Annotated in this window: 97 protein-coding genes (2 of these 97 only partly in view); 43 read left to right on the top strand and 54 right to left on the bottom strand. The window is 60.1% G+C overall.

Annotated elements, in window-relative coordinates; all coding sequences use genetic code 11:
* The 4 genes in view from QEP12_RS06185 to QEP12_RS06170 are tightly spaced (each overlapping or abutting the next) and all read left to right on the top strand, a layout consistent with a single transcriptional unit that may run on beyond the window.
* Positions 1-308 carry the final stretch of a nucleotidyltransferase domain-containing protein gene (locus tag QEP12_RS06185; protein WP_284213692.1) on the top strand. The gene continues 706 nt to the left of window position 1, outside the view, so the window shows 308 of its 1,014 coding nt (coding positions 707-1,014); its start codon lies beyond the left edge, outside the window; it ends in the stop codon at positions 306-308.
* Positions 305-2,038: a ThiF family adenylyltransferase gene (locus QEP12_RS06180; RefSeq protein ID WP_174864240.1), complete on the top strand. Its 1,734-nt coding sequence runs from the start codon at positions 305-307 to the stop codon at positions 2,036-2,038. Before QEP12_RS06185 ends, QEP12_RS06180 begins: the two co-directional genes overlap by 4 nt.
* Positions 2,035-2,541, top strand: coding sequence for a Mov34/MPN/PAD-1 family protein (locus tag QEP12_RS06175; protein WP_174864241.1), 507 nt, complete (start codon positions 2,035-2,037; stop codon positions 2,539-2,541). The genes QEP12_RS06180 and QEP12_RS06175 overlap by 4 nt, the downstream gene beginning before the upstream one ends.
* On the top strand, positions 2,510-3,712 hold the full coding sequence (locus tag QEP12_RS06170) for an SAVED domain-containing protein (RefSeq protein ID WP_174864242.1): 1,203 nt from the start codon (positions 2,510-2,512) through the stop codon (positions 3,710-3,712). The genes QEP12_RS06175 and QEP12_RS06170 overlap by 32 nt, the downstream gene beginning before the upstream one ends.
* Before the next feature lie 230 nt (positions 3,713-3,942).
* Here QEP12_RS06170 and QEP12_RS06165 read toward each other — a convergent pair whose 3' ends face one another.
* The 6 genes from QEP12_RS06165 to QEP12_RS06140 all read right to left on the bottom strand — a co-directional run bounded on the left by QEP12_RS06165 (position 3,943) and on the right by QEP12_RS06140 (position 11,384).
* Positions 3,943-4,353 (bottom strand): hypothetical protein, encoded by a 411-nt coding sequence (locus QEP12_RS06165; protein ID WP_174864243.1) that lies wholly within the window; start codon positions 4,351-4,353, stop codon positions 3,943-3,945.
* Entirely contained in the window at positions 4,350-6,404 is a 2,055-nt protein-coding gene (locus QEP12_RS06160) for an integrase (RefSeq protein ID WP_284213691.1), read from the bottom strand. Before QEP12_RS06160 ends, QEP12_RS06165 begins: the two co-directional genes overlap by 4 nt.
* Positions 6,401-7,948: a site-specific integrase gene (locus QEP12_RS06155; RefSeq protein ID WP_284213690.1), complete on the bottom strand. Its 1,548-nt coding sequence runs from the start codon at positions 7,946-7,948 to the stop codon at positions 6,401-6,403. The genes QEP12_RS06160 and QEP12_RS06155 overlap by 4 nt, the downstream gene beginning before the upstream one ends.
* Positions 7,945-9,228, bottom strand: a complete 1,284-nt coding sequence (locus QEP12_RS06150; protein WP_284213689.1) for a tyrosine-type recombinase/integrase — start codon at positions 9,226-9,228, stop codon at positions 7,945-7,947. The genes QEP12_RS06155 and QEP12_RS06150 overlap by 4 nt, the downstream gene beginning before the upstream one ends.
* A gap of 127 nt (positions 9,229-9,355) precedes the next feature.
* Positions 9,356-9,916 carry a single-stranded DNA-binding protein gene (gene ssb, locus QEP12_RS06145; protein WP_219163171.1) on the bottom strand — a complete coding sequence of 187 codons (561 nt, stop codon included), beginning with the start codon at positions 9,914-9,916 and terminating at the stop codon, positions 9,356-9,358.
* A gap of 292 nt (positions 9,917-10,208) precedes the next feature.
* Positions 10,209-11,384 (bottom strand): MFS transporter, encoded by a 1,176-nt coding sequence (locus QEP12_RS06140; RefSeq protein WP_284213719.1) that lies wholly within the window; start codon positions 11,382-11,384, stop codon positions 10,209-10,211.
* A gap of 305 nt (positions 11,385-11,689) precedes the next feature.
* Here QEP12_RS06140 and uvrA point away from each other — a divergent pair, with 305 nt between their 5' ends.
* Positions 11,690-14,620, top strand: coding sequence for an excinuclease ABC subunit UvrA (gene uvrA, locus QEP12_RS06135; protein ID WP_284213718.1), 2,931 nt, complete (start codon positions 11,690-11,692; stop codon positions 14,618-14,620).
* 156 nt (positions 14,621-14,776) lie between these two features.
* Here the strand turns inward: uvrA and QEP12_RS06130 are convergent, their stop codons facing one another.
* Complete coding sequence (locus tag QEP12_RS06130) at positions 14,777-16,759, bottom strand: methyl-accepting chemotaxis protein (protein WP_284213688.1); 1,983 nt, start codon at positions 16,757-16,759, stop codon at positions 14,777-14,779.
* 245 nt (positions 16,760-17,004) lie between these two features.
* Here QEP12_RS06130 and QEP12_RS06125 point away from each other — a divergent pair, with 245 nt between their 5' ends.
* Positions 17,005-18,147 carry an NAD(P)/FAD-dependent oxidoreductase gene (locus QEP12_RS06125; RefSeq protein ID WP_284213687.1) on the top strand — a complete coding sequence of 381 codons (1,143 nt, stop codon included), beginning with the start codon at positions 17,005-17,007 and terminating at the stop codon, positions 18,145-18,147.
* Between the two features lie 159 nt (positions 18,148-18,306).
* On the opposite strand, the gene QEP12_RS06120 is transcribed toward QEP12_RS06125, so the two are convergent.
* The 6 genes from QEP12_RS06120 to QEP12_RS06095 all read right to left on the bottom strand — a co-directional run bounded on the left by QEP12_RS06120 (position 18,307) and on the right by QEP12_RS06095 (position 25,390).
* Entirely contained in the window at positions 18,307-19,287 is a 981-nt protein-coding gene (locus QEP12_RS06120) for a Bug family tripartite tricarboxylate transporter substrate binding protein (RefSeq protein WP_174863298.1), read from the bottom strand.
* A 243-nt stretch (positions 19,288-19,530) separates the two neighbouring features.
* Entirely contained in the window at positions 19,531-20,595 is a 1,065-nt protein-coding gene (gene fba / locus QEP12_RS06115) for a class II fructose-bisphosphate aldolase (RefSeq protein WP_284213686.1), read from the bottom strand.
* Between the two features lie 155 nt (positions 20,596-20,750).
* On the bottom strand, positions 20,751-22,187 hold the full coding sequence (pyk, locus tag QEP12_RS06110) for a pyruvate kinase (protein ID WP_284213717.1): 1,437 nt from the start codon (positions 22,185-22,187) through the stop codon (positions 20,751-20,753).
* A 67-nt stretch (positions 22,188-22,254) separates the two neighbouring features.
* Positions 22,255-23,631, bottom strand: a complete 1,377-nt coding sequence (locus QEP12_RS06105) for an aminopeptidase P N-terminal domain-containing protein (RefSeq protein WP_174863295.1) — start codon at positions 23,629-23,631, stop codon at positions 22,255-22,257.
* A 92-nt stretch (positions 23,632-23,723) separates the two neighbouring features.
* Positions 23,724-24,470, bottom strand: coding sequence for a TSUP family transporter (locus tag QEP12_RS06100; RefSeq protein ID WP_284213685.1), 747 nt, complete (start codon positions 24,468-24,470; stop codon positions 23,724-23,726).
* A 134-nt stretch (positions 24,471-24,604) separates the two neighbouring features.
* Positions 24,605-25,390, bottom strand: a complete 786-nt coding sequence (locus tag QEP12_RS06095) for a nucleotidyltransferase family protein (protein WP_174863294.1) — start codon at positions 25,388-25,390, stop codon at positions 24,605-24,607.
* A gap of 161 nt (positions 25,391-25,551) precedes the next feature.
* Between QEP12_RS06095 and tkt the strand changes: the two genes are divergently transcribed.
* Positions 25,552-27,594 (top strand): transketolase, encoded by a 2,043-nt coding sequence (gene tkt / locus QEP12_RS06090; protein WP_284213684.1) that lies wholly within the window; start codon positions 25,552-25,554, stop codon positions 27,592-27,594.
* A gap of 99 nt (positions 27,595-27,693) precedes the next feature.
* Positions 27,694-28,692 (top strand): type I glyceraldehyde-3-phosphate dehydrogenase, encoded by a 999-nt coding sequence (gap, locus tag QEP12_RS06085; protein ID WP_284213683.1) that lies wholly within the window; start codon positions 27,694-27,696, stop codon positions 28,690-28,692.
* Between the two features lie 220 nt (positions 28,693-28,912).
* Here the strand turns inward: gap and QEP12_RS06080 are convergent, their stop codons facing one another.
* Positions 28,913-29,173 (bottom strand): hypothetical protein, encoded by a 261-nt coding sequence (locus QEP12_RS06080; RefSeq protein WP_219163186.1) that lies wholly within the window; start codon positions 29,171-29,173, stop codon positions 28,913-28,915.
* A gap of 487 nt (positions 29,174-29,660) precedes the next feature.
* Here QEP12_RS06080 and QEP12_RS06075 point away from each other — a divergent pair, with 487 nt between their 5' ends.
* Positions 29,661-31,067 (top strand): aspartate ammonia-lyase, encoded by a 1,407-nt coding sequence (locus QEP12_RS06075; protein ID WP_284213682.1) that lies wholly within the window; start codon positions 29,661-29,663, stop codon positions 31,065-31,067.
* Between the two features lie 128 nt (positions 31,068-31,195).
* On the opposite strand, the gene QEP12_RS06070 is transcribed toward QEP12_RS06075, so the two are convergent.
* Entirely contained in the window at positions 31,196-31,567 is a 372-nt protein-coding gene (locus QEP12_RS06070) for an HPF/RaiA family ribosome-associated protein (RefSeq protein ID WP_174863538.1), read from the bottom strand.
* A gap of 371 nt (positions 31,568-31,938) precedes the next feature.
* Between QEP12_RS06070 and QEP12_RS06065 the strand changes: the two genes are divergently transcribed.
* A complete protein-coding gene (locus QEP12_RS06065) occupies positions 31,939-32,811 on the top strand; it encodes a gamma-glutamyl-gamma-aminobutyrate hydrolase family protein (RefSeq protein ID WP_284213681.1) in 873 nt (290 codons plus the stop codon).
* A gap of 290 nt (positions 32,812-33,101) precedes the next feature.
* Here the strand turns inward: QEP12_RS06065 and QEP12_RS06060 are convergent, their stop codons facing one another.
* From QEP12_RS06060 to QEP12_RS06035, 6 genes are all read right to left on the bottom strand, one after another.
* On the bottom strand, positions 33,102-33,587 hold the full coding sequence (locus QEP12_RS06060) for an FKBP-type peptidyl-prolyl cis-trans isomerase (RefSeq protein WP_174863293.1): 486 nt from the start codon (positions 33,585-33,587) through the stop codon (positions 33,102-33,104).
* Positions 33,588-33,772: 185 nt separating this feature from the next.
* Positions 33,773-34,810, bottom strand: coding sequence for a pirin family protein (locus QEP12_RS06055; RefSeq protein WP_284213680.1), 1,038 nt, complete (start codon positions 34,808-34,810; stop codon positions 33,773-33,775).
* A 152-nt stretch (positions 34,811-34,962) separates the two neighbouring features.
* Positions 34,963-35,676, bottom strand: a complete 714-nt coding sequence (locus QEP12_RS06050) for a glutathione S-transferase N-terminal domain-containing protein (RefSeq protein ID WP_284213678.1) — start codon at positions 35,674-35,676, stop codon at positions 34,963-34,965.
* Between the two features lie 129 nt (positions 35,677-35,805).
* A complete protein-coding gene (locus QEP12_RS06045) occupies positions 35,806-36,408 on the bottom strand; it encodes a YceB family lipoprotein (RefSeq protein WP_174863292.1) in 603 nt (200 codons plus the stop codon).
* Between the two features lie 133 nt (positions 36,409-36,541).
* A complete protein-coding gene (locus tag QEP12_RS06040; protein ID WP_246254293.1) occupies positions 36,542-37,303 on the bottom strand; it encodes a tyrosine-protein phosphatase in 762 nt (253 codons plus the stop codon).
* A 142-nt stretch (positions 37,304-37,445) separates the two neighbouring features.
* Positions 37,446-40,370 carry a DNA topoisomerase III gene (locus QEP12_RS06035; protein WP_284213676.1) on the bottom strand — a complete coding sequence of 975 codons (2,925 nt, stop codon included), beginning with the start codon at positions 40,368-40,370 and terminating at the stop codon, positions 37,446-37,448.
* A 150-nt stretch (positions 40,371-40,520) separates the two neighbouring features.
* On the opposite strand from QEP12_RS06035, the gene QEP12_RS06030 reads away from it, so the two are divergent.
* The 3 genes from QEP12_RS06030 to QEP12_RS06020 are packed head-to-tail and all read left to right on the top strand — an operon-like array spanning position 40,521 to position 42,595.
* On the top strand, positions 40,521-41,045 hold the full coding sequence (locus QEP12_RS06030; protein ID WP_284213674.1) for an SET domain-containing protein: 525 nt from the start codon (positions 40,521-40,523) through the stop codon (positions 41,043-41,045).
* Positions 41,036-41,899, top strand: a complete 864-nt coding sequence (locus tag QEP12_RS06025) for a biotin--[acetyl-CoA-carboxylase] ligase (protein WP_284213716.1) — start codon at positions 41,036-41,038, stop codon at positions 41,897-41,899. Before QEP12_RS06030 ends, QEP12_RS06025 begins: the two co-directional genes overlap by 10 nt.
* An 18-nt stretch (positions 41,900-41,917) precedes the next feature.
* The gene (locus tag QEP12_RS06020; RefSeq protein ID WP_284213673.1) at positions 41,918-42,595 is read left to right on the top strand and encodes an SPOR domain-containing protein; all 678 of its coding nucleotides are present in this window, start codon (positions 41,918-41,920) and stop codon (positions 42,593-42,595) included.
* A gap of 222 nt (positions 42,596-42,817) precedes the next feature.
* Here QEP12_RS06020 and QEP12_RS06015 read toward each other — a convergent pair whose 3' ends face one another.
* Positions 42,818-43,786: a tripartite tricarboxylate transporter substrate binding protein BugE gene (locus QEP12_RS06015; RefSeq protein WP_284213672.1), complete on the bottom strand. Its 969-nt coding sequence runs from the start codon at positions 43,784-43,786 to the stop codon at positions 42,818-42,820.
* A gap of 121 nt (positions 43,787-43,907) precedes the next feature.
* On the opposite strand from QEP12_RS06015, the gene QEP12_RS06010 reads away from it, so the two are divergent.
* On the top strand, positions 43,908-44,885 hold the full coding sequence (locus tag QEP12_RS06010) for a LysR substrate-binding domain-containing protein (protein WP_284213671.1): 978 nt from the start codon (positions 43,908-43,910) through the stop codon (positions 44,883-44,885).
* A 27-nt stretch (positions 44,886-44,912) separates the two neighbouring features.
* Here the strand turns inward: QEP12_RS06010 and QEP12_RS06005 are convergent, their stop codons facing one another.
* The 3 genes from QEP12_RS06005 to QEP12_RS05995 all read right to left on the bottom strand — a co-directional run bounded on the left by QEP12_RS06005 (position 44,913) and on the right by QEP12_RS05995 (position 48,084).
* The gene (locus tag QEP12_RS06005) at positions 44,913-46,388 is read right to left on the bottom strand and encodes a sensor histidine kinase (protein ID WP_284213670.1); all 1,476 of its coding nucleotides are present in this window, start codon (positions 46,386-46,388) and stop codon (positions 44,913-44,915) included.
* Positions 46,389-46,579: 191 nt separating this feature from the next.
* Complete coding sequence (locus QEP12_RS06000; protein WP_219163211.1) at positions 46,580-47,254, bottom strand: response regulator; 675 nt, start codon at positions 47,252-47,254, stop codon at positions 46,580-46,582.
* A 326-nt stretch (positions 47,255-47,580) separates the two neighbouring features.
* Positions 47,581-48,084 carry a MarR family winged helix-turn-helix transcriptional regulator gene (locus QEP12_RS05995; protein WP_284213669.1) on the bottom strand — a complete coding sequence of 168 codons (504 nt, stop codon included), beginning with the start codon at positions 48,082-48,084 and terminating at the stop codon, positions 47,581-47,583.
* A 140-nt stretch (positions 48,085-48,224) separates the two neighbouring features.
* Here QEP12_RS05995 and recA point away from each other — a divergent pair, with 140 nt between their 5' ends.
* Both recA and recX read left to right on the top strand, forming a co-directional pair.
* Positions 48,225-49,349 (top strand): recombinase RecA, encoded by a 1,125-nt coding sequence (gene recA, locus QEP12_RS05990; protein WP_219163214.1) that lies wholly within the window; start codon positions 48,225-48,227, stop codon positions 49,347-49,349.
* A 68-nt stretch (positions 49,350-49,417) separates the two neighbouring features.
* Positions 49,418-49,873: a recombination regulator RecX gene (recX, locus tag QEP12_RS05985; RefSeq protein WP_284213668.1), complete on the top strand. Its 456-nt coding sequence runs from the start codon at positions 49,418-49,420 to the stop codon at positions 49,871-49,873.
* A gap of 31 nt (positions 49,874-49,904) precedes the next feature.
* Here recX and QEP12_RS05980 read toward each other — a convergent pair whose 3' ends face one another.
* The 3 genes from QEP12_RS05980 to argC all read right to left on the bottom strand — a co-directional run bounded on the left by QEP12_RS05980 (position 49,905) and on the right by argC (position 53,294).
* Positions 49,905-51,173 (bottom strand): MgtC/SapB family protein, encoded by a 1,269-nt coding sequence (locus QEP12_RS05980; RefSeq protein ID WP_284213667.1) that lies wholly within the window; start codon positions 51,171-51,173, stop codon positions 49,905-49,907.
* Between the two features lie 34 nt (positions 51,174-51,207).
* Positions 51,208-52,185, bottom strand: a complete 978-nt coding sequence (gene yddG, locus QEP12_RS05975) for an aromatic amino acid DMT transporter YddG (RefSeq protein ID WP_284213666.1) — start codon at positions 52,183-52,185, stop codon at positions 51,208-51,210.
* Positions 52,186-52,361: 176 nt separating this feature from the next.
* Positions 52,362-53,294: an N-acetyl-gamma-glutamyl-phosphate reductase gene (argC, locus tag QEP12_RS05970; protein WP_284213665.1), complete on the bottom strand. Its 933-nt coding sequence runs from the start codon at positions 53,292-53,294 to the stop codon at positions 52,362-52,364.
* A 342-nt stretch (positions 53,295-53,636) separates the two neighbouring features.
* On the opposite strand from argC, the gene sucC reads away from it, so the two are divergent.
* From sucC to QEP12_RS05945, 5 genes are all read left to right on the top strand, one after another.
* Positions 53,637-54,797, top strand: a complete 1,161-nt coding sequence (sucC, locus tag QEP12_RS05965; protein ID WP_174863287.1) for an ADP-forming succinate--CoA ligase subunit beta — start codon at positions 53,637-53,639, stop codon at positions 54,795-54,797.
* 20 nt (positions 54,798-54,817) lie between these two features.
* Entirely contained in the window at positions 54,818-55,717 is a 900-nt protein-coding gene (sucD, locus tag QEP12_RS05960) for a succinate--CoA ligase subunit alpha (RefSeq protein ID WP_174863286.1), read from the top strand.
* 216 nt (positions 55,718-55,933) lie between these two features.
* On the top strand, positions 55,934-56,617 hold the full coding sequence (locus QEP12_RS05955) for a TerC family protein (protein WP_284213664.1): 684 nt from the start codon (positions 55,934-55,936) through the stop codon (positions 56,615-56,617).
* A gap of 355 nt (positions 56,618-56,972) precedes the next feature.
* Positions 56,973-57,482, top strand: a complete 510-nt coding sequence (locus QEP12_RS05950) for a pilin (RefSeq protein WP_174863285.1) — start codon at positions 56,973-56,975, stop codon at positions 57,480-57,482.
* Between the two features lie 138 nt (positions 57,483-57,620).
* Positions 57,621-59,129, top strand: a complete 1,509-nt coding sequence (locus tag QEP12_RS05945; RefSeq protein ID WP_284213663.1) for an O-antigen ligase family protein — start codon at positions 57,621-57,623, stop codon at positions 59,127-59,129.
* Between the two features lie 24 nt (positions 59,130-59,153).
* On the opposite strand, the gene moaC is transcribed toward QEP12_RS05945, so the two are convergent.
* Positions 59,154-59,654: a cyclic pyranopterin monophosphate synthase MoaC gene (gene moaC, locus QEP12_RS05940; RefSeq protein ID WP_431308066.1), complete on the bottom strand. Its 501-nt coding sequence runs from the start codon at positions 59,652-59,654 to the stop codon at positions 59,154-59,156.
* A gap of 132 nt (positions 59,655-59,786) precedes the next feature.
* Between moaC and QEP12_RS05935 the strand changes: the two genes are divergently transcribed.
* Positions 59,787-61,325 (top strand): M48 family metalloprotease, encoded by a 1,539-nt coding sequence (locus tag QEP12_RS05935; protein WP_431308065.1) that lies wholly within the window; start codon positions 59,787-59,789, stop codon positions 61,323-61,325.
* Here QEP12_RS05935 and QEP12_RS05930 read toward each other — a convergent pair.
* From QEP12_RS05930 to QEP12_RS05920, 3 genes are all read right to left on the bottom strand, one after another.
* Entirely contained in the window at positions 61,299-61,646 is a 348-nt protein-coding gene (locus QEP12_RS05930; RefSeq protein ID WP_174863282.1) for a phage holin family protein, read from the bottom strand. The genes QEP12_RS05935 and QEP12_RS05930 overlap by 27 nt on opposite strands.
* A gap of 150 nt (positions 61,647-61,796) precedes the next feature.
* Positions 61,797-62,255: a universal stress protein gene (locus tag QEP12_RS05925; RefSeq protein WP_174863281.1), complete on the bottom strand. Its 459-nt coding sequence runs from the start codon at positions 62,253-62,255 to the stop codon at positions 61,797-61,799.
* A 142-nt stretch (positions 62,256-62,397) separates the two neighbouring features.
* Entirely contained in the window at positions 62,398-63,165 is a 768-nt protein-coding gene (locus QEP12_RS05920) for a TerC family protein (RefSeq protein WP_284213662.1), read from the bottom strand.
* A gap of 392 nt (positions 63,166-63,557) precedes the next feature.
* Between QEP12_RS05920 and QEP12_RS05915 the strand changes: the two genes are divergently transcribed.
* On the top strand, positions 63,558-63,980 hold the full coding sequence (locus tag QEP12_RS05915; protein WP_284213714.1) for a DUF3717 domain-containing protein: 423 nt from the start codon (positions 63,558-63,560) through the stop codon (positions 63,978-63,980).
* Between the two features lie 90 nt (positions 63,981-64,070).
* Here QEP12_RS05915 and QEP12_RS05910 read toward each other — a convergent pair whose 3' ends face one another.
* The 5 genes from QEP12_RS05910 to def form a co-directional block, all read right to left on the bottom strand.
* On the bottom strand, positions 64,071-64,412 hold the full coding sequence (locus tag QEP12_RS05910; protein ID WP_284213661.1) for an AzlD domain-containing protein: 342 nt from the start codon (positions 64,410-64,412) through the stop codon (positions 64,071-64,073).
* Positions 64,409-65,239, bottom strand: a complete 831-nt coding sequence (locus tag QEP12_RS05905; RefSeq protein ID WP_284213660.1) for an AzlC family ABC transporter permease — start codon at positions 65,237-65,239, stop codon at positions 64,409-64,411. Before QEP12_RS05905 ends, QEP12_RS05910 begins: the two co-directional genes overlap by 4 nt.
* 3 nt (positions 65,240-65,242) lie before the next feature.
* Positions 65,243-66,211, bottom strand: a complete 969-nt coding sequence (gene fmt, locus QEP12_RS05900) for a methionyl-tRNA formyltransferase (RefSeq protein ID WP_284213659.1) — start codon at positions 66,209-66,211, stop codon at positions 65,243-65,245.
* 95 nt (positions 66,212-66,306) lie between these two features.
* Positions 66,307-66,816: a hypothetical protein gene (locus tag QEP12_RS05895; protein ID WP_284213658.1), complete on the bottom strand. Its 510-nt coding sequence runs from the start codon at positions 66,814-66,816 to the stop codon at positions 66,307-66,309.
* Complete coding sequence (gene def, locus QEP12_RS05890; RefSeq protein ID WP_174863307.1) at positions 66,816-67,325, bottom strand: peptide deformylase; 510 nt, start codon at positions 67,323-67,325, stop codon at positions 66,816-66,818. The genes QEP12_RS05895 and def overlap by 1 nt, the downstream gene beginning before the upstream one ends.
* A gap of 160 nt (positions 67,326-67,485) precedes the next feature.
* Between def and QEP12_RS05885 the strand changes: the two genes are divergently transcribed.
* Positions 67,486-68,670 (top strand): LysM peptidoglycan-binding domain-containing protein, encoded by a 1,185-nt coding sequence (locus QEP12_RS05885; RefSeq protein ID WP_174863308.1) that lies wholly within the window; start codon positions 67,486-67,488, stop codon positions 68,668-68,670.
* A gap of 6 nt (positions 68,671-68,676) precedes the next feature.
* The gene (gene dprA / locus QEP12_RS05880) at positions 68,677-69,837 is read left to right on the top strand and encodes a DNA-processing protein DprA (RefSeq protein ID WP_284213657.1); all 1,161 of its coding nucleotides are present in this window, start codon (positions 68,677-68,679) and stop codon (positions 69,835-69,837) included.
* 61 nt (positions 69,838-69,898) lie between these two features.
* Here dprA and secF read toward each other — a convergent pair whose 3' ends face one another.
* From secF to QEP12_RS05855, 5 genes are all read right to left on the bottom strand, one after another.
* Entirely contained in the window at positions 69,899-70,852 is a 954-nt protein-coding gene (gene secF, locus QEP12_RS05875; RefSeq protein ID WP_219163252.1) for a protein translocase subunit SecF, read from the bottom strand.
* Positions 70,853-70,863: 11 nt separating this feature from the next.
* Positions 70,864-72,744, bottom strand: coding sequence for a protein translocase subunit SecD (secD, locus tag QEP12_RS05870; RefSeq protein WP_284213656.1), 1,881 nt, complete (start codon positions 72,742-72,744; stop codon positions 70,864-70,866).
* 86 nt (positions 72,745-72,830) lie between these two features.
* Positions 72,831-73,166 (bottom strand): preprotein translocase subunit YajC, encoded by a 336-nt coding sequence (gene yajC, locus QEP12_RS05865; RefSeq protein WP_284213655.1) that lies wholly within the window; start codon positions 73,164-73,166, stop codon positions 72,831-72,833.
* 267 nt (positions 73,167-73,433) lie between these two features.
* Positions 73,434-76,994, bottom strand: a complete 3,561-nt coding sequence (locus tag QEP12_RS05860; protein WP_284213654.1) for an indolepyruvate ferredoxin oxidoreductase family protein — start codon at positions 76,992-76,994, stop codon at positions 73,434-73,436.
* Complete coding sequence (locus QEP12_RS05855; RefSeq protein ID WP_174863312.1) at positions 76,994-77,149, bottom strand: hypothetical protein; 156 nt, start codon at positions 77,147-77,149, stop codon at positions 76,994-76,996. Before QEP12_RS05855 ends, QEP12_RS05860 begins: the two co-directional genes overlap by 1 nt.
* A gap of 157 nt (positions 77,150-77,306) precedes the next feature.
* On the opposite strand from QEP12_RS05855, the gene QEP12_RS05850 reads away from it, so the two are divergent.
* On the top strand, positions 77,307-77,777 hold the full coding sequence (locus QEP12_RS05850) for an Lrp/AsnC family transcriptional regulator (protein WP_219163263.1): 471 nt from the start codon (positions 77,307-77,309) through the stop codon (positions 77,775-77,777).
* 85 nt (positions 77,778-77,862) lie between these two features.
* Positions 77,863-79,527 carry an MFS transporter gene (locus QEP12_RS05845; protein WP_284213653.1) on the top strand — a complete coding sequence of 555 codons (1,665 nt, stop codon included), beginning with the start codon at positions 77,863-77,865 and terminating at the stop codon, positions 79,525-79,527.
* Between the two features lie 159 nt (positions 79,528-79,686).
* Here QEP12_RS05845 and mltA read toward each other — a convergent pair whose 3' ends face one another.
* On the bottom strand, positions 79,687-80,895 hold the full coding sequence (gene mltA / locus QEP12_RS05840; protein ID WP_284213652.1) for a murein transglycosylase A: 1,209 nt from the start codon (positions 80,893-80,895) through the stop codon (positions 79,687-79,689).
* On the opposite strand from mltA, the gene QEP12_RS05835 reads away from it, so the two are divergent.
* Entirely contained in the window at positions 80,855-80,983 is a 129-nt protein-coding gene (locus QEP12_RS05835) for a hypothetical protein (RefSeq protein ID WP_257469142.1), read from the top strand. The genes mltA and QEP12_RS05835 overlap by 41 nt on opposite strands.
* A gap of 124 nt (positions 80,984-81,107) precedes the next feature.
* Positions 81,108-81,767 (top strand): YiaD family glycine zipper/OmpA-like lipoprotein, encoded by a 660-nt coding sequence (locus tag QEP12_RS05830; protein ID WP_284213651.1) that lies wholly within the window; start codon positions 81,108-81,110, stop codon positions 81,765-81,767.
* Between the two features lie 102 nt (positions 81,768-81,869).
* On the opposite strand, the gene QEP12_RS05825 is transcribed toward QEP12_RS05830, so the two are convergent.
* The 4 genes from QEP12_RS05825 to QEP12_RS05810 form a co-directional block, all read right to left on the bottom strand.
* Positions 81,870-82,508: a response regulator transcription factor gene (locus tag QEP12_RS05825; protein WP_284213650.1), complete on the bottom strand. Its 639-nt coding sequence runs from the start codon at positions 82,506-82,508 to the stop codon at positions 81,870-81,872.
* Between the two features lie 19 nt (positions 82,509-82,527).
* Entirely contained in the window at positions 82,528-84,489 is a 1,962-nt protein-coding gene (locus QEP12_RS05820) for a two-component system sensor histidine kinase NtrB (protein WP_284213649.1), read from the bottom strand.
* Positions 84,490-84,557: 68 nt separating this feature from the next.
* Positions 84,558-85,376, bottom strand: a complete 819-nt coding sequence (locus QEP12_RS05815; RefSeq protein WP_284213648.1) for a carbon-nitrogen hydrolase family protein — start codon at positions 85,374-85,376, stop codon at positions 84,558-84,560.
* Entirely contained in the window at positions 85,373-89,368 is a 3,996-nt protein-coding gene (locus QEP12_RS05810) for a YhdP family protein (RefSeq protein WP_284213647.1), read from the bottom strand. Before QEP12_RS05810 ends, QEP12_RS05815 begins: the two co-directional genes overlap by 4 nt.
* 97 nt (positions 89,369-89,465) lie before the next feature.
* Between QEP12_RS05810 and glnE the strand changes: the two genes are divergently transcribed.
* The 5 genes from glnE to QEP12_RS05785 all read left to right on the top strand — a co-directional run bounded on the left by glnE (position 89,466) and on the right by QEP12_RS05785 (position 97,186).
* Entirely contained in the window at positions 89,466-92,216 is a 2,751-nt protein-coding gene (gene glnE / locus QEP12_RS05805) for a bifunctional [glutamate--ammonia ligase]-adenylyl-L-tyrosine phosphorylase/[glutamate--ammonia-ligase] adenylyltransferase (RefSeq protein ID WP_284213646.1), read from the top strand.
* A gap of 88 nt (positions 92,217-92,304) precedes the next feature.
* On the top strand, positions 92,305-93,504 hold the full coding sequence (locus tag QEP12_RS05800; RefSeq protein WP_219163282.1) for an HD-GYP domain-containing protein: 1,200 nt from the start codon (positions 92,305-92,307) through the stop codon (positions 93,502-93,504).
* Positions 93,505-93,803: 299 nt separating this feature from the next.
* Positions 93,804-95,183: an adenylosuccinate lyase gene (gene purB, locus QEP12_RS05795; RefSeq protein WP_284213645.1), complete on the top strand. Its 1,380-nt coding sequence runs from the start codon at positions 93,804-93,806 to the stop codon at positions 95,181-95,183.
* Between the two features lie 159 nt (positions 95,184-95,342).
* Entirely contained in the window at positions 95,343-95,903 is a 561-nt protein-coding gene (locus QEP12_RS05790; protein ID WP_284213644.1) for a YaeQ family protein, read from the top strand.
* Between the two features lie 89 nt (positions 95,904-95,992).
* On the top strand, positions 95,993-97,186 hold the full coding sequence (locus QEP12_RS05785) for a phosphoglycerate kinase (RefSeq protein ID WP_174863317.1): 1,194 nt from the start codon (positions 95,993-95,995) through the stop codon (positions 97,184-97,186).
* A 102-nt stretch (positions 97,187-97,288) separates the two neighbouring features.
* Here the strand turns inward: QEP12_RS05785 and QEP12_RS05780 are convergent, their stop codons facing one another.
* Complete coding sequence (locus QEP12_RS05780; RefSeq protein ID WP_284213643.1) at positions 97,289-97,882, bottom strand: exopolysaccharide biosynthesis protein; 594 nt, start codon at positions 97,880-97,882, stop codon at positions 97,289-97,291.
* Positions 97,883-97,934: 52 nt separating this feature from the next.
* On the bottom strand, positions 97,935-98,819 hold the full coding sequence (locus tag QEP12_RS05775; RefSeq protein WP_284213642.1) for a DMT family transporter: 885 nt from the start codon (positions 98,817-98,819) through the stop codon (positions 97,935-97,937).
* Between the two features lie 38 nt (positions 98,820-98,857).
* On the opposite strand from QEP12_RS05775, the gene pyrF reads away from it, so the two are divergent.
* The 6 genes from pyrF (at position 98,858) to QEP12_RS05745 (ending at position 106,320) form a co-directional block, all read left to right on the top strand.
* Positions 98,858-99,688 carry an orotidine-5'-phosphate decarboxylase gene (pyrF, locus tag QEP12_RS05770; protein ID WP_284213641.1) on the top strand — a complete coding sequence of 277 codons (831 nt, stop codon included), beginning with the start codon at positions 98,858-98,860 and terminating at the stop codon, positions 99,686-99,688.
* Positions 99,689-99,984: 296 nt separating this feature from the next.
* Positions 99,985-101,658, top strand: a complete 1,674-nt coding sequence (locus QEP12_RS05765; protein WP_284213640.1) for a long-chain-fatty-acid--CoA ligase — start codon at positions 99,985-99,987, stop codon at positions 101,656-101,658.
* 76 nt (positions 101,659-101,734) lie between these two features.
* On the top strand, positions 101,735-102,490 hold the full coding sequence (locus QEP12_RS05760) for a 5'-methylthioadenosine/adenosylhomocysteine nucleosidase (protein ID WP_174863999.1): 756 nt from the start codon (positions 101,735-101,737) through the stop codon (positions 102,488-102,490).
* 122 nt (positions 102,491-102,612) lie between these two features.
* A complete protein-coding gene (locus tag QEP12_RS05755; protein ID WP_284213639.1) occupies positions 102,613-103,602 on the top strand; it encodes a Cache 3/Cache 2 fusion domain-containing protein in 990 nt (329 codons plus the stop codon).
* A complete protein-coding gene (locus QEP12_RS05750; protein ID WP_284213638.1) occupies positions 103,550-104,674 on the top strand; it encodes a methyl-accepting chemotaxis protein in 1,125 nt (374 codons plus the stop codon). Before QEP12_RS05755 ends, QEP12_RS05750 begins: the two co-directional genes overlap by 53 nt.
* Positions 104,675-104,793: 119 nt before the next feature.
* The gene (locus QEP12_RS05745; RefSeq protein ID WP_284213637.1) at positions 104,794-106,320 is read left to right on the top strand and encodes a M20 family metallopeptidase; all 1,527 of its coding nucleotides are present in this window, start codon (positions 104,794-104,796) and stop codon (positions 106,318-106,320) included.
* Positions 106,321-106,427: 107 nt separating this feature from the next.
* On the opposite strand, the gene QEP12_RS05740 is transcribed toward QEP12_RS05745, so the two are convergent.
* From QEP12_RS05740 to QEP12_RS05730, 3 genes are all read right to left on the bottom strand, one after another.
* Positions 106,428-107,642, bottom strand: a complete 1,215-nt coding sequence (locus QEP12_RS05740; protein WP_284213636.1) for a GGDEF domain-containing protein — start codon at positions 107,640-107,642, stop codon at positions 106,428-106,430.
* A 140-nt stretch (positions 107,643-107,782) separates the two neighbouring features.
* Positions 107,783-108,514, bottom strand: coding sequence for a 16S rRNA (uracil(1498)-N(3))-methyltransferase (locus QEP12_RS05735; protein ID WP_284213635.1), 732 nt, complete (start codon positions 108,512-108,514; stop codon positions 107,783-107,785).
* A gap of 100 nt (positions 108,515-108,614) precedes the next feature.
* Entirely contained in the window at positions 108,615-109,712 is a 1,098-nt protein-coding gene (locus QEP12_RS05730) for an aminoglycoside phosphotransferase family protein (protein WP_174863302.1), read from the bottom strand.
* Between the two features lie 150 nt (positions 109,713-109,862).
* Between QEP12_RS05730 and QEP12_RS05725 the strand changes: the two genes are divergently transcribed.
* The 3 genes from QEP12_RS05725 to rsmA are packed head-to-tail and all read left to right on the top strand — an operon-like array spanning position 109,863 to position 114,463.
* Positions 109,863-112,277: an LPS-assembly protein LptD gene (locus tag QEP12_RS05725; RefSeq protein WP_431308068.1), complete on the top strand. Its 2,415-nt coding sequence runs from the start codon at positions 109,863-109,865 to the stop codon at positions 112,275-112,277.
* An 8-nt stretch (positions 112,278-112,285) separates the two neighbouring features.
* Positions 112,286-113,683: a peptidylprolyl isomerase gene (locus QEP12_RS05720; protein WP_423107232.1), complete on the top strand. Its 1,398-nt coding sequence runs from the start codon at positions 112,286-112,288 to the stop codon at positions 113,681-113,683.
* Between the two features lie 12 nt (positions 113,684-113,695).
* Positions 113,696-114,463: a 16S rRNA (adenine(1518)-N(6)/adenine(1519)-N(6))-dimethyltransferase RsmA gene (gene rsmA, locus QEP12_RS05715; protein WP_284213632.1), complete on the top strand. Its 768-nt coding sequence runs from the start codon at positions 113,696-113,698 to the stop codon at positions 114,461-114,463.
* Between the two features lie 91 nt (positions 114,464-114,554).
* On the opposite strand, the gene QEP12_RS05710 is transcribed toward rsmA, so the two are convergent.
* Both QEP12_RS05710 and QEP12_RS05705 read right to left on the bottom strand, forming a co-directional pair.
* Positions 114,555-114,980: a barstar family protein gene (locus tag QEP12_RS05710; protein ID WP_219164868.1), complete on the bottom strand. Its 426-nt coding sequence runs from the start codon at positions 114,978-114,980 to the stop codon at positions 114,555-114,557.
* Positions 114,981-115,108: 128 nt separating this feature from the next.
* Positions 115,109-115,343 carry the 3' portion of a guanyl-specific ribonuclease gene (locus QEP12_RS05705; RefSeq protein WP_284213631.1) on the bottom strand. It continues 170 nt past the right edge of the window, so 235 of the gene's 405 nt are visible here — the last part of the coding sequence; its start codon lies off the right edge, out of view — the gene reads right to left on this strand; the stop codon is at positions 115,109-115,111.

Below are 115,343 nucleotides of genomic sequence, written 5' to 3'. Positions count from 1 at the left end.
CGATGCTGGCACAGTTCACCAACGAGTACAGCGTTGACGATGGTTTCCATCTGCGCATGAAGGTTGTGCTGCCCGTAGAACCGTACACCGACTTGATGGCCAAGCGGACCGCTGCACAGATGCAGAACTTCAAGGATAAGCTTGCGGCTCTGCGGGATGCCCTGCAGGAAGCTTATGACGAGGACCTACCCGAGGATGCGTGCAAACACTTGAAGAAGCAGTTCGGCGACGACTTCAAGATACCCGAGAAGTCCGAGACGGCCAAAGCTGTATCAGCTGCCGTCATTAGCACAGGAAACTCCGCATGACGGAGGCTGCTGTCGAGTCGGGTGCATCCACGAAGGTCGATGCCGCGTTTGAAGCTGTCAAGAACGCTTGCAGCTTGCACGGCATCGAAGTAGTCCGCTTGGACAGTACAGTTCCAAACAGCTTGGCGGTCGAGCTCACAGGTGCAACACGAAAGTGGTCTATATACGTTGATTGCAACGAGGAGCACTTGAGTTTGCCGGCCGTTATGACTGACGCCCCGTCGACGCCATTAGCACATGTCAGCTACAACGGTTCCGTGTGCGTCGACGATGGTCAGGGATTGTCACTTGACCCCAATCGCCCAGCAGACATCGTGGCGCACACTGTCCTCAAGGCTTACAACCTGCTCGAACATTCGGCGATGGACGCAACCATGGGCCATGAGGAGTTTTTCAACGAGCTTGAGGGCTACTGGCTGCACTTGCCCGGCTCGCTGCGCGCACGTGCATACTTCGAGGTCGATGGCAACTCTCGGATGCTCAAGGCCTTTGTTAAGTCGAAACAGAAGCTACCTAAATGGTTTTTTGTGGAGCGCGACGCTGAGGTTCCTTGGGAAGTTCAACGCGAAAAGCTCGAGGGGCTGAGGGCCCTGTACGTTCAACTCGACACTCTTGATTTGCCGCCGGCGTTCCCGGATAAGCTGACAACGGAGTTCATTGACTCTGTTCATCAGCATCTGTCGCCTGAGCAACTGAAGCTCTGGGAGCAGTTGCTCGGCCCATCAAAGAACACTCCTAAACAACTGGCGCTGTTGATTTCAGTGCCCCGTCAGGCCGGAGGCAGTTCATTGGTCGGTGTTGCTTTCGGAGCATACCGCGGAATGGTCGACAAGAAGGCTTCGGTTACGCCACTGACAATGCGCCGCCACACGCCCAACTACATGCGCGAACGCGGCGGCGCGTCGCTGGACCTTCTAGGAAAGCATGTCGTAGTGCTGGGTGCTGGCGCCGTCGGAGGCGTCGTCGTCGATACCCTAGCGGCAGCAGGCATAGGCAAGCTCACGGTGGTCGACCACGATGAATATTCAGAGGACAACGTTTTTCGCCACGTGCTCTCGCCCCTGTTTATCGAAACTGGTAAACCTATTGGCTTGAAGCTGGAGCTGGAGCGGCGCTACCCTGGCCTTAGCATCACACCTGTCTGCACTACCGCCCAGAAGTGGTTCAAGACCGCTGACCTGAGTAAGTATGACGGCATAGTGCTCGCATTCGGTGCGCCATCCCTCGAACGCTCGTTCTCTCGCGTTCTTAAGAACAAACGGTTCGACCTTCCCGTCGTTTTCACATGGCTCGAGGCTTTGGACTTGGGGGGGCACTCGATATTGATGTCGACAAAAGGACCCGGCTGCCTCGAATGCGTATATCGTGACGATGAAGGCCAACCAGCACTGGCGCCGCGCACGTCGTTTCTGGAGCCAAACCAGCCGGTTACCCGCAACCTCACGGGCTGCGCTGGTGCATTCGTACCGTTCGGCCCCATCCAGGCCCGCCGCACAGGTCTAATGGCAGCTGAACACCTACTCTCTGCCATCACTGAAATAGCAGTAGGTGGTCAATCCCGATACCCCTCGTACCGATTCTGGGTGGGTGAAGGCTTGGCAGCTGCCCGGCATGGATTGCGAACGACCCCTTGGTTCCGAGCCGCAAGAACAACTCTCCCTGAAGACGCCACGCGGCTCGTGTTCAGCCGTGCCTGCCTCCATTGCCGTGTACCTAAGGAGGAGGCATGAGGCTGGTCTATCGCGTCACGCCGCAGCAGCGGCTCATCATCGTCGAGCACGCCTTGCAGCAGATGCAGGCGTTCGCGCAGCGCCGCTGGTGGCACTGTGAAGCCGGGGGTGTCCTACTGGGCCGCCACCTCTTGGACTCTCACGACGTGGTTGTCGACGAGGTGTCTACTCCGCAGAGCAGTGACCGCCGCAGCAGATTCGGCTTCTTTCGGTCATATAAGCATGAGCAGATTGCCCACCAGCGCTGGCTGGAGCATGAACAAACATCAGCCTACCTCGGGCTTTGGCATACGCACCCTGAAGCTGACCCTACGCCCAGCGACGTCGACCTTCGTGACTGGCAGCAAGCCGTGTCAAGGGACGCGTTTGAAGGCCACCGCCTGTTTTTCCCCATCATTGGCACGCACAACATCCGCATCTGGACGCTGAGCCGCCGAGGCGTGTTTCGAGAATTGAAGCTGGAGAACAAGAATGGCGACGAAAAATCCTGCAACACCGACTAAGGCGACGATGAAGACGCCTGTGAAAACGAAGTCTCCTGCGAGTGCAAAGAAAAAACGAACGCAGAAGCGCGCCAACATTCCTGTAGCTGTACGGCGCGACCTTTGGGTGGCCGCAGCAGGGCGCTGTGAATTCCGTGGCTGCTGTAAGCCGGTCAACCGAGACTTCCTTACCAAGAAGATGGCTAACGTTGGAGAGTTTGCACACATCATTGGGGACAGTCCTGCTGCCGCGCGGGGCATATCCGGTGAATCAGAGCGACTTGCAGCAGACCCAAGCAATCTCATTCTCGCGTGCTTCGATTGCCACAGCCGCATCGACAGACATGGCCAGAGCAACGAATTCACTGCAGAACAGCTCCGGGCCATGAAGCGCGAGCATGAGACGCGTATCGAAAGCATCTACTCAGCAACCGGTGTGATGGAAAGCATGCCGGTTCTAATGGCATTCCCGATTGCTGGCAATGTGCCCGCGCTCGACGTCCGCAACATCCACTATGCGATGCTGACCAACAGTGACTTTCGGCGCTTTCCCACCTCGACCCACATTCACATTGACAAGAGCAGTTTCGACATCAGGGACAATGAAGCAGACTTCTGGTCCAGCGCCGAAAGGGCCCTGACCCAGTTGTATCAGCAGCGAGTCGAGCCGGTACTGACCGCCAGAAGCGGCCCTTCCCATCTGACGATTGCGGGCTTTGCTCCGATTCCGATGCTAATGAAGCTGGGTGCCCTCATCGGCGACAAAACACCCGCGAACGTTCTAGATTTGCCGGGAGAGCAATGGCTATGGGACAGGCGCCCGGAGTGCCCTTCGCCGTCCTTTACCTACACCGTCTCCAACACCTTGCCTCGTGAGGTTTCCGTACTCGTGAGCCTCTCCAATCGAGTTGTGCATCCAACGGAGGTGCACCCAGTCGTGGAGTTCCAAGCTGTAGCGCCTGACCGCGGCATCATCCGCACTGAAAGTCACCTCTTGAATTTCCGCAGTGAGTTCGATAGCTTCCTGCAGCGCCTCACGCGTGCCGGCGTTCGCGTGGTGCATATCTATCCTGCAACGCCACTATCGGCGAGCGTAGAAATTGGGCGCATGCTGCTGCCCAAGACATTCGAGGAGGTTCATGTCTGGGAGTGGCAGGCGCCCGAATGGAAGCGAGCGCTACGGCTGAAGTAGCCCGCTCGGATGTCCTCGTAGACTAAAACCAGCTAGCCAGGCTTCCTCCGTTCTATACGACTGCTTGCCCTTTTCTTGCCGAATGCTAGCGTACTACCGCCGTAGCCAGCACCAGCGACCGCTTAATGCCGGCTTTCGTGAGTACTCCATCATTTCTTAGCTCCTTCTCTACATTTAGATAGGAGTTAAGAACTCAATTTTTTAGTGGGTCGGTCACTTTTTTACACGCCCTACCGTCGATTCACATCGGGCAGCGGAGAGTTAAGGAATGCCTCCTCAAGGCCTCTCATGTTGGCGTTATAGGCCCATCGTGCAAACTGTTCTAAAAGCCGGTTGTTCTCAGCTTCTATACGCTGCACCTGTGCTTCTAAGCGCTCTATTTTTTCAAGCGCAGCCTGCATTTCTGGCGTAGAAGCTAGTTTCTGTGGACGGTCACTATCTGCAGATAGAGCTTTCTTACGCAGTTCAAAAGCATCTTGAATCCGAGGATGCTTGTGTAATGCTTGGCGTGTATAGCGTGCGAAGAGATGTCTCTCCACCGCCTCAATAAGCAAGTCCCAAGTCAGTTTTCCCGACCATCCATCAAGGATGCCAACAATCTTGGTGATATCCTCATCAGATAAATTCTTTGCTCTTCTCATATATTGCTTTTTGACTCTTCAACGGTCCACTGCAACAAGCCCTGCTCCTTGACACGGCTTTCAATAGCTTTGCGAGCTTCTACCGCATGCTGAAGCCGAGAAGCGGGTTTGATGTGCGTGAGACGAATAAGAGCACCCTTCGGAACTTTAGGGTCGTCAAGAATAGCGACGAGTTCAGAAAGCCGGTCATACGTCAACTGCTGATGCTGGACCCATCGGGATGCACCATAAATTTGTTCGTTCTCCGCTGCTCGTGCTTCCGACAAGAGGTACGCCGTTTCTTCGTGCTTAGCCCGCGTATTAGCCTCACCAAACTTATCCCCTTTGATGCAAATTTGTTCGTTGCAATTGATGCAGTCTTGGTGCAGAGAACAAGGGGACATCACGAAGTCATGCACGCACATACCAAAGTCTGTCGTATGAGCAGCCTGAATTCCCATTTCCTTGAACTTCTCACGAGGAACGAGGCTGATGCGCACCTGAGGGGTCAACTCAGTCGAGGATTGCTTTTTTGCATCTTCCCTTATTTCACTGAGGCGTGCTTGGACGTCTCGGTCAGAGACGTGGTTATAAACGGCGTTCTGCCTAATATCTTTACGACCTGACCATTTAGCGATATCGAGCTCGCTCATTCCGCCAGCTTGTGCAAGCGTGTTTAAGTAATGACGAAACTGGTGTGTGCGAATGACAACCGGAGAACCATCGGCCTCAAAGAAGCCTAAATTCTCAAAGACAGACTTAAATCCGTGCTTAGAGCGATTGCCCAGACCTGTAGAGATAAATCCTTGGTTCAGCGCCTCGATGATTCCTCGGAATGCGCCCTTAACCTTGTGCAATTCATTACGACGTGTGATACAAAGCGCCTGACTAAATCGCAACCCACGGTCAACGTCCAGCCAAGGGAAGCCCTCAGGCAAAGCCTTCAGCACCGCCGCTTCGACATCCGAAAACTTTGCGAAAAGTTTTTTTCCTCGAATCTCGGTAAGTACGTTGTTATCGACACACCACTGCCTCGGTCCTGTTCGAGGAGGTGTTTCAACGAATAACACTTCACCGAGCTCCGCCATGGAAAGGTCTTTACCCCTTAGATGCTCCAAATGCGATGGAAGGAAAATCGAAGTGGGATTCTCCTCGTACCAAAGCGCTACGGCTCGAGCTTCACGAGAGGCTATATCTAGCCTTCTAATGGCTTCTTGTACCACTGAAGACATTGAAGGAACGACCGGTTTTACCATTGGTTCTGCTCCTTTGGATGGCCAGAACCGCAAGCCGTAAGCAGCTTCTCCATCAGGCTTTTTACTGTGCACTTCGCACTGCGCTCGCAGGGCTAGCACTTCATTGACCCTGTCTGGAGCTGAGCACATGATTGCAGACACCGCCGTAACGACTAAGTCAGCAGGCTCAGTTGCAGCTCGAAACGCTCTTGCCAAACAGTCGAGTGCAAAGGGTGAAGGTAGTTTGTCTTGCCGAGCCGCGTCAAATTCCTCACCCACTCGCCCACCCACCTCAGCTGGACGGCATAGCGAATTAGCCCAGCGCAGCGGAACAGCAGATAAACGGTTGTCATCCATGAAAGACGCAAGCATTTCGAGCTGTTGGCCGTTACGATACCCCGCAGATTCACTGTACTTAGCTTGAATAAGCTGGGCCGCTCTATTTAGCGTTCCCGTATCAACGCAGGCTGGATTGGATATACCTCGCTCTGCTAAAGCGGCACCCAACGCGCGAATAGCAGCAATACGAGAGCCCGTGGACTTTGTCGGTTTAAACCCATGCTGGTACCGAAAGTATGCCTTTGCAAATGCACCATATGGCTCGGGCAAAGGGCCAGGATTTTTGTCGTTAGCAGTTTCCCAAGAACTGAAAACTACACGAACAGCATTTGTCTTACCTTTGAGATTCACGTATTTGCTAATGTCCCACGACATCTTTTCGAACTCTAGGTCAGCGCCAAATATGGTCAGTTCGTCTCTGCAAAGAGATACAAAGGCGGCCAAGTTTTGCTCAGCACTCAACTCTCGCCGGGGTTTGAAGAGAACGATATTGGTCATTGAATCCCACCCTCATTGTTTTCTGAAGGAAGAAGTTTGAGTTTGGCCTCGTTGCATGCCTGAATCACTGCTGCTACCGCGAAGATAGTCCTGTCGTTGATAGAAGCAATGCGCTTATCTGCGACTTTCAGTTGCTTGTCGCGCTGCTGCAAAAGATGCTGCAGCACTGCCTCATGAGGACCATCTATCCAAGCTTCAAAGCTTGAGCATGTGTAGCAGGCAATCGGGGCGCTAAAGCCACAGAAACCATGTTTGCCACAGTCACCCATTGGGGCTCTGCTGCGGTCGACCCGTAAATCAATGATGCGCCGTGAGCTATCTTCGGCGAGACCATCCACCAACGTTCCTGCAAATGCTTGTGCTAGAGGCGCCATCTCCATTGCAATGGCCCTGTCGATACGTTCGATGATGGCAGGCGAGTTAGCAGAATACACACCCACGTTTTGTGTATCTTCATGGTCTAGAAGACGAGCAATAATTAATGGACCATATCCTTCTTCCGCCGCTCTAGTACCGATAGTTCGACGAAAGCGAGTGGCACTGATATTGATTGCCTTACCAGTTCGTTCTGAAATAACGCCAAGACTGTCAAATACGTGCGCAGTGATTTGACCAATATCATTAGCAGTTCTATGAAATTCGAAGCCTGGTGACCTTCGTACAATCCGCGAAATTGGGAATAAGGGAGCTTGAGTCGGGTCAGGTAGTATTGATTCAAATTTAGCTCGAACGGTTTCAGCGTATTCAACGAGAATTTCGCCAAATTGCTCGTTAAGAGGGCGCTTTACCAATCTAGCTCGAGGCGAAGTAGTACCTTTCTTTGCACTCGGCATCAGTATTGAATACTTAGGCGTACCATCGATATCTTGATTCAACTGGACATCGCAAACTTTCAGAGCCGCATGCTGCGTGTTTCGCTGCCCCAACAGAACATATAACCACGACAGTACATAATCTGCCATGCTCATGGCACCGCAAGCATAAGCATTGTTCAATGCTGCATTAAGTGCTTCTGTTTCTATGTGCGTTAACGGTCCATCATTGACGTCCCATGTAAGCACAGCGACACCCTTAGCATTCCCCTCAACGCGTAGTTGCTTGAGCAGCAATTCCGCATCATCGTCGACTCCTGGGTACCCCAATTTCTTCCACTTTCTTAAAAATCCTGCGAAAGTTCCGAGGTACCAAGCTGTCGACTCAGTTAATCCTGCTCTGTAATTGAGCAAGTCCACCGCACTAATTCTCGAAATCTCATGATTTGAAGCTCGAAGGAAATGCTGAAGCCGCTGAAACATATTCTTTAGATGGTCCGGCGAGCGGTTCTCCGCATACCACGACAGTACACGCTTTGCATATTCCCGAAAAGACTTGGATGAGTTTGTAAGTTTGGTGAAATCCAGGTAAGTATTGTGCACACCATCTTGGTATGCCCAGATATCAGCTGCTGCATCAAATGAGACACCGGATTTCGTGGTTATCAGTGGCAGTAGGGGCAGTTGTGAGAATTCGTTGCGCTCTTCAGCAGCAAGAGAATTGAGCATCATGAGGTCTTTTTCTTTTTAGAGGTGAATGCCTTAGCTTGCATTGCAAGAGAAGCTTCATTGGATTTCCGTTGCACATGTCTCTTTGTATATGTAGCGGCCATCTTGGAGTTGGGCGACCAGCCCATTGCTTGGCGCCGCATTTTTTCCTCTTCCTCAGGAGGCACACCACGTTCATCCATAAGTGCTGAGAAATCGTCATTCCATGTATGACGGAGAACGTGAGGTGAAAGGTCGTCGGGCAGTCCAGGTATCTTGCCTCTCAGTTCCCGAAAGAGTTTGTTGAGAGCTGGCTGCGATAGTGGCAACCCCGTTCCTGTCGCAACGAATAGATAAGGGTGCCGACGAGCACCTTTGATTTTGGACCTTAGTCCGATGAGGTAAGCCCTTGTGAGCTCAGACAACTCTGGACCAAGTGCTAGTAAGCGGCTCCTTGTCTTGACCAACGGAGCGTTCTTACGCACTTCCTCTGGATTATCAGGACGCCGAACTACAGCCACTTCTCCAGCGCGAAGATTGACGTCTTGCACATAAATGCTGAGCAGTTCGCCATTACGAACACCGAGGAAAAGCAGCCACAGGAAGATGAGCTGGTTGCGAGCTCGCACATGCTTATTTGTCCACGGATTTTCAGGACTATCAGGCTCAATGACTTCGAGTATTCGAGCTCTGACTTTAGGACTAACTCCTTGACGGCCACTAGACTCAAAGTCCCGCTCAGGGATGCGTTCATTGATATTGCCGATTACGACCTGAGCAGCTTCATTTAATGCTTCATAGTGTTTGTGATTTACGTCCAGCTTCAATCGTCGACCTGAAACGAGCCATCCGATGTAATTGCGTATATATATGAGTCGAATAGTCTTCGTTTCCGAATTAACCCCTTTAGGCCCCTTGCTTACAGAACGCTTGGTCACCCTCTTAAACGAAGCCACCCTAGCAGTCTTCTTCTCAGTAGTTTGCGTTTCTAGCAAAGCGTCTAGCTCTTCTTGTCGCAGTGCAGCCAACTTCACAAGTGCTTCAATTTCCGCTAAAGATAGGAGCCGACCCTTCAACATCCGTTCGTTGAGGTCGATACCAAGATAGCTAAAAATCTGATGAGCAACCATGACAGCTCTTGCTGCTTGCTCCAGCGTATTGGCTGCTAAGTTAGTTGCACGGAGAGTTGTCAGGATGAACAACGTAGGGTCCCAAAGAGGCAAACCCGTCTCTTTGCTCAACAGAAGCGGCAGCCGCTCACCAGACTCAAGCTTTATGGTCTTAACACGATAACCAGCTGCCATGTTTACACTTTTAAAAAGTATTCAATAAACGCATTCTAATCAAAAGCACAAAAAATGTTAACAATAAAAAAAGACCCGTGAATATTAGCTCACAGGCCTTTTGTTAACGAATCAGGAAAGGTGACCTCTAGAAGGGGATGTCGTCATCCATATCGTCAAAGCCCGACGCAGCACGCTGGGGAGGTGGCGCCATGGGTGCAGGGGCCGCCGCGGGCGGTGCCATGCGCTGGGCAGGCGCTGGGCGCGCTGCGGGGGCGGGTGCCTGGCGGCGGGGCGCTTCGTAGCCACCGCTGTCGCCATAACCGGCGTCATCGCCGTAGCCTTGGTTTTGCTGGCCGCCGCCCATACCCTGGCGGCTGCCCAGCATTTGCATGCTGTCGGCACGGATTTCGGTGGCGTAACGCTCTTGACCGGTGGCTTGGTCGGTCCACTTGCGGGTGCGCAGGCTGCCTTCTACATAGACTTGGCTGCCCTTGCGCAGGTATTGACCCACGATCTCGGCCAGACGGCCGTTGAACACCACGCGGTGCCACTCGGTGGATTCTTTGTTCTCACCGGTATTTTTGTCGCGCCAGCGGTCGGTGGTGGCGATGGTGACGTTGGCCACCTGATCCCCGCTGGGGAAGGTGCGCATTTCAGGGTCGCGACCCAGATTGCCAACGATGATGACTTTATTGACGGATGCCATGGTGAAAAATCCTGTGCTGGTAGTTCAGGCGATAAAGGGGAGGCCCCGAACCAAATCAAGTGAGTACAGCCCCTCCGACAGGCCGCAGGAGAGGCAGCTTAACGCATGTTTTCAGGCCCTGCACGCCGATTGAGTTTGAACGGGCTCCCCGCATGCAGCGCGTGGTGCTGGAGCGACGGATGACTAAAAAACAATAGCTGATAGCGCTCTTATTTCAACAACTTCAAGGCGCTTTTATCTTGAAGTTATTTATTTGCAAGCGCTGGCAGCTATGGTTTTTGGGGTTTTTGAATTATCCGTGGCGCCCCACCGGGCGCAGCGGCCAAGTCAGCACCAGCCACAGCACCATCAGCCCCGTGGTGGCGGTAAACAGCGCAGGCATGCCGCCCCATTTGGCCAGCACGCCGCCCAAAAAGCCCCCGGCAAACAGGCCCAGCGACTGCAGCGTGTTGTAGGCCCCCAGAGCCGCGCCCCGCAAATGGGTGGGCGCCATGCGCGAGACCAGGCTGGGCTGGCTGGCTTCCAGCACGTTAAAGCCGACAAAGAACAAGAACATCAGCACGCCCATCAGCGCCAGCGGGGGCTGGCTGCTGGCCTGCGCCACAGCACCCAGACCGATTTGCACCACCAGCACCAGGCCGATAGCGCCGAGCAGCGCGGCGCGCAGCTTGCCTTTGCGCTCCATGGAAAACAGCCCGCCCATGGCCACAAACGACAGCACGACTGCGGGCAAATACAGCTTCCAGTGCCCGTCTTTGGCCAGCCCGGCAGACACCAGCAAGGCTGGCACCGCCACCCACATGGCCATTTGCACGGTGTGCAAGATGAAAACCCCGGCATTCAACCGCAGCAAGTCCTTGTGCTGCAGCAACTCTGCCGGGCGGCCACGCGGGGCGTTGCTTTGTTGCGCAGGCTCAGCAGGCACCACCCACAGCACCACCGCAATGCCAGCCAGCGCCAGGGCAAACGTCAGCCCGAAAATGCCTGACAGCCCCACCCATGCCGCCAGCAGGGGGCTGAGCACCAATGCCAGTGCAAACATCAAGCCGATGGAGCCGCCCACCATGGCCATGGCCTTGGTGCGCACGCTGTCGCGGGTCAAATCGGAGATCAACGCCGTCACGGCGGCCGACACGGCGCCCGCACCTTGCAGGGCGCGGCCCACCATCAGCCCGGTCAGCGAATCTGCCAGCGCGGCCACCAGACTGCCAATCGCAAACACCGCCAGCCCGCCCACGATGATGCGCTTGCGCCCCCAGCGGTCGGACGCCATGCCCAGCGGCAGCTGGAACACGGCCTGCGTCAGCCCGTACAGCCCCATCGCCAGCCCCACCATGGCGGCATCGTTGCCGCCGGGGTACTTGCTGGCCTCCAGGGCAAACACCGGCAGCACCAAAAACAGCCCCAGCATGCGCAGCGCAAAAATCAACGCCAAGCTGCCGCTGGCGCGCAGCTCTTGCGAGGTCATCGTGCTGCTGGCCGCAGCTTGGGGGGTGGCAGAAAGGGATTCGTTGTGGGCTTGGGACACGCGCTAAACCAAGAAGGGGACGGCACAAAAAAGCCGCACGGGGCGGCTTGCGAGACCGAGCACGCCCGGTCTGCAGCAAGCCCTTATTGTCGGTGATTGGGCGCAGCGCTGCTACACATGCGCTGGGCCAAGTGTCTATGATGGATGATTTTTCCCTTACACCTCGCTCCTTCGTGACTGCAGCTTCGACACCTTCCCTGCCAGCAGATGCGCCAGACACCACAGGGCGCTACCTGGGCCAAGCCATGGGGCATCCGCGCATCAGCATTCGCGGCGCTCGCACGCACAACCTCAAGAACATTGATCTGGACATTCCCCGCAACCAGCTGGTGGTGATCACCGGCTTGTCGGGTTCCGGCAAGTCCAGTCTGGCGTTTGACACGCTGTATGCCGAAGGCCAGCGGCGCTACGTGGAAAGCCTCTCGGCCTACGCGCGCCAGTTTCTGGGGCAGCTGGACAAGCCCGATGTCGATTTGATTGAGGGCCTCTCCCCCGCGATTGCGATCGAGCAAAAGGCTGCCAGTCACAACCCGCGCTCCACCGTGGGCACGATCACCGAGATCAACGACTACCTGCGTCTGCTGTTTGCCCGCGCCGGTACGCCCTACTGCCCCGAACACGACCTGCCCCTGCAGGCCCAGACCATCAGCCAGATGGTAGATGCCGTGCTGGCCATGCCAGAAGGCTGCAAGCTGATGCTGCTGGCCCCCGTGGCACGCAGCCGCAAAGGCGACTTTGCCGACCTGTTTGCGCAAATGCAGGCGCAAGGCTATATCCGCTTTCGCATCAACGGCAATGTGGTGGATGCGGCGGATTTGCAACCGCTGGACAAGCACCAAAAGCACGACATTGACGTGGTGGTGGACCGCATCAAGGTGCGCCCTGATCTGCACCAGCGCTTGGCCGAAAGCCTGGAAGCAGCCCTGCGCATTGGGGGCGAAGCCGCCAGCGGCCGGGTGCTGGCCGTGGACATGGATTCGGGCCAAGAGCACGTCTTCAGCAGCCGCTTTGCCTGCCCACTGTGCACCTATTCGCTGGAAGAGCTGGAGCCGCGTCTGTTTTCCTTCAACTCGCCCATGGGCGCCTGCCCCACCTGCGATGGACTGGGGGTGAGCGATGATTTCGACCCCGACAAGGTCGTGCCTTTCCCCTCGATCAGCGTGGCCAATGGCGCCATCCACGGTTGGGACCGCCGCAACAGCACCTATTTCACCCTGCTGCAAAGCATTGCCCAGCACTACGGCCAAGATGTAGAGGCCCCGTTTGAAAGCTGGCCAGCGGCGGTACAAAAAGTGGTGCTCTGGGGCTCTGGCAGTGAAAAAATTGCCTTCACCTACGAAGGCGATGGCAAACCCACGGTGGTCGAACATGTGTTTGAAGGCGTGATTCCCAACATGGCGCGCCGCCTGCGTGAGACCGACTCGCAAATCATCCGCGATGATTTGGCCCGCCTGCGCAGCACGCGCTGCTGCCCCGACTGCCAGGGCACACGGCTGCGCCGCGAAGCGCGCTTTGTGCGCGTGGGTGAAGGGGCGCAATCGCGTGCCATCTACCAAGTCAACGCGAGCACCTTGGCGCAGGCGCACCAATGGTTCACCACGCTGAAACTGCAAGGCAACAAAGCCGATATTGCCGAGAAGGTGGTGCACGAGATCGCCGCGCGCCTGCGCTTTTTGCTGGATGTGGGCCTGAACTATTTGAGCCTGGACCGCAGCGCGGACACGCTGTCGGGGGGGGAGTCGCAACGCATTCGCCTGGCCAGCCAAATTGGCAGTGGCCTGACGGGCGTGATGTATGTGCTGGACGAACCCAGCATTGGTCTGCACCAGCGCGACAACGACCGCCTGATTGCCACGCTGCAGCACCTGCGCAACATTGGCAACAGCGTGATCGTGGTGGAACACGACGAAGACATGATGCGCGCCGCAGACTGCCTGATCGACATGGGCCCCGGCGCGGGGGTGCATGGCGGCCAAGTCATGGCCATGGGCACGTTCGAGGCGGTGAAAGCCAACCCACAATCGCCCACGGGCCAGTATCTGAGTGGCGCCAAATGCATTGCGGTGCCCCCAAAGCGCACGCCCTGGCTGCCCGTGAAAGTGGAGGATGCCAGCGCCCAGCCCGCAGGCGGCTTTCCGTCGGTGCCCGGCACTGCAGCCGCAACCCACCACCACGCCCTGCAAAGCCTGCGTGTGGTGGGGGCCAGCGGCCACAACCTGCAATCGGTGACGGTGGAATTCCCCGTGGGCCTGCTGACCTGTGTGACCGGGGTGTCTGGCTCGGGCAAATCCACCCTGGTCAATGACACGCTGTACGCCGAAGTTGCCCGCCAGCTGCACCGCGCAGGCACGGAACCGGCGCCCTTCCAGGCCTTGGAAGGGCTGCAGTACTTCGACAAAGTCATCAACGTCGACCAGGCGCCGATTGGCCGTACACCGCGCAGCAATCCAGCCACCTACACCGGCTTGTTTGCCCCCATCCGTGAACTGTTCACCGAGACCAGCACCGCCCGCGAGCGCGGCTACGGCCCCGGGCGTTTTAGCTTTAACGTGGCCGGCGGCCGCTGCGAGGCCTGCCAGGGCGACGGCATGATCAAGGTAGAAATGCACTTTCTGCCCGATGTTTATGTGCCTTGCGACATCTGCCACGGCAAGCGCTACAACCGCGAAACGCTGCAAGTGCAGTGGAAGGGCAGGAACATTGCCGATGTGCTGGGCATGACCGTGGAAGACGCCCACGCCTTTTTCAAAGACGTGCCCAGCATTGCGCGCAAGCTGCAAACGCTGCTGGATGTGGGACTGGGCTATATCCGCCTGGGGCAAAGCGCCACCACGCTCTCGGGCGGTGAAGCCCAGCGCGTGAAACTGGCGCAAGAGCTGTCCAAACGCGACACCGGCCGCACGCTCTACATCTTGGACGAGCCCACCACCGGCCTGCACTTTGCCGATGTGGAGCTGCTGCTCAAAGTGCTGCACCAGCTGCGCGATGCCGGCAACACCATCGTGGTGATTGAGCACAACCTCGACGTGATCAAAACCGCCGACTGGATCATCGACATGGGCCCCGAAGGCGGCGCAGGCGGTGGCTACGTGGTCACCACCGGCACCCCTGAGCAGGTGGCGGCCCATCCAGACAGCCACACGGGCCACTACCTCAAGAGCTATTTAAAGCGTTAGGCTTTTATAAAATCAAGAGCAGGCAGCGCTTGCATTGAAAGGTTTTCCGCATGTTTTGGCTTGCAATGGCTGATACAACCTGCGCTAGCCGCTCTCATTAACGAGAACCCACGTAGATTGCCGCGCCACAAAAAAGGAGCCCTGTGGCTCCTTTTTTTATCGCTGCGCTGCGCCGGAAGATCGGCCACGCACGGCGTCGCTGGCTGCACTGCCCTCCCAGCGGAAGAGCGAAACGGCGCGCACCAGCTCCTGCCCTTGCAGGTTCAGGCTGTTGGCGGCCGCCGCCATTTCTTCGACCAAGGCTGCGTTTTGCTGCGTGGCATGGTCCATTTGCGTGACCGCTTCGCCCACCTGCGCCACCCCGTTGGCCTGCTCCTGACTGGCGCTGCTGATGGCCGACATGATGTCGTTGACCTTCTGGATCGCCGTCACCACATCGTCCATGGTATGGCCGGCTTTTTGCACCAGCACATTGCCCTCACCCACCCGCGAGACGCTGGTGTCGATCAGGTGCTTGATCTGCTTGGCCGCCTCGGCGCTGCGCTGCGCCAGCGAGCGCACTTCGCTGGCCACCACGGCAAAGCCGCGGCCCTGCTCACCCGCCCGCGCAGCTTCCACGGCGGCGTTGAGCGCCAGGATGTTGGTCTGGAAGGCAATCCCATCGATCACGCTGATGATGTCGGCAATCTGGCGGCTGCTGTCGTTGATGCCCTGCATGGTCTGCACCACCTGGGCCACCACATCGCCGCCCTGCACCGCCACATCGCGCGCCGCGCCGGCCAGCAGGCTGGCTTCGCGGGCGTTGTCGGCGTTGTTGCGCACCGTGGCGCTGAGCTGCTCCATGGACGCAGCGGTTTCTTCGAGCGCGCTGGCCTGCTGTTCGGTGCGGCCCGACAGATCCATATTGCCTTGGGCAATCTCCGCGCTGGCCAGCGCCACGCTGTCGGCGCCGCTGCGCACCTGCGCCACCATGGGGCGCAGGTGCGCCCGCATGGCGTACTGGGCCTGCAGCAACTCGCCCACTTCGTTGCTGCCCACGGGGCTGTCGCTCCCACTCAAATCACCTTCCGAAACCGCTTGCGCCAGTTGCACGGCTTGCCGCAAGGGCACGGTGACAGAGCGCACAAATGCCAGCGCCAAGCCCAAGGCCAGCAGCAGCGCCAGGGCCATCAGTGCCAGCACGGTGATGAGCTGCTGGCGGTGCGCCCGCTCTTCGTCACGCAGCGATTGAGCCAGTAGTGCAGAGCCATCGGCCACCAGCGCATTGACGGCCTCAATGGTGCGTGTGAGCGTGTCAAAGAAGAGGGGGGCGGCCAGCGTCAGCTCAGGCGCTTCAATCAGTTGCTCCTTGGCCATTTGGAGGCTCTCATTCGTCAATGCGGCCACCTGCTTGACCTGCGGCGCCATGCGCGTGTGAAAGTCTGCGTTCAACTCCATGGCGCGCTGGATGGAGTAGCCCGCTGCGGCCTGTACCTCCACCACGCGGCGCTGCAGCGCCCGCAGCGCACCGCGGTTTTCAGGGGGTAACTGGCCCTGGGCCAAAAAGCCTGCACCCTGGCCGCGCAGCAAGCCCAGGTTTTCTGTCAGCTGCGGGGCCTGCATCATCACGGCCTGGATCAGCGCCTGGTTGTCGGCATGCGGGGTGGTGCTCAGGCTGTAGGCGTGCAGCAGCTCCTCATTCAGATGCAGCAGCTGGCCCACCAGCTGGGTGTGCTGCGCCATGCTTTGGGGCGCGGCAATGCTGCGGCTGTCCACGGCTTTTTCCAGGCTTTGCCAGTTTGTCACCAGCTGCTGCAGTTGCTGCTGCAAGGCGCTGGGCGCCTCGGCCTCACGCAGCGCGGCCTGGGCTTGGTTCAAATGCTGATTCACGGCATCGCGGATCGCAGGCCGACGCGCAGCCATGGTGCTGTCGCCGCCCAGCATGGCGGCGGAGGTGCCGCGGTGCACCTGCAGGCGTTGCACGACAGCATTGACGGCCATCAGCGAGGGCATGCCCAGGGCTTCCTGGCGCGCCTGGCGCAACTCCGTCAGCACATCCTCGACGTACAAAGCGAGTGGAATAGCGGTCATCACCAAAGCGATCAGACCCAGAATAGAGAACTTGTGCGCCAAGCGCAGCCGATGGAGCCAATGTGTCATGCAAAGCGTGCGGCGGTGGCGGCGGTTGCAAACCAGCCAACGCCCCAGGTAACGGAATGTAGTGCTTCTCAGTATGGGCTTTGCGCTTTGTTTGAGGAACTTCCAATGCGCCAATGCAGGGGCAATTGCGCCCAAGGCTTGACCCATATCAAGCAACCATCTACCCCCTCAGCGCGCGTTCCCCCACACGCAAGCCCCGCTGGGGGGTGTAAGGTTTCACACTGGATTGATCCGAAAGATACAAGATGACTGATACGACATGGGATGTGGTGGTGGTGGGTGCGGGCATGGCCGGTGCTTCGGTGGGCTGGCAACTGGCGCAAGCCGGGCAGCGCGTGCTGCTGCTGGAGCGCGAGAGCCAGCCGGGCTATCACACCACCGGGCGTTCGGCCGCCCTGTTTGAAGAGCACTACGGCCCCGAGCAAGTGCAGGCGCTGACACGCGCCAGCCGGGCGTTTTATGAGCACCCGCCGACAGGGTTTGTGGACACGCCCATCCTGCATCCGCGCGGCGTGATGTATGTGGGCACAGCGGCGCACAAGTCGCTGATTGACGCCGCTTACGCCGAGGCCGTGGAGCACTCGCCCGATGCCCAGCGCCTGGACGGCGAGGCCTTGCGCACCATTGTGCCGGTGCTCAATGCCAGCATCGTGGATGGCTTTGTGGACGATGGCGCACGCGACATCGATGTGAACGCCCTGCACCAAGGCTTTTTGCGCGGCCTGCGCCATGCCCATGGCGAGCTGTGGTGCAACGCGGAAGTGACCGCACTCACGCACGACGGCAACACCCGCAGCTGGACCATTACCTTGGCCGATGGCCGCAGCGTCCAGACCGCCATCGTGGTGAATGCGGCCGGCGCCTGGGCCGATGGAATTGGCGAGCTGGCCGGAGCCCGCGCCATTGGCCTGGTGCCGGCACGCCGCAGCGCCTTCACCTTTGCCGTGCCCGAAGGCATGGATGCCACGCACTGGCCCGCCGTCATCAGCGCAGACGAAAGCTTTTACTTCAAGCCCGATGCAGGCCAGTTGCTGGGCAGCCCCGCCAATGCCGATGCCACCTACCCGCACGATGTGCAACCCGAAGAGGAAGACATTGCCACCGGCATCTGGAACATTGAGCAAGCCACCACGCTGCAGATTCGCCGCCCCTCCCACACCTGGGCGGGCCTGCGCTCGTTTGTGGCCGATGGCGAGATGGTGATTGGCTGGGATGACAGCGTGCCCAATCTGTTTTGGGTGGCGGCGCAAGGCGGCTACGGCATCCAAAGTGCTGCGGCTTACAGCCTGCTGGCGCGCAACCTGCTGCTGGACGAGCCCATCGACGAAAGCCTGCTGGACCAGGGCGTGAGGCTGGAAGCACTCGAGCCGGTGCGGCTGCAAAAATAAGAGCTTGTTGCGCTTACAAAATAAAGATTTCAGATAGAAAATGATCTAAAACCCTTGTTTGACAAGCACCAGCAGCTATGGTTTGCGCAGACCACAAAAAAGCCCGCAAGGCCAGAACCTTGCGGGCTTTTGACATCAGAGATGCAGGCGAGGGAGCGTTTACAGCTCGATCTTCGCCACGTCGATGATCTTCTTGTACTTGGCGATTTCGCCGTTGATGTACTTGCCAGCATCGGTCTTGCTGTCCATCACCGCAGCGCCCGCGTCTTCCATCTTCTTGCGGAACTCCGGCGCAGCCATGGTCTTGTCCAGTGCCGTCTTGAGCTTGGCGGCAATAGGCGCAGGCAAGTTCGCTGGCGCCATCATGGCAAACCACGAGTTGATGTCCACGTTCTTGAACTCAGGCGTTTCTGCCAGTGCAGGAATATCCGGGGTCGCTGCGTAGCGCTTGGCTTCGGTCGTGCCGATGGGCGTGACCTTGCCAGCCTTGATCAGCGGCAGGCCCGAGGACAGCACGAAAATGCCGTATTCGATGTTGTTGCCCAGCACGTCGTTGGTCAACGCAGGCACGCCGCGGTAAGGCACGTGCTGCATCTCGATCTTGCCCTGGTCCTTCATCATCTCGCCAGCCAGGTGCAGCGCAGTGCCGACCCCTGAGGAGCCGTAGCTGAACTTGGCAGGATTGGCCTTGACCGCCGCCACAAATTCCTTGGTGTTCTTCACGCCAGCCTTGGCCGATGCCACCAGCACCATTGGCTGCGAAGCCACCATGCCGATGGGCGTGAAGTCAGAGATCTTGTATTTGATGGACTTGTTGATCTGGTTGGCAATGGCGATTTCGTTGTTCGCGCCCACCAGCAAGGTGTAGCCATCGGGCTTGGCATTGGCCACCTTTTGCGCGCCAATTGCACCACCTGCGCCGCCGAGGTTTTCCACCACCACGGTTTGGCCCAGATGCTTTTCAATTTCATTGGCCACCAGACGGCCCACCAAGTCGGTCGAGCCACCTGCGGGGTAACCCACCACGATGGTGACAGGCTTGTTAGGGTAGGACGCAGCATCATCTGCCAATGCGGTACCGGTTGCCAGCAGGGCTGCACCGCAAGCAATCAGCGTGCGACGAAGAATGGTTGTGCTCATAAAAGTTCCTTGTTGCTGCGATTGTGAACAACTTTCCACGGAGTTTGCATGAAGATATGCAATATTGACATGCCGAACCAGCAAGACCCTCCTCCAGATATTTGTTGCAAAAGTTAACAATCTCACGTAAAGGGCAGAGCGATTTCGCCGCTGCGAGCATAAAAAAACCCGCACGGTATCACCATGCGGGTTTTCTTCCAGCACCCGGCAAGCCGCAAGGCGGCAGCGGGGTCAGGCAGGCAATTACTTCACCAGTTGGGCCAGCTCGCCTGCCGCGTACTTCTTGGCCATTTGCTCCAGGCTGTAGCCCTTGATCTTGGCAGCCTGACCTTCGCAACCGAATTCCAGATAGCGCGCCTTGCACACTTGCTTGGCCGCTTCACGCGCGGGCTTGAGCCATTCGCGGGCGTCAAACTTGTCGGGGTTCTCGGCCAAGAACTTGCGCACCGCGCCCGTCATCGCCAGGCGGATGTCGGTGTCAATGTTCACCTTGCGCACGCCGTGCTTGATAGCTTCCTGAATTTCCGACACGGGCACGCCGTAGGTTTCCTTCATCTTGCCGCCGTACTGGTTGATGATGGCCAGCAACTCTTGGGGCACCGAAGAAGAGCCGTGCATCACCAAGTGGGTGTTGGGGATGCGGGCGTGGATTTCCTTAACGCGCTGGATGGACAGAATGTCACCGGTAGGGGGGCGGCTGAACTTGTACGCGCCGTGGCTGGTGCCAATGGCAATCGCCAAAGCGTCCAGCTGGGTTTCGCGCACAAACACGGCGGCTTCTTCGGGGTCGGTCAGCATCTGGCTGTGGTCCAGCTTGCCCACGGCACCAATGCCGTCTTCTTCGCCCGCATCGCCGGTTTCCAGGTTGCCCAGGCAGCCCAGCTCGCCTTCCACGGTGGCGCCGATGGCGTGGGCCATGGCCACCACTTGCTTGGTCACGTCCACGTTGTATTCAAAAGACGAAGGCGTCTTGCCATCGCCCATCAACGAGCCGTCCATCATCACCGAGCCAAAGCCCAAGGCCAGCGCGCCGCGGCACACCTCGGGGGTGGTGCCGTGGTCTTGGTGCATCACCAGGGGGATGTGGGGGTACATCTCGGCAGCAGCCTGAATCAGGTGCTTGATGAAAGGCTCACCGGCGTACTTACGGGCACCGGCGGAAGCCTGCAAGATCACGGGTGCGCCGACTTCGTCTGCCGCCGACATCACGGCCTGAACTTGTTCCAGGTTGTTGACGTTAAAGGCGGGGATGCCATAGCCGTTTTCAGCGGCATGGTCGAGCATTTCACGCATCGAGATCAGAGGCATGGTCGTGGTCCGGTAAGGGTTGAGCTAAAAATTTTTGTGCGGTGGTAACCGCATGGTAACTGGCGATTTTAACCGCCCATGCCCGGCCTGGCGATGACGTGTGGCAATCGCCTTGGCAGCCGGCACGATTGCAGGCCTTTGCAGACTGTGGTTTTTTACTGCACGCGGCAAATTTGCAGCATGTTGGAGCCCCCGGGCTGGCCCATGGGCTCACCGCAGGTGATGGCATACACATCGCCGGACTGCACAATGCCGCGCATGCGCAAATGGCCTTCAGCCTGCACCAAGGCTTTGTCACGCTCTGCGCTGGTGTCCATCAGCAGGGGGCGCACATTGCGGTACAGCGCCATTTTGCGCTGGGTGCTGATATTGGGGGTCAGTGCGTAAATCGGGGTGTGAATGCGGTGGCGGCTCATCCACAGCGCGGTCGAGCCACTTTCCGTCATGGCCACAATCGCTTTGGCACCCAGTTTGTTTGCCGTGAACAGCGCGCCCAGTGCAATCGCCTGGTCAATGCGGGTGAATTCACGCTCGCCAAACTGCGCATCCTGACGGCGGTCTTCAGCGGCTTCGGCAGCGGCGCAAATTTTGGCCATCTCGCGCACGGTTTCCAGCGGGTATTTGCCGGCGGCGGTTTCGGCGCTCAGCATCACGGCGTCGGTGCCGTCCAGCACCGCATTGGCCACGTCGCTCACCTCGGCGCGCGTGGGCACGGGGTTGGTGATCATGCTCTCCATCATCTGCGTGGCAGTGATGACCACCTTGTCCATCTCACGCGCCATGCGGATCATTTTCTTTTGCAGCGCAGGCACAGCCGCATTGCCCACTTCCACGGCCAAGTCACCGCGCGCGACCATGATGCCGTCGGAGGCCTTCAAGATTTCTTCGAGGCGAGGAATGGCCTCCGCACGCTCAATTTTGGCAATCAGCCCTGGGCGGTGCTGGCCGGGCGCGCAGGCCACGGTGCACAGCTGGCGCGCCATTTCCATGTCGGTCGCGTTTTTGGGGAAACTCACCGCCACATAGTCGGCGCCCAGCGCCATGGCGGTCTTGATGTCTTCCATGTCCTTGGCGGTCAGCGCAGGCGCAGTCAGGCCGCCACCTTGTTTGTTGATGCCCTTGTTATTGGACAGCTCACCGCCAATCGTCACCGTGGTGTGCACGGCAGCGCCCAGTACGCGGTCCACCGTGAGCACGATCAGCCCGTCGTTGAGCAGCAGCACATCCCCGGATTTGACATCGCGCGGCAGTTCTTTGTAGTCCAGGCCGACACCTTGAAAATCGCCCAGCTCGGTGCGCGAGGCATCCAGCACAAACGGCGCGCCCTCTTCCAGCATCACCTTGCCTTCGGCAAACTTGCCGACGCGGATCTTGGGGCCTTGCAGGTCGGCCATGATGGCCACTTCACGGCCGGCCATCACGCCCGCTTCGCGCACCGCTTTGGCGCGGTCGATATGGTCTTGCGCGGTGCCGTGGCTGAAGTTCAGGCGCACCACGTTCACCCCGGTGGCAATCATTTTTGCCAGCAGTTGCACGTCGCTGGATGCAGGGCCCAAGGTCGCCACAATCTTGGTGGCGCGGCGGATATACAGGTCTTGCAAGCTCATACTTTCCTTTGTTGACTGGCGTTCCAACATTGCAGTTTTGCAGTTGCAACGTTCAGCGCATTAACGCTTCAATTTCAGCGGCCTCTACAGGCACATCGCGGGTAATCAGCTCACACCCCGTCTCGGTCACCACGGCGTCGTCTTCAATGCGAATGCCGATGTGGTGGAACTGCTCGGGCACACCGGGCGCCGGGCGCACGTAGATGCCGGGCTCGATGGTGGTCACCATGCCGGGGCGCAAGATGCGGCTGGGGCGGGTGATGACCTCGCCCGACAAGGGGTCTGTGCGTGTGCTGCTGTGGGCCAGCTCGCTCATCTCCACATAGCTGCCGCAGTCGTGCACATCCATGCCCAGCCAGTGGCCCGTGCGGTGCATGTAGAACTGGAAGTAGGCACGCTGGGCGATCACGTCCTGCGCATTGCCGTACTTGGATTTGTCCAGCAGCCCGACATCCAGCATGCCTTGCGCCAGCACCGCCACGGTGGCGTCGTGCGGGTCGTTGAAGCGGTTGCCGGCCTTGGTGGCCGCAATCGCGGCTTTCTGGCTCTCCAGCACCAAGTCATACAGCGCACGCTGCGGGCCGGTGAAGCGGCCATCGGCCGGGAAGGTGCGGGTGATGTCACTGGCATAGCCTTCCAGCTCGCACCCCGCATCAATCAACACCAGATCACCGCTGCGCACCGGCGCTTTGTCGGCGCGGTAGTGCAGCACGCAGGCGTTCGGCCCAGCGGCGACGATGGAGTCATAGGCCACGCCTTCGGCCCCGCCTTGGCGAAATTCATGCAGCAGTTCGGCATCCAGGTGGTATTCGCGGCAGTCTTGCCCCGCACGCAGCATGCGTGCGCTGCGCTGCATGGCGCGGATGTGGGCCCGGGCGCTGATCTGCCCCGCGCGGCGCATGATGGCCAGTTCGTGCGCGTCTTTGATCAGACGCATTTCGTCCAGCAGCGTGCAGACATCACCTTGCTGACTGGGGCACAGCGCCCCGGCACGGGTGCGGGCGCGCACGCTGCCCAGCCAGCCTTCCACGCGGGCAGCCCAGCCTTCGTGCGTGGCAAACGGCCACCAGACGGTGGCCTGGTTTTCCAGCAAGCGGGGCAGGCGCTGGTCGATCTCATCCCACGAAAACGCCTCGCTCATGCCCAACGTGGCCACGGCCGCTTGCGGGCCCAGGCGGTAGCCGTCCCAAATTTCGCGCTCCAGGTCTTTGGGCTGGCAAAACAAGGTGCTGCTGCCGTCGGCCTTGAGTACCAGGCAGGCGTGGGGCTCCGTAAAGCCGGTCAGGTAATAAAAATAGCTGTCGTGGCGAAACAGATAGCTGTTGTCGCGGTTACGGCCACGCTCTGCAGCCGTGGGAATGATGGCGATTCCGCCATCGCCCAATTGGGCAGCCAGACGGGCGCGGCGTTGTGCGTAAACAGAGGTCATAGCAGCTATCGTAGCGCCGCTGTGAGGCACTGCGCCGCACAGGGCCTGCGAGAGCCTGCTGACCAAGGGTCATCAAGCCCTTGCGTGGGCCGCTACGACAGCAGCATGCTCACCCCGGCAATCAGCAGCAGACTGCACACCATCCACTGCAGCATGCGGGTGGACAGCGGCGGGGGAAACTTCACCAGCAGCCACGTCACGCCCGCCACCACCGGCACAGCCACGGCAGCGGTGATGAGCGATGACAGCGACAACTCGCCCGCCGGAATCACAATTCCCAGGCGCAGCACCACATTGGCCAAAAACATCACCATCAGGCACTGGCGCACCAGTACGGGCGACAGCGGCTGGCGGTACAGGTGGTAGACCATGGGCGGCCCCGAGGTAGAAAACAGCCCGCCCAGCAGGCCCGAAAGCAGGCCCGCTACCCAGTTGGCCAGCTTGCCCGAGAGCGTGGCGCGCTGCTGCTTTTGCAGCAGCAACATGATGGCGCAGGCCATGATGGTCACGCCCAGCAACATGCGCAGCACGCGCACCGAATCGCCGCTGAGCCAGTGCAGCAGCGCCAGCCCACCCAGCACGCCCAGCAAGCTGCTAGCCAAAATCGGCTTGAGCAAATCCCAGCGCGGCTCAAACGGGTGGCTGCGCAAATACACCAGGCCGTTGACCAGCGACAGCAAGCCCGCCACATTCGCCGCATCGGCAATCGGCATCAGGTGCAAGGCGCCGGCCAGGCCCACAAAAATCAGCCCAAAGGCAAAGCCCGTCAGGTTCTGGCAGGCCGAGGCCAGCACCACCACCCCGATCAGCCACCCGTAGGTGCTCCATTCCACATCCATGTCTGCATCCATCAACGGCGTTTACCCCCGCCGTTGCTGTGGGGGAATTAAAAAAAAGGAGCAGCTTGCGCAGCTCCTATGCCTGATTTAACTCATTTTCATGCGAAAACCTGCTGCACACGTGCGACAGCCGCTCACTTTTTATATGCAACCGCTTCTGCAGCGTTGAGCTGGGCCAAACGCTCGGGCGTGCCCACATCGGTCCAGCGCCCGGTGTAGAGCGTGGCGCCGCAACGGCCTGCATCCATCGCCCGGCGCAGCAGCGGCGCCAGCGGCGCGGCCACGCCCGTGGGGTTGCCTGCTGTCAATTCACACCACGGCGCGGTCAACAACTCGGCTTTGAGCAAGGCAATGGTGCTGTAGGTCCATCGCGGCAGCGCGTCGCGGCTGATGTCTGCAGGCGGCAAATTCAAAGCCCGCCCCGTGCCGCTGCCCGGCGCGCTTTCGTCCAGGCCAAAGTCGCCTTGCACGTGGTGCGCGGGGTTGGGCACCAGCCACACATGAGCCAGGTCGTTCGACTGCACAAAGGCCTGTGCGGCAGCGGCATCAAACACAAAGTCCGGGGCAAACACATCGCCTGCGGCCAGCCAGAACGCCTCCCCCAACAAGGGCAGGGCACGTGCAATACCGCCTGCGGTTTCCAACGCATGGCCAAAATCTGCTTGCTCGTGCGAGTACTGCAGCTGCATGCCCTGCTGCGGCCACCGCGCATTCAGGTGTGCAGGAATCTGCGCGCCCAACCACGCAGTGTTGACTACCACCTTGCGCACACCATCTCGCTGCAAAGCAGCCATGTGCCAGTCCAGCAAAGGCAGGCCCTGCACGGCCAGCAAGGGCTTGGGGGTGGTGTCAGTCAGCGGGCGCATGCGCTCGCCGCGGCCTGCGGCCAGCAACATGGCGGGAAGGTTTGCAAAAGTCATGGGCTACCAGTTTTTCGTGCGTGTTTTCTTGCGTGCACATGCGTGCAACAGCCCTCACTGTAGGCGATGCAGGGGGCTATGTAATTGCATGGAAACCGGCTCGGGCCCACATCGGTAAAATCTCGCCATCTTTGAATCAATCCCTCCGGAATCACCTTCCCATGGCAAACACCCCAATGATGGCCAACGCAATCCGCGCTCTGGCTATGGACGCAGTGCAACAAGCTAACTCCGGCCACCCCGGTGCCCCCATGGGCATGGCCGACATGGCGGTGGCGCTGTGGAGCCGCCACCTCAAGCACAACCCCGTGAACCCCCACTGGGCCAACCGTGACCGTTTCATTCTGTCCAACGGCCACGGCTCGATGCTGATTTACGCGCTGCTGCACCTGAGCGGGTACGACCTGCCCATGGAAGAGCTCAAGAACTTCCGCCAGCTGCACAGCAAGACCGCCGGCCACCCCGAAGTGGGCATCACCCCCGGCGTGGAAACCACCACCGGCCCGCTGGGCCAGGGCATCACCAATGCCGTGGGTTTTGCACTGGCTGAAAAGCTGCTGGCCGCTGAGTTCAACCAGCCCAAGCACGAGATCGTTGACCACCACACCTTCGTGTTCATGGGTGACGGCTGCCTGATGGAAGGCATCTCGCACGAAGCCGCTTCGCTGGCCGGCGCCTGGAAGCTCAACAAGCTGATCGCCCTGTGGGACGACAACGAAATCTCCATCGACGGCAAGGTCACTCCCTGGTTTGCCGACAACACCCCGGCCCGCTTTGAAGCCTACGGCTGGAATGTGATCCGCGATGTAGACGGCCACAACGTGGACGCCGTGGACGCCGCCATTGCCCAAGCCAAGAAGAGCAAGGACAAGCCCACCCTGATCTGCTGCAAGACGCACATCGGCAAGGGCTCGCCCAACCGCGCCAACACCTCCAAGGCCCACGGCGAGCCACTGGGTGCCGAAGAAATCGCACTGACCCGCGCCGCACTGGGCTGGACGGCTGCACCGTTTGAAATTCCCGCCGACGTGTACGCCGACTGGGATTGCAAGGCCAACGGCAAGAAGCTGGAAGCTGCCTGGAACAAGAAGTTCGCGGCCTACGCCAAGGCCTTCCCCGCACAAGCGGCCGAATTCACGCGCCGCATGGCGGGTGACTTGCCCGCCAACTTCCTGGAAACAGCGATGAACATCGCTTCTGCCGCGCACGACACCGCCGCCACCGTGGCCAGCCGCAAGGCCAGCCAGCTGGCCCTGGAAGGCCTGACTGCAGCCCTGCCTGAACTGCTGGGCGGCTCCGCCGACCTGACCGGCTCCAACCTGACCAACACCAAGTCGACCCCCGCTTTCCGCGTGGACGCCAAGGGCGCAGTGGTCAAGACCGAAGAAGGCCAGATCGGCCGCCACATCAACTACGGTGTGCGTGAGTTTGGTATGGCCGCCATCATGAACGGCGTGGCGCTGCACGGTGGTTACATCCCCTACGGCGGCACATTCATGACGTTCTCCGACTACAGCCGCAACGCCATCCGCATGGCTGCGCTGATGAAGCAGCGCGTGATCCATGTGTTCACGCACGACTCCATCGGGCTGGGCGAAGACGGCCCCACCCACCAGTCGATCGAACACGCCGCTTCGCTGCGTTTGATCCCCGGTCTGGACGTCTGGCGCCCCGCCGACACCACCGAAACTGCCGTGGCATGGACCGTGGCCCTGAGCCAAAAGAACAAGCCCACTGCACTGCTGCTGAGCCGCCAGAACCTGGCCTACGCACCCAAGAGCGAAGATGCGCTGGACCACATCGCCAACGGTGCGTACGTGCTGTCCGAGCCCAAGGATGTGGGCATCAAGGGCAAGGCCCAGGCCGTGATCATTGCCACCGGCTCCGAAGTGCAACTGGCTTTGGCCGCACAAAAGATGCTGGCTGCGCAAAAGATTGGCGTGCGCGTGGTTTCCATGCCCAGCACCACCACGTTTGACAAACAGGACGTGGCGTACAAGACCAGCGTGCTGCCCGCAGGCATCCCCCGCATCGCGGTGGAAATGGGCGTGACCGACTTCTGGTGGAAGTACGGCTGCGCCGCAGTGGTGGGTATCGACACCTACGGCGAGTCGGCCCCTGCCCCTGTGCTGTTCAAGCACTTTGGCTTCACGGCAGAGAACGTGAGCGCCACCGTGATGGAAGCGATCCAGCGCGCCAAGTAATTGATGCAACAGCACCCGCCCCGGCCTTGGCCCCGGCGGGTGTTTTACGTACAGTCGAACCAGTTTTCTTATCTCCCCTATCCATAGCAAGAGGCAACTATGACTATCAAGGTTGGTATCAACGGCTTCGGCCGCATTGGCCGTAACGTGCTGCGTTCCGCCATCCAGAACTTCTCGGACATCGAAATCGTTGGCATCAACGACCTGCTGGAGCCCGACTACCTGGCGTACATGCTCAAGTACGACAGCGTGCACGGTCGCTTTGACGGTGAAGTTTCGGTCGAAGGCAACACCCTGGTGGTCAACGGCAAGAAGATCCGCCTGACCCAAGAAGGTGACCCTGCCAACCTGAAGTGGAACGAAGTGGGCGCGGAAGTGGTGATCGAATCCACCGGCCTGTTCCTGACCGACGAAACCGCCCGCAAGCACATCGCCGCTGGCGCCAAGAAGGTCATCATGTCGGCCCCTTCCAAGGACGCCACCCCCATGTTCGTCTTCGGTGTGAACTGCAAGACCTACGCCGGCCAGGACATCATCTCCAACGCTTCGTGCACCACCAACTGCTTGGCCCCCGTGGCCAAGGTGCTGAACGACAAGTGGGGCATCAAGCGCGGTCTGATGACGACTGTTCACGCAGCCACTGCCACGCAAAAGACCGTGGACGGCCCTTCCAACAAAGACTGGCGCGGTGGCCGCGGCATTCTGGAAAACATCATCCCTTCCAGCACAGGCGCAGCCAAGGCCGTGGGCGTGGTGATTCCTGAGCTGAACAAGAAGCTGACCGGCATGTCCTTCCGCGTGCCTACGTCGGACGTTTCCGTGGTTGACCTGACCGTGGAGCTGAACAGCGAAGCGTCGTACGAAGAAATCTGCGCCGAAATGAAGGCCCAGTCGCAAGGCACTTTGAAGGGCGTGCTGGGTTACACCGAAGACAAGGTGGTGGCCACCGACTTCCGTGGCGAGACCTGCACCTCCGTGTTCGACGCTGAAGCCGGCATCGCCCTGGACAAGACCTTTGTGAAGGTCGTGGCCTGGTACGACAACGAGTGGGGCTATTCCAACAAGTGCCTGGAAATGGTGCGCGTGGTGGCCAAGTAATCCTTGCGGATTACAAGAAAATAGGCTGCTAACGCTTGCTGGACAAGCGCTAGCAGCTATCAAAAAAGCCAAGTCATGAGACTTGGCTTTTTTATTGACATTGCGCGGCACCCGGCATGCCTGCACCAGCAGAGCCCTGTGCCCCAATAAACCCAGCGCCCCCAGCGCGCAAAAAAGCCAGCACAAGGCTGGCGCTGAGCAGACGGGGCAACGGCGGCGCCTAGGACAAGATCACGATGCTGCCTTCGTCCACATAGAACAAAAATTCATCGCGGGCCACCGTCACGGTCACGGGCTGGCCTTCGCTCAGCCATGACAGCACCATGCTGGCAATCGCTACGTCAACCTGCACTTCCAGCCCCACAGGAATGTCGTCCGTGGGGCCATCGCCCACGCGGTGCTGCACACGGCCTTCAATACGTGCCATAAAGCGCTCGGGCAGCGCGGTGCTGATCGCGGGTGTCTGTATTGCAGTCGTCATAAGGTCCTCCTTGTTGTGTGGCAGCGCGGCTCAACGCCGCGCCTTCTGGCTCCAATGTAACCACAGCCCTGCCCAGCGTCTGTCAGCAAGGTTGCCATATGCGGCCCCGCAAGCGTTTCTAAATGTTTTTTATGCAGAGCACCCCGTGCGCCCGCACCAGTTTGGACTCGTTATTCGCACTATTTCAGTGCGAAATTCGTCGAAAAACAACCTAACTATGCTTTTTATTCATTTTGATGCCTATTTATTCATCTAATTCATACTTTTTGCACCCATAAAGCGCAGTCACAACGCATGTATGCACAAACACAGTGCAACCCATGCAAAAAAGATTTCATAATTCATGCATCGCCCTGCTCCACTGGGCCCCGCACATGCAGCGCTTTCGGTGGAACAGGGCGTTGCCACGTATGCCTTGAAACGCCGCCTGCTGGGCGGCGTTTGCACGTGCGTCCCGCCTGTTTTATTGCATCAGAGAGTGATAGCTATGCGCCAAGAGAGCGACTTTTTGGGTCCCAAGGACATTCCCGATAACGCCTACTGGGGCGTGCATTCGGCCCGTGCGGTCGAGAACTTTCCCATCACGGGCCGCACGGTTGCCAATATGCCCGCGCTGGTGCGGGGCTTTGCCTACGTGAAGAAGGCCGCTGCTGCAGCCAATCTGGCCATGGGTGCCATCAACCAGCAGCAAGCAGACGCCATCGCCAAGGCCTGTGACATCTTGATCGCTGGCCAGCACCATGAGCAGTTTGTGGTGGATGTCATCCAGGGCGGCGCAGGCACCTCGACGAACATGAATGCCAACGAGGTGATTGCCAACATCGCCTTGGAAACCCTGGGGCTGCCCAAGGGCCGCTACGACGTGATCCACCCCAACGACCACGTCAACGCTTCGCAATCCACCAACGATGCCTACCCCACAGCGGTCAAGCTGGCCACCTACTTTGGCATCCAGGACCTGCTGGCCGCGCTGGCCGCGCTGCGCGGCGCCTTCCAGGCCAAGGCCGAGGAATTCAAGGACGTCCTCAAGATTGGTCGCACGCAGCTGCAAGACGCCGTGCCGATGACGCTGGGCCAGGAATTCAGCGCCTTTGTCTCGATGATTGCCGATGACGAAAGGCGCCTGCGTGAATCCGCCTACCTGATGTGCGAGATCAACATGGGTGGCACCGCCATTGGCACCGGCATCAACGCCCCTGTGGGCTATGTCGACGTGGTGGTGCCCAAGCTGGCCGAATTCTCGGGCGTGCCCGTGGTCAAGGCTGCCGACTTGATCGCCGCCACCGGCGACACCGGCGCATTTGCCGACATTTCCGGCATTTTGAAGCGCATTGCCGTCAAGCTGTCCAAGATCAGCAATGACCTGCGCCTGCTGTCTTCCGGCCCCCAGGCCGGTGTGGGCGACATCAAGCTGCCCGCGCGCCAGGCCGGCTCGTCCATCATGCCCGGCAAGGTCAACCCCGTGATCCCCGAGGTGATGAACCAAGTGTGCTTTGAAGTGATCGGCAACGACGCCGCCATCACCATGGCCGTGGAAGCCGGGCAGCTGCAACTGAATGCCTTCGAGCCTTTGATGGCCTGGGCACTGCACCAAAGCCTGAGCCACCTGAGCAATGCCTGCAAGACCTTGCAAGTGAACTGTGTGGAAGGCATTGAAGCCAACACCAGCCTGCTGGATGCGCGCATTGCCGAGTCCGTGACCCTGGTGACCGCCCTGAACCCCATGATTGGCTACGAAAAGGCGGCCCAAATCGCCAAAACGGCCATCGCTTCGGGCAAGCCGATTGCCATGGTGGCAGAAGAGCTGGGCATCATGAGCCAAGCCAAGATGAAGTCGCTGCTGGTGGCCGACAAGCTGACCACGCCCGGCGCTTTGACCGCAGCAACCGTGTAAGCCATACCGCTTTCAACGCGCCCTGGAGCGCCCATATAGCGCCTATGAAAAAAGCCATGACCTGAACAGTCATGGCTTTTTTCGTTGAAAGATGTCAGTGCGTCAGTGAATCAGACTGCGGCTGGCAATTAGCCCTCTGTGCCGGTGGCGGCGTCATCCACCCCGCGCACGCTCTCACGGCCATGTTTTTCGCGCACCTTGTCCAGATCGGCTTCCACGGCACGGCGCAGTTTCTCGAGTGCGGCGTTAAAGGCGTCTTTGACCTTTTCTGCCTCGGCGTTCACGGCAATCGGCGGGCGACCGTTGGCACGGGTTTCCAGCACACACTTCTTGCCGGGGCCCCCAGTGGCCTTGAGCGCATCTACGCCGGTGAGGAACACTTCCACACGCACCACGTACTCCTTCAGCCGAGCCAACTTGGTGTTGATCTCTTCTTTGGCCCATGTTTCCAGCGAATCGCCACCCTGGATGGTTGCGTCGGTATGGACTTGTACTTGCATGCTCTCTCCTTGTCGCCAAATGCCGTGCCGTTCGTCGCACAGCGGGTTTTGCTGAGGCCAGCAGAAATCAGGTCTTGGCTACATCCTAGCAGTGCCGGGCGCGCTTGCAACCTGCTGCCTGACACGGACAGTGTGGGGGCAAATCAGCGGCCTGCAAGTCAGCAGACGGCGGAATTTTGATCCGCATCAACCACCGCGCAGCCTGGTACACGCCCGGGGGAACCGGTCTTCCCTCGGTCTTATAGGGTTTTTCTGCACGCCCAAACCGCGCTACACCGCCCGCGCGCCCAGCGGCTGCCGCCGCTCTCCTACATGACAAAACCGCAGCACCCGGTTACAAACAAGGCCATCCCCTTGCTCTGCCCGCTGCCATGTCGCCACCTGCCAAGCGCCGACTCAAAATCGGCTTATCTGCCTGTTTCTCGCACGCCGACCCCAGCCGCCCCCTGTTCACAGGCAAAACCCTGCAATACGTAGAGCAATCGATTGCGCACTGGATCATGTCCAGCGGCGCCATGGTGGTGATGGTGCCCTGCCCCATGGGCGAGACCGCCAAGGGCGACGTCACGCTGGCGCATTACGCCGAGTGGCTGGACGGTGTGGTCATGCATGGGGGCGCCGATGTCTGGCCCGGCAGCTATGGCGAGGAACCGCTGCGCCCCGAGTGGCTGGGCGACCGCGTGCGCGACCTGTACGACCTGGCCGTGGTCGAGGCTTTCAGCCAGGCGGGCAAGCCCATTTTTGGCGTGTGCCGTGGGCTGCAGCTGATCAACGTGGCCTTTGGCGGCACGCTCTACCAAGACATCCTGACCCAGGTGCCCGGCGCGCAGATGCACCGCAACGCCACCACCTACGACCGGCACCAGCACGATATCCACATCGTTAAAGGCTCGCGCCTGGCGCAGCTGTACCCCAACACCTACATGGCGCGGGTCAACAGCATTCACCACCAAGGCATCAAAACCGTGGCCCCGGAGTTTGCGGTGGAAGCGTGGAGCGTGCCCGACCACATTCCCGAGGCCATCTACCGCCACGCCCCCGGCAAAAGCTATATCGCCGCGACCCAATGGCACCCAGAGTTCCACAACCCCGACAGCCCCACCATCGACAGCGGCGTGCTGCTGGGCGACTTTCTCGCGGCCTGCCAGCGCGCCAAATTTCAGCCCGTGCACGGACACAGCCCCTTCCAGATCCGCGACCGTGCCGCGCGTTTGCTGCGCCGCGCCTTGCTGCGCAGACGCTAAAAAGAGAGCTATCGGCGCAGCATTGCAGATGATTTCATATAGATAAGCATCTGAAATCATTGACCTACCAGCGCAAGCAGCTCTCTTTTTTAATTATTCAACCAACAAAAAACCGCCCTAAGGCGGTTGTTGCAGGGGCTGAAACCCACAGCCTTTGCGCAGCGCCGCACCAATCACCCGGCCCAACGCAGGTTGCAACTGCGACAAGGGGCGAAGCCGCAGGCACTGCGGTGCCAAGCCAAGGTACGACCCAGCGAAGCCAGGGCGCACCAAGGGGCGCGTTTGCGGGCTTAGTGGTGGTGGCCGTGGCCGCCGTGCACGTGGCGGTGGGCAATTTCTTCTTCCGAGGCGGCGCGCAGCTCGGTCACCTTGCAGCTAAAGCGCAGCGCTTTGCCTGCCAGGGGGTGGTTGCCGTCCAGCAGCACCACAGGGCCCTTGATCTTTACCACGTTGTAAATCTGGGGCAGACCTTGGTCGTCGGTGCCGCGCAGCTGGCCGCCCACCTTCACGCCAGCAGGAAATTCCCCCTTGGGAATGCTGCGCTGCAGGCTCGGGTCGTGCGGGCCAAATGCGTCGTCCACGCTCAGGTCGATGGTCAGCGTATCGCCCACGGTCTTGCCTTCCAGGGCAGCCTCTACCTTGGCGAAGATGTTGTCGTAGCCACCGTGCAGGTAAGCCACATCGCCCTTGTCCAGCAAGCCACCCGCAATGCCGCCCTTGAGGACTTCGTGAATCTTGTAGTTCAGCGTGACCGCTGTGTCTTTGGTGATGTTCATGGGTTGTGCCACAAAAGAAGTGGCGGCCTCAGGCCGCCACGGTTGGTATGCGCTGCATTGTCCCCCATCCCCCACAAGCTTTGCAGGGCATGGCTTCTTCGATTTGCGCAGCAGCGCAAGCGCTGGCTGTACCCAAGGCACGTCAAGCCGAAGCAAGGACGTATCAGCGGACTGCACATGGGCCTCTAAGTGCTGGGCACTTCGTCTTCGGTGGCGCCGGGGTAGCGTGCAAAGCGACGTGGCGCGCTGCCGTGCACGGGGGCATGGCTGTCCCAAGGCCAGCCGCCAAACTGGGTGCGGCGAAAGTCCGTCATAGCCTGCATGATTTCTTCCTGCGTGTTCATGACAAACGGGCCGTACTGCGCCACGGGCTCACGCAGCGGTGCACCCTGCAACAGCACCAGCTCGGCCACGTCCGTGCCGGTATTGACCAGCGCCAGATCACGGCCCGCTTCCACCTGCAAGGCAGCGTGCTCGCTCAGGCCGGCACCTTCCAGCTGCAGGCTGCTGCCCCCAAACCAGTAGAGCATGCGGCGTGTGTCAGCGCCTTGGGCTGCTGGCAGCGTCCATTCGGCACCGGGCTCCATGCGAATGGTCCAGATGGCCACGTCCGCGCGCGCTTGGCTGGCCCACGACTCGGGCGGTGGCGGCAAAGGCGCGCCAGCACCGGCCAAGGCACCCGCCACCACGGTCACCGTGGTCTGCAGGCCCCCTGCATCGGTATGGTGCAAGCGCGGAATGCGCTCGTTCCACAGCATGGTGAAGTGGGGCTGAACCATCTTGTGGCTGGCTGGCAGGTTCAGCCAGATCTGGAACAGCTCCAGCGGGTTGGACTGATCGGTGTGCAGCAGCGGAAACATCTCGCTGTGCATGATGCCCGCACCGGCCGTGACCCATTGCACATCGCCACCGCCAAAACGGGCGGCTGCGCCGAGGGAGTCGGCGTGGTCGATCAGGCCCTTGCGCACCAGGGTCACGGTCTCAAAACCGCGGTGGGGGTGGCCCGGGAAGCCCGGCACATGGTCGCCGTGGTACATGGAAAAGCCGTCCTTGCCGCTGAAGTCGCTGCCCATGGGCCGGTCTTGCAACTCCACCGCTTGCACACCCATCTCGCCGTCACCGGCGGGGTAGGCATCGTTGTGGTGGGCACAAAACAAAAAGGGATCCATACAGGGCCATTGCGCACCCAATGGCAAAGTCTGAATGATGGGGGATGCTGACATCCGTGTCGCTCCTGCGCTGGTGCTGCCGTGCCCACCCCCTGTGGGCAGACAACGCTGCAGCGTTGCAATCCTTCCAAGATAAGGACTTAGTCACCACTTACCAAGCACCTGAAGCCGCAACAGTGCGTTCCAGGTGCGCAACGATGGAGGTTTTAAGGGGAGTGCGGCGCTGGCGGCATGTTCAGGCCGCGCTGCACCGGGGGGCGATCCAGCCAATCGGCCAGCACGCGCTGCACGTTGCGAAAGCGCGCCAGCTCCAGCAGCTCGTCAGCCTCGTAGTTCACGTGCAGGCAGCGCACCCAGGGCAGCACTGCAATGTCGGCAATGCTGTAGTCGCGGCCCATGATCCATTCACGGCCTGCCAGGCGCTGGTCCAGCACACCCAGCAAGCGTTTGGATTCGTTCACATAGCGCTGCAAGGGGCGCTTGTCTTCAAAATCTTTGCCGCCATAGCGGTGAAAAAACCCCACCTGACCAAACATGGGCCCGGCGCCGCCCATTTGCCACATCAGCCATTGCAGGGTTTCGTAGCGCTGCGCGGCATCCAACGGCAGCAGTTGCCCCGATTTTTCGGCCAGATAGATCAGGATGGCACCCGACTCAAACAGCGCCAGGGGCTGGCCGCCTGGGCCGTGGGGATCCAAAATGGCGGGAATTTTGTTGTTCGGGTTCAGTGCCAGAAACTCGGGCGAGAACTGGTCGTTGGCCTGGATGTCGACCCGGTGCGCTTCATACGGAATGCCCACCTCTTCCAGCATGACCGACACCTTGATGCCATTGGGGGTCGGCAAAGAGTACAGCTGCAGCCAGTCGGGAAACTGCGCGGGCCATTTGCGGCTGATCGGGTGGGCTTGGGATGGTTGCATCGTCATTCACTCCTACCAACACCGCAGCACCAGCGCTGCGGCCTCTCGTTGCATCAAGCTACCGATGTTAATGCGCTTACCCCGGGCGCACCAGCGTCCAAGCCCGCACCTAGGACGGGTTCTTGGTGATTACTTGGCCGCTGCGGCAGGCTGGGCTTCAATCGCCACATCCAGCCCTTGCCCGGTGACCGTAATCGCCCCGGGCCGCAGGCCCAAGTTGTCCATCAGCTCCATCTCTTCGGGTTTGACGGTGTACAGTGCAAAACCTTGCAAGGCTTGTTGGGCCACACGCTGGCCATAGGTTTGCACCATCTCGGCGATGGCGGGGTTGGCGTCTTCCAGCTGCAACGACAGCACTTCCACACGTTGGGCGCGCACGCTGCGGTCTTTGGGCTCGTAGTACAGGCCAAAGCGCACGCGCATTTGGCCGCTGAAGCTCTGGCGCAGCGCGGGGCCCGACAGTTGCACCACCCAATCCGTTTGCAGCTGGTTGCTCACGGGCAGCAACAGCAGTTGGGGTTGCTGCATGTCGAGCTGCAGCAAGCCAGCAATTGGAAACTGCTTGGGAAATTGATTCTTCAGTCCCTGTTCCAGCTGTGCTTGTGTCACGCTGATCTTGGTGGGCACGGCCTGCGAACAAGCACTGATCCACAAGGTACTGGCGGCGGCAGCGGCCAGCAAGAAACGACGGCTGAACATGGCGGTGGCGATGGTGCTGCCAAGGCAGGGCATGAACCCGGACTTGGCAATAAATGCTTAAAAATGTCACAAACGCTGATTCATTCAGCGTGCAGTGCTCTCAATTTAAGCAGTTTAACGCGGGCGCAAAGCACCTGCACGCCGCCCTCCTTGGAGGTCCGGTATTTCAGCCCTGCAAATACCGCGCACGCAAAGCATGCAGGGAGTGCTCATCAAGCTGCATGACCTCACGCAAATAACGCTGCATGCCGCCATGCTCACGCTCCACCATGTCGTAGGCACTGGCAAGAAACGAAGGTTGCACGCGCCACAGCACATCCAGAATGTCTTGGGGCATGGCCTGCGCCGCGCGCGCGGCCATGGCAGCCGGGCGTTGGTAAAACTGGTTGGTCAGCAGGTAGTCGTGTTCGATGTCGGCACGGGCCACACTCAGCGCCTCCAGAATCAGGGCGGCGGCCCAGCCTGTGCGGTCTTTGCCCGCCGTGCAGTGGAACACCGTAGGCACCTCGTCTTCCAGCAGCAGTTGAAACAGCTGTGCAAACTGCACCGCGTTGTCGCGCACAAAGTGACGGTAGGTCTCTTGCATCAGCGCCACGCTGTCTGCTGCGGTCAAGCTGCCCCCGGCGTGGATCAAGGCAAACGCTTTTTGCACCACCGTGGGCTCGACCGTCAGGGCGTGGGTGTGCAAGCCATCCCAGGCATAGGCATCCACACGGCGCTCTTGCGCACCGCGAAAATCGGCGCTGCGGCGCACGCCCAGGCCGTGCAGCGCTTGCACGCCTTCGGGGGTCAGATCGGCCAGATGGTCGGAGCGAAACAGCACACGCCAGCGTACGGAGCGGCCTTGGTGGCCGCGATAGCCGCCCAGATCCCGGAAGTTGGTGGTGCCGGGCAGAGCGATATGGCGCGAGGGGGCGGGGCTGGTCATCGAATGCATCTCCAATCAAACAAGAGCCAGGCATGGGGATGTCCATGCCCTGCCCATGAAAAACGCCGCAGAGGCTCCTTATTGGAGCGCACTGCGGCGCGGCTGTCAGTCACGCAAGCTGCAAGACCGGGGCGCTACCCCTTTAGTCGTTGGGCAGCAGGTGTTTGCCGACGGCGCCGGTCACCTCAAACATGCCAATACGGTCTTTGCCAAACACGGGCAGCAGCTTGGCATCGGCCACGATCACGCGCTTGTCCGCAGGGTCTTGCAGGTTGTGGGCCTTGACGTAGTCCCACACTTTCTTGACCACCTCGGTGCGTGCCACAGCACCTTCGCCAATCACGGCGGCCAGCGCCGCATCGGGGCGGAAGTTGGCGGCAGCAGGCTTGCGGGCGGTGGTTTTCTTGGCCGCTGCCGTCTTTTTGGCAGCAGGTGATTTTTTGGCTGCAGCGCCCGTCTTTGCTACGCCAGCAGCTGCAGTTTTGGTAGCTGCAGCGGTCTTGCGCGCGGGGTATTTGCTGGCTTCGAACTCAAAGTTCACCTTGCCTGCGGCGGCATCCCAGGCCAAGAAGGCCTTGAAGTTGCGGCGCGTGCGGTTGGAGACAAACTTCTCCAGCAAATCGGTTTTGCCCGTGGCCAGCAGCTTGCTCATCTGCTCGCGCTCAATCGGCTGCTGCAAGATGATCTGGCCGCTCTTGAAATCGCACGAAGACAGGGCTTGCGCCGCCGTGGGCACCGACTTGCTGCACACATAGTTGGCACCATGCTCAAACACGGGCGCACCGCACTTGGGGCAGTGACCCAGCGATTGCTGGCCGCCAAAGTCCACAGGGCCGCTGGCCTCGGCTTCTTTTTCGTCGTCGCCAAAGTCGAACTCAAATTTGAAGTTCTGGTTGTCCTCATCGCGCACGATGGTGACTTCAGCCACAAACGGCCAGCCTGCCTTGGAGCGGAACCCTTCCAGCGGGCCCAAGCGGCGGTCGCGCAACAACTGCTCGGCTTCGGCCGTTTCAAAGGTGCGCCCAGCTGGCGATTTGGTGAACGAGAAACCGCAGCCATCGCTGTGGCCATCGGCACCCGTGCAGGCGTAGCGGCGGTAGTTCTCTTTGACGATGCCGCCGCAGTTGGGGCACGGTGCAGTCAGCGTGGCGTAGTCACCCGGAATGGTGTCGCGGTCGTACTCCTTGGCTTTTTTCACCATGCGCTCGGTCATGGCGGCAATCTCTTGCATGAAGGCAGCGCGCGACAGCGCGCCCTTTTCCATCTGCGACAGCTTGTACTCCCACTCGCCGGTCAAATCGGCACGGCACAGCTCGTCCACCTGCAGGCCGCGCAGCAGCGTCATCAGCTGGAAAGCCTTGGCCGTGGGAATCAGCTCGCGGCCTTCGCGCAGCATGTACTTTTCGGTCAGCAGGCCTTCGATGATGGCGGCGCGTGTCGCAGGTGTGCCCAGGCCCTTTTCCTGCATGGCACTGCGCAGCTCTTCGTCGTCGATCTGCTTGCCCGCGCTTTCCATGGCACCCAGCAGCGTGGCTTCGGAGTAGCGCGCGGGTGGCTTGGTCTTCAGGCCCTTGGGCTGGGCATCGCTGGTGCGCGGCTGCTCACCGGGCTGCACCGCCACCAGGGGCTGGCCCTTGTCGCCTTCCTTGGCATCCTCCACCTCGTTGGCCGCTTCCTTGCCGTAGATGGCCAACCAGCCGGGTTTGACCAGCACCTTGCCCTCGGTCTTGAAGCTGTGCTGCTCGACCTTGCTGATGCGCGTGGTGACCTGGTATTCAGCGCTGGGGAAGAACACCGCCATGAAGCGGCGCACGACCAGGTCGTAGAGCTTCTGTTCGGCCTCGCTCAGACCTGAAGGGGCCTGGGTGGTCGGGATGATGGCAAAGTGATCCGAGACCTTGCTGTTGTCGAAGATGCGCTTGGTGGGCCGCACATAACCCGCGCCGATGGCCTGCTGGGCAAACGGCTCCAGGTGGCGCATGCCGCTGTGGGCCAGCATCTCGAAGGTCTGCTGGGCCACGGGCACATAGTCCTCGGGCAGGGCGCGCGAATCGGTACGCGGGTAGGTCAGGGCCTTGTGGCGCTCGTACAGGCTTTGCGCCAGCGCCAGCGTGGTCTTGGCAGAGAAGCCGAACTTGCCGTTGGCCTCGCGCTGCAGGCTGGTCAAATCAAACAGCAAGGGCGAGGCCTGGGTCGTGGGTTTGCTCTCTTCCGTGACGGTGGCGGGCTTGCCTTTGACCGCGGCGGCAATCGCTTGCGCTTCGGCAGCGCTCCACACGCGATCGGCCTTGGCTTCCGCGTCTTCGGTTTTCTTCCACTGGGGGTTGAACCACTTACCCAGGTACTGGCCAGCCTGCGCGTCGAAGGTGCCGTGCACTTCCCAGTAGTCACGGCTGATGAACTTGCGGATCTTGTCCTCGCGGTCGACCACCAGCGACAGCGTCGGTGTCTGCACGCGGCCCACGGTGGTCAAAAAGAACCCCCCGTCGCGCGAGTTGAACGCCGTCATGGCGCGCGTGCCGTTGATGCCCACCAGCCAGTCGGCCTCGGAGCGGCTGCGCGCCGCATCGGCCAGACCCTGCATCTGCTGCTCGCTGCGCAGCTTCTCAAAGCCGTCGCGGATGGCCTGCGGGGTCATCGATTGCAGCCACAGGCGCTGGATGGGCTTGCCCAGCCCGCCCTTGGCGCCGCCGGCGTACTGCTCGATCAGGCGGAAGATCAGCTCCCCTTCGCGGCCCGCGTCACAGGCGTTGATGAGTTGCGTCACATCCTTGCGCTTGGCCTGCTTGACCACCGCGTTCAGGCGGCTCTTGGTCTTGTCCACGGGCTTGAGGTCGAAGCGCGGGGGGATCACCGGCAGGTTGGCAAAACTCCATTTGCCGCGTTTGACGTCGAACTCCTCGGGCGCCTGGATTTCCACCAGATGGCCCACGGCACTGGTGACCACGAACTGCTCGTTCTCGAAATGGTCCTCGTGCTTGTCAAACTTGCCGTAGACGGGCGTGAGGGCCCGCACGATGTCCTGTGCCACCGACGGTTTTTCCGCTATCACCAAGGTCTTTGTCATTCAGTACTCTCGTCATTTGTAGCGGCCGCCCGCACCGTTGCCAGCCACCGCTTCTACAATTCGTCTTCACGCACGCGTGCGTGCGCACATGTACATGTACGCATGTGTGCGCACGTGCATGTGTGCATATTTAAGTTATCAGAGATTTCAATGCCCAGCACGTCAGGCCCATCTTCCCCAAGAAAGCGCATCCAAACGCGCCGCTCCGGTGTACACGGCAAGGGGGTGTTTGCGGTGCAGGACATCGCCGCAGGCGAAACCATCATTGAGTACACCGGCGAAGTCATCAATTGGGAGCAAGCCCAAGCACGCCACCCGCATGATCCCAGTCAACCCAACCACACCTTCTATTTTCATGTGGACAACGATGTGGTGATTGACGCGACGTATGGCGGCAACTCTGCGCGCTGGATCAACCACAGCTGCGCGCCCAACTGCTACACGGACGAGCGCGAGGGCCGCATCTTCATTGTGGCGCTGCGCAACATCCGCGCCGGGGAAGAGCTGAACTACGACTACGGCCTGATGGTGGAAGAACGCTACACCAAGGCCCTCAAGGCCGAGTACGCCTGCTTCTGTGGCGCCAAGACGTGTCGCGGCACCATGCTGGCCCCCAAACGCGGCTGGCGCCCTCCCATGCCCGAAGATTTTGCACAAGACGAAAGCTGGCTGTGACCCCTTCGCCCACACACTGGAACGCCGAAGACCTGTGGCTGGACATTGCCCCCAAGCTGCCGGGCTTTACGGTCGAGGTGCTGCCCGAAATTGATTCCACCAACACCGAACTCATGCGCCGCGCCCGCGCCGGGCGGGCCGAGCCGATTGTGCTGGTGGCCGAATCGCAAACGGCAGGCCGGGGTCGCCAAGGCAAGACGTGGCAGAACCAGCCCGGTGACTGCCTGATGTATTCGCTGGGCATGGTGCTGAACCCGGTCGATTGGTCCGGCCTGTCGCTGGTGGTGGGGCTGAGCATTGCGGAATCGCTGCAGCGTGCTCCCGGCACCCACACCCCACGCATTGGCGTGAAATGGCCCAATGACCTGTGGCTGCACGATGGGCGCAAACTGGGCGGCACGCTGATTGAAACCGCCAACTTGCCTGCCCACACCCATGCCCCCTGCTTTGGCGCAGGCCAGGGCACACCGCGCTTTGTCATCATCGGCACCGGCATCAACGTACGCCCTCCTCACACGCCTGCACAGGCGCTGCATACGCCTGCGGCCTGCCTGGAGGATGTGGATGCGCGCTGGACCGCGCCACAGGCGCTTGCGCAGCTATTGCCACGGCTGGTGGACGATGTGCTGCTGTTTGCGCAGCAAGGTTTTGCACCTTTCCAAGACCGCTTTGCGGCGCGCGACGTGCTGCGAGGCCAGCGCGTGCACCTGAGCGATGGCAGCAGCGGCGAAGCCGCCGGTGTGCTGCCCGATGGCACGCTGCAATTGCGCACCGATGCAGGGCTGCGCAGCGTCATCAGCGGCGATGTCAGCGTGCGTCCCATCCATATGGCACTGCCACCGGCTGCCGTTTAATCCCGAGGAACTGCTGTCATGTTGCGTTTTGCATTGCTCGTGCTGCTGGTTGCCAATGCAGGCTATTTGGCGTGGACCCAAGGGTGGATGGCGACCTTGGGCTGGACGCCCGAGGAGCAGTCTGAGCCTTACCGGCTCAAGCAGCAGGTGCGCCCGGATGTGCTGAGCATTGCCCAGCCCGAAGCAGCACCCACCCCTGCCCCGAACGAACCTGTGGAAGAAATCTTGCCGGAAGAAACCATCTGCCTGCAAAGCGAAAGCATGGACGAAGCACAGTCCAAAAAGTTGCAGCGCGCCTTGCAAAGCAGCAACTTACCCTCTGGCAGCTGGGCGATGGTGCCCAGCAGCATTGCGGGCCGCTGGATGGTGTATTTGGGCAAATTCCCGAACGAAATGTCCATGGAAAAGCGCCGTGCCGAACTGCGCAACCGCAAGATTGGCTATGACCGTGCGGGTGGCAATTTGGAGCCCGGGCTGTCGCTGGGCCGTTTTTCGTCTGAAGAAGCCGCCACCCGGGAGCTGAGCCATATGCTCAATCAAGGCGTGCGCGGGGCCCGTGTGGTGCAAGAGCGTGCCCCCCAAACCCTGTATGTGCTGCGACTGCCCCAGGCCACCGTGGCACAACGCAATGTGCTGCAAACCCTGCAAAGCGCTTTGGAAGGCAAAGCCCTGCGCGCTTGCCCCGCTGCGCCGTAGCCCACCACACACCGGCCAAGGCCTGCCGTCTTGTGCGTGCAGGCCTTTTTTTACGTGCTGCGCATTGGGCGATACCTGGGCTGCGTTGGCCGCTGCGTTGCCTGCGCCCGGCACCAAACCTGTATCACCTGCGCAGTCTTGTCTATGTCACGCTGCTGCGGCAGGCAACAAAAAACCCGCAGGCTTGCGCACTGCGGGTGGGATTGGGCATGCACGCGAGGGTCAGTTGACGCTGATGTTCGCTGCCGCTGCCACGCTCTTCATCTTGGTCACTTCGCTGGCAATTTGCTTGGTGAAGTCGGCGCTGGATGTGCCCGAAACGTACATGCCTTGTGCGTCCATGCGCTTTTTCACCGCAGGGTCCTTCAGCGCATCCGCCACCGCCTTTTGCACACGAGCCACGGTGTCGGCAGGCGTATTCTTGGGCGCCACCAGACCAAACCACGAAGGATCGTTCAGCTCTGCGTGGCCTGCTTCCTTGTAGGTGGGCACATCGGGCAACACGGCCAGACGCTCGTTCCACGACACTGCAATCGCACGCAGCTTGCCGCTTTGGATGTGGGGCAGCGAAGAAGCCACCTGGTCAAAGTACACCGGCACCTGGCCACCCAGCACATCGTTGATGGCGGGGCCTGCACCACGGTAGGGGATGTGCAGCATGTCCACGCCCGTCGCCTTGATGAACTGCGCGCCCCACATGTGGCCGATGGTGCCGTTGCCAGGGGTGGCATAGCTGATCTTGCCGGGGTTGGCCTTCAGGTAAGCCACCAGCTCGGCAAAATTCTTGGCAGGAATCAGCTTGGGGTTGATCACGATGACGCCCGGGGCCTTCACGATCTCGGTCACGCCGACGAAATCTTCGGTCGCGTTGTAGGGCAGCTTGGTGTAGACGGCGGGGTTCACGCCGTGGGTCGACAGGGTGGCGATGCCGAAGGTCAGACCGTCGGTGGCACGAGCCACTTCGGCCATGCCGATGGAGCCACCAGCACCCGCCTTGTTTTCAATCACTACAGGCTGGCCCAGCAGCTTGGTCAGCACGTCTTGCATGTTGCGCGGCACCATGTCGGTCGAGCCACCTGCGGGGAACGGCACGATGATGCGCAACGGACGTGTGTCTTGGGCCATCGCCATGCCAGATACAGAAACGGTAGCAGCCACGGCGACTGCAGAGAGAAAGTGACGACGTTGCATCGCGGGGCTCCCATGCTGAAAAAACAGCTTATCTATAAGACCAGCGCATAGATTAGGGTAAATACTGCTGGCAACCAAACAAATAGTCCTATTGTTATTATTCCCCTAAGGAATACGAACCGTGTCTACCAGCTTACTTCCCTTGCGCCGTTTAACGCCCCCTGTGCATTTGCTGCGGGCGTTCTCCACCGTCGCGCGCTTTGGTGGCGTCTCGCGCGCGGCGGAAGCGCTGCACCTGACGCAAAGTGCTGTGAGCAAGCAGATCCAGGAGCTGGAGAAGTGGGTGGGCGTGGATTTGTTTGAGCGCAGCCGCAAGCGGCTGACCCTCACACCGGCGGGCGAGCGCTACGAGAAAGCCGTGCGCACACTTCTGTCGCAACTGGAATCAGCCACGCTGGAGTTAATCACCAGCACCGACGGCGGCGGCGCCTTGCACCTGTCCAGCTTGCCCACCTTTGGCGCCAGTTGGTTGATTCCGCGCTTGCCGCAGTTTCAGCAGCAGCACCCCCAGGTCACGCTGCACTTTGAACCGTACAGCTACGACCCTGAAAGCCCCAACCTGGATTGCTCCATCCAATTTGGCGAAGGCCACTGGCCAGGCACCCGGGCGCACTATCTGGATGGCCAAGACGTCGCCCTGATTGCCCCGCCCGCCAGTTTGGGGGGGCCCGCCATTCACACCCCTGCCGACGTGGCCCAGTACACACGGCTGCGCCACCTGACCATTCCGCACGCTTGGATGACTTGGGCGCAGGCGTGGGAGGTGCAAAACATTGACCCCTTGGCGGGCCTGCAGTTTGACCAGTTTCAAACCATCATCCAGGCCGTGATGGCGGGCATGGGCGTGGCCTTGGTGCCGCGCTGCCTGGTGGAAGGGCAAATTGCCAAGGGCTTGGTCCGTGAACCCCTGCCCAACCACGGGCTGGTGAGCAATCTGGGCTACTGGCTGTGCTACCCCGAATCGCGGGCCAATATTGCGCCGCTGGTGGCCTTTCGCAACTGGCTGCTGCAGCAGGCGCGCCCGTACAAAGAACCCACCTCCAACAACTTGGCAACACAACAAAAGCGTAGCAGGCAGCGCTCTATCAGCAACGAATAGCGCATCTATTTATACTGAAATCCTTATTTAATCGGCGCTAGCTGCTTGCAATAAGATTGCAGAGCGCATGGCACGAAAGCGCACCGTAAACAGCGCGCCGGGTGGATGGCGCTGCGGTTGGGCATCTTCCAGCACCACCTCGGCGCCGTGCTGGCGCGCAATTTCCTGCACGATGGGCAGCCCCAGCCCGGAGCCGTCTGCCTCCGAGCCCAGTGCGCGGTAAAACGGCTGAAACACCAGGTCGCGCTCGTCCTGGGGCACGCCCGGGCCGGTGTCCTCCACCTGCAGCAACACCACGCGCGCCAGCAAATCGGGCAGCACGCGCACCGTCACCACGGCGGGTTTTTCTGCGCTGGACGGGCTGTAGTTGATGGCGTTGGAGATCAAATTGCGCACCATTTCCTTGAGCAGCGTGGCATTGCCTTGCAGCCACACACCAGCCGCTCTCGGCTCCGCCCCCTCATAGCCCATATCCACATGCTTATCCAGGGCCAGCGGCAGCAGGTCCTGCATCACCTCAATCACCAGCGCCGCCAAATCACAGGGTGTGCGCTGCAGCCCGGTGCCCGCCCCTTCGGCGCGCGCCAGCGACAGCAGCTGGTTGACGGTGTGCGTCGCCCGCATGCTGGAGCGCCCAATTTGCTCCAGAGAGCGCTTGAGCTCCCCCGTGCTGGTGCCTTCGCGCTGCGCCAGATCGGCCTGCATGCGCAGCCCCGCCAGCGGAGTTTTGAGCTGGTGCGCCGCATCGGCCAGAAAACGCTTTTGCGTGGCCAGCGACTCATTGAGGCGGCGCAGCAAGTCATTCACCGCATCCACCAGTGGCACCACTTCCATCGGCACCCCCCGGTGGTTCAGGGGCGACAAATCTTCGGGCTTGCGCGCGCGAATGCGCTCTTCCAGGCGGCTGAGCGGCTTGATGCCGCGCGCCAGTGCCAGCCACACCAGCAGCACCGCCAGTGGCAAGATGACGAACTGCGGCAGCATCACCCCCTTGATGATTTCCGCCGCCAGCACGCTGCGCTTTTCCCGCGTCTCGGCCACCTGCACCAGCGCCAGGGCGTTGTCCGTGCTCAACGGCAGGCGCACCCACATGGCAGCCACGCGAATGTCAATCCCGCGCAACTCATCATCGCGCAGCACCACCTCGCCAGCCGGCATGTTGTAGCGCGGGTGCGCAGCGGGAAAGTCGCGGTCGCCCGCCAGGAATTCGCCCTGGGGGTCCAGCACTTGGTAGAACACCATGTCGGATTCGTCGGCGCGCAAAATCTCCGAGGCAGGCTGCGGCAGGTTGAACTGGATGCGCCCATCCGGCTCCACGATGATGAGCTGGGCCAGCGCATGCACGTTGTACTCCAGCGCGCGGTCAAAGGGCTTATTGGCCAGCGACTGCGCCACCAGCCAGGTCAGCGCCAAGCTCACGGGCCACAGCAGCAGCAAGGGCGTGAGCATCCAGTCCAGAATTTCTCCGAACAAGGAACGCTGTTCACGCTGGAATATCTTCACAGTGCCTGCCCGTCTTTCAAGGCTTTTTGGCCTCTAGCGCTTACAGCACCAGCGCAGAAAGCTATGTTTTCAGAACCGCCCGCCCCTAGCAACTCGTAGGTTTGCGCCCCAAACGCAGCGCAACGCCGCAGGCAGCCCCAGCGGTACGACAAGGCAAAGCTACGGTGCATCAGGGATGGGAGAAACGGCGCTCAGGACGGTATTTTTTCGAGGCAATACCCCAGCCCCCGCACCGTGGCGATGCGAATCGGGCCGCGTTCGATTTTTTTGCGCAGGCGGTGGATATACACCTCAATCGCATTGTTGCTCACCTCTTCGCCCCACTCGCACAGGCGCTCCACCAACTGGTCTTTGCTCACCAGGCGACCAGCGCGCTGCAGCAGCACCTCCAGCAGGCCCAGTTCGCGCGCGCTCAACTCCACCATTTTGCCGTCAATGGTGGCCACCCGCCCGGCCTGGTCATACACCAAGGGGCCGTGTTTGATGGAGCTGCTTGTGCCCCCCATGCCACGGCGCGTCAGCGCGCGCACGCGCGCTTCCAGCTCTTGCAGGCTGAAAGGCTTGGCCATGTAGTCGTCTGCCCCAAAGTCCAGCCCTTGCACGCGCTCGTCCACGCTGTCTGCCGCCGTCAAAATCAGCACCGGCAAGCTGTCTCCCCGGCCCCGCATGCGTTTGAGCACTTCCAGCCCGTGCATGCGCGGCAGGCCCAAATCCAAAATCAGCAAATCAAACTGGTTGTTGGTGACCAGGGCGGTGTCGGCCTCAATGCCGTTGGCCACGTGGTCCACCACGGCTCCGGCACCGCGCAGACTGCGCAGCAAACCATCGGCCAGTACTTGATCATCTTCTGCAATGAGGATGCGCATTGCTTGTCTCCTTGCTGCACCGCGCTCTGGGGTCGCTGGCTGCAGCGTGCCTGCCACTTCACACCGGATGCCCGTTCAGAGGCACCACCTGTCACCCAATTCTAGAAGTCGGCACGCACGCGCCCTACAGGTGTTTACGCGGGTGCTGCGCTGCAACACAGAACGCAGCGACTGCCCGGCAAGAGGGCTGCTGGCCAAGCGCTGAAGCACCGATCCCCCCACCCGGCACATCGAAGAGGTGCGTCGGAGGCAAGGTGCGAAACCGCAGGCTGGCTCAGCGTACGAGCAGGCGCAGCAACGACGTATCCCGGGCGGGATTGGCGGGTCTAAGCCACGCCACCCACCTCGCTGCCGTAAGCCTCCAGACCAATGCGCACCACCGTGGCCACGTCTTGGCCCACCGCCTCCACAAACTCGGCCTCGGCCTGCTGCACCGCACGCTGAAAGGCCGCATGCCACTCACGTCCGGCGTCGGTATAGCGCACGCGCTTGGCACGGCGGTCATGGGGATCGGCCTCGCGCAGCACCAGCCCCCAGGCCTCGCACTGGTCCACCACATCCAGCATGGCCTGCTTGCTCATGCCCGCGCGCTCGGCCAGATCGGTAATGCGGTCGCCCTGCAGCGACAGGTGGCGCGTGATGTGAATGTGCGCCGCGCCCACCTTGTCGCGCACCGCCAGATTGGACAGCGCCAGCGGCGTTTCATCGTCTTGCGCCATCAGGCTGCGCACCCGCGCATCGAACTTGCGCAGCGCATGGCCCAGCAAGCGCCCGAAATGCGTTTGCCGCCACGCTTCATCGGCCTGCAAAGAAGGAGATTTCACAGACATAGTCAGTTTTACGAATAGTCATGCAACTTGACTATATATATTTTTAAAAGCCCCTACACTACTGTTCAAGCATCCAGCCTGTGAACAACCACAGGGGGTGCACTTGTGAAGTCCGCCCTCTCTTTCTTCAAGGAAACGCCATGAACGCCGTCGCACGCAACACCCCTGACGCCAACAGCGAAAAATCCAAAGCACTGGCCGCCGCGCTGGCCCAAATTGAAAAGCAATTTGGCAAAGGCACCATCATGAAGCTGGGCGAAGGCGAAGCGATTGAAGACATCCAGGTGGTGTCCACTGGCTCGCTGGGGCTGGACATTGCCTTGGGCGTGGGTGGCTTGCCCCGTGGCCGGGTGATTGAAATCTACGGCCCCGAATCTTCGGGCAAGACCACGTTGACGCTGCAAGTGATTGCCGAAATGCAAAAACTGGCCGGCACGTGCGCCTTCATCGACGCCGAGCACGCGCTGGACACCGGCTACGCCCAAAAGCTGGGCGTGAACCTGAACGACCTGTTGATCAGCCAGCCGGACACCGGCGAACAAGCGCTCGAAATTTGCGACAGCCTGGTGCGCTCGGGCGCGGTCGATCTGATCGTCATCGACTCGGTGGCGGCTTTGGTGCCCAAGGCCGAAATTGAAGGCGACATGGGCGACAGCCTGCCCGGTTTGCAAGCTCGCTTGATGAGCCAAGCCCTGCGCAAGTTGACGGCCACCATCAAAAAGACCAATTGCACGGTCATTTTCATCAACCAGATCCGTATGAAGATTGGCGTGATGTTCGGCTCGCCCGAAACCACCACCGGCGGTAACGCGCTGAAGTTCTACGCCTCGGTGCGTCTGGACATCCGCCGCACCGGCACCATCAAAAAGGGCGACAACGCGATTGGTAACGAAACCAAGGTCAAGGTCGTCAAGAACAAGGTATCGCCTCCCTTCAAGACCGCCGAGTTCGACATTCTGTTTGGTGAAGGCATCAGCCGCGAAGGTGAAATTTTGGACATGGCGGTCGAAGCCAAGCTGCTGGAGAAATCTGGCGCCTGGTACGCCTACAACGGCGAAAAGATTGGCCAAGGCCGTGACAACGCCCGCGAGTTCCTCAAAGAAAACCGTGCGCTGGCCATCGAAATTGAAAACAAGGTGCGCGAAAGCCTGGGTATCAGCTTGGTAGCCACGGGTGAAGGCGATGCACCCAACAAACCAGCCAAGGGCAAAAAGGCCGACAAGACAGCCGCCAGTGCTGCCGACGAAGACGGCGTGATCGGTTAATCAAGTTCAGCATCAAAAAGGCTGCTGGCGCTTACCTATCAAGCGTCAGCAGCTATTTTTTTAATACCATGGGTTTTCACAAGCTATCACTGACGGGCCGTGCCCTCAAACTGCTCTCACAGCGCGAACACTCGCGACTGGAGCTGGAGCGCAAGCTGGCACCGCACGTGGAAGAAGGGGAAGACCTCGGTGCCGTGCTGGACGCGCTGGAAGCCAAAAACTTCATCAACCCCGAGCGCGTAGCGCAATCGGTGCTGTACCGGCGCAGCAGCAAACTGGGCACCAGCCGCGTGCTGCAAGAGCTGCGTAGCAAAGGGTTGGATGACGACACCGTGCGCGCTGCGGCCGAGCAACTCAAAGACACCGAGCACGCGCGCGCCTGGGAGGTCTGGCTGCGCAAGTTTGGCGAGGTGCCCACCACGCCGCAGGAACGCATGAAGCAGATGCGCTTTCTGGCCAGCCGTGGCTTTGGCGGCGAGGTGGTCAACAAGGTGGTGCGCGGCCAAGCGCCGCAAGCCGACTAAACGCCGCAGCCTCCCAAGCACCGCGGCACACTCAGCCAACCAGCAAACCCAGGCTGCCGCAGACCACCATCACCAGCAAACCACCGATCACCCAAGCGCCATAGCGCCAGCCCCCGCTGGCCAAGGCCAGCACACCTTTGCTAACGCAACTGGCCGCCAGCACGGCCCCAATGCCCCAGCGCGCCACCTCCACTTGCATGCTGCCGTTGGCAAACAATTGCGCCACCCCTGCGGCAGCGGCCTGCACTTCGGCCAGCGCCACCATCACCGCCGCCGCCAGTGCGCCGGCATGCCCAAACCTGTGTCCCAACCACGCTGCCAGCAACGACACGCCGGCAATCAAGCCGGCAATCAGCAAAGCATGCGTCAGTTTGAAAGCTCCGGATTTTTCGGGCGCCTGCACATGGGAGGCATCGGCATGGACATGGGTATGCGCCTTGGCCAGCAGCACCGCCGTCACCGCCAGCAAGCCCAGCACCGCCCCCGCAAAGCCCCATTGCACGGCTTGCAACAAGGCAGGCGACACCGTGGCAACCACGGCCACAAACAGCAGCAGTGAGGCCAAATTGGCCAGCAGCGCCGCTGCCGCACAGGGCAGGGTCAGGCGCTGGTCCGCTTGGGCTTGCTGGCCCAAGCTGGTGACTGCCGCTGTCGAAGACGCAAAACCCGCACAAAACCCGGCAATGGCCAGTCCCCAGCGCGCCCCCAGAATGCGCTGCGCAAAGTGGCCCACCATGCCCACCGCCATCACCAGCACCACAATGCGCCAGACCATCATGGGGCTCACGGCGCCCCAGGGGTCGATGGCTTCGCTGGGGAGCAAAGGCATCACCACCAGTGCGGCGGCCCCCAGCAGCAGGGCATCTTGAATTTCTTTTTCACTGATCCATTCGCGGCTGATTTTTTGCAGCGGCGCCTTGGCCTGCAACAAAATCGCCACCACCACGCCCAAGGTGGCGGCCAGCGCGGGCTCTTTGGCCGCCAGGCCACCCAGCACCATCACCATGAGCACGGCCACCTCTCCGGTCATGCCAGGGTCGTCCTTGGCACTGAGCAGGTAGGTGGCCAGCGTCAGCGCCGCCATCGCCACCAGTGCGGCAATGAACACCGGTACGCCCAGCTGCCAGCTGATACAGCCCAGCAACGCCACCAGCGCGTGCGTGCGCGTCCCCGCAGGCAACAGATGCGGCGGCTGGGTGCGCTCGCGCACCACACCAATCATCAGGCCAATGCCCAAGGCGGTCAGCAAGGCTGTGCTGGTGTGGCTCCAGTCCAAATCCATCACGTTTTTCAGATCCATGCAGACAGCCCCCCGTGCGACCAAGTAGCGCAGATTATGAGCGGCTACGCGTAGCGGCCCAGCAGACCAAAGAACCCGCCGTGACCAAGACCACGCCCTGCCAAAACGGCAGGCCCGGCTGCACCGCCAGCCACACGCTGGCCCACAGCGAAGACAGCACGGGCGTGAAATACGAGCCCGCGGCCATCACCGCCAGATTGCCGCGCTGAATGCCGTGCTCCCAGCAGCCGTAGCCCAGCGCAGTCAGCGCGCCAATGGCCAGCACCTGCGCTGCGGTGCCCCAACTCCAGCGCATGGGCACGGTATCCAGCGCCAGCCACTGCACCCACAGCAGTGCCGCCGTGAGCAGCAAAAACAAACCCACACCGTTGAACCCGCCGCCGTGCATGCGCGCCAGCACCGAATACGTGGGCCACATCAACGCCGCGCCAAAGGCCAGGGCGTAGGCCAGCGGGTTGGCCGCCATGTGCGCGGCAAAGCTGTACCACCACGGCCCAGCAGGCCCCGCCGCCGCATTGCCATCAGCACCCACCACCAGCACCAGCCCCCACAGACACAGCGCCACGCCGGGCCACAGCCACCAGCGTGCCTGCTGCTGGCGGCACAGCACGGCCAGCACAATCGTCAGGCAGGGCCACAGGTAGTTGATCATGCCCAGCTCCATGGACTGGGGGCGGTCATGCGCCAGCCCGATCGCGACCGACAGACAGATCTCATAGCACGCAAACAGCAGCCCGCACACCACCAGATACACGCGCGAGATGCCGCGCAGCTGCGCAGGCGTGGGCAGTCCTTGGACCAGCAGCACCAACACCGCGCTGACACTGTAGAGCACCGCCGCACCGCCCAGGGCACCCAGCGCCTCAGCCACCGAGCGCATCAGGCCGACGGTGGCACTCCAGCACAGCACGGCCACCAACCCCACCAAGGTGGCGCGCTGTACGGCAGCCGGTGTGACTGAAATGGGCGCCACCGAAGCGGCGGCAGCAGAAGCAGGGACGGAATCAGACATGCATTCAACCAAAGTAGTAAAAAAAGTAGCTGCCCGCGCTGGATAAACAACGGCTTCAATGCGTTATCCACTCAGAAACCAAGCCACACAATCGCAGGCAGCTATATTTTTCTAAAGCGCACATTCGTAAAAAAAGCGGCCCGCAGGCCGCTTTGCACACAGGGCAGACGCGCAGTTTACAAACCCAGCATCAGTTGCAAATTCTGTACCGCGGCGCCGCTGGCGCCCTTGCCCAGATTGTCCAGACGCGCAATCAGCACGGCCTGGCGGTATTGCTCATTGGCAAACACGCGCAGCTCCAGCTGGTTGGTGCCCGCCAGGGTGTCGGCGGCCAGCTTGTTGTCGGCCGTGGGCGGCAGCACCTTGACCCAGTTGGCCGGGGTGTTGGTCTGGGCGTAGTGGCTGGCCAGGGCGTCGTGCAGATCGGCGGCCTTGGGCGCGCCGGGCAACAAGTCCAAGTGCAGGGGCAGTTGCACCAGCATGCCCTGGGCGTAATTGCCCACGGCGGGGATGAACACGGGGCGGCGGGTCAGACCGGTGTAGCGCAAGATTTCGGGGATGTGCTTGTGTGACAGGCCCAGCGCGTAGGCTTCGTAGGGCGCGGCGCCGCCCGCCTCGTAGGCCTCGATCATGCTGCGGCCACCACCGCTGTAGCCCGACACGGAAGGCAGGCTCAGGCCGCAGTCTGCCGGGATCAGGCCCGCATCCACCAGCGGGCGCAGCAGCGCGATCGCGCCCGTGGCGTAGCAGCCGGGGTTGGACACGCGGGTGGCCGTCTTCACAGCGTCCAGCTGGCCGGCGCACAGCTCGGGGAAGCCATAGACCCAGCCCGGCGCCACGCGGTGCGCGGTCGAGGCGTCAATGATCTTGATGGCGCGGCCGGTCTCGGCGGTGATGCTGTCCACCATGGCGGCCGTTTCCTGGGCCGCATCGTCGTGCAGACACAGAATCACCAAGTCCACGTCGGCGATCAGCGCGCGCTTGGCGGCCGGGTCTTTGCGCAGCTCGGGCGCAATGCTGACCAGCTCCACGCCAGCCATCCCCTGCAAGCGGTCACGAATCTGCAGACCCGTGGTGCCGGCTTCGCCATCAATAAAGACTTTGGACATTACTCAATGCTCCCGCGCCCCTTGGCGCATATCTGTATCTGTGCCGCGTGCTGCGGCGCCATCAAAAAAACGGATTGTCGCTGCTGCACCGGCACTGCAGGCAAAAAAAATTCTTTGCGCAGGAAATATACGGGTTAACCCTGATTTTTCACTGTTGACGAGCCCTGCTTTCTACGTGATGACTTACGTATAAACATACGTAGATCCCACCAAACAAAGCACTTTTTGGTTGCATTGCAGCATGGTACATTCTTCGATTGCCATGTCATACGAGCCCGGCTCCGCATGTTTAGGCAGCAGGAAAACGGGCATTTCTCCCTCCGTTTCAGAGAGACAAGACTCATGAAGATTCATGAATACCAAGGCAAGGAAATCTTGCGTCAATTCGGCGTGCCCGTCCCCCGTGGCATTCCGGCATTCACCGTCCAAGAAGCTGTAGAGGCAGCACAAAAGCTTGGCGGCCCCGTGTGGGTGGTGAAGGCGCAGATCCATGCTGGTGGCCGCGGCAAGGGCGGCGGCGTGAAGGTGGCCAAGTCCATCGACGACGTCAAAGCACTGGCCGAACAAATTCTGGGCATGCAGTTGGTCACACACCAGACTGGCCCCGAAGGCCAAAAAGTGCGCCGCCTGTACATCGAAGACGGCGCCGACATCAAGAACGAACTGTATGTGTCCCTGGTGACCGACCGCGCCACCCAGAAGGTGGCCCTGATCGCTTCGAGCGAAGGCGGCATGGACATCGAGGAAGTGGCCCATTCCACCCCCGATAAGATCATCACCGAGATGATCGACCCGCTGACCGGCATCACCGAAGCGCAATCGCGCAAGGTAGCCGCTGCCATCGGTCTGGAAGGCAAGTCCATCGACCAAGCCGTAGACATCTTCGCCAAGATCTACAAGTGCTACATGGACACCGACGCATCGCTGGTGGAAATCAACCCCCTGAACTGTGACTCCAAGGGCGACCTGATGGCGCTGGACGCCAAGTTCAACTTTGACCCGAACGCCCTGTTCCGTCACCCAGAAATCGTGGCCTTCCGCGATCTGGACGAAGAAGACGCTGCAGAAGTGGAAGCCTCCAAGTTCGACCTGGCCTACATCTCGCTGGACGGCAATATCGGCTGCCTGGTGAACGGTGCTGGCTTGGCCATGGCCACCATGGACACCATCAAGTTGTTCGGCGGCGAGCCTGCCAACTTCTTGGACGTGGGCGGCGGCGCCACCGCTGAGAAGGTCACTGAAGCCTTCAAGATCATGCTCAAAAACCCTGAAGTCAAGGGCATCTTGGTCAACATCTTCGGCGGCATCATGAAGTGCGACACCATCGCCAACGGCGTGGTTACCGCTTGCAAGGCCGTGAACCTGAGCGTGCCGCTGGTCGTGCGCATGAAGGGCACCAACGAAGAGCTGGGCAAACAAATCCTCAAGGATTCTGGTCTGCCCATCATCGCTGCCGACACCATGGCCGAAGCAGCGGAAAAAATCGTTGCCGCCGTTAAGTAATACGCCCCGGAGATAAAAACATGTCGATCTTTATCAACAAAGACACCAAGGTCATCACCCAGGGCATTACCGGCAAGACCGGTCAGTTCCACACTGAAAAGTGCCAGGAATATGCGAACGGCAAGAACTGCTTCGTGGCCGGCGTGAACCCCAAGAAGGCGGGCGAGCGCATTTTTGACATCCCAATTTTTGGTTCCGTCAAAGACGCTGCCAAAGAAACCGGCGCCACCGTTTCCGTGATCTACGTGCCACCAGCAGGCGCTGCAGCTGCTATCTGGGAAGCCGTAGAAGCCGACCTGGATCTGGCGATTTGCATCACCGAAGGCATCCCAGTGCGCGACATGCTGGAAGTGCGCAACAAGATGAAGGCCAAGGAAGCCGCTGGCGGCAAGAAGACCTTGCTGCTGGGCCCCAACTGCCCCGGCTTGATTACGCCTGACGAAATCAAGATCGGCATCATGCCTGGTCACATCCACAAGAAGGGCCGCATCGGCGTGGTCTCGCGCTCCGGCACCCTGACCTATGAAGCCGTGGCCCAGCTGACCGAACTGGGCATTGGCCAGTCCTCCGCTGTCGGTATTGGTGGTGACCCCATCAACGGCCTGAAGCACATCGACGTGATGCGCGCTTTCAACGACGATCCAGACACCGACGCCGTGATCATGATCGGTGAAATCGGCGGCCCCGACGAAGCCGAAGCCGCCATGTGGTGCAAGGCCAATATGACCAAGCCTATCGTGGGCTTTATCGCTGGTGTGACAGCGCCTCCCGGCAAGCGCATGGGCCACGCCGGCGCGCTGATCTCCGGCGGTGCCGACACGGCCGACGCCAAGCTGGCCATCATGGAAGAGTGCGGTTTCACCATCACCCGCAACCCCTCCGAAATGGGCCGCCTGCTGCAAGGTTTGCTGAAGAAGTAAGCCCGCAGCACACGCTGACCTGACTACCAAGAGGCCGCACCGATCCGCTCGGGGCGGCCTTTTTCTTTGGGGCTTGCGTCTGCGCGCTTTACGTCGTTACGCAAAACTACGCACGCTCTGGCCAATCGCCAGGCGTAAACTGCCCACTCCCCAAAAAAGGATGCGCCAGCCTGTGCGAACCGGCTGGCGTTTTCCATTCATAACAGTGGAGTAAATATGGAGTTTTTGAACAGTGCCGATTTCTGGATCGGCTTGGTGAAGATCGTCTGGATCAACATCATTCTTTCTGGCGACAACGCCGTCGTCATCGCCCTCGCAGCGCGCTCGCTGCCCCCCGCGCAGCAAAAGCAAGCCATCATGTTTGGCTCGGGCGCTGCGGTGGTGCTGCGCATTGTTTTGACGATTGTGGCCGCCAAGCTGCTGGAGCTGTCGTTCCTGCAAGTCGTGGGCGGCTGCCTGCTGCTGTGGATTGGCTACCAGCTGCTGACCGGTGAAGAAGACGGCGAAGGTGAATCCAAGGGCCATGGCTCCATGTTCGCCGCCATTCGCACCATCTTGATTGCCGACCTCGTCATGAGCCTGGACAACGTGATTGCCGTCGCCGCGACCGCCCAAGGCAATATGGTGCTGCTGATCCTGGGGCTGGCCATCAGCATTCCCCTGGTGATCTTTGGCTCCACCTTGATGATCAAGCTCATGGAGCGCTTCCCGGTCATCATCACCCTGGGCGCGGCGCTGATCGGCTGGGTAGGCGGTGAAACCATCGTCAACGACAACCTGCTGCACGGCTACACCATGGCCCACCCTTGGCTGCATTACGCTGCCGCCGCTGCGGGTGCCACGCTGGTGGTGGCCGTTGGTAAGTGGATGCAAGGCCGCCAGGCAGCAGCCAACGCATAAACACGTCTCTGGCGAGAGCACGCCAAACCACCCCAAGGGCGCCAGAGGCGCCTTTTTGTTCCACAAAAACAAGAGCGCTTTGCGCAGCATGTAAAAGCATTTAAACCATCTTTTGCCTTGAATCAGCCAAAGGACAAGCACCGAAAGCTACACTTTAGATAGCAATACAGATACGTCTTGTACAGATGACAAAAACGTCACCTCCAGCCGACCTCATCACGTCAAAAGTGACATTCCTCGTCGAATTGCAAGCAAATTTTGCAGATTTTGACGCTTGCGCTGTAGGACAGAGCTGGCACACCGATTGCTCTGTAGAAGGCGTACTTTCTTTTTCTTCACTCCAAGGAGCTTTTTTATGAAGCGTACGATGCAAAAGGGTTTCACCCTGATCGAACTGATGATCGTGGTGGCGATTATTGGTATTTTGGCTGCGGTGGCTTTGCCTGCTTATCAAGACTATACAAAGCGTGCTAAGTTGTCCGAAGTGATTTTGGCAGCAACTGCTTGCCGTACATCAATCTCCGAAGCTTCCCAGACTGGCTTTGCGTCTGCTCTGTCGACTACTGATCAATTTGGTTGCGGCGAAGGAGGCAGTGCCGCCTCTCCTATTAGCCAATACGTCTCCCAAATTTCCACTAGTACAGCAGGCGTCATCACTGTAACTGCGCGCGGAATTTCCTCCGATGTCAATACAGGTACTATTGTGATGACTCCCTATATAAATGCAGATGCATCAACTGCCGCAACTACTGCATCCTTTGTTGCTGCAACTGCAGCGCCAATCCGTGCTTGGAAATGTGCTGCCGGCACAGGTGGTTCTGTGACTATTCCTGCAAAACTTCTTCCAGCCAGCTGCCGCGGCTAATTTAATTTAGCTTTAACCAAAGGCTTCTCTGGCTTACGCCGAGAGGCCTTTTCCATTATGCTATTTAAAATCAGTTTAATAATAATTTTACTTGCGTGGTGTGTGCCGAATCTAGCGCATCCTTGGGGTGGTTTCTGGATGGAAACAACTGCTGTATTTGGCTTGCTAATTTGCATAATACCCCTACTTCCCAAAAACATAAAAATAAACAGAGCGTCAGTTATATTTTTAATTTCAATGATATTTCTAATAACTTTTGATCTCACAAAAAGATCAAATATTTATTATGGGGATTACATTTTAGGAGCTGGTTATTTTTTAATTTTTTTCCTAAGCGTCCTAGTTGGAATTAACATCAACGAAAGAGTTGATTTGTTTTTTTTTATTGTAATTGCATTTGCAGTCATATCCTCATTGCTAGCACTGACACAATGGCTGGCTCCCGAAATAAAAAACCTTTATATCCGAGAAGTTCCTTATGGCGGCAGGGTCTTTGCTAATACAGGACAACCTAACCATTTAGCTACAATGCTAGCACTAGGGGTCGCATCCACGCTAGCAGTCACGCACAAAATTTCTAAAAACTTTCAAATTTTTTTAATATTTATTCTTGCTTTTGCAACTTCCTTAACACAATCAAGAACTGGAATTCTGCAATTTTTTGCAATTTCTTTTTTTACCTATATTCTGAGTGAAGGGGGAATTAAAAAAAAAATTACACTGTTATTCCCATCTATTTTTATATTAATATCTACATATTTAGTAAGAGAAATTTCATTCAGAACTGAACTACCTATCCCCAGAGATATTCTGGAAACAGGAGTTCAATCCATCAGAACCACGCATTGGCTATCTCTCCTTGAAGCGTTTCTCAAAGAACCTCTGCTAGGATATGGGTGGCTACACACAGCTGAAGCCCATTTAATAGGTAGCAACAACGCAGGAAAAGAGTTAATTTTAAGCTATGCACACAATATTATTTTTGATTTTTTCTTATGGTTTGGCATCATCGGAGGTGTTACTTTTATTTTAACATTCATACTTTTTTTTGTTGACTTTAACTCAACAAAAGAAATTAAAAACCCTCAGATAATTGGATTTACTGGATTCTCAATATTTTTCATTCATTGCTTATTAGAATACCCCTTCTCTTATCTTCATATATTAATTCCTGCATCTATATTTTTAGGAATTTCTTTACAAAATTGCGAAAGCAATTTTTTATTAAAATTTAAATATAAAGCATTCTTATTTTTCATTACTTCATTTGTTTTTTTAATTACTTTAATAGATTACTCAAAATCCATAAAATCAATTGAGGCGATGCGTTTTGAATACTTGGGAATAATTAATAAAAAATCAGAAATCAAAGAAAACAAAATAATCATCTTGGATCAATTGGAGGGTTGGATGAAGAACTCGTACAAATTACCATCAAAAGAAATTGGAGAAAAAGAATTAATCGCTTACGAGAAAGCAGCCTTACGATATGGAACAAATAGACTTATTTTACATGCTGCCCTAGCAAACAACTATCACGGGAAAATCAAAGAGAGTAAATATTTTATTAATAACCTTTGCAAAATAAATACTAGCAGGGAGTGCGAAAAATACAAAATTTTGTATGAGAGCTTGAAAAACAAATAATCCGCAGGCTGGTAATTGGCATTATTAATTTATATCCGACTTTCCACCCAACTTCTCCAGCACCCGCACGCCGTCCATGACCATGCTTTTATCCACCGCCTTGCACATGTCATAAATGGTCAAAAGGCTGATCTGGACTGCGGTGAGTGCTTCCATTTCCACACCGGTCTTGCCATGCAGCTCCACAGTAGCTTCACAGCGCACGGCGTTCTCGGCGGGGAGCACTTCAAAATCCACCGCCACACGCGTCAAGGCCAAGGGGTGGCACAGCGGGATGAGATTGCTGGTTTGCTTGGCGGCCATGATGCCGGCGATACGTGCCACGCTCAGCACATCGCCTTTCTTAGCGGTGCCTTTTTGAATGATTTCCAGCGTGGCTGGCTGCATCACGATACGGCCTTCGGCCACGGCCACGCGGTGTGTCGGCGCTTTGCCGCCCACATCCACCATATGGGCTTGGCCGTGGGCGTCAAAGTGGGTCAGGCCGTCATTGGGGAGGTAGTTTTCGCTCATGGTCTTCGACATATTCAGGGCTTGAGGGGCTGCCAGGTCCTGGCCGATGCGGTGACATGCATGTAAAGCTGGGAACACTGGCGCAATGCAGGCATCATAAGAGGCTCCTCTTGCCTCAGACGGCCTTGTGCCTTTTGCTTGCCCATGACTTCTGCACTGTTGCGCCTTGCTGCCCCTGTTCTTCGCTCCAGCGTACTGGTGCTGGCCTTGGGTGTTCCTATGTGGCACACAGCGCCTGCGCAAGCGCAAATTGCGCTGCCCAGCATGGGGGATGGGGCCGATCTGACTACCAGCGAAGAGCGGCGCTTGGGTGACCGCATCATTCGCTCGCTCTACCGCGACCCAGACTACATTGACGACCCACAGCTGCACGCCTATGTGATGGGCATCTGGCAACCCCTGGTGCAGGCCTCCAAGGCGCGCGGTGATTTGTCTGCAGAGCTGCAAGAGCGCTTTGCCTGGCAGGTGCTGCTGGGGCGCGATAAAAGCATCAACGCGTTTGCGCTGCCCGGCGGCTATCTGGGCGTACATCTGGGACTGATTGGTGCGGTGTCCAGCAGTGATGAGCTGGCCACCGTCATGGCCCACGAGTTGACCCACGTCACGCAGCGCCACATTGCGCGCATGTTTGGTGAAGAGAAAAAGAACATGCCGCTCTTGATTGCGGGCATGGTGCTGGGCGCCTTGGCAGCCAGCAAGAGCCCGGACGCGGCGAACGCAATGATCGTCGGGGGGCAAGCAGCGGCCATTCAAAACCAGTTGGGCTTTTCGCGCAGCATGGAGCGCGAGGCCGACCGCATTGGCTACAGCCTGCTGGCGCCAGCAGGGTTCGCGCCTCAAGGGGCCGTGAGCATGTTTGAAAAGCTGCAACACGCCAGCCGCCTGAATGACAACGGCAGCTGGCCCTACCTGCGCAGCCACCCGCTGACCACCGAGCGTATGGCCGACATGCAAACCCGCGTGCCGCACGGCCACACACAGCCCCCGGTGCCCACCATGGAGCACGCCATGATGGCGGGGCGCGCTCGTGTGCTGAGCCGCCCCGGGATTGACACGCTGCGCCAGTGGACGCAACTGCCCCAAGCGCCGGGGTTTGCCCGGCTCAATGCCAATGACCAAGCGGCCCAGCTGTATGTGGCCACGTTGAGCCAGATGGAGCTGAAAAACCTGGCCGATGCGCGCAAGGTATGGAACCAGCTGTCTGCCCACGTACAGGCGCAGGGCGATGCAGCCGCCAAGCAGCAAGTGCGCTGGCTGGGTGCGGAGCTAGAGCTGGCCGCCCAGCAGCCGCAAGCCGCGCTGCAGGTGCTCGGTATTGCCGATTTGCGTGGCCCGCAGCCACGGCCCACGCTGGTGCTGGGTAGCCAAGCGTTGATTGCCACAGGCCAAGCCAGCAAAGTCTCTGACCGCCTGCAGTCGTGGGTGGTGGACCAACCCAACGACGCCACGGCATGGCGCTTGCTGGCACAGGCGTGGCAGGCACAGAACCAGAGCTTGCGCGCCGTGCGCGCAGAAGCAGAGGCCCATGTGGCGCATTACGACTATGCCGCTGCCATCGATCGCTTTAAAGCCGCACAAGACTTGGCGCGCCGTGGCCAAGGCGACCACATTGAAGCCTCGATTGTGGATACGCGCCTGCGCGCGGTAGAGGCGTTGTTACGGGAACAGGCGCGCGAGAAGTGACTCGATCGCCATGCCCAGCAGCGAATAAAGGATTGCGCCCCACACTGCGGCCCAAAAGCCGCTCACATGCAAGCCGCCCAGCAGCCCTGAGGCGGCCCAAAGCATCAATCCATTGATCACAAACAGGAACAGGCCCACGGTGACCACGGTGACCGGCAAGGTCAACACCACCAAGAGGGGGCGCACCAGGGTGTTGAGCAAGCTGATGACCACCACCGCCAGCAAGGCAGAGCCATAGCTTTGCACCTGGACACCACTGAACACGGCGGCGACCAGCAGCAAGGCACCCGCACTCAGCAACCATTTCAGTAAGAGTTTCATGGCAGCCAGCATAGCAGGCGGCTGGGGCCTCAACGCCGCTGGATCACACTGCCGCCAGTACCGCCCACGCACCCGGCATAGGTTCATGCAACAAAAAAAGGGAGCTTAAAGCTCCCTTTTATCTAGCAATCAGCGCTCTACCCGTAAGGCTTAGGCGGCTAAAGTTTCACCAATCAGCACCGTCCACAGCGCGCCAATACCGGCCAGGGTACCGGCCAGCTTGTGCAGCGGCGATGGCACTGCAGGCGCCGCTGTGTCTGGGGTCTGCAGTTTGGGGCGACGCATATCCACTACTTGCGATTGCGCACCGTACTGCGCTTGCAAGGTCTGCAGCAGCTCAGGCAGCGGGCCACGCGCAAGCACAGTGGTGACTTGCGCGCCGTGCGCTTGCAGCACAGGCACGCAGTCTTGAAACAAGCGATCGGCCCATTTGTTGCGCCAATTCTCACGCGAGCGATTGCTCACAAACCGACTGACGCGATGGGTGATGCGCGGGGCGCAGCCGACCAACACCCAGTGTGCTTGGCTGGCATGGGGCGCCTGCACGGCGGTTTGCAGCAGCAATTGGGCGTAATCGGCGTCGTCCACGTACACGATGATGGTTTCCACGGCGTCTTTCCTAGATAGTCGAACAGATGGAGCGCAATGCCCACCCCTCAATACCCTGCTGGGACTGGCAGCAAGAACGGTTGGTTCCTGCGCCTATCGCGCAGCAGGGCCAAGCACTGGCACCCAAGGCGCCAATGCCTGCTTAGTGGGCAGTTTCCGTCTTTTTCTGCTTGGCAGCCGCCAGCTTGCCAATCGCCAGCACCAGCAGCGCACCGCCGACGTGGGCCACCCAGTAGATAGGCATCGACGCATTGAAGATGGCCATCTTGGTTTCGGCGTCATACGCCAGCAGCTTGGGCGCCCAAGTCCACTGGTCGGGGTTGACGAACAGGGGGTCGGTGATCAGCATGCCGCCAGCAATCCAGCCCAGCAGCATGCCGCCGGCCACAATGATCAGCGGGAAGCGCTCCATCAGCTTGATCACCAGCTGTGAGCCCCAGACGATGATCGGGATGGAGATCAACAAGCCCAAAATGATCAGCAGCAACTGGTGCTCGCCCGAGCTTTGGGCTGCGCCAGCGATGGCAATCACGTTGTCCACCGACATCACCAAGTCCGCCACGATGATGGTCTTGATGGCCGCAAACAGCTTGTCGCTGCCCTGGATGTTGTCGTGGCTCTCTTCTTCCGGCGCGATCAGCTTCATACCAATCCACACCAGCAGCAGCGCGCCCACGATCTTCAGGAACGGCAATTGCAGCAGCACCATGGCGAACGCGATCAAGATCACGCGCAGCACGATAGCACCGGCGGTGCCGTAGATAATGCCCTTGCGGCGCTGCTCAGGCGGCAGCTTGCGGCAGGCCAGCGCGATCACGACCGCGTTATCGCCACCCAGCAAGATGTCGATGATGATGATTTGCCCCAGTGCAATCCAGAACGGGGCATGGGTCAGGAAATCCAAATCCATATAAAAACCTCAGTAGAAGAGAACACACGCGCAACTGCGCGCTATGCAGCGGTTATTGACCAATGGGCACCGGGGGGAAGTCGTTCAGTGATGCAGGGCAAGCCTGCATACTTTGGGAGCTTCTTTGGGTGACCACCTGTAATCAGTCGCCCAAAGGTCTTGCCCGCAAGATTCATGTTGAACCTCACCTGACAAGCCGGAAACCATGGTTTCGTACTGACGACTTGCCAATCCGCCGGGGTATGGCCGAATCGCGCACCCAGACGGGGAGCTACTCCCCTTTGAAGGATGCGATTTAAACACAAGTCAAAGTCCCGTGGGTACAAATGTGCATGTGGATTTTGCGGATGCCGCCAGCGGCCGACCTGTGCCTGGCGTACGCTGTCGCCGTCATGCCAAGCATTCACATCACGGATTTGGAGGCCGCCATCAACTACTGGCGGGAGCGCAGCCCTGCGGGCGCAGGCGGGGCGTTGGCGCCGGCCACGGCCCACCTGGCCGAGGTGTATGCCCGCATGATTGTGGAGCAGCGCACCCACATCGCCGCGCACGCCGTGCCCGATGCCGCGCTGCAAGCCTGGCTGCGCTGGTACGACACCACGCCCGATACGCCGTGTATTGCGATCTGTTCGACCAGCCAAGGTGACAGCCACTGCAAAGGCTGTGGCCGCACTTTTGCCGAAGTGCAGCAATGGCTGAGCCTGAGCCCGTATGCCAAACGTGCCGTCTGGCGGCGCATTCGCGAAGAAGGCCAGGCCCTGCGTTTTACGCGCTATGCCGAGCGGGCGGCCGAAAAAGATTTCTTAAAAACATAGCAGCTTGCGCTCTTTTTACCAACGTTTCAGCTGTAAAACATACCAAAACTATTGCAGGACAAGCGCAAGCTGCTTCTGTTTTTTACAGACTTACCAGCCCAGTCCAATGTGCAGCGGCAAATACACCAGCATGCCGACCACAATGGTGCCCAAAATGCCGCGCTTGCAAAAGTAATACAGCGTGGCACAGAGTGCGGCGGGCAGGCGCGCATCGGCCAGCGAGGTAATAAGGGCACCGTGGCTCATCAGCACCTCCGGGGCGATCACTGCGGCCAGCGCAGCCAGCGGCGCGTACTTGAGGCCCCGCTTGAACCATTCAGGCATGGGGACTTCGCGCTCGGGAATCATGAAAAACGAGCGGGTAAGCAGCGTCACGATCGCCAGCCCCACGCTGGCCACCCACGGCCAGATACCGGCGAGGTCTGCATTCATGAGGTCTCCTTCTCGTGGGTACGCTCTGGCAAGGGCAGTACCGGGTGCTTTTCACCCTTGCTCGGGTCGGGCGGGCGAATGGCAGGCTGGGGCCGCAAGCGCGCGGCACGTTGCTCGGCCGCTTCCATCAGCAGGCCCACCGTCACCGCAGCCGCAATCGCCACCAAAATATTCATCTTCAGCGGCAGCGCAAACGTGGCAATGGCCGCGCCGCTGGCCACCGCACAAGCCACCCAGGTGGCCTTGTCTTTGAGCATGGCATACAGCACACCCAGCAAGGCCAGCACACCCGCAAAGCCCAGCCCCCATTCCAGCGGAATCACGTTGGCCAGCAAAATGCCGGCAATCGATGCCACTTGCCAAAACACCCAATTGGCCAGGGCCGCGCCCCAGAAATAGGGCAGTTGCTCTGGCTTTTTCTCCGCGGTGGGAAAGCGCTGCATGAACGCGACAAAGATGATGTCGCCACTGAAGTAGCCCAGCGTCATGCGGTGCGCCAGGCGCAAGTGGCCAAAGTAGGTGCGCCACATGCTGCTCAAAATCACAAAGCGCAGGTTCACGCAGGCGGCGGTGAACCACACCACCCACAGCGGCGCGCCCACCATCAGCAGCGGCAAGATGGCCAGTTGTGCGCTGCCGGCATACACCGTGAGCGACATGAAAATGGCCAGCGGCACCGACATGCCCGCCTTGACCATGGCCACACCGGTAACCAGCCCCCAGGCGCCCACGCCCAGCATGGGGGCCAGCAAGGCCCGGATACCTTCTTTGAAGGCAGGTTCTTGCGCAATGCCCAAGGCACGGCGCTGCAAAGCGCGAGCGTTCATGCCTCAGCCCTGCGCAGGGGTTGTCAGCACCGCACCTGCCGGCAACTCAAACCCGCGCAAGAAGTCCCCTGCCGCCAGGCGTTTGCCGCCTGCACGCTGCAGCTGGGTCAAGCGCAGCGCCCCCTCGCCACACGCCACCAGCACGCCCTCGGCATCTGCGGCCAGCACCGTGCCGAGCTGGGCGGTGCCGGTGTACGCCTGGGGCACTGCCGTCCACAGCTTGATGACTTCGTCGCCCAGTTGCGTGGCGCCGCCGGGGAAGGGGTTGAACGCGCGCAGGCGGCGATCCAGCTGCTCGGCGCTCAGCGACCAATCCATCCAGCTCTCGGCTTTTTCAATTTTGTGCGCATAGGTGACGCCTTGCGCAGGCTGGGGCGTGCGCGGCAAGCCTGTGCCCGCGCTCATCTCCAGCGCTTGCACAATCATGCGGCCGCCCAAATCGGCCAGCTTGTCGTGCAGGCTGGCCGTGGTGTCGGCAGCGGTAATGGGCAGGCGCTCCAACAGGCAAATATCGCCGGTGTCCAGGCCCGCATCCATCTGCATGATGGTGACGCCGGTTTCGGCATCACCGGCCTCAATCGCACGGTGAATCGGTGCCGCACCACGCCAGCGTGGCAAGAGCGAGGCATGGATGTTCAGGCAGCCCTTGGGGGGCACATCCAGCACCCACTGCGGCAGGATCAAACCATACGCCGCCACCACCATCACGTCGGCACGCGCATCCTGCAGCGCCTGGCGTGCCGCCGCAGCATCTTCGGGGTATTTGCCATCCAGGCGCAGGCTCAAAGGCTGCTCCACACGAATGCCGTGCTCCAGGGCACATTGCTTGACCGGGGAGGCCTGCAGTTTCATGCCACGGCCCGCAGGGCGGTCTGGCTGAGTCAGCACCAGCGGCACTTCAAAACCTGCTTGCAGCAGACGTTCCAAGGCTACACGCGCAAAGTCGGGCGTGCCCGCAAAAATAACTCTCATGGTTTCCATCCGAGGGAAAGACTGCCATTGGCTGGGCAGTGACAGCTTCGGCCTACGCAGCGCAGTGCGCTGCAGCCAGATGCGCTATCGTCGCATCAACGGCCCCGATCGTCGTCCTGCCGAGGCTCGTCGGTAAACATGATGCGCTGCACCACCCCTTGCGGGTCGATAAAAACGTGGGCTTGCCGATCGATGCCATTTTGCTGGATGCGGTAGGTCCAGATATCGCCTTTGAAGTTGCCCACGCCCTCCACCAGCGCAGGCTTGCCAAAGTAACGATGCACGCTTTCACGGTTGTCCTGCTCCGGGCGCAGGCGCTGGAAATGCGCTTCATCCAGCACTTGTTCGACGGATTGCAAGCGCTGCTGCGCATCGAACACCATGTGATAAACCTGCTGGCCCGCTGGCTGGCGGCTGTACACCCAGCGCTCACCACCCCCTTCGAGCGGCACTTTGACCTGCGGCTGCCCCATGCCTGCAACAATCGCCGCTGCGGGGGTGCCGGGCTTTTGCCACTGCGGCACCATGCAAGCTGTCAAAGCCAGCGTCGCCGCAGCCACGGCGGCCCAGCGCCCCCACACTGCAAGCACTGGGCGGCGCAACATCAGCGTGCGGCCTCTTTTTGCATCTTGATCATCTTGGTCTTGATGCGGTTGCGCTTGAGGGGCGAGAGGTATTCCACAAACACTTTGCCCAGCAGGTGATCCATCTCGTGCTGAATGCAAATCGCCAGCAAGCCTTCTGCCTCAATTTCACGGCTGTTGCCGTTTTCATCCAGGGCCCTGACCTTGACGGACGTCGAGCGCTCCACACCGTCATAGATGCCTGGCACCGACAAGCAGCCCTCTTCACCCACCTGCTTTTCCTCGCTGGCCCAGAGGATTTCTGGGTTGATCAACACCAGCTTTTGATCGCGGTCTTGCGACACATCAATGACGATCAGGCGTTCATGGAAGTCCACTTGCGTGGCAGCCAGTCCGATGCCCTGGGCGTCGTACATGGTCTCGAACATATCCTCAATCTGCTGGCGAATGCGGTCATCCACCTGTTCCACAGGCTTGGCCACCTTGTGCAGGCGAGGGTCGGGAAAGCAAAGAATAGGAAGTAAGGCCATGGCAAATTTTTGGAAATATGTCGCTATTTTCGCCACTTTCACCCATTGGCGCAGCCTAAGTTAGCGATACGCATTGCCCAATCAAGGCCTTGGAATCAGAATCCACAGAGTTTTATCGACACAAGACAGCGCACCGAGCCTGTATCAGAGAGGGAAAAACATGAAGGGAAACGCCACCACTTGTGCCTGGGCTATAGGCGCTTTGCTGTGCGGATTTGTCAGCACCGCACACGCCCAAAACTATCCCATCACCGCTGGGCAGCGGGCGACAGCCCAGCAAGTCGCGCAACAAGGGGTGCCGCTGTCTGCGCTGAGCGCAGCCGCGCCTGACAGCTACACGGTGCAGCGCGGTGATACCTTGTGGCGCATTTCGGGGCTGTTCCTGCGCCAACCCTGGCGCTGGCCGGAGTTGTGGGGCATGAATCTTCAAGCGATTGCCAATCCGCACCTGATTTACCCCGGCCAAGTGCTGTACCTGGAAAAGAGCGGTGGCTTTGCGCGACTGCGCACGGCCCGCCACGGCGGTACGCCCACGGTCAAACTATCCCCACAGGTGCGCAGCGAAAGCCTGTCTGACCAGGCTTTGCCGACCTTGCAAATGCACATCATTGAGGCTTTCCTGAGCGAACCTTTGGTGGTGGATAACGACACACTGGCCAACGCTCCGCGCATTATTGCGGGCGATGATGACCGCATGCTGCGCGCACCCGGTGACCGTGCCTATGTGCGTGCACCCGCTGCGGCACCGCTGCTGCGCCAGGCAGACGCATCGCGTGACTACCGCGTGTTCCGCCAGGCGGTGGCACTGCACGACCCCATCACCCGCGAAGTGCTGGGCTACGAAGCCCAATACCTGGGCCAAGCAGCGCTGGAGCGCGGTGAGACGCCGGTGGCACCTAGCGCCGACAACCCCAATCCCACCTATTTACCCGCCACCATCACAATCACCAAGGCCAAAGAGGAGCTGCAACCCGGCGACCGACTGGTGCCAGAGCCCCCGCGGCAATATGTCAACTTTGTGCCCCATGCGCCGCAAACGGACGTCACGGCCTATGTGGTGTCGATATACGGCAGCACCGCCGTTCGCTACGGCACCCAGCACCAAATCGTGTCTATCAACCGAGGCAGCAAAGATGGCATGGCACCCGGCATGGTGTTGTCTTTGATGACCCAAGGCCAGACGATCAAGGATAAAACAGACCCACAGCGCCCCACCGTGAAGTTGCCGGACGAAGAGAACGGGCTGGCCATGGTGTTCCGCAGCTTTGATCGCGTTTCCTATGTGCTGATCATGGACATTCAGCGGGGCGTCCAGGTCGGCGATCGGTTGAGCAACCCGCGCTAAGCCACCATGCGTGCGGCTATTGCGCCTTGGGAACGCGCAGAACTGCAGGCATGGTTGCGCCTGTCCCTCACGCCCAGCATAGGGAATGCGGCTGCACGACGCCTGCTGGCGCACTTTGGTTCGGCTCCCGCGATCTTTGAAGCCTGCGCCACCGAACTACAGGCCTGTGTCAGCGTGGCCCAAGCCGCACAACTGCGCCATCCCCCCGAAGGCTTTGAACAGGCCTTCGAGACCACGTGGCAGTGGCTGCACGCCGGCACACAAGAGGTTGCCCATGCACTGATCACACTGGGTGATCCACGCTATCCCGAGGGCTTGCTGCATACCGCAGATCCACCCCTCATGCTGTATGTGCTGGGGGCGACACGCTGGCTGAACCAAGCCGGTGCGTTGCTCGGCTGGCAACGCAGTCTGGCCATCGTGGGCTCGCGCAATCCCACACCGCAAGGCGCGGACAACGCCTTTGAATTCGCCCGGCACCTCGCCTGCCAAGGCTGGAGCGTGGTATCTGGCATGGCGCTGGGCATTGATGCTGCGGCCCATGAAGGTGCTTTGGCGGCAGCCAGTTCGGTATTGCCCACCGTTGCGGTCATCGGCACGGGTGTGGATCGCGTCTACCCGCGCGCGCACAAGCAGCTGGCGCACCGACTGGCCCAGCAAGGCTTGGTGATCAGTGAATTCCCCCTGGGCACCCCGCCGATTGCCAGCAATTTCCCCAAACGCAACCGCATCATTTCAGGCCTCACGCGTGGCACGCTGGTGGTCGAGGCGGCATTGGCCTCAGGATCGCTGATTACGGCGCGCACCGCTTCAGAGCAAGGGCGCGAAGTCTTTGCCATTCCTGGCTCCATCCACAGCCCCCAGGCGCGCGGCTGCCATGCGCTCATTCGGCAAGGCGCCAAGCTGGTGGAGTCTGCCCAAGACATCTTGGAAGAGTTCAGTGACTACACGCCGGATGCACAGAGTGCGGGCGGTGAATCGGCAGCCGGGCTAGCAGAACACCCGCTGCTGCAAGCCATGGGCTATGACCCGGTGCACGTAGAAATTTTGAGCGACCGCACTGGCTGGAGTGCTGCCGAGGTGCAAGCCCAACTGCTGGAATTGGAGCTGGAAGGCCATGTAGGGCGTCTGCCCGGAGGGCTGTACCAGCGCACCGGGCAAGCCTGATATTTTCAGGCAACCATGAAAAAGGCACCACAAGGTGCCTTTTTTTGATAGCAGCGAGGGCTTACACCACAGCGCCTGAGTTCGGATCGTTCGGGTCATGCTCCGTTTTGTTCGGAGCCTTGACCAAATCCTCGCGCTTGACGCCCAGCCACATCACAATGGCCGCGCCCACGAAGATGGACGAATAAATACCAAACACGATGCCAATGGTCAGCGCCAGCGAGAAGTAATGCAAGCTAGGGCCGCCAAAGAAGAACATGGCCAGCACCATCGCCTCCGTCGATGCATGGGTAATGATCGTGCGGCTCATCGTGGAAGTGATGGCGTGGTTGATGACGGTTTTGGTATCCATCTTGCGCTGCTTGCGGAAGGTTTCGCGGATACGGTCAAACACCACCACCGATTCGTTCACCGAATAGCCCAGCACCGCCAGCACCCCTGCCAGCACGGGCAGCGAGAACTCCCACTGAAAGAATGCGAAGAAACCCAGAATGATGACCACGTCGTGGAAGTTGGCAAAAGCAGCGGCCACGCCGAACTTCCACTCGAAGCGGAATGCCAAGTAGATGATGATGCCGGCCATCACCACGGCCAGTGCCAGCAAGCCATTGGTCACCAGCTCTTCACCCACAGAAGGGCCCACAAATTCCGTGCGGCGCAGCGTCACCTCAGGGTCTTGGGCCTTCAGGGCGGCCAGCACTTGCTCGCTTTGCTGTGCCGAGGTCACGCCTTGCTGCACGGGCATGCGAATCATCACATCGCGGGCGGTGCCAAAGTTTTGCACCGTCACATCGCTGTAGCCTTTGTCCTGGATGGTTTTACGTACCTTCTCCAAGTCGGCAGGCTGGCTATAGGCCACCTCCATGACCGTGCCACCTGTGAACTCTACCGACAGGTGCAAGCCCTTGGTGACAAGGAAGAACACGGCCAGCACAAAAGTGATGATGGAAATCGCGTTGAGAATCAACGCGTATTTCATGAACGGAATATCTTTACGGATGCGGAAGAGTTCCATGTCTTCCTCCTTTACTTCGCTTCTTCAACGGCAGTGCCGTCGGGGCGCCAAATGGTGCCAATTGCCACGCTCTTGAGCTTCTTTTGGCGGCCGTACCACAGGTTCACCAGACCGCGCGAGAAGAACACGGCCGAGAACATGCTGGTGGCGATGCCGATGCAGTGCACCACGGCAAAGCCGCGCACCGCACCCGAACCAAAAGCCAGCAGCGCCAAGCCAACGATCAGGGTGGTCAGGTTCGAGTCCAGAATCGTTGCCCATGCACGGTCATAGCCGGCGTGGATGGCTGCTTGGGGCGACAGGCCGGCACGCAGCTCTTCACGGATACGCTCATTGATCAGCACGTTGGAGTCAATCGCCACACCAATCGCCAAGGCCATCGCCGCGATACCCGGCAAGGTCAGCGTGGCTTGCAACATCGACAAGACAGCCATCAGCAGCAGCACATTCACCCCCAGCGCGATCGACGAGAACACGCCGAACAGGTGGTAGTAAATGCACATAAAGATGACGATGACGATGAAGCCCCACAGCACGGAGTCAATACCACGCTCAATGTTGTCGGCACCCAGGCTGGGGCCAATCGTGTATTCCTCGATGATTTCCATCGGGGCTGCCAGCGAGCCAGCGCGCAGCAGCAGCGAGGTGTCATTGGCTTCCACCGTGGTCATGCGACCGGAAATTTGCACGCGGCCGCCACCGATTTCGGAACGGATCACAGGCGCAGTGACCACCTCACCCTTGCCCTTTTCGAACAAGATGATGGCCATGCGCTTGTTGATGTTCTCACGCGTGATGTCCTTGAAGATGCGGGCGCCCTTGGCATCCAGCACCAGGTTCACGGTGGGCTCCTGCGTCTGGCTGTCAAAGCCGGGCTGGGCATCGGTCAGGTTTTCACCGGTCAAGATCACTTGTTTTTTGACGATGACGGCGTTGCCATTGCGATCCAGATAACGCTCAGAACCGAAAGGCACGTTGGCTGTTCCCATCTCGGCCGCGCGACCTTCGGAGCTTTCGTCCACCAGACGCAGCTCCAGCGTGGCGGTACGGCCCAGAATGTCCTTGGCCTTGGCGGTATCTTGAACGCCAGGCAACTGCACCACAATGCGATCCAGCCCTTGCTGCTGAATCACAGGTTCTGCTACGCCCAGCTCATTGATACGGTTGTGCAGCGTGGTGATGTTTTGCTTGAGGGCCTGCTCTTGCACCTTGCGCAGCGCTTCGGGCTTGATCGACGCGCGCAAGCGGCCATCGGCACCCGTGCCCGCTTCGGTCACTTGCAAGTCAGGGAACTGGTCGGCAATCAGGTTGCGCGCCGCAGCCATCGCAGCTTCGTCGCGCAGACGAATCTCAATGGCCTGGCTATCGCGGTTGATACCGCCGTGGCGAATGTTTTTGTCACGCATCATGGTGCGCAAATCACCCGCCAGCGAATCTGCGCGTTTGGTCAGCGCAGCCTCCATATCCACCTGCAGCATGAAGTGCACGCCGCCGCGCAAGTCCAGGCCCAGGTACATGGGGTGAGCGCCCAGCGCCGACAGCCACTGGGGCGAGCGCGACACCAAATTCAGCGCCACGATGTAGGTGGGATCGGATGCGTCGGTGATCAGCGCATGCTCAATCACGTCTTTGGCTTTGAGCTGCTCGTCGGGCGTGTTAAAGCGCGCGCGCACCGAGTTGCCTTCCAGGCTCAGAATGTCCGGCGTCAGCGAAGCGGCTTGCAGCGCACTTTCGACGCGGGCCAATGTGCCCTCATCCACCTTGACAGAAGATTTGGCCGAGGACACTTGCACCGCAGGTGCCTCACCAAAGAAATTAGGCAGGGTGTAAATCACCCCAATAAGTAGCGCGACCACAAGGATCGCGTACTTCCAGACCGGGTATCGGTTCATGATCGCGCTCTATCTCTCACGCTAGAAACAGGGCGCGGTATGCCTTGAAAGCCCACCGGCCCGCTCAACCAGAAGAAAGTCTGGTCTTACTTAACGGTGCCCTTGGGCAGCACTTGGACAACGGCAGAGCGCTGGATTTGCACTTTCACGCCGGCAGCGATTTCGATGAACAGGAACTGCTCGTCCAGATCCACCACACGACCCAAAATACCGCCGGCGGTGGCTACGTCGTCACCCTTGGTCAGTGCTTCCACCATGGCGCGGTGCTCTTTTTGACGCTTCATCTGGGGACGAATCATCACAAAGTACAGCACCACGAACATCAGCACCAGAGGCAGCATGCCGGTGAGGGAGGACATCATGCCGCCTTCAGCAGCAGCGGCTGCGGGCGCGGTTTGGGCAAAGGCAGAAGAAATAAACACGGACGAACTCCAAACTGGAATGGGTCAAAAAAGGAACAGGCCACACGGCCTGCAAGCGCTACAGCATAGCTGAGCGCAAGTCAACGAAGCATTGTATGCGTGTGCTTTGTGATGTGCCGCAGCTAAACCTGAGTACCTGCCAGTGTTTGCCACGCCCTGTTTTTTAAAAGAAATACGCTGCTAGCGCTTATGCAGCAAGCGCCAACAGCTATCTTTATTGATTTTTGCAGGGTTCAAAAATCTCTACGCCCATCGCATCGCATGGGGTTACGCCCGGTGCTGCGCGCCCGCAGGGGTGGTTTGCCACTGCTGCATCAGCCCCTGCCATTTGGCGCGGGCCGCTTGCAAATGCCGCTCTTTGACATGGCCGTAACCGCGAATTTCTTCGGGAATGCGGGCAATTTGCACCGCCAGATCCAGCTTGTCCGCAGTCAGCTGGGGCAGCAGGCCTTCGATGCAGGTGCGGTACTCGGCAATCAGGGCGCGCTCGGTCTGGCGCTCGGGGTTGCGCCCAAACACATCCAGCATGCTGCCACGCAGCCCTTTCAGGCCAGCCAGCAGCTTGAACAGACTGCGCACCCGGGGTGCATAGGCTTTTTTCACCAGATGCCCTTGGGCGTCCTTGCGGGCTGTCAGCGGTGGCGCCAGGTGGTGCACCAGCTTGTAGTCGCCTTCAAACATGTCGGCAATCTTTTGGGTGAAAGCGGGATCCAGGTGCAGACGCGCTACTTCATACTCGTCCTTGTACGCCATCAGCTTGAACAGATAACGCGCGACCGCCTCGGTCAGCTTGGTGGTGCGGCCCAACTGTCCCTCGGCAGCCTGTACTTTTTCCACAAAAGCCCGGTACTGCGCTGCATAAGCCGCATTTTGGTAGCCAGTCAGAAACGCTTCGCGCTGCGCGATCAATTCCGCCACCCCTGGCTTTTTCACAAATTGGATCACTTGCGCCGTGCGGTAGATGGCTTGCACTTGCGCCCAGTCGTGCGCGCAGCGACGGCCCCATTCAAACGCGGCCTGGTTGTTGGCCACCTGCACGCCGTTGAGCTCCATAGCGCGCAGCAAGGTGGCGCGCGACAAAGGAATGCGTCCTTTTTGCCAGGCATAGCCCAGCATCAGCGGGTTGGTGTAGATGCTGTCGCCCAGCAGTTGCACGGCCACCTCATCGGCATCAAACACGCCCACATGCTCAGGGCCGCCCACCGCTTGTGCCAGCGCTGTGCTGCACTGCGCAGCAGGTGACTGCCAGTCGGGGTTGTGCACCAGCGCCGCAGTGGGGGTGCTGTGGCTGTTGAGAGCCACAAAAGTGCGCCCCGCCTGCATCACGGCCAAGGTGGCTTTGTTGGCTGCCACAATGGCATCGCAGCCCAGCACCAGATCGGCTTTGCCGATATCTACTTTGGTGGTGTGGATGGCGCTGGGCGTATTGGCAATTTGGATATGGCTCCATGTGGCGCCACCTTTTTGCGCCAAACCGGCGGCATCTTGCGTGATCACGGCTTTGCCTTCCAGGTGCGCGGCCATGCCCAGCAAAGAACCAATGGTGATGACCCCGGTGCCGCCCACGCCCGCCACCACAATGCCCCAGGCTTGGGATGCATCGGGCAACACGGGCTCTGGCAGCGCTGGCAACTGGGAGACATCGCCCTTTTTCTCCCGCTTCGGTTTTTTCAGTTGCCCACCTTCGACGGTGACAAAGCTGGGGCAAAAGCCTTTGACGCAGGAAAAATCCTTGTTACAGCTGCTCTGGTTGATACGGCGTTTGCGGCCAAACTCGGTTTCCACCGGCTCCACCGAGAGGCAGTTGGACTGCACCGAGCAATCGCCGCACCCCTCGCACACCAACTCATTGATGACCACGGTTTTGGCCGGTGTCTGCAGCGTGCCGCGCTTGCGGCGGCGGCGTTTTTCTGTCGCGCAGGTTTGGTCGTAAATGATAACTGTGCAGCCGCTGATCTCGCGGAACTCACGCTGAATGCCGTCCAGCTCATCGCGGTGGTGCACCGTTACCCCAGGAGACAGTGTCACGCCTTGGTATTTCTCGGGCTCATCCGTGACGATGACCAGATTTTTCACACCTTCGGCCAGCAAACTCTGCATGATTTGCAGCACGCTGTGGCCTTCGGGGCGCTCGCCCACACGCTGCCCGCCGGTCATGGCCACGGCATCGTTGTACAGCAGCTTGTAGGTGATGTTGACGCCCGCCGCAATGCTCTGGCGGATGGCCAGCAAGCCGCTGTGAAAGTAGGTGCCATCGCCCAAATTGGCAAATACATGCTTGTCTTTGGTGAACGGTGCCTGCCCCACCCAGGTCACACCTTCCCCACCCATCTGCGTGAAGGTGCTGGTGGAGCGATCCATCCACACCGTCATGTAGTGGCAGCCAATGCCCGCCACTGCACGGCTGCCTTCGGGCACACGGGTGCTGGTGTTGTGCGGGCAGCCGCTGCAAAACCAGGGGGTGCGTTCTGCGCCGGGCGCACCGGCTTGGGCTTGTTGTTGCTCACAGGCATCCAGCAAGGCCAGATGCTGGTGGATGCGCGCCTGCACATCCTCGGGCACACCCAGCTTGGTCAGGCGCTTGGCAATGGCGCGGGCAATCAGCGCCGGCGTCAGATCGGCGTTGGCGCGCAGCAGCCAGTCGCTGCCTGCATGGAAGGGGCGGCCCCACTCATCGCTGGTACTGTCCTCAAACTTGCCCACCACCGTGGGGCGCACATCGTCACGCCAGTTGTACAGCTCTTCCTTGACCTGGTATTCAATGATCTGGCGCTTTTCCTCCACCACCAAAATCTCTTGCAACCCGCGCGCAAATTCGCGCGTGATGGTGGCTTCAAGCGGCCACACCACATTCACCTTGTGTACACGGATGCCAATACGCTGGCAGGTGGCGTCATCCAGCCCCAGATCCACCAAGGCCTGGCGCATGTCGTTGTAGGCCTTGCCGCTGGCCATGATGCCAAAGCGGTCCTGCGGGCCTTGCACCACGTTGTAGTTCAGCTTGTTGGCACGCACATACGCCAGGGCGGCATACCACTTGTGGTGCATCAAACGGGCTTCTTGCTCCAGCGGTGCATCGGGCCAGCGAATGTGCAGCCCACCGGGCGGCATGGCAAAGTCTTCGGGCAACACGATGCGGACGCGGTCGGGGTTCACCCAGACGCTGCTGGAAGATTCCACCACCTCCTGAATCGTTTTCACGCCGGACCACAGCCCGCTAAAGCGGCTCATGGCAAAGGCGTGCAGGCCCATGTCCAGAATTTCTTGCACGCTGGACGGAAAAAACACCGGCGTGCCGCACGCTTTAAAGATGTGGTCGCTTTGGTGGGCCGCCGTCGAGGATTTGCTGATGTGGTCATCACCCGCCAGCGCAATCACCCCGCCATGCTGCGCGGTGCCCGCCATATTGGCGTGCTTGAACACGTCCGAGCAGCGGTCGACCCCCGGCCCCTTGCCATACCAGATGCCAAACACACCATCGAACTGCTTGGCCTCGGGGTACAAATCCAGCTGCTGCGTGCCCCACAGCGCCGTGGCCGCCAGCTCTTCATTCACACCGGGCTGAAACACGATGTGCTGTGCTTCCAGATGTTTTTTGGCGGCCCACAGCGACTGGTCATAGCTGCCCAGGGGCGAGCCACGGTAGCCGCTGATAAAGCCTGCCGTGTTCAGTCCTTGCTGGGCATCACGCAGGCGCTGCAGCATGGGCAGGCGCACCAACGCCTGCACACCGCTCATGAAGGCGCGGCCGCGCTCCAGGGTGTATTTGTCATCCAGCGTGACGTTTTCCAGCGCTTTGCGCACGGCATCGTTGAGCGGAGCATTCATCACACACCTCCTTGCGCGAAGGGCTGGATGCCCCTCCCACCCTGTGCTGCTGCGCAGCCCAGCGTGTATTTGTGAACCAAGCCGCATTGCGGCTTGTCATCCAGCGTGACGTTTTCCAGCGCTTGGCGCACGGCATCGTTCAGTGGGGCGTTCATCGTTGTCTCCTTGTCTATGCACCATGCGTGTGGCTGGTGGCTTTGTATGTGGGCGATGACCTGAATCAAGTGTAGAAGTGGGCGTCAGATAGGTGATTGCTTTTTTTGCCCGTCCAGACCACGATTGAGCAAGATCCTTTCTTAAACAAGGGAAAACGTGAATACTTTGGACAAGTTTGACCTCGCCATCCTCGCCCTCTTGCAAGCCGATGGGCGCCTGACCAATGCCGAGCTGGCCCAGCGGGTGGGACTGTCTGCGGCCCCGTGCTGGCGCCGCGTGCGTACGCTGGAAAAAGAGGGCTATATCCGCGGCTACCACGCCGAAATTGACCGCCAAAAAATCGGGCTGGGGGTGCTGGCCTTTGTGCGCATTGATGCCGAAATCAGCACGGGGGCCCGCACCCGTGCCATGGAAGAGGCCATCCGCGCCATTCCGGAGGTGATTTCTTGCCACTACATCAGCGGCAAAGGCATGTTTGAGCTGCAGGTGGTGGCCAAAGACCTGGAAAGCTTTTCGCAGTTCACGCGCAGCGTGCTGCTGAATTTGCCCAATGTGAAAGACATGCACACCAGTTTTTCGCTGGGCGAGGTGAAATCCAGCATGCCGCCCGTGCCCAAAGCGCCCTGAGCGTCGGCAGAGACGCCCACGATGGCAGCATCGCCACCCGGCGATGGCCTGCAAAAAAATGGTACAGCCCTGACAATCCGCGGTGATGTCCGATCCCCACGCCCCCATTTCCCCCTCGCCCTCCGGGCGCCTGCTTGAAGAGCCGGGTGTCACACCGGCAGCACAGCCCACCAAAACGGCCTCCACCTGGGCGCCCTTGCGCACCCCCACCTTCCGGCTGCTGTGGAGCGTGACGCTGGTCGCCAATATCTGTGTCTGGATGAACGATGTGGCCGCCGCGTGGATGATGACCTCGCTCACCACCTCCCCGGTGCTGGTGGCGCTGGTGCAGACCGCTTCCACCCTGCCCGTGTTTTTGCTGGGTCTGCCCAGCGGAGCATTGGCAGACATTCTGGATCGCCGCCGCTACTTCATCTTCACGCAGTTTTGGGTGGCGGTGGTGGCGTTGCTGCTGTGCGCCGCCTTGGCCTTGGATGTGATGAGCGCGCCGCTGCTGCTGGCGCTGACGTTTGCCAACGGCATTGGCATGGCCATGCGCTGGCCCGTGTTCTCGGCCTTGATGCCGGAGGTGGTCAGCAAGCCGTTGTTGCCCTCTGCGATGGCGCTGAGCGGCGTGGCCATGAACGCCTCCCGCATCGTGGGCCCGCTGGTGGCGGGCGCCATCATTGCCAGTGCAGGCACGCTGTGGGTGTTTGTGCTGAACGCACTGTTGTCCGTGGTGGCTGGCCTGATCTTGCTGCGCTGGCAGCGCACGCCGCCCACCACCAGCCCCCTGGGGCGCGAGCGCCTGCCCAGCGCCATGCGCGTGGGGCTGCAGTTCATCAAAGAGTCCCCGCGCATGCGCGCCGTGATTGCGCGCACGGTGGCGTTTTTCTTCATGTCCACCGCCATTCTGGCCTTGCTGCCGCTGACCGCCAAACGCTTTGACGGCATTGGTTTCATCAGCGGAGCGGGTGTGTTCACGGTGCTGCTGGCTTCGATGGGCACAGGCGCCATCATTGGTGCGGCTTTCTTGCCGCGCATCCGCCAGGCCTTGGCCGGCGAAGCTTTGGTGCTGACAGGCTCGTGCCTGCAAGCGTCAGCCACCGTGGGGGTGGCGCTTGCGCCCAATTTGCCTCTGGCCATTTTCTGCATGATGGTGGCGGGCTTGTCGCTGCTATCCACGGCCAACGCGCTGGCCGTCAAAGCCCAGATGGCCTTGCCCAACTGGGTGCGCGCACGCGGCATGGCGGCCTACCAAATGTCCATCATGGGTGGCACCGCCTTGGGTGCGGCCCTGTGGGGCAAGGTGGCGTCGCTCACCTCGGTGCCCACCAGCCTGATGGCCGCTGCGGCCACTGGCGTGCTGTGCATGCTGACCGTGCAGCGCGTGTTCACCGACCGCCAGGTGCTGGAAGACCTCAGCCCCTCCCAAGCCTGGACACCGCCGCGCCACAGCCAGCCCGAAGAAGGGCGGGTGGTGGTGCACATTGAATTCATCATCAACCCGGCCAAGGCCAAGCGCTTTCGTACCCTGATGCAAGCCAGCCGCAGCAGCCGCCTGCGCCAAGGTGCTTTGCAGTGGCGGCTGCTGCACAGCATGGAGCGGCCCGAGCGCTACGTCGAAGAAATTGTGGATACCTCGTGGGTGGAGCACCTGCGCCGCTTTGACCGCGTGACCGCCGCCGACGTGGCGCTGCGCGAGCGCAAGCTGTCCTTCCACGTGCTGGACGCGCCCCCGCGCGTGACGCGTTACTTTGAGAGTGGTTGAGCGCGGGTTGCCTTGCTGTCCTGCCGCAAAAAAGGCTGCCTGAGGCAGCCTTTTTTGTGAGGCAACTCACTAAAAAGAGAGCTGCTAGCGCTTATCCATGAATGTTTTCAGCATAAAAAGCATCTGAAACCATGGATTAATAAGCGCCAGCCGCTCTTTTTATTGCGGCACCGGCAACCCCTTGGGCCACAGCGCCCACAGGCGCAGCGGCTGCTTGATGCGGCCCGCCAAGTCGCCTGCCTCTTTGCCCCAGCCCATGAAATAGTCGGCACGCACGGCGCCCACAATCGCGCTGCCCGTGTCTTGCGCCACCACCAGGCGCTTGTACTCCACCTCCATGCCCTTGGAGTACATCCACACCGGCGTGCCATAGGGAATGCTGCCGCGGTCCACCGCAATCGAGCGGCCCGGCGTCAGCGGCACACCTTGCGCGCCCTTGGGGCCGAACTGCACGTCAATACCCTCCAGCGGCTCTTCCTTGAAGAACACATAGCGCGGGTTGCTCCACAGCATCTCCTGCACACGCTGTGGATTGGCGGCAATCCACGCGCTGATGCCGGGCCAGCTGGCGTCCGTAATCAGGTTGCGGTCCAGCAGCCAGCGGCCCACGCTCTTGTAGGGCTGGTCGTTGGTGCCCGCATAGGCCAGGCGAATCAGGCGCACGCTGCCATCGGCCTCGGTAATGCGCAGGCGGCCCGAGCCCTGGATGTGCAGCACCAAGGCTTCAATCGGATCACTCAGCCACGCAATTTCACGCCCAGCCAGGGCGGCCTGTGCCTCGGGCAAGGTATCAATCTGCTGGCGCGTGTACCACGGCTTTTTCACCCCGAAACCCGCCGGCAGCTTGTACAGCGGAATGTTGAACGCATCGGTGCGCACGCGCGAGCCCACCATTTCGGGCTCGTAGTACGAAGTGAGCATGCCCTGCGACTTGCCATCCAGCGACTCAATGCGATACGGCTGTAAATGCTGTTGCAGCCAGTAACTGCGCTCGGCCTCGCTGGCAATGCTCAGGCGGCGCACATCGTTGCACAGCGCCGCCAAAGCGGCAGGCGGGCGCTCGCAGCTGCGCAGCCACGCATTCCACGCTTCGTGCAAGGCATCGGCCTGAAAACCCGGCAACTCCGCCCAACGCACGGGCAACCAGCGGCTTTTGGGACGGTAGCTGGCAGGGCCCAACGGGGCGGTGTCCACCACTTCCCCGGTGGGAAAGCGCGTTTCAGGGCCTTCGTGCGAGGCGGAAGGCGGGGTGCGAGGGCCAGTCGAACACGCGGCGAGGGTGCCTACAATCAGCGCCATCGACACACGGAGCAGGAGAGATGCGGTCATGGGGCTGATTTTGCTTGAAGCTTTGCTGGCTTTGCTCATTCTGGTGGGGATTGTTTGGTGGACCATGTTCCACGGCCGCTCCAAAGGGGAACTTGATGCTTGCGACGACGTCCAAGACAAGGACTAATTCATCAGCGGCCGCCGTCCTACGGCAGCCGTCATGCGCGACTGATACGGCCCGGGCTTCAGCTTTCCACAATGGAAGACCTGACTCGCTACCGCTTAGCGCTCACATCGCAAAGGAAAAAACCATGCGCAAAAATCTCACTATTACTGCCGTTGTGGCTGCCGCACTGCTGATTACCGGCTGTGCGGCCACCGATGGCATGTCCTCCACCCAAAAGCAAACCGCGATTGGCACCGGCGTCGGCGCCTTAGCGGGCGCAGCCATCAGCGCTGCCACGGGGGGCAAAGCGGGCGTGGGTGCCGTCGCCGGCGCGGCCGTAGGCGGCTTGGGCACCTATATCTGGTCGCAAAACCAGGAAAAGCGCAAACGTGAAATGGAAGCTGCCACCCAAGGCACGGGCATCAACGTGGTGCAAACCCAGGACAACCAGCTGAAGCTGGAAATTCCGAGCGACATCTCGTTCGACACCGGTCGCTACGACATCAAGGGCAACTTTGCACCGATCCTGGACCGCTTTGCCGAAGGCCTGCGCAGCAGCCCCAACGCCGAAGTGCGCATTGTGGGCCACACGGACAGCACCGGCTCGGATGCCATCAACAACCCCCTGTCGCTCAACCGAGCCAACAGCACCCGTGACTACCTGATGCAGCGTGGCGTCAGTGGCAGCCGCATCTTCACGGAAGGCCGCGGCTCCTACCAGCCTATTGCCTCCAACAGCACTGCGGATGGCCGTGCCAAGAACCGCCGTGTCGAAATCTTTGTGGGTGAGCGCGCGCCCCAATAATGCAACAAAGATAGCTACCAGCGCTTGACTGGCAAGCGCTAGAAGGCAAAAAGGCTCTGAATCACTTCAGAGCCTTTTTGCATGAAGCCGTGTGCTGGTGGGCTACAGCTGACCATGGGCGCGCAACACATTGGCCAGCTCCACCGCAGATTTCACCTGCATCTTGTCAAACACCCGGGCGCGGTGCACTTCCACCGTGCGCACGCTGATGTCCAGCTGGTCCGCGATCAACTTGTTGGGCACCCCCTCCACCACCAGCTTCATCACGCCGCGCTCGCGCTCGGTCAAATCGGCCAGCCGGCTGAGCAAGGCATGGCGCAGCGCCGTCTCTGCCAGGTACTGGGTCGATTGCTGCAGGGCTTGCTCAATGCGATCGACCAGCACGTTGTCTGAAAACGGTTTTTCGCAAAAATCAAATGCGCCTTGCTTGACGGTTTGGACTGCGGTGGGCACGTCGGCGTGGCCCGTCAAGAAAATGACGGGAATGGTCTCAATCACACCCTCACGCTGCTTCAGCAGCTCGAACAAGGACAGGCCCGTCATGCCCGTCATGCGCACATCCAGCAGCAGGCACTGGGGGTGGCGGGGCACGGGGCGTTGGTCGAGCATTTGCAAAAAAGCTTCTGCGCTGGCAAAGCTTTCGCTATAGAGACGGCGCGAACGCAGCAGCCACGCCAAAGCGTCGCGCACATCCGCATCGTCGTCCACGATATACACCGTGGCATTGGTCACAGGTTCCATGATCTCAGCTTAACTTTTCTCAGATTTCAGCCACCGGCAGGCTGAAGGTAAACACCGTGCCGCGAGGGGCATTGGCTTGGTAGCGCAATTCTCCACCATGCTGCTCCAGCACCGTGCGGCACATGCTCAAGCCCAGCCCCATGCCCTCGTGCTTGGTGGTGAAGAAGGGCGTAAACAGTTGCGCGGCCACTTCTGGGGGAATGCCGCAGCCTTGGTCTTCGACGGCAAACACAACGCGCTGGGACGATTCGCTCCACAGCGCTTTGATCGTGAGCTTGCGCTGCTGCGCCTCCATCCCTTCCATGGCCTGCATGGCGTTGCGCGCCAGATTCAGCAGCACCTGCTCAATCATCGTGGTGTCGCACAGGATCGGCGGCAAACGGGGCTCCACCTCTACCTGTACCTGCACCCCCAGCTTGCTGGCCTGCAAACGCACCAGCGGCATCACGGCTTCCAGCAAATCATGGGCACTGATGACCTCGTGCGTCTGGCTGCGCCGGCGCACAAAATCACGCACGCTTTTAATGACCTTGCCTGCACGATCTGCTTGGAATGCAATGCGCTGCATGGCCGATTCCACATCTTGCAAACGCTGCACCAGCATGGCGTGATCCAGTTGCGCCAAATCGCCGTCATTGCGCAGCATATTCAGCGAGCCGTTGGCATAGCTGGACATGGCCATCAAGGGCTGCGTCAGCTCATGGCTGAGCAAGGAGGCCATCTCACCCACCGTGGCCAAGCGCGCGGTGGCTTGCAGGCGCTCGTGGGAGGCGCGGGACAGCTCTTCCATGCGCCGCTGCTCAGTGATGTCGATAAAAGCGCTCATCCAGCCGGTCTGCTGGCCTTGCGCATTGATCAGTGGCGCTTCAAAAATCAACACCGGAAAGCGGGTGCCGTCTTTGCGCATGAAGACCGATTCATGTCCTTCCCGCGCGGCGGGAATGGCGCCGGCCAGACGCCGCGCCTGACGGCGCACATATTCCTCGGCCAGCTCTGGCGGCCAATACGGTGCAAAGCTTTGCCCTAGCAGCTCTTCAGCGCTAAAGCCCACCATGGCACAAAACGCCGGGTTGACGTAGCTGATGCGGCCTTGCAAATCCCGTGCGCGCAGCCCCGTGATGAGCGAGTCCTCCATGGCCTTGCGAAACGCAAACGCATCCCCCAAGTCGCGCTCTGCACGCAAGCGCCGCCGATTATCGCGCACCAGAATCACCACCACCGAGGCCAGCGCAATCGCCATGCCCGTGACGGTAGCGGTCATCACGTTCGGAAACACACTGGGCGCGCGGTGCCAGCTGTCCATGCGCAGCACCATGGTGTTGCCGGGCAAGTCTAAAAGCTGCTGCGAGGTAAACACACGCGATCCCCGCCAGGCAGCGCCGACCAGCGCCAAACGTGTGCCATCAGGCTCTGTGAAGGAGACTTCCTGGCTTTGCGTGAGGTTCTTGCTCAGTTGCGTCAACAAAATGTTTTGCAACGAATACGTCCCCACCATGAAGCCCTTGAGCTGCCCGTCCTCCATCTGGGGCAGGCACACCTCCATCAACTCTGCGCCCATGGCTTCGCCCAGAATTTGGAAGTAACTGGAGGAGTAGGTGGAGCTGCTGGTGCGCTTGGCGTTGGCACAGGCCGTCACCACGTTGCTGAAGGATTCCTCCCGCGAACCGCTCTCCCACTCAATCGCGCGGTATGGCGTTTCTGCAAAACGCAGAATGTGCATGTCGGCATCCCGCCACTCCACGCGCAAAAGTTCGCGGCGCACCTGCAGCATCTCTGCCACACGCACGCTCCACTGCTCCGGCGTGGTGTGCAATGCATTCACTGCCTGCAAATCCTGCAAATTCCGATTCAAGCTGGCACGGATTTCCACCACGGCCTGCGCCGCATCGCGATCGAGCTTGTCCTGCACCTGGGAGGCTTCATAGCGCCCGGCCAGCCACACCATCATGATGAGCATGCCCGCCACCAGAACGACGAGCATCGTCCAGAGTGACCACCTGCGCCAGGCGCTGTGCCAGCGCTGCCAGGGCCAAGGCTGCTGAAGAGGATTTACAAACAACGATGTTCCAACGCAGGCAAGCGCTGTCGCACTTGCTGCAAAAGTGCTGCATCCAGCACGGCATAACTCACGCCCACGCCCGCAGCACGCTGCTGCGCCAGCACCTGCCCCCAGGGGTCGACCACCATGCTGTGCCCCCAGGTTTGACGGCCATTCACGTGCTGCCCACCTTGGGCTGCAGCCAGCATCCAGCATTGGTTTTCCACTGCGCGAGCGCGCAGCAGCAACTCCCAGTGCGCCTGGCCGGTGGTATAGGTAAACGCCGCAGGCGCCAACAAAATATGAGCACCTTGCGCAACGTGCTGGCGGTATAGCTCAGGAAAACGCAGGTCATAACAGACGCTCAAACCCAGCTTCCAGGCCGCGCCGCTGCGGTCTACCATCTGCGCCACCACGGGTTGATGCCCTGCTTCAATCACGGCGGATTCATCGTAGTGCTCGGTCTCTGTGGCAAACCGAAAGAGGTGAATTTTGTCGTAATACGCGGCCCGCTCCCCCTGCGGGTTAAACAGCATGCAGGTGTTGCGCACGCGCGCTGGCTGCGCCCCGCGGATGGGTACGGTGCCGCCCACCAGCCACACCGCATTGCGCTGCGCCCAGGTCGCCATGGCCTGCTGCACGGGCCCATCGCCCAGCGCCTCCGCCCAGGCCAGCTTGTCTGTATCTTGCATGCCCATGCCGCAAAAATACTCGGGCAGCACCACCAGTTCGGCACCGTGTGCACTCGCTTGCTCAACCAATTGCTGCGCGCATTCCAGGTTCTGGGCCACGTCGGGCGTGGAAACCATTTGCACCACGGCTACTTTCATGGGACAACTCCTTGTTGGGGACTGGGTGGCGGCAACGCTTTCTTGCTAACGGGCTCGACCACCGGATCCGCCCATGTGCCGCGCACGTGGAAAGTGCGTGTCGCAGCCTCCATCAGCGGGCCGCGCAAGAACATTTGCGCCAAGAAGCTGCCCAGACCCACCACCGGGTTGATCGCTGTTGCTGCCAGTGATGCAGTCATCGCGTTAATTTCTGGCACCACCACCACTTTCAGGTCTTGGGTTTCATCTACCAAGCTCGCTTTCCCCTCCATCAACACCGCCGCGTTGAGCCCCTTCATCTGCAAATTGTTGGTGCGTGCCAGACCCTGCTCCACACTGATGTCGCCCCGGATATAGTCGAACGCAAAGCCTTGGCTAAACACATCCCGAAAATCCAGCGTCATGCGCCGTGTGATGGACTGCAAACTCAGCACGCTCAACAGCTTGCCCATGCCTGGCTCCACCTTCAAAAACTGGCCCTTTTCCACCTGCATGTGCACACCGCCATCCATGCTGGGCCAGTGGGGTGTGATCGGAGCGCCTCGCCATGCGATGTTGCCACTCAAACGCCCCTGCCCATCGCGAATCACCCCGGGCATGCCAAACCGCTCCAGCAACTTGCCCGAGCTGCCCATCTCCAACAAAAAACTCAGGTGGGTGGTGCGCGGAGCGCCACGGGCAGCCGCCCCCCAGTAGCCATTGGCACGCCACTTCGCCTCTGGCGTGGTCAAGTCAAACTGCTCAAGCATCCACTCCCGCCCTACCGGGCCGATGCTATTGCGCGCTTTCAATTGCAGCTTGCCCAACGACTTGTCTGCAATTTCAAGACGCTCCACCTCAATGTCCAAAGCGGGCAAAGATTCCACCTCACCCTGCCCAGCATCAGCAGGCTCTTGATTGAGGCGCTGCACTTCCGTCTTCGGGATGGAAAGATGGGAGAGCCGCGCAAACAACCTTCCAGATGTCTCCGGGCTCTCAGCGGCACGATATTCCAATGTGCCCGCAAAATGCTTGGCATTCAAACGCCCTCGCCACACGCCTTGGGCCTGGGAAAAGTCGGCCTTCACCGCTTCCAACTCCCTGCCCTGCAGCAGCAGGCGATCGACATTCAAGTTAATGCGCTGCGGTAGCCAATCTTGTTGGGATGGGGTATGCGATGCACTGGCATTGCCACTGGCTGCATCGCTCCAGACCGTCTGCCAAGCATCCACATCCAGCACCGGCAGCTGCACAGTGGCAATCACGCCTTCTGCCCCAGCATCACTGCCGGGCAATACATCGCCCACCACAATGCGCCCCCGCAAGAGTTTGGCTGGCTGCACAGACATATCCTGCATATAACTCACCGAGCCACGCCCTGCCACTTCCACGCGCAGCTCTTGGGTCTTGGCATCGAGCGTCTGCGTCACAGTCAGCGCCTGTGTGTCATCGGCAACTTTGTGCAAAGGTGCCGGCAAATTCAGGGCCATGCCACGCAAATCTGAGCGCACCAGCACTTTTTGCACGCCCTCATGGGCGGTCACATCCACCGTATAGGCGGCCTGCCCCTGTGCTGCCCGCGTGATCGGCGCCATCCAGGGCAGGTTGCCGTCCTTTTGCAGGCCAGCGGCTGTCGCCAAGCCTCGCGCCTGTAGCTGCACACCTTGCTGCAAGCTGGGCATGCCGCCTTCTATTTTGAAGGCCCCGCCCAAGGCTTGACCTTGCACATTCAGCAATTCAAACCCTTGGTCATGAAACTGCACCACCCCTTGCAATTGCTGCAGTGGTGGCACATCTGCATTCCATTGCAAGGCATTTTTCTGAAACCCCACACGACCGCGCACTTTGGTCTTTTCCAAATGATCAATCGGCAAATCCAAATCAAAGGCAATCTGTGCATTGCCTTGTGCTTTGGCGTTATCCAGCGCATGACTGGTAAATACGGCCAACGGTGACTGTTGCACCAGCCCCAGCGCGGCATTCAAATCCGTAACTCCTGAGGCCTGCACCGTCAAATGGGGGTGTTGAAGGTCCGGAATTTGCGCTTCCACCGCGCCCATGCGTAACTTAGGGTGACCTGCAAAGCCCGTATCCGCTTGCTGCACTTGCATGCCCGCACCTTCAAACACCAAGGTACCGTGCAACTGCGTCAGCGCAGGCCATGCAGGGGTGCCAACTGCGCGCAACGCGGGAGGCACGAATTCGTAGATGACATCCTTCACCGGTGCTTTGATCCAGAAGCGCCCCGTATTCGGCTTGTCAAAAGGCATATCTTGCAAATTGCCGCGGACTTCAAACTCCACGTGACTGCCTTGGCCCTGCTTCACGCTATCGCGCACGTAATGGCGGGCGGTTTCAGGCACCTCCAAAGGCAAGTAGCGATGTACACGCGCCCCATTGGCGCGCTCCAGCACACCTTGCAGCTGCAAATAACCCGGCAAGCGATCGTGTGCCTGCTCTCCCATATGCCATGCCGCATGCAGCGAGCCTTGTGCGTCGGCATTGGCAAACTGCGCTTGCGGCACCTCCACTTTGACGCGGCCGTTTTTCACCGTCCAGCGCAGCTGTGCCTGTAGCGTATCCAGCGGAATTTCCGGCTCTTCAAACACCCCGGGGAAGTTCAGCGCTCCGCCGTGCATGTCCAGCGAGGCTTTGCCGCCGTCCGCATTCAGGTCAAACGTGGCATTCAGTCCTTGCACCCCCGGCACCCCAACGCCCTGCAGCGCTGGCTGTGGCTGCAACATCAGCTTTGTAACCCGGCCGCGGGCTTGGTACAGGCCTGATGCCTGCCACTGCAGCTGCAGCTGCCGCACCTCGCCTTGGGGAGTCCAGTTGGTGATGGCTTCAAGCCAAGGCGCAGGAAGCGGCAAAGCTTGGGCCACCTTGCTGGCCATGCTCAAGTCCGCAAAATCCAGCTCTACCCGCGTACTGGTCGGGGCGGCATGCGGCCCTGTTGCGCTTACCGCCCAATTGCTACTGGGCCACACGCTACCGTCTGCATGGCGAAAGCTAAAGTCCCCTCCCTCCAATCGCCAGCTGCGATTTTGCCAATGGCCTGCGAAGCGGCCATAGATTTGCTGCAGCGTCAAATCTGCCGCTTGGCGATCGCGCCACAGCACTTGTGCCTGCGCAAGCGCAAGGTCTGTAGTGAATCCCGTAACGCGCCCATGCTGCACATCCACCCAGCCACGGGCCTCACCGTTGCCCTTGATGGCTTGCACCCCCCACATCTCAGGCCACGGCAGTTGGGGCACTTGCTGCAAGTGTGCTGATGCATACCATTGTCCGCTCCAGCGGGTCCAAGGTGCTTTGGTCGAGGGTAGCAATGGCTGGCGGAATGCACCCACCAACTGCATCCATTCCCCATCGCCGGCCGCCGGTGTGGCATCCACACGCAGCACATGGCTCCAGCGTCGGTTGCGCAACACCACATCGACATCCAGCAATTGGATCGTTGGAACCGCACGCTGTTCGTCTGTGAAATGCACCTGGCCTTTGCGAATCACGAGTTCGGGCTGCTCCAGCAGCCAGTCCAGTCCGGCACTTTCCGTGGCGTCGCTTTGCACCACATCCAACCCTGCAACCTGCCACCGGCCATCACGCAGATGCCGGATGTCCAATTGTGGTGCATCGATATACAGCTGCTCCAGCCCCAGGCGCAGCAAGGAGCGTGCAGAAACCGTCGCCACCACACGCTGTAGCTTGAGGGCATCACGCCCTTGCGCATCCAGCACGCGCACACCATCGAGGTGTATGGTTGGAAACAGTCCTCGGGATTGTGCAGACAAGGCATCGATGCGCACTGGCGCTCCGAGCGTTTGCGTGGCCAAGCGCTCCACTTCCGCACGCCACTCCCCAATTCGCGGCACAATGAATCCATGGAGAGTCCCCCAGGCTGCCGCAAGCAATAACCAAAAAGCCAGCACCAAGCCCAATGACCAACGGGCAATGCAGGCAAAAATGCGTAACTGGCGCGATGGGTTGGGGCTCGGATCGATCATTCGTGGGTTCACAGATGGCTGGAATTATCGCCCGCTTGCTCTCACCAGAGCATGAGACCAAGGGTAACGGCCTCAAGGATCTGTGAACTCGCACCAACCAGTGCCCAGCATGCAGATCGCAGACCAGATTCCGACACCTATTGCGAGCCCAGCTGCCGCTCATTCGCGCTTTTGGCAGCGACTGCATCGCCGCTACACCGATGTGATGGGCGCCTTGCCTCCAGGCCCTCCGGACCGCGCTGCTATCGAACAAGCCCTGCAGCAACTGCAAACCGAGCACCGCATGGAGCTGTCTGCGGCCCTGCGAGTATTGCGTCAGCTGGTCATGGAGCGCTTGATGACGCTGGACTGTGCGCAGCAAGCCGATTTATCCGTCATCACCAGTGGTGTGACCACTTTGGCAGAGCTGGCACTCGACCGCGCCTGCCTGCAGGCTCGCCAAGAGCTGGACGCCCGCTATGGCCCGCCGCTCGGCCCAGAAGGCCTGCCCGTTCCGCTGTGGATTATTGGCATGGGCAAATTGGGGGCTCGCGAGTTGAATGTCTCCAGCGACATTGACCTCATTTATGTCTACGAGCACGAAGGGGAAACCCAGGGGCTGCCCGATGGTCGCGGAAAAATCAGCAACCACGAATACTTTGGCAAAGCCGTCAAAGCCATCTACACCCTGATTGGCGACACCACCGAACACGGCTTTGTGTTTCGCGTGGACTTGGCTTTGCGGCCCCACGGCAACTCGGGGCCCGCAGCAATCAGCCTGTCCTCCCTGGAAGACTACCTGCAAGTGCATGGCCGTGAATGGGAGCGCTTTGCCTGGCTCAAAAGCCGCGTCGTAGCGCCTTTTGCTGCGGTGCAAGCCCCGAATGTGCAAGCACTACGCTCCGTGGTGCTGCCTTTTGTGTTCCGCAAATACCTCGACTACAACGTTTTTGACTCTTTGCGCACCTTGCACCGTCAGATTCGCGAGCATGCAGCCCGCCGCAGTGCAGGCCACCCAGAGCGGGCCAATGATGTGAAGCTGTCTCGCGGCGGCATTCGTGAAATTGAATTCACCGTACAACTGCTGCAAGTGGTGCGTGGTGGGCAATTTCCGGAGCTACGCTGCCGCCCCACCCTGGAGGCATTGCAGCGCCTTGCGCGTTCTAACCTGATGCCGCAAGAGACGGCACAGCAACTGGCGCAGGCCTATACCTTTTTGCGCAACGTGGAACACCGCGTTCAGTACCTGGATGACCAGCAGACCCATGTGCTGCCGACGCGGGACGACGATTTGGCATGGATTGCCCACACCATGGGCTACGCTGACGCCTGCAGCTTCTTGCACCAGCTCGACGCACACCGAGAACTGGTGGCTCAAGAGTTCGACACTTTGCTCGGCGGCAACCAAGCGGGGCAGTGCCAAAGTGGCTTATGCAACGGCCCACGCTCTGTGCAAAGCAGCACGCCCAACGCCCCGGATCTTGAAACACTGATCGAGCAATTACCGCCCCAAATGGGCGCTCGCATCGCCGAATGGCGTGACCATATCAAGGTGCGTGGTTTACGCGATGAGGCACGTGCACGCTTGTTCAGGCTGGTGCAGCAAACCGCACAGCGCATGGCCAACGGCACACTGGAAGAGGTGGCGGCCATCCGCTTTATCAACTGGCTCGAGCCACTGCTGCGACGGGAAAGCTATTTGGCCCTGCTGCTAGAGCGCCCCGCGGTACATGAGCGCTTGCTGGATTTGCTCGGTGCCGCCAAATGGCCTGCACGCTACTTGCAGCAGCACCCCGGGGTGATTGACGAGCTCGCCAGCGACCAACTTTTTACCGAGCGCTTCAGCGCCACGGATTTCGAACATGAGATGGCGCTGCGTCTCAAAGCCCTCGAAAGTACGGGCGAAGACGACGATGAAAATCTCCTGAACTTGCTGCGCAGAGCCCAGCACGCTGAAATTTTCCGCACGCTGGCGCGCGATGTGGAGCGCGCCATCACGGTCGAGCAAGTCGCCGATGATTTAAGCGCCTTGGCAGACAGCGTCTTGCGTGTCACGGCCCAGTGGTGCTGGGCACGGCTCAAGCAACGCCATCGGGAAGATCCACAGTTCGGCATCATTGGTTACGGCAAGCTGGGCGGCAAAGAGCTGGGTTATGGCAGTGACCTGGACATCGTTTTTATTTTTGACGACGCCGACGACAACGCACCAGAGATCTACACCGCGTGGGTGCGCAAACTCATCAACTGGTTGACCGTCAAAACTGGCGAAGGCGACTTGTACGAGATTGATACCGCACTGCGCCCCAACGGCAACTCGGGACTGCTGGTCACCAGTTTCAAGTCGTACGCCGACTACCAGCAGCAACGCGGCAGTAACACGGCATGGACCTGGGAACATCAGGCCATGACGCGGGCGCGCTTTGTCCTGGGCAGCGAGAGCCTGCGCCAGCGCTTTGATGAAGTACGCACTTCGGTCATCACGGCTCCCCGTGATGCCGCCGCCCTGAAAGAAGAAATCGTGAGCATGCGCGAACGCGTACGCTCGGCCCATCCAGTCCGGAGTGCGCTGTTTGACGTCAAGCACAGTCCTGGCGGCATGGTGGATGCGGAATTTGCCGTGCAGTACTTGGTGCTGTCCCAGTCCGCACAACACACGGAACTCACTGGCAATGTGGGCAATATTGCTTTGCTGCAGCGCGCAGAGGCGGCAGGGCTTCTTCCCCCAGGGGTGGGGCAGACTGCCGCCACGGCATACCGTGAACTGCGGCGTATCCAACACACCTCGCGCCTGGATGAAGGAAACGGACTCGTATCCCCCGACCTCATCACCGCGCACCGTGATGCCATCTTGGCGCTTTGGCTAGCAGTTTTTGGACATTAATGCCCAGATACACCCACTTCGCCACGCACATTCAGACTGTGGACCGCAGTTCAAATGTAAAAATATGTTCAACCGTGCTTGAACTGTAATGAACCTCGTTGAATTAAATCTCTCGACCATCCCTTATGGCCAGCCCATCCCTTTTGCCTTGCGAGGCGTTGGGGGGGGGCTGCTGGCCAATAAAGGGTTTGTCATTCGCTCCGCTGACGACTTGCGCGTTCTGCTGGCCCGTGGTCAAGCCTTGTATGTAGACACCGATGAGTCCGGGGAGAGCTACCGCGCCTTTTTGTCCCAGATTCAGTCCTTGTTGCTCTCCAACAAGCCTCTGAATCAGATTGCATCCATGACGCTGCAGACCACCACAGCGCCTGCGGCAGCCACTCAAGACAACAGCCCTCCTGCATGGCGCGAGTGGCAACTGGGCCTCACGCAGCTGCTGCGCACCCCTAGCGTTGCCGACTTCGCTCAGCGCTTTGAGGATTTGTTCTCGGCATTGAACGCCTATCTGCTCAAAAACCCCGACGGCGCCTTGCTGGCGCTGATGCAGATGTCTGCCGAAGAAACCCGCTACTACAGCGCCACCCACGCCATGCTGTCGTCCGTCATCTGCATGACCGTGGCACGCGAGACTTTGCGCTGGCCAGAAAACCGCGTGCTGCCACTGGGCCGCGCGGCGTTGAGCATGAACGTGGGCATGGCCCAGTTGCAAGATGAACTGGCACAACAAAGTACCCCGCTGACCCCTCAGCAAGCCCAGCAAGTGGATCAGCACTCCGATGCCTCTGTCAGCATCTTGCGCGCCATGGGCATCACCGACCCTTTGTGGCTGGATGCCGTGCGCACCCACCACCACCGGGCACCGGGCAAGCTGTCGGAAAAAACACTGGCCCAGCAAATGGCCCGATTGATCCAGCGCTCCGATATTTTTGGCGCGCGGATTGCGCCACGCATCAACCGCGAGCCCATGTCCGTCACCTCGGCCATGCAAGCGAGCTATTACGACGAAACCAAGTCCATGGATGAAGCTGGCGCCGCGCTGGTCAAAGCCCTGGGCATTTACCCGCCAGGTGCCTGGGTCAAGCTGGCAAGCGCAGAAATCGGCGTTGTGGTGCGCCGTGGTGCCTCGGCCGCCAGCCCCCGTGTGGCAGTGCTGCTCAACAAGTCTGGCATGCCCACTGGCGAGCCCATTCCTCGCGATACAGCGCAGGCTGCCTGGAAAATTGTCAGCCCTGTCGCACACAAAGAGGTGCGAGTTCGCCTACCGCTGGAAAAATTGCTGGCTCTATGATGCGTTGCAGCAGCTGCCAAAGCGTGGGAAAAAATTGGGGAACTAATCCAAAAACTTCCACTCAGACAGCTCTGTAAGGGGGAATTTAGTCCAGTTTTAGTGTTGCGAAGCCGACCTTTGGGTTTGTCCGTCTTGGGGTGCATCTCCTCCCTCCCTCTCTTAATTCACTTCAAGACGCTTCGCAACCTTTTTATTCCAGCCAGGGCACCGCAAGGTGCCCTGGCTTTTTTGTGCGCTCTGCTTGGTTGTATCGGGTTGCACCATGCATACAGAAGCAGTGGCCCCTACAATCTTGCCCCATGAGCCTGTCTTCCATCTCCGCCCTCTCCCCGCTCGACGGCCGCTATGCCGCCAAGCTTTCCGCCCTGCGCCCCATCATGAGCGAACAGGGGTATATGCACCGCCGCGTTCAAGTGGAAATCACTTGGTTTATCGCGCTGTCGGACGCTGGATTTGCTGAATTTTCGCCACTTTCCGAAGGTGCGCGCACTTACTTGCACAGCCTGGTGAGCAACTTCAGCGAAGCCGATGCGGCAGCGATCAAGGAGATCGAGAAGACCACCAACCACGACGTCAAAGCCGTGGAATACTGGATCAAGGGCAAGTTCGATGGCCGCCCTGAGCTGCAAAAAGCGGCGGAGTTTGTGCACTTTGCCTGCACCAGCGAAGACATCAACAACACCAGCCACGCCCTGCAAATCCGCGTAGGCCGCGACATGGTGGTGTTGCCGGCGCTGGACCGCATCACGCTGAAGCTGCGCGAAATGGCGCACCAGTTTGCCGATGTGCCCATGCTGAGCCGCACGCACGGCCAGACTGCCTCCCCCACCACCGTGGGCAAGGAAATCGCCAACGTGCTGGTGCGCCTGCAAAAAGCGGCCGAGAACATCGCCAACGTCAAAGTACTGGGCAAGATGAACGGCGCTGTGGGCAACTACAACGCCCACCTGTCCGCTTGGCCCGATTTCGACTGGGAAGCGTTTGCCAAGAATGTGATCGAGTCGCCCGAGCCCAAGGGCCTGGGCCTGACGTTCCAGCCCTATTCGATCCAGATCGAGCCGCACGACTACATGGCCGAGTTTTTCGATGCCGTGGCGCGTGCCAACACCATCTTGATCGACTTCTCGCGCGACATCTGGGGCTACGTCTCGCTGGGCTACTTCAAGCAGCGCCTCAAAGCCGGTGAAATCGGTTCTTCGACCATGCCGCACAAGGTCAACCCCATTGACTTTGAAAACGCCGAAGGCAATCTGGGTCTGGCCAACGCCCTGCTCAAGCACCTGTCGGAAAAGCTGCCCGTCTCGCGCTGGCAGCGTGACCTGACGGATTCCACCGTGCTGCGCAATATTGGCGTGGCGCTGGGTTACGCCACACTGGCCTACACCTCGCTGATGACCGGCCTGAACAAGCTGGAGCTCAACGAAGAGCGTTTGGCTGAAGACTTGGACCACGCCTGGGAAGTGCTGGCCGAGCCCATCCAGACCGTCATGCGCCGCTACGGCGTGGCCGGTGCTTACGAAAAGCTCAAGGAAGTCACGCGCGGCAAGACCGTGCTGGCGGCCGATTTGCACAATCTGATCCACAGCCTGGAAATCCCCCAGGCCGACAAGGACCGTTTGCTGGCCATGACGCCTGCGTCGTACATCGGCAAGGCCGCAGAACTGGCCCGCCGCGTGTAACCACACCCAACACGCAAAATCCATAGCTGCTGGCGCTTGATTAGCAAGCACTTCAGCACCAAAGAGCTGCCAAAGCGAGGAAAAACCAGCGCAGGCAGCTCTTACTTTTGAAACATTCTTTTCAGCCCGCCTGCGGGCGCGCACTGCGAGACACCCGCCATGGCCCTGAAATCCACGATTTACAAAGCCAATCTGTCGATTGCCGACATTGACCACAGCTACTACGCCGACCACAACCTGACCTTGGCGCGCCACCCCAGCGAGACCGACGACCGCATGATGATTCGCCTCGTCGCGCTGGCCCTCAACGCCTGGCAGCTGCAAGCCCTGTGCAACGGCGACGGCACCCTGGGCTTTGGCATTGGTTTGAGCGACCCCGACGACCCAGACGTGCACATCACCGACTACACCGGCCAAAAGCGCCTGTGGATTGAAGTGGGCCAGCCCGAAGAAAAGCCCATCAACAAGGCCTGCAACAAGTCGGACCACGTCATCGTCTACCCCTTTAACCACGCGGCCAACGTGTGGTGGAAGGGGCTGGAGGGCAAGGTGGGCCGCCAAAGCAAGCTGCAGGTGCACTACATTCCCTCCGATGTGGCGCAAGAATTGGGCAACCTGGCAGAGCGCAGCATGCAGCTGCAAGCCACCATCCAGGAAGGCCAGCTGACCCTGTCCAGCGACAAGGGCACCGTGTTTGTTGAGCCCGAGCGCTGGAAATAAGCCACGGCATCAGACTGCAGCAAGGGGCCGCCGCCTACAATGCGCCCCAGTTTGCATTCACTCCTCTATAAGACTTCAAGGCTGCCACCATGAACATCCTTCGCTTCTCCGACCTGTGCGCCCAAGGCAAAGTCCAAGGCCAGCGCGTGTTTATCCGTGCTGATTTGAACGTGCCACTGAACGACGCTGGCGAAATCACCGAAGACACCCGCGTGCGCGCTTCCGTGCCGGCCATCGAAATGGCACTGAACGCCGGCGCCGCCGTGATGGTGACCAGCCACCTGGGCCGCCCCACCGAAGGCGAATTCAAACCCGCCGACTCGCTGGCCCCTGTCGCCCAGCGCCTGTCCGAGCTGCTGGGCCGCGAAGTGCCGCTGGTCGCCAACTGGGTGGACGGCGTGGAAGTGCAGCCCGGCCAGGTCGTGCTGCTGGAAAACTGCCGCGTGAACGTGGGTGAAAAGAAGAACAAGCCCGAGCTGGCGCAAAAAATGGCCCAGCTGTGCGACATCTTCGTGAACGACGCGTTCGGCACCGCCCACCGCGCCGAAGGCACCACCTACGGCATTGCCCAGTTTGCGCCCATCGCGTGTGCAGGCCCGCTGCTGTCGGCCGAAATTGATGCACTGAACAAGGCGCTGGCAGCCCCCGCCCGCCCCTTGGCGGCCATTGTGGCGGGCTCCAAGGTGTCCACCAAGCTGACCATTTTGAAGAGTCTGGCCGACAAGGTGGACCAGCTGATCGTAGGCGGCGGCATTGCCAACACCTTCATGCTGGCAGCGGGTCTGAAGATCGGCAAGAGCCTGGCCGAGCCCGATCTGGTGGCTGAAGCCAAGGCCGTGATTGACGCCATGGCCGCGCGCGGTGCCAACGTGCCGGTGCCCACCGATGTGGTCTGCGCCAAGACCTTCGCACCCGACGCGGTGGCTACCGTCAAGCAAGCCACCGAGGTGGAAGACGACGACATGATTCTGGACATTGGCCCAGAAACCGCCGCCAAGCTGGCTGAGCAGCTGAAACAGGCCGGCACCATCGTCTGGAATGGCCCCGTGGGCGTGTTTGAGTTTGACCAGTTTGCCAACGGCACCAAGGTGGTGGCCCAGGCGATTGCCGAATCCCCCGCCTTCAGCATTGCCGGCGGCGGCGACACCCTGGCCGCGATCGCCAAGTACGGCATCGAAGACAAGGTGGGCTATATCTCTACCGGCGGCGGCGCGTTCCTGGAAGTACTGGAAGGCAAAACCCTGCCGGCCTTTGAGATCTTGGCCCAGCGCGCCAACGGCTGATCTATTTTTTAGCCCAATTGGCCTCTAGCGCTTATCCATCCAGCGCTAGCAGCTATCAAAAAAGCCACCTTGCGGTGGCTTTTTTTGTGGGGCGCTGGTGCTTTAGCTCAGCACGAAGGTGCCGCCCATCCACGCCAGATAGGCCAGCACGCCAAAGTACACCACGGTGAGCATGTGGCCCAGGTAGCCCAGCAGCACGAATATGCCGTCGCGCTGCATCATGCCCACGGTCAGCAGCAAAATGCCCACGGCCGGCACGGTGTTGGAAAACGGAATCAGCCCCAGCGGTGCCATCAGCAGCAGGCCGCCAAACACCAGCACAGCGCTGTTAAAGCGCTGCATGGCTGCGGTGGTGAGCGCAGGCATGCGGGACTGCAGCCAGCGTTCCAGCTTGCCCACAATGTTCACACCCTTGTGCAGCACGGGTTTGAGCTTGTTGGCATCCATACCCTTGTCCAGAATGCGCTGCGGCAGCCACGGCAAGCGGTCCAAAAACAGCGCAAATGCCAGCAGCACAATGGCCGCACCAAACACCGTGGACACGCCGGGGATCGACACGGGAATCAAGAACGGCAGACAGGCAATGGCACAGACCATGAGCATGCCTTCGCGCCCGCAGCGCTCCAGCAACTCGCGCAAGGTGATGGTGTCGCCGTGGATATCGTCAATGATGGAGGTGAGCAACTGGCTCAGCATGGGCTTCCTTGTGGTGGCTCGCCTGAGCAGGCCACGGTGTTCAACATGGCACTTATTGTCGCTTGCCCGCAGGCCACAAGACCGAGGCAATCGCCAACACCATCAGGCACACCGCCGTCCAGTCTTGCCAGTGCAGCACTTCACCCAGCCACCACGCGCCCGTGAACACGCCCAATACGGGGATGAACATCACGCTCAGCGTCGAGGCCACCGGCGGCAAGCTGCGCGCCAGCACAAACCACACCACCTGGGCAAAACCGACCACCAGCAGGCCGTTGAACAAGATGGTGCCCAGCGCCACCGCATCCGGGGCATGCCACAGCGCATGCTCCAGCGCCACGGCTGCCACCGTCAGCACCAACGCGGTGATCAGCATCATCCAAAAGGCCATGACCAGCAGCGGCGTTTGCATGGGGGCGCGGCGCATCATTTGCGTGCCCACCGCCCAGCACAGTGCGGCCAGCAAAATCAGCAAAGGGCCACTCGGGTTGCTGCCCAGCGCCCCCAGCTCATGCCACAGCAGCAGCATGACGCCGACAAAGGCCGCGCCCACGCCGCCCCATGCACGCAGGCTCAGGCGGTCGTGCCAGATCAGGCTGCCCAGCACTGCTGAAAAAATAGGCATGGTATAGCCCAAAATGGCAGCGCGCCCGCTGGAAACCAGGGGAATGGCCACGATCACCAGGCTGTTCCAGATCACCATGTTGAAAAACGCCAGCAGGCCCAGTGTCCGCCACTCGTCGCGCGGCACCCGCAGGGGCTGCCGCTGCACCCGCAGCACCACCCACACCACCAGCACACCCAGCCACATGGCCAGCGCACGAAAACTCAGCGGGGGGAAATGCGTCACCCCCAGCTTCATGACGGGCCAGTTCACCCCCCATATCAGCGTAAGGAGCACCAGAAGAACCAATTGTCGGGGGGTAAAGGCAGGCATAGGGCGTAGATTGTGCCCGCCACCTACAATTGCCGCTCATGACTTTTCTCGACATGCTGCGCGACGCGTCCACGCGCAACAACTCCATGCTCTGCGTGGGACTGGACCCTGAGCCTTCCAAGTTCCCCGCAGCCATGCGTGGCGACGCTACCAAAATCTACGACTTCTGCGCCGCCATTGTCGATGCCACCCACGATCTGGTGAACAGCTTCAAGCCGCAAATTGCCTACTTTGCAGCCCACCGCGCGGAAGATCAGCTGGAAAAACTGATGGCGCACATGCGCCGTGTCGCGCCCCATGTCCCTGTGATCCTGGACGCCAAGCGTGGAGATATTGGCTCGACCGCGGAGCAATACGCCAAGGAAGCCTTCGAGCGTTATGGCGCCGATGCCGTGACCTTGTCGCCCTTCATGGGCTTTGACTCCATCACGCCTTACCTCAAGTACGAAGGCAAAGGCGCCTTCCTGCTGTGCCGCACCTCCAACCCCGGTGGGGACGACCTGCAGGCCCAGCATTTGGCTGATCTGCCAGGCCAGCCCGCCATGTTTGAGCATGTCGCCAAGCTGGCCCAGGGCCCCTGGAACACCAACGGCCAGCTGGGTCTGGTGGTGGGCGCCACGCGCCCCCACGAGATTGAGCGCGTGCGCGCCGTAGCGCCGACACTGCCGCTGCTGATCCCCGGCGTGGGCGCGCAGGGCGGCGACGCCGTGGCCACCGTGAAAGCCGCGCGCATGGGCGGCGGCCCCATCATCATCAACTCTTCGCGGGCCGTGCTGTACGCCTCGCAAGGGGAAGACTTTGCGGCGGCCGCACGCCAGGCAGCGCTGGATACCCGCGATACGCTCAACCAAGCTGCCCAAGTCGCTTAACTTAAGCCACCGCTATCCCCCTCCCCACCCACACGGCGCAAGCCCTGTGGGTTTTTTGTTGCACGCGGCGCTAGACCTTCATCAAAGCGACATCAACAAAATCGCACAATCGTTCTTTTTTTCACAAAAAAGCGCCTTTCAGGTTGCTTTACCTAGGGTTTGCACAGAGGCGTCTCCCTCACCCTCCCACCACAATCCTCGCAAAGGGCACAGACCCTGGGCATGGGGAGGTGTGCCATCTACCGCCATGTCTGTCACTTTTCAACGTCACAAAGACAATTGCGCGGAGACAACATATGAGTGAGCGTCCATGGTTAGCGGCCTACCCTGAAGGGGTTCCAGCAGACATCGATCCCAGCAGCTATCACTCATTGGTGGCCTTGATGGAGCAGGCGTTTAAGGCCTATGCACCACGTTCGGCTTACTCCTATATGGGCAAAGACATCAGCTTCGGCGATGTGGACAGCCAAAGCCAAGCGTTTGCCGCGTACTTCCAGTCTCTGGGCATGCAACCGGGCGACCGCGTCGCCATCATGATGCCCAATGTTCCCCAATACCCGATTGCCGTGGCCGCCATCTTGCGCGCGGGCTTTGTGGTGGTGAACGTCAACCCGCTGTACACCGCCCGCGAGTTGGAGCACCAGCTCAAAGACTCGGGCGCGCGCGCCATTGTCATCATTGAAAACTTTGCCCACACGCTGGAGCAATGCATTGCCAGCACCTCGGTGGAACACGTGGTGCTGTGTGCCATGGGCGATATGCTGGGCACGCTCAAAGGCTGCTTGGTGAACTATGTGGTGCGCAACGTCAAAAAGATGGTGCCCGCCTTTCATTTGCCCAAGGCTGTGCGCTACAAAGATGCCATCCGCCGCGGCAGCAGTGCCACCTTCACCAAGGCCCATGTCGGCCCTAACGATATTGCCGTGCTGCAGTACACCGGTGGCACCACAGGCGTCAGCAAAGGCGCGGTGCTCTTGCACCGCCACATCATTGCCAACACCTTGCAGTGTGAAGCATGGTTCAACCCCGTGGTGAATAACCTGCGCAAGAGCGGCGAGCAGGTCACCAGCGTGTGCGCGCTGCCGCTCTATCACATCTTCGCGTTCACGGTGAACATGATGCTGTCCATGCACACCGGGGGCAAAAACATTCTGATTCCCAATCCGCGTGACATCAAAGCCACACTCAAGGAACTGTCCAATCACAAGTTTCACAGCTTTCCTGCAGTGAACACGCTGTTCAACGGCCTGGCGCACCACGCAGACTTTAATTCTGTGGACTGGAGCCACCTGAAGGTGTCCGTCGGTGGCGGCATGGCCGTGCAGGGGGCGGTTGCCAAGCTCTGGCTGGAAAAAACCGGTTGCCCGATTGTGGAAGGCTATGGCTTGTCAGAAACCAGCCCGGTCGTGAGCTGCAACCCCGTGACCGCCAAGGAATTCACCGGCACCATTGGTGTGCCGCTTCCCAGCACCTACGTGAAACTGGTGGGCGACGACGGCCACACCGTGACCGAGCCCGGCAAGACCGGTGAAATCGCCGTCAAAGGCCCCCAAGTCATGGCCGGTTACTGGCAGCGCCCGGATGAAACCGCCAAGGTGATGACAGCCGACGGTTACTTCCTCACTGGTGACATTGGCGCCATAGACGAGCGCAGCTTCATCAAAATTGTGGATCGCAAGAAAGACATGGTGCTGGTCAGCGGCTTTAACGTCTATCCGAACGAAGTCGAAGAAGTGGTGGCCATGTGCCCCGGCGTGCTGGAGTGCGCGGTAGTTGGCGTGCCCGATGAAAAAACCGGTGAAGCGGTCAAGCTGGTCGTGGTCAAGAAAGACGACAGCCTGACCGAGGAAGTGCTGCGCAAGTTCTGCCGCGAGAATATGACGGGCTACAAGCAGCCTCGCGTTATCGAGTTCCGCACCGAACTACCCAAAACCCCCGTGGGCAAAATCTTGCGCCGCGAACTGCGTTGATCGCAGCGCCGTACACTGGCGGCACACCCTTTATCCACGGCCCTTCGGGGCCGTTTTTCATGCTTTGTGATTTCTTATGACGCTTGCAATTTTGAGTGCACTGCCCGAAGAGCAGCATGGCCTTGCGCACGCATTGACCCACCGCCAAGAGGTGCGCCGTGCAGGTCGCCACTTTGTCAAAGGCCGCCTCCAGGGACTGGACGTGGTGCTTGCACTCAGCGGTATTGGCAAAGTTGCAGCAGCCACCACCACCACCACGCTGATTGAACACTTTGGCATTGAAACACTGGTGTTTACCGGCGTGGCGGGCGGTATCGGCACCGGTGTTCAGGTGGGCGACGTGGTGGTGGCCCAGCATTTTGTACAGCACGACATGGATGTGCGCCCCCTGTTTCCACGCTGGCAGGTGCCGGGCTACCCACACCCTACTTTTCACTGCCATCCCACACTCACCGAGCGCCTGCACCAGGCTGCGCTGGACTGCACCCGCACAGCCGCGCAGTGGAATGAGCCCTTGCTGCAAGGCCGTAGCCCGGCGGTGCATGCCGGGCTGATTGCCAGTGGCGACCAATTCATTGTCTCTGCCAGCCTTTCCCAGGCCATGCATGGCGACTTCCAAGCCGCAGGCCTGCATGCTTTGGCCGTGGAAATGGAAGGCGCTGCGATTGCACAGGTCTGTGCGGACTACGGCATCGCTTTTGCGGCGGTGCGCACCATTTCAGACCGTGCCGACGATGCCGCGCACGTCGACTTTCCGGCTTTCGTCAGCGCAGTGGCCAGCCGCTACGCCCTGCACATCGTTGCGCAGTTTCTCAGCAGCGAGCGCGTGTAAAGACGGCGGCCACGCTGGTTGCGGATCACGGATTTTCGCTACGGGATTCATGGGGGAATTCTCTAACCAATTCTTACAATGGCTGATTGGGCTGCGCTTTCTGAGTGCAACGGTGTGCTTTGATGCACATCTTTCTGCTTTTTTCGTTGATCCATCCATCTTCCAGCGCCTTCATGCAACCTATGGCCTTCGCCCATCTTTCCTCTTCCGCTTCGCGCAGCCGCTCCGTGGCACGCCGCGTCACGGCCATAGGCATCGCCATGATGGCCTTGATCCTGCTGATTTTGAGCGGGGTGGTCTCTACCATCAGCACCCAGACTGCGCGGGAGCAGCTCATCGCCAGCGTCACCCACACCACCGAGGGGCTGGTCGCCTCGATTGACACCGTCGATCAAGCCAACCGCCGCATGGTGGAGCGAGCTTCGTCTGCCTTCGCCCGCTATTTCGCGGGCACGGTGGAGCTGGACACCACAACCACCAGCTTGACCTTGGATGGGCAGGTGCTGAACGCACACTTTGGCGTGGTCGATCAGTTCAGCGAAGACACCGGCGGCGTGGCCACCATCTTTGCCCGCCAGGGCGATGACTTTGTGCGCATTAGCACCTCGCTGCGCAACCTGCAGGGCGAGCGCGTCATGCACACCTTGCTCGATCGCAACCACCCGGCCTATGCACGCATGCTCAGCGGGGCCCCTTATGTAGGACGCGCCAACTTGTTTGGCAAACCTTATATGACGGCCTACCAGCCGATGCGCAACGCCTCCGGTGAAGTGGTCGGAATTTTGTTTGTGGGCACCGATTTGAGTGCCTTCCAAGCAGGCATGCAGCAGCAAGTCAGCAACACCCGCCTGTTTGAACATGGCGGGGCGATGGTGATTGCCCCCGGCGCCCGTCTGGAAGATGCGGTGTTCATTGCACACCCCACGCACCAAGGCCAAAAAGTACTGGAAGTAGCGCCCCAAGCGCGCGCCTCCCTTGAGCAATTAGCCAGTCGTAGCGATGGATTTGCGCGTGATGTCACCGCCTTGCCCCCCGAGCAAGGCAGCCACCCCCTGGGCTGTGCTGCGCAAGACCCAGGAAGGCTGGTGGGTGATTACCGAGGTGTCCGATGACGAGGCCATGGCCGCACAGCGCCACGCGCTGATGCTGCTGTGGTGCGCCATGGCCGTAGCTTTGGTGGTACTGGCAGCGGGCCTGCTGTTCACGCTCAAGCGGGGTGTCTCCGCACCGCTGCATGAGTTAACCCAAGCCATCACGCGGATTGCGCAAGGCGATCTCACCCACCCTTTCCACAGCACGCGCCGGGATGAGGTGGGCGATTTGATCCACGAGGTGGAAGGCATGCGCCAGCGCTATGTCGACATGCTGCGCCAAGTGAATGTGGCCGCCCACAGCATTGCCAGCGCCAGCAGCCAGATTGCCCAAGGCAATGTGGACCTGTCGGAACGCACGGAAAACACGGCGCAAAGTCTGGCGCGCTCGGCCCAGAGCATCGAAGAAGTCACTCACGGCGTGCGCCAGTCTGCCGATGCAGCACGCCAGGCCCACCAGCTGTCAGAGGGTGCGGTGGAAGTGGCCTCGCGCGGCGGGCAGGTGGTCAGCAACGTGATAGCCACCATGGGGGCCATCAATGACAGCAGCCGCAAGATTGGCGACATCATCGGCGTGATTGATGGGATTGCGTTCCAGACCAACATTCTGGCCCTGAACGCAGCGGTCGAAGCCGCACGCGCCGGTGAGCAAGGCCGTGGCTTTGCCGTGGTCGCAGGTGAAGTGCGCACACTGGCTCAGCGCAGCGCAGCCGCCGCCAAGGAGATCAAGACGTTGATCAGCACCTCGGTGGACAAGGTGGAATCCGGCGCACGTTTGGTGCAAGACGCTGGCCAGACCATGGAGGAAATCGTGGGCTCCGTGCAGCGCGTGGGCGACATCATTGGCGAGATTTCTGCAGCTGCCAGCGAGCAAGCCACCCGCATCAGCCAGGTCAACCACGATGTGACGCAGCTTGATCAGCTGACCCAGCAAAACGCAGCCTTGGTCGAAGAATCTGCTGCAGCCTCGCAAAGCATGCGCGAGCAAGCCGCTCGCCTGGAAGACGCGGTCAGCGTCTTCCAACTGACGGAGGCCCCCGACGGCCACGGCCACCCCGGCAGCAGCATGCCCCCAGCGCTGCTGCAGCATTAATCTACCCACACCAGCCGCACCTGTGCAGCCCACGCAGCCACTGCTGCAGCGGGCTTGCGCAAGGGTGCACAATGCACGGATCAGCGGCCTGTGCGCCGCACTGCTTTCGGAGGTTCGCCATGAACGCACGCATGCCCTCCAGCGCTTTGAACGCCGCTCAAGCACTGGAACAAGTCAGCCAGAAGTGGGACAACGACATCGTTGGCCAGCTCAAGGACTACATTGCCATTCCCGCCAAATCCCCCATGTTTGCGCCCGACTGGGAGCAGCAGGGCCTGCTGGACACCGTGCTGCGCAACGCCGCAAGCTGGGTGCAGGCGCAGCAAGTGCCCGGCCTGAAACTGGAAATTGTGCGCATGCCCGGGCGTACCCCCGTGCTTTTTTTTGAAGTAGAAGGCACCCAGCCCGGCGCGAATGCCGCCGATGCCAACACCGTGCTGATGTACGGCCACCTGGACAAGCAACCCGAATTTGAAGGCTGGCGCAGCGACCTGGGCCCCTGGACGCCCAAGTACGAGGACGGCAAGCTGTATGGCCGCGGCGGTGCCGATGACGGCTACGCCGTGTACGCCAGCGTGGCAGCCGTGCAAGCCCTCAAAAGCCAGAACGTGCTGCACCCGCGCATCCTCGGCATTATTGAAACCGCCGAAGAAAGCGGCTCGCGCGATCTGCTGCCTTATGTGGATGCGCTGCGCCCCCGTCTGGGCAATGTGGATTTGGTCATTTGCCTGGACAGCGGCGCAGGCAATTACGACCAGCTGTGGCTGACCACCAGCCTGCGCGGCATGGCCAGCGGCACGCTCAAGGTGGAAATCCTCACTGAAGGCATTCACTCGGGCGACGCCTCGGGCGTGGTGCCCTCGTCGTTTCGCATCATGCGCCAGGTGCTCGATCGTCTGGAAGACAGCGCCACCGGCCGCATGCTGCCCGCCAGCTTCCACTGCGAGGTGCCCGCCGAGCGCCTGGCCCAGGCCCGCGCCACCGCCGCCATCCTGGGCGAAGAGACCTACCGGCGCTTCCCCTGGGCGCACCACGACTGCGGCGGCTCCACCCTGGTTGCGTTGCCCACCACCACCGACCCGGTGCAAGCCCTACTCAAGCGCACCTGGGAGCCCACGCTGTCCGTCACCGGTGCGGAGGGCTTTCCCACGCTGCAAAACGCTGGCAACGTGCTGCGGCCCTACACCGCCTTCAAGCTCAGCCTGCGCCTGCCGCCCCTGGTCGATGCTGCCACCTGCGTGCAGGAGATGAAGGCCTTGCTGGAAGACAACGCACCGTACCAAGCCAAGGTGACCTGGGAAGGCATGTCCAGCTCCAGCGGCTGGAATGCGCCAGATATGACGCCCTGGTTTGAAAATGCACTGAACCAAGCCAGCTGCGCCCACTTTGGCGCCGATTGCGGCTACATCGGCCAAGGTGGCACCATTCCTCTGATGAATTTGCTGAGCCAAGGTTTCCCCAAAGCCCAGATGATGGTCTGCGGCGTGCTCGGCCCCAAGAGCAATGCCCACGGGCCCAACGAGTTCCTGCACGTGCCCTATGCCAAGAAACTGACCGCCGCCGTGGCCCAAGTGATTGCGGCCATGCCCGTGACGCACCCGGCACACGCAACGTCTGAGGCAGGCACAGACAGCACAAGCGCCTGAGTCACCCCTGCCACATCAAAAAAGAAAGCACCTTGCGCAGGTGCTTTCTTGCTTTCAGGGCTTAAAAACCTTGAAATCTTTATAAATTGAACGCCAGACGCTCACTTTTACAGAGCATCTTCCTCACACAAGGCCGCTGCTTGGCGCGGCGCCCAGCCTGCTGGTGCAGCAAGTTCGCCAAACATCACCTGGTTGCGGCCCGCGCGCTTGGCGCTGTACAGGGCTTTGTCGGCGCGGTCCAGGGTAACTTCCAACATCTCGCCCGCCATATGCTCGGCCAGACCGATGGAGACGGTCATCTGCAGGCCCGGGGGGGCATCGGGCATGGTGGTGCCCTCCACTGCCGCACGCACCCGCTGCAGGGTGAGCATGGCGCCCGCCACATCGGTATCGCTGAGCAGCAGCACAAACTCTTCACCGCCCCAGCGCGCCAGCACATCGGAGTTGCGGATGTTGTCACGCACCGTTTGCGCAAACGCTTTCAAAGCCATGTCGCCCACGCCATGGCCATAGGTGTCATTGATGCTTTTGAAATGGTCAATATCCATCTGTGCCAGCAGCATGGTGCGCACACCCCGCACGCAGCGGCGCTGCTCCAGCTCCAGCAGTTCGCGCATGTGGCGGCGATTGATCAGCCCGGTGAGCGCATCGCGCGAGGCCAGCTCGCGGTTTTCCTTCAGTGCCACTGCCAGCTCCTGCCGCTGTTTGCGCAGCCGCCCGCGCAGCTGGTACAGACGCAAACTGAGCAGCATGCACCCCGTAAGCATCAGCACCAGCACCAGCGCATAGGCAATTTCAAGGGCCGGCTCGGTGCTGTTGTCGAGCTGGATGATGAACAGCACCGCCAACGAAAAAGCGCCCAGGGCATACAGCGACACCGCCACAATTTGCTTGGCGCGCAGATTGAGCGCGGCAAACAGCATGGTCACAGCCAGCAGGCCCGGGACGATGCCGCGCGCCTCCGCGGCCAGCACATAGGCCACCGCACTGCAGCTGATGGCCCAGAGAATTTGCTGAAACGTCATGGAGGGGTCGCGCCAGCGTGCGCTCCAGCCACACCGCACCAGCGCCGCCATCACCGTCAGACCGCCCACCGCCACCACCGACCACCACGCCATCGCCTGCAGCGGCGCCAAACCGGTGTAGCCCAGCCACAGCATGACGCCCGCACTGCCCAGCATGAGCAGCACCGCCAACATGGCCATGCTGGAGCGAACGCGCAGCGTAGGATCGGCGGAAAACAGCCAATCTATGCCGCGCTGGCTGAGAGTGCACAAGTTGATGTCCTTGGGGTTGGAGGACGCGGCGTCAGATTCTGTCATCCGGGCGTCACTTGTAATATTTGGTTACGCGATTCTGGACAGAGTCTAAAAATCAAACCCCAGGGTTTTCCTTGTGCAATGTGAACTAATGTTTACCTCCCGCAGCACTCCCGACCGAAAGTCAAAGACGGCGCCTTGTCCTACAAAGTGGACAACACCAAGGCTGCCAAAGGAGCCGTTTCTGCACGCAAGGTGCGTGACCCCAAGGTCACCGGCACAAAGCCGCTCCCCCGTGCCAGCGTCTCTTCTGCGGCCGTCAAACCGCCTTCTGGGCCAGACAGAAAGAACACCGGCTGTGCATCCTCTGCAGGCGCCAGCACTTGCTGCAGCGGCTGGGTGCCTGCCGCCAAGGAAAGTACCGCGCGCAGGCCCGGTGCTGGCGCTGGCTGCAGCCACTGCGCCAGCGTGACTGCTTCGTGAATCACCGGCACGCGGTTGCGCCCGCATTGCTCACAGGCCGCCACCGCCACGGCCTGCCAATGCGTGCGTTTTTTGTCCCCGCGCTCGCCTTTGAGCTTGAGCACGCTGCGCTCGGCCAGCAGCGGGGTGATGCTGGTCACCCCCAGTTCCGTGGCTTTCTCGACCAGCCAGTCCATGCGCTCATTGGCGGTAATGCCTGCCAGCAGGTGCACGGGGCGCAGATTCTCACGGTCTGCAGCCACATAGCTGTCCACACGCACCTGCACATCGCTGCGGCCCATGCGCAAGATGGTGGCCTGCCATTCGCCGCCGGGGCCATCTTGGCGGCCCTCAAACAAGGTGATGGTGTCGCCGGGCTGCATGCGCAGCACTTGCACGTGGCGGGCTGCTCCTGCAGGCAACTCCACGTCGAGACCGGCAGACAGTGGAAGGGGGCAGTAGAAACGGGGCATGGCAGCCTTAAAAAAAGAAGCTGCTGGCGCACAGCAAATAATGATTTCAGATAGTTTTTATTCTGAAACCAAGTATTTACAAGCGCTAGCAGCTATGGTTTTACATGCGCCCGTAGGCGAAGCCTACTTGGGGCTGAATGTTTTCGATCTGGTCAATCAAGCGCAGCAGCGGACCCAATTCACGGTAGCGGCTGCAGGTCGAGCGCAGGTAGTGGATAAAGCGCGGGGTATCGGCCAGGTATTTGGGCTTGCCATCGCGCAGCGTCAGGCGCGCAAAAATGCCGGCCACTTTCAGGTGGCGCTGCAATCCCATCCACTCCACAGCGCGGTAGAACTCGCCAAAGTCATCACCCCAGCCGCTGGCGCTCTTGGCACCCACCAGCCCGGCCTTGCGCGCCTTTTCCCAGTAGCGCACGGTAATGTCAATGACAAAATCCTCCTCCCAGGTCAGGAAAGCATCGCGCAGCAGGCTGGCGATGTCGTAGGTGATGGGGCCGTAGACCGCATCCTGAAAGTCCAGGATGGACAGCCCCTTGCCCTCTTGGGCGGGCAGCATCAGATTGCGCGCCATGAAGTCGCGGTGCACATAGACGCTGGGCGCCGAGAGATTGTGCGCCACGATGGCGTCAAACGCTTTGGCCAGCACGGCTTGCTGCGTATCGTCCAGCGTGGCCTTGCGGTGCTGGGCGATGTACCAGTCTGGAAACAATTGCAGCTCGCGGCGCAGCAAGGCCTCGTCATACACCGGCAACACACCGGGCTTGGAGGCCAGTTGCCACTGCAGCAGCAAGTCCGTCGCTTCGCGGTACCACGGCTCGGCAGCGCGGGGCTGCTCGGGGTTCAAGATTTCAATCAGCGTGCGGCTGCCCATATCGGTGAGCAACATAAAGCCGTTGGCCGCATCCCACGCCAGCACCTCAGGCACGGGCAGCCCCGCCTGCGCCATCAAGGCCTGCACTTGCACAAAAGGCTGGCAGTTTTCTTTGTCGGGCGGCGCGTCCATCACAATCAGGCTGTGGCCGCTGTCGGTATCAATGCGCAAGTAACGGCGAAAGCTTGCGTCCGCCGAAGCAGCGCGTAAACTTTGCGGCCGCAGCGCATGCTGCTGTGTCAGGCTGCTCAGCCATTGTTCAAACAATGCTTGACGGCCGGAATCGGCCCAAACAACGGTAGATGTGGGGAGGATAGGAGCGCTCATGGATAATCCGATTCTACAAACGGCCTGGATCCCCTCCGCGCTTGCCCTCTATCTCCGCCTTGATTGAATGCGCCTGTGAGCCCACACGCTTTTTCTTTGCCCCCACAAATTTCCTCGTACCGCCTGCGTCCGCTGGCGGCGTCCTTGGCAATGGCATGGGCCGCCACGGCGGCGTGGAACGCACAAGCTCAAAGCAAAGAGCCCACTCTGTGGGACACCGCACTGTCCGCGCCGCAGCTCAAAGCCAGCAGCCAATTGCAAGAAGCGATTGCACCTGAACTGCGCGACCAGCTGCCCTCCTACATCAAAGCCGATCAGATCTCCGGCCAGGCGGACATCAACGCGGTCCTGGAAGGCAGCGCTGAATTGCGCCGTGGGGACACCATCATCCGCGCTGACCGTGTTGAGTACACGGTGGCTGACGATACGGTGAATGCCCAAGGCAATGTGCACATCAACAGCGCCGGCAATGTGTACCAGGGCACGGCACTGAAACTGCAGGTGGATGCGTTCCAAGGCGATTTCACCGACGCCACGTACCAGTTCCTGGAAACCCAGGGCCACGGCGACGCCGACCGCGTGGAATTCATCGACCGCGACAACACCGTGGTCTACCGCGCCACGTACACCACCTGCCTGCGCGACGACTCCGCCAGCTGGGAACCCGACTGGGTGCTGCGCGCCAAGCGCATCACGCTGGACCGCGTTGAAGATGTCGGCGTGGCCTATGGCGGCGCCTTGGAATTCAAGGGTGTCCCCATCCTGCCTGTGCCCGCGATTAGTTTCCCGCTGTCAGACAAGCGCAAATCCGGCTTGCTGCCCCCCACCATTGGCATCGACAGCACCAGCGGCTTTGAATACAGCCAGCCGTATTACTGGAACATTGCGCCCAACCGTGATGCCACCATCACGCCCACGCTGATGTCCAAGCGCGGTGTGAGTCTGGGCACCGAATTTCGCTATTTGGAGCCGACTTACTCCGGTGTGCTCGATACGCTGTACATGCCCAACGACAAGCTGCGCGACCGGGATCGCTGGGGCTACAGCTGGAAGCACGCTACTTCTTTGTCTTCTCCTGTTGGCCGATTTGGAATCAACTGGAACCTGAACCGCGTAAGCGATGACAATTATTGGCGTGACTTCAACCGAATTCCAGGTCGCGAGAACAGCGCTTATTCCAGCACCGTGACAAGCGATACGTCTTTGCGACAACTAAGTAATGATGCACGAGTGTCATGGTCGCAAGGTAATCACCGCATTTCGCTTCTCGCTCAGAAATGGCAGGTGCTACAAGACCTCGATGCCATTATTGCTCCTCCTTTCAACCGCATGCCACAGCTGCAATGGCGTTATGACACGACCAGCTGGGCCATGGAAGGCTGGGATGTAGACATGATGGCAGACACCACGCGCTTTGAAGCTGACAGTGTTCGCCTTCGCAATGGCGCATTAATCTATAGCGCAAATCGGAACAATGGTCAGCGTAGCTATGCGCGAACCAAAGTCAGTCGTCCATTTCTTTTGCCGGGTGGCTTCATAACCCCCAAAGTGCAATTGCACGCCAGCACCTATCAGTTCGATGAAAATGTAGGCACAAGAGGCAGTAGCAAGTCCTTTGTGATCCCAACATTCAGCCTTGACAGCGGTTTAACCTATGAACGCGAAACCACAGTACTTGGCAATGCTTACACCCAGACGCTAGAGCCTCGGGCTTTCTATACCTATACACCCTTTAAAGACCAAAATATGCTGCCCCTGTATGACACAGGGCTGGCAGACTTTAACTTTGGATCCATCTACAGCGAGAACAGTTATACCGGCCGCGACCGCATTGCTGATAACCACATGCTCACGCTGGGGGTTACAACCCGCTATATCCATCCTGAAAACGGTGCCGAAGTTGCTCGCCTTGGTATAGCACAGCGACTTCATTTTGACGATCAAAGGGTTGGACTTTCTGCACAAGATCGCAACAGAAGTGAGAAGGGATGGTCTGACCTCCTGATCGGCGGTGGCATCTCCTGGAACAAACGCTGGAGTACGGATGCCCTGGTGCAATACAACCGCGACATCCAGCGCACAACACGTTCATCTATCAGTGGTCGTTACACCCCTGCTCCCTACAAAACGCTGAGTGCAGCTTATCGATACCAGCGAGAAAATAGTGTGCTAGCTAGCAATCCTGGCAGTGAGCAGGTGGACTTTGGCTGGCAGTGGCCTCTGAACCAGGGGCGCAAGAATGCTTTTGGCGAAGCCACAGGCGGCGGCCGCTGGTACAGTGTTGGGCGCCTGAACTACAGCATGCAAGACAAAAAGCTGGTCGATGCCATTGTCGGCTTCGAATACGACAGCTGCTGCTGGATTGGGCGTGTGGTGGTGGAGCGCCTGCAAAATAGCCGCACGGACTCCAACACCCGCTTGTTGTTTCAACTTGAATTCGTGGGCTTTTCTCGCTTGAGCTTGGGTGCTGACCCGATGCGTGAGCTCAAAGAGTATGTCCCAGGTTACCGCGCGCTGCGTGAAGACAAGGCGCCCACCCCCAGCCGCTTTAGCAATTACGACTAATGCCTTTTATGCGCCTTCTGATTTCTACGCCACGTCACATTGCCCTTGGCCTTGTTTGCGCAGCTGTTCTTTCGACATGGTCAGTGCAGGCGCAAAGCCTGCGTCCTGCGGCCAACGGCAAAACGCTCTCGCGAGCCTTGAGCGAATCGGCCCAGCCTTCTATGCAAGCTACCCCCACATTGCGCTCGGCGGACTACATCGTGGCCGTGGTCAATTCCGAGCCGGTGACCAACAACGAGGTACGCGCGCGGATTCAGCGGGTGCTGCAAAACCTCAAAGCACAAGGTGCGCAGCAATTGCCAGCCCCCCAAGAGATGGCCGGCGAGGTCTTAGAACGCCTGATTGTCGAGAAGGCGCAAATCCACATGGCCAAGGAAAGTGGCATCAAGGTCGACGACTATGCGGTCGACCAGGCGCTGGAGAACATGGCGCGTCAAAATGGCACCGATGTGGCCGGCCTGCGCCGCGAAATGGCCAAGCAAGGGGTGGATGAAAAGCAGTTGCGTGAAGAAATCCGCAACCAAATGCTGATGCAACGCCTTCAAAACCGTGAAGTCGATGGCCGCGTCAAAGTCAGCGACTATGACATTGACCAGTACATGGCCGAGCAACGCCGCCAAAGCGGCCAAACCGATATGGCGACCGCCGCCATCAATCTGGGCCACATTCTGATTACCGTGCCTGAAAACGCGAGCCAAAATGAAGTCGCTCAGCGCCAAACGCGCGCCGAAGAAGCTTTGGCTGCCGTGCGTCGCGGAGATGATTTCGCCAGCGTAGCTCAGCGCTACTCCGAAGGCGGTCAAGCCATCTTGGGCATGCGCCCAGCCAATCGTTACCCAGGCCTGTTCATTGAATCCGTCGCGAATACGCCTGTCGGCGGTATCGTTGGCCCCATCCGCTCCGCCGCCGGTTTCCACATTCTGAAGGTCGTCGACAAGAGCGCCAGCGGCGTACCTGCCGTGGTGACACAAAACCATGCACGCCACATCTTGCTGCGCACTTCGCCACAATTGGGGGAACGTGAAGCCGCTCAGCGGCTGGCCGAACTGCGCCAACGCATCGAAGGTGGCGCCCGATTTGAAGATCTGGCGCGCCAGTATTCGGAAGATGGCAGTGCCCAGATGGGTGGTGATTTGGGCTGGGCTGGCCCTGGCCGTTATGTGCCAGAGTTTGAGCAAGCTTTGAATGCGCTGCAGCCTGGCCAAGTCAGCCAGCCCGTGGTTTCACGCTTTGGTGTGCACCTGATTCAACTGGTGGATCGCCGCCAAGCCACATTGACGCCCCGTGAGCAACGCGAAATGCTGCGCGACGTGGTTCGCGAAGAAAAGCTCGAAAAAGCGCACGCCAACTGGCTGCAAGAGCTGCGCGGACAGGCCTATGTGGAATACCGCGAACCACCGCAATAAGACTTCTCCCGCGTGAAACATATTCCCCGCAAACGTTTCGGCCAGAACTTTCTGACCGACCACGGCATCATCGACTCCATCGTCAAGGCGATTGACCCCAAACCCGGCCAACCGCTGGTTGAGATTGGCCCCGGCCTGATGGCGCTGACACAGCCCCTGGTGGAACGCACCGGCCACCTCACCGTGATTGAGCTGGACCGTGACTTGGCTGCCCGCCTGCGCACCAAGCCCCAGCTCAACGTGATCGAGTCGGACGTGCTCAAGGTCGATTTCACGGCCTTGGCCCAGAGCCTGAACGTGCCCAAACTGCGCGTCGCAGGCAACCTGCCCTACAACATCTCTTCGCCCATCCTGTTCCACCTGCTGGAACATGTGGATGTTGTGCAAGACCAGCACTTCATGCTGCAAAAAGAGGTGATTGACCGCATGGTGGCCGATGCAGGCAACGCCGACTACGGGCGCCTTTCGGTGATGCTGCAATGGCGCTACGCCATGGAAAACGTGCTGTTTGTGCCCCCCGAAAGCTTTGACCCGCCACCCAAGGTCAACAGCGCCGTGGTGCGCATGGTGCCGCGCGAGCAGCCCGCTGCGCTGAACCCCAAGCTGCTGGAAGAGCTGGTGCAGGTGGCCTTTAGCCAGCGCCGCAAGATTTTGCGCAACACGCTGGGCAAATGGCTGGACGACAAAGGCTTTGCAGGCAACTTTGACGTGCAACGTCGCGCCGAAGAAGTGCCCGTGGCGGAATATGAAGCCTTGGCCGCACAGCTTACTCAAAAATAAGAGCTTTTGGCGCTTGCTGCATAAGCGCCAATGCCATATTTGACCCATAAAAAAAGCGCCCTGATGGGCGCTTTTTACGTGGTGGCCGCAGTTACAAAAAAGAGTAAAAGCAGCGAAAAGCAATCTTGCGCTCGGCCCAGTAGTCCGCCGCATCGCGAAAGCAATCCAGGAACTGCTCACGCACCTCTTTGTCAAACTTGTGCGCAATCGGCAACTGATCCAGCACCACCACAAAGCCAGGCTGGGGGCCCGCCTTGTGCAAGGGATCGGTCAGGCAGTCGTAGAGGGCATCAAAGTTTTTGCCAAAGTGCGCGGGAAAGTGAAACTGCACCGCAATCAAATCCAGCGCATCTTGCTTGGTTTGGGCGTGGGCTAAATTCGCGTACAGAAAATGCTGCCCCGTAGCTTGGGCCGCTTGCTGCAAATCCGCAATGCGGAAGGCACGAATAGATTGCACGATGTTGCTGCGCACACCCCGCAAAAGCTGCTGGGGCTCGGGACAAGACGGTGTGTCCATCTCCGTAATTCTTTCTATAGCTCGTAGTTGCCCACCCAAACCGGGGAGCGTAGGCGTAATGGAGAGCGCGCTGCCCCACAAGTTCCCGAATATGGCGGGGTGGAGTTCCCCCTCCAGGTCTAGAGCGCTCATGGCTGGATCTTCCGAAAACTGTTGTAGTGGTCGCTGGTGTAGTAACAGGCCTGCGGCTGCGTCGGCGGCTCCCCGCCACACACAATGCGCCGGGCCCCCCGATCTCGGGCCCACGGTGTTTTGACGGTGTATTCGCGGTAGTAGCCCCGTGGGTGGCTGGGCAACAAGCGCTCGCGGTTGCCAAACACGGTGCCGTCTTTGTCGTAAGGGAAAGGTCCACCCTTGAAAATC

The organism is Comamonas jiangduensis (genome assembly GCF_030162955.1).
Classification (GTDB): Bacteria; Pseudomonadota; Gammaproteobacteria; order Burkholderiales; family Burkholderiaceae_C; genus Comamonas; species Comamonas jiangduensis.
Note: the sequence above shows the minus strand (reverse complement) of the source record. Positions and strands in the feature narration are given on the sequence as shown.

Excerpts from the sequence above, each read along its gene's own strand:
- QEP12_RS05935 (WP_431308065.1), top strand. The coding sequence starts at position 59,787 with ATGACTTCTGCACTGTTGCGCCTTGCTGCCCCTGTTCTTCGCTCCAGC.
- QEP12_RS05915 (WP_284213714.1), top strand. The coding sequence starts at position 63,558 with ATGCCAAGCATTCACATCACGGATTTGGAGGCCGCCATCAACTACTGG.
- dprA (WP_284213657.1), top strand. The coding sequence starts at position 68,677 with ATGCGTGCGGCTATTGCGCCTTGGGAACGCGCAGAACTGCAGGCATGG.
- QEP12_RS05830 (WP_284213651.1), top strand. The coding sequence starts at position 81,108 with ATGCGCAAAAATCTCACTATTACTGCCGTTGTGGCTGCCGCACTGCTG.
- QEP12_RS06155 (WP_284213690.1), bottom strand. The coding sequence starts at position 7,948 with ATGATGCTCAATTCTCTTGCTGCTGAAGAGCGCAACGAATTCTCACAA.
- QEP12_RS06150 (WP_284213689.1), bottom strand. The coding sequence starts at position 9,228 with ATGGCAGCTGGTTATCGTGTTAAGACCATAAAGCTTGAGTCTGGTGAG.
- QEP12_RS06175 (WP_174864241.1), top strand. The coding sequence starts at position 2,035 with ATGAGGCTGGTCTATCGCGTCACGCCGCAGCAGCGGCTCATCATCGTC.
- QEP12_RS05720 (WP_423107232.1), top strand. The coding sequence starts at position 112,286 with ATGCGCCTTCTGATTTCTACGCCACGTCACATTGCCCTTGGCCTTGTT.
- def (WP_174863307.1), bottom strand. The coding sequence starts at position 67,325 with ATGGCCTTACTTCCTATTCTTTGCTTTCCCGACCCTCGCCTGCACAAG.
- QEP12_RS05955 (WP_284213664.1), top strand. The coding sequence starts at position 55,934 with ATGGAGTTTTTGAACAGTGCCGATTTCTGGATCGGCTTGGTGAAGATC.
- QEP12_RS06180 (WP_174864240.1), top strand. The coding sequence starts at position 305 with ATGACGGAGGCTGCTGTCGAGTCGGGTGCATCCACGAAGGTCGATGCC.
- QEP12_RS06015 (WP_284213672.1), bottom strand. The coding sequence starts at position 43,786 with ATGCAACGTCGTCACTTTCTCTCTGCAGTCGCCGTGGCTGCTACCGTT.
- QEP12_RS05905 (WP_284213660.1), bottom strand. The coding sequence starts at position 65,239 with ATGAACGCTCGCGCTTTGCAGCGCCGTGCCTTGGGCATTGCGCAAGAA.
- fmt (WP_284213659.1), bottom strand. The coding sequence starts at position 66,211 with ATGAGAGTTATTTTTGCGGGCACGCCCGACTTTGCGCGTGTAGCCTTG.
- argC (WP_284213665.1), bottom strand. The coding sequence starts at position 53,294 with ATGTCCAAAGTCTTTATTGATGGCGAAGCCGGCACCACGGGTCTGCAG.
- uvrA (WP_284213718.1), top strand. The coding sequence starts at position 11,690 with ATGGGGCATCCGCGCATCAGCATTCGCGGCGCTCGCACGCACAACCTC.
- QEP12_RS06030 (WP_284213674.1), top strand. The coding sequence starts at position 40,521 with ATGCCCAGCACGTCAGGCCCATCTTCCCCAAGAAAGCGCATCCAAACG.
- secF (WP_219163252.1), bottom strand. The coding sequence starts at position 70,852 with ATGGAACTCTTCCGCATCCGTAAAGATATTCCGTTCATGAAATACGCG.
- QEP12_RS05775 (WP_284213642.1), bottom strand. The coding sequence starts at position 98,819 with ATGCCTGCCTTTACCCCCCGACAATTGGTTCTTCTGGTGCTCCTTACG.
- QEP12_RS05760 (WP_174863999.1), top strand. The coding sequence starts at position 101,735 with ATGACGCTTGCAATTTTGAGTGCACTGCCCGAAGAGCAGCATGGCCTT.
- QEP12_RS05790 (WP_284213644.1), top strand. The coding sequence starts at position 95,343 with ATGGCCCTGAAATCCACGATTTACAAAGCCAATCTGTCGATTGCCGAC.
- QEP12_RS06075 (WP_284213682.1), top strand. The coding sequence starts at position 29,661 with ATGCGCCAAGAGAGCGACTTTTTGGGTCCCAAGGACATTCCCGATAAC.
- QEP12_RS06125 (WP_284213687.1), top strand. The coding sequence starts at position 17,005 with ATGACTGATACGACATGGGATGTGGTGGTGGTGGGTGCGGGCATGGCC.
- QEP12_RS06055 (WP_284213680.1), bottom strand. The coding sequence starts at position 34,810 with ATGTCAGCATCCCCCATCATTCAGACTTTGCCATTGGGTGCGCAATGG.
- recA (WP_219163214.1), top strand. The coding sequence starts at position 48,225 with ATGAACGCCGTCGCACGCAACACCCCTGACGCCAACAGCGAAAAATCC.
- ssb (WP_219163171.1), bottom strand. The coding sequence starts at position 9,916 with ATGGCATCCGTCAATAAAGTCATCATCGTTGGCAATCTGGGTCGCGAC.
- mltA (WP_284213652.1), bottom strand. The coding sequence starts at position 80,895 with ATGAGCAAAGCCAGCAAAGCTTCAAGCAAAATCAGCCCCATGACCGCA.
- QEP12_RS05725 (WP_431308068.1), top strand. The coding sequence starts at position 109,863 with ATGGCATGGGCCGCCACGGCGGCGTGGAACGCACAAGCTCAAAGCAAA.
- QEP12_RS06100 (WP_284213685.1), bottom strand. The coding sequence starts at position 24,470 with ATGGATGTGGAATGGAGCACCTACGGGTGGCTGATCGGGGTGGTGGTG.
- QEP12_RS06045 (WP_174863292.1), bottom strand. The coding sequence starts at position 36,408 with ATGCCCTGCCTTGGCAGCACCATCGCCACCGCCATGTTCAGCCGTCGT.
- yddG (WP_284213666.1), bottom strand. The coding sequence starts at position 52,185 with ATGTCTGATTCCGTCCCTGCTTCTGCTGCCGCCGCTTCGGTGGCGCCC.
- QEP12_RS05920 (WP_284213662.1), bottom strand. The coding sequence starts at position 63,165 with ATGGATTTGGATTTCCTGACCCATGCCCCGTTCTGGATTGCACTGGGG.
- QEP12_RS05930 (WP_174863282.1), bottom strand. The coding sequence starts at position 61,646 with ATGAAACTCTTACTGAAATGGTTGCTGAGTGCGGGTGCCTTGCTGCTG.
- QEP12_RS05945 (WP_284213663.1), top strand. The coding sequence starts at position 57,621 with ATGGAAACAACTGCTGTATTTGGCTTGCTAATTTGCATAATACCCCTA.
- QEP12_RS06170 (WP_174864242.1), top strand. The coding sequence starts at position 2,510 with ATGGCGACGAAAAATCCTGCAACACCGACTAAGGCGACGATGAAGACG.
- sucC (WP_174863287.1), top strand. The coding sequence starts at position 53,637 with ATGAAGATTCATGAATACCAAGGCAAGGAAATCTTGCGTCAATTCGGC.
- secD (WP_284213656.1), bottom strand. The coding sequence starts at position 72,744 with ATGAACCGATACCCGGTCTGGAAGTACGCGATCCTTGTGGTCGCGCTA.
- QEP12_RS06040 (WP_246254293.1), bottom strand. The coding sequence starts at position 37,303 with ATGACCAGCCCCGCCCCCTCGCGCCATATCGCTCTGCCCGGCACCACC.
- QEP12_RS06020 (WP_284213673.1), top strand. The coding sequence starts at position 41,918 with ATGTTGCGTTTTGCATTGCTCGTGCTGCTGGTTGCCAATGCAGGCTAT.
- QEP12_RS06105 (WP_174863295.1), bottom strand. The coding sequence starts at position 23,631 with ATGACCTCTGTTTACGCACAACGCCGCGCCCGTCTGGCTGCCCAATTG.
- gap (WP_284213683.1), top strand. The coding sequence starts at position 27,694 with ATGACTATCAAGGTTGGTATCAACGGCTTCGGCCGCATTGGCCGTAAC.
- QEP12_RS06165 (WP_174864243.1), bottom strand. The coding sequence starts at position 4,353 with ATGAGAAGAGCAAAGAATTTATCTGATGAGGATATCACCAAGATTGTT.
- QEP12_RS05740 (WP_284213636.1), bottom strand. The coding sequence starts at position 107,642 with ATGACAGAATCTGACGCCGCGTCCTCCAACCCCAAGGACATCAACTTG.
- moaC (WP_431308066.1), bottom strand. The coding sequence starts at position 59,654 with ATGTCGAAGACCATGAGCGAAAACTACCTCCCCAATGACGGCCTGACC.
- QEP12_RS05785 (WP_174863317.1), top strand. The coding sequence starts at position 95,993 with ATGAACATCCTTCGCTTCTCCGACCTGTGCGCCCAAGGCAAAGTCCAA.
- QEP12_RS05950 (WP_174863285.1), top strand. The coding sequence starts at position 56,973 with ATGAAGCGTACGATGCAAAAGGGTTTCACCCTGATCGAACTGATGATC.
- QEP12_RS06065 (WP_284213681.1), top strand. The coding sequence starts at position 31,939 with ATGTCGCCACCTGCCAAGCGCCGACTCAAAATCGGCTTATCTGCCTGT.
- QEP12_RS05815 (WP_284213648.1), bottom strand. The coding sequence starts at position 85,376 with ATGAAAGTAGCCGTGGTGCAAATGGTTTCCACGCCCGACGTGGCCCAG.
- QEP12_RS05835 (WP_257469142.1), top strand. The coding sequence starts at position 80,855 with ATGGGGCTGATTTTGCTTGAAGCTTTGCTGGCTTTGCTCATTCTGGTG.
- QEP12_RS06080 (WP_219163186.1), bottom strand. The coding sequence starts at position 29,173 with ATGACGACTGCAATACAGACACCCGCGATCAGCACCGCGCTGCCCGAG.
- QEP12_RS05755 (WP_284213639.1), top strand. The coding sequence starts at position 102,613 with ATGCACATCTTTCTGCTTTTTTCGTTGATCCATCCATCTTCCAGCGCC.
- QEP12_RS06095 (WP_174863294.1), bottom strand. The coding sequence starts at position 25,390 with ATGACTTTTGCAAACCTTCCCGCCATGTTGCTGGCCGCAGGCCGCGGC.
- QEP12_RS05860 (WP_284213654.1), bottom strand. The coding sequence starts at position 76,994 with ATGAATGCTCCGCTCAACGATGCCGTGCGCAAAGCGCTGGAAAACGTC.
- QEP12_RS05995 (WP_284213669.1), bottom strand. The coding sequence starts at position 48,084 with ATGTCTGTGAAATCTCCTTCTTTGCAGGCCGATGAAGCGTGGCGGCAA.
- QEP12_RS06050 (WP_284213678.1), bottom strand. The coding sequence starts at position 35,676 with ATGCAACCATCCCAAGCCCACCCGATCAGCCGCAAATGGCCCGCGCAG.
- QEP12_RS05710 (WP_219164868.1), bottom strand. The coding sequence starts at position 114,980 with ATGGACACACCGTCTTGTCCCGAGCCCCAGCAGCTTTTGCGGGGTGTG.
- QEP12_RS06160 (WP_284213691.1), bottom strand. The coding sequence starts at position 6,404 with ATGACCAATATCGTTCTCTTCAAACCCCGGCGAGAGTTGAGTGCTGAG.
- QEP12_RS05895 (WP_284213658.1), bottom strand. The coding sequence starts at position 66,816 with ATGTTGCGCCGCCCAGTGCTTGCAGTGTGGGGGCGCTGGGCCGCCGTG.
- QEP12_RS05855 (WP_174863312.1), bottom strand. The coding sequence starts at position 77,149 with ATGAACGCCCCACTGAACGATGCCGTGCGCCAAGCGCTGGAAAACGTC.
- QEP12_RS05800 (WP_219163282.1), top strand. The coding sequence starts at position 92,305 with ATGAACCTCGTTGAATTAAATCTCTCGACCATCCCTTATGGCCAGCCC.
- fba (WP_284213686.1), bottom strand. The coding sequence starts at position 20,595 with ATGCCTCTGATCTCGATGCGTGAAATGCTCGACCATGCCGCTGAAAAC.
- QEP12_RS05745 (WP_284213637.1), top strand. The coding sequence starts at position 104,794 with ATGAACGCACGCATGCCCTCCAGCGCTTTGAACGCCGCTCAAGCACTG.
- sucD (WP_174863286.1), top strand. The coding sequence starts at position 54,818 with ATGTCGATCTTTATCAACAAAGACACCAAGGTCATCACCCAGGGCATT.
- purB (WP_284213645.1), top strand. The coding sequence starts at position 93,804 with ATGAGCCTGTCTTCCATCTCCGCCCTCTCCCCGCTCGACGGCCGCTAT.
- QEP12_RS06120 (WP_174863298.1), bottom strand. The coding sequence starts at position 19,287 with ATGAGCACAACCATTCTTCGTCGCACGCTGATTGCTTGCGGTGCAGCC.
- QEP12_RS05885 (WP_174863308.1), top strand. The coding sequence starts at position 67,486 with ATGAAGGGAAACGCCACCACTTGTGCCTGGGCTATAGGCGCTTTGCTG.
- QEP12_RS05910 (WP_284213661.1), bottom strand. The coding sequence starts at position 64,412 with ATGAATGCAGACCTCGCCGGTATCTGGCCGTGGGTGGCCAGCGTGGGG.
- QEP12_RS06140 (WP_284213719.1), bottom strand. The coding sequence starts at position 11,384 with ATGACCTCGCAAGAGCTGCGCGCCAGCGGCAGCTTGGCGTTGATTTTT.
- tkt (WP_284213684.1), top strand. The coding sequence starts at position 25,552 with ATGGCAAACACCCCAATGATGGCCAACGCAATCCGCGCTCTGGCTATG.
- QEP12_RS06035 (WP_284213676.1), bottom strand. The coding sequence starts at position 40,370 with ATGACAAAGACCTTGGTGATAGCGGAAAAACCGTCGGTGGCACAGGAC.
- recX (WP_284213668.1), top strand. The coding sequence starts at position 49,418 with ATGGGTTTTCACAAGCTATCACTGACGGGCCGTGCCCTCAAACTGCTC.
- QEP12_RS05730 (WP_174863302.1), bottom strand. The coding sequence starts at position 109,712 with ATGAGCGCTCCTATCCTCCCCACATCTACCGTTGTTTGGGCCGATTCC.
- QEP12_RS05780 (WP_284213643.1), bottom strand. The coding sequence starts at position 97,882 with ATGCTGAGCCAGTTGCTCACCTCCATCATTGACGATATCCACGGCGAC.
- QEP12_RS05980 (WP_284213667.1), bottom strand. The coding sequence starts at position 51,173 with ATGGATCTGAAAAACGTGATGGATTTGGACTGGAGCCACACCAGCACA.
- QEP12_RS06060 (WP_174863293.1), bottom strand. The coding sequence starts at position 33,587 with ATGAACATCACCAAAGACACAGCGGTCACGCTGAACTACAAGATTCAC.
- QEP12_RS06130 (WP_284213688.1), bottom strand. The coding sequence starts at position 16,759 with ATGACACATTGGCTCCATCGGCTGCGCTTGGCGCACAAGTTCTCTATT.
- QEP12_RS05825 (WP_284213650.1), bottom strand. The coding sequence starts at position 82,508 with ATGGAACCTGTGACCAATGCCACGGTGTATATCGTGGACGACGATGCG.
- QEP12_RS06000 (WP_219163211.1), bottom strand. The coding sequence starts at position 47,254 with ATGCGCATCCTCATTGCAGAAGATGATCAAGTACTGGCCGATGGTTTG.
- QEP12_RS05820 (WP_284213649.1), bottom strand. The coding sequence starts at position 84,489 with ATGCTCGTCGTTCTGGTGGCGGGCATGCTCATCATGATGGTGTGGCTG.
- glnE (WP_284213646.1), top strand. The coding sequence starts at position 89,466 with ATGCAGATCGCAGACCAGATTCCGACACCTATTGCGAGCCCAGCTGCC.
- QEP12_RS05735 (WP_284213635.1), bottom strand. The coding sequence starts at position 108,514 with ATGCCCCGTTTCTACTGCCCCCTTCCACTGTCTGCCGGTCTCGACGTG.
- QEP12_RS05765 (WP_284213640.1), top strand. The coding sequence starts at position 99,985 with ATGAGTGAGCGTCCATGGTTAGCGGCCTACCCTGAAGGGGTTCCAGCA.
- QEP12_RS06070 (WP_174863538.1), bottom strand. The coding sequence starts at position 31,567 with ATGCAAGTACAAGTCCATACCGACGCAACCATCCAGGGTGGCGATTCG.
- pyrF (WP_284213641.1), top strand. The coding sequence starts at position 98,858 with ATGACTTTTCTCGACATGCTGCGCGACGCGTCCACGCGCAACAACTCC.
- QEP12_RS05845 (WP_284213653.1), top strand. The coding sequence starts at position 77,863 with ATGTCCGATCCCCACGCCCCCATTTCCCCCTCGCCCTCCGGGCGCCTG.